The 97,917-nt window shown below is 69.9% G+C and carries 106 protein-coding genes; 48 read left to right on the forward strand and 58 right to left on the reverse strand.

The features are described from left to right. Window positions 1–564: 564 nt before the first annotated feature. Window positions 565–2,100, reverse strand: a complete 1,536-nt coding sequence (locus tag AB0878_RS33035) for an FAD-dependent monooxygenase (RefSeq protein WP_366584121.1) — start codon at window positions 2,098–2,100, stop codon at window positions 565–567. A 126-nt stretch (window positions 2,101–2,226) separates the two neighbouring features. Further along, the gene (locus tag AB0878_RS33040; protein WP_366584122.1) at window positions 2,227–2,985 is read right to left on the reverse strand and encodes a DeoR/GlpR family DNA-binding transcription regulator; all 759 of its coding nucleotides are present in this window, start codon (window positions 2,983–2,985) and stop codon (window positions 2,227–2,229) included. Window positions 2,986–3,092: 107 nt separating this feature from the next. Between AB0878_RS33040 and AB0878_RS33045 the strand changes: the two genes are divergently transcribed. The 4 genes from AB0878_RS33045 to AB0878_RS33060 all read left to right on the forward strand — a co-directional run bounded on the left by AB0878_RS33045 (window position 3,093) and on the right by AB0878_RS33060 (window position 6,603). Further along, window positions 3,093–3,755, forward strand: a complete 663-nt coding sequence (locus AB0878_RS33045) for a TetR/AcrR family transcriptional regulator C-terminal domain-containing protein (RefSeq protein ID WP_366584123.1) — start codon at window positions 3,093–3,095, stop codon at window positions 3,753–3,755. Window positions 3,756–3,767: 12 nt separating this feature from the next. Next, a complete protein-coding gene (locus AB0878_RS33050; RefSeq protein WP_366584124.1) occupies window positions 3,768–4,889 on the forward strand; it encodes an NAD(P)/FAD-dependent oxidoreductase in 1,122 nt (373 codons plus the stop codon). 153 nt (window positions 4,890–5,042) lie between these two features. After that, window positions 5,043–6,236, forward strand: coding sequence for an MFS transporter (locus AB0878_RS33055; RefSeq protein ID WP_366584125.1), 1,194 nt, complete (start codon window positions 5,043–5,045; stop codon window positions 6,234–6,236). A gap of 106 nt (window positions 6,237–6,342) precedes the next feature. Then, window positions 6,343–6,603 carry a PLD nuclease N-terminal domain-containing protein gene (locus AB0878_RS33060; protein ID WP_366584126.1) on the forward strand — a complete coding sequence of 87 codons (261 nt, stop codon included), beginning with the start codon at window positions 6,343–6,345 and terminating at the stop codon, window positions 6,601–6,603. Window positions 6,604–6,658: 55 nt separating this feature from the next. On the opposite strand, the gene AB0878_RS33065 is transcribed toward AB0878_RS33060, so the two are convergent. Then, window positions 6,659–7,177, reverse strand: a complete 519-nt coding sequence (locus AB0878_RS33065) for a lytic polysaccharide monooxygenase auxiliary activity family 9 protein (RefSeq protein ID WP_366584127.1) — start codon at window positions 7,175–7,177, stop codon at window positions 6,659–6,661. A gap of 197 nt (window positions 7,178–7,374) precedes the next feature. Here AB0878_RS33065 and AB0878_RS33070 point away from each other — a divergent pair, with 197 nt between their 5' ends. Next, on the forward strand, window positions 7,375–8,802 hold the full coding sequence (locus AB0878_RS33070; protein WP_366584128.1) for an NAD-dependent succinate-semialdehyde dehydrogenase: 1,428 nt from the start codon (window positions 7,375–7,377) through the stop codon (window positions 8,800–8,802). Between the two features lie 38 nt (window positions 8,803–8,840). Here AB0878_RS33070 and AB0878_RS33075 read toward each other — a convergent pair whose 3' ends face one another. From AB0878_RS33075 to AB0878_RS33120, 10 genes are all read right to left on the reverse strand, one after another. Beyond that, on the reverse strand, window positions 8,841–9,926 hold the full coding sequence (locus tag AB0878_RS33075; RefSeq protein ID WP_366584129.1) for a tyrosine-type recombinase/integrase: 1,086 nt from the start codon (window positions 9,924–9,926) through the stop codon (window positions 8,841–8,843). Between the two features lie 69 nt (window positions 9,927–9,995). Then, window positions 9,996–10,157, reverse strand: coding sequence for a hypothetical protein (locus AB0878_RS33080; RefSeq protein WP_366584130.1), 162 nt, complete (start codon window positions 10,155–10,157; stop codon window positions 9,996–9,998). Window positions 10,158–10,241: 84 nt separating this feature from the next. Further along, entirely contained in the window at window positions 10,242–10,454 is a 213-nt protein-coding gene (locus tag AB0878_RS33085) for a helix-turn-helix domain-containing protein (protein WP_366584131.1), read from the reverse strand. A 14-nt stretch (window positions 10,455–10,468) separates the two neighbouring features. After that, window positions 10,469–12,061 carry a replication initiator gene (locus AB0878_RS33090; RefSeq protein WP_366584132.1) on the reverse strand — a complete coding sequence of 531 codons (1,593 nt, stop codon included), beginning with the start codon at window positions 12,059–12,061 and terminating at the stop codon, window positions 10,469–10,471. Next, window positions 12,061–12,447 carry a hypothetical protein gene (locus AB0878_RS33095; protein ID WP_366584133.1) on the reverse strand — a complete coding sequence of 129 codons (387 nt, stop codon included), beginning with the start codon at window positions 12,445–12,447 and terminating at the stop codon, window positions 12,061–12,063. The genes AB0878_RS33090 and AB0878_RS33095 overlap by 1 nt, the downstream gene beginning before the upstream one ends. Continuing rightward, window positions 12,444–14,024, reverse strand: a complete 1,581-nt coding sequence (locus AB0878_RS33100; protein ID WP_366584134.1) for an FtsK/SpoIIIE domain-containing protein — start codon at window positions 14,022–14,024, stop codon at window positions 12,444–12,446. Before AB0878_RS33100 ends, AB0878_RS33095 begins: the two co-directional genes overlap by 4 nt. A 354-nt stretch (window positions 14,025–14,378) precedes the next feature. Next, the gene (locus tag AB0878_RS33105; protein ID WP_366584135.1) at window positions 14,379–14,681 is read right to left on the reverse strand and encodes an AMED_5909 family protein; all 303 of its coding nucleotides are present in this window, start codon (window positions 14,679–14,681) and stop codon (window positions 14,379–14,381) included. After that, complete coding sequence (locus AB0878_RS33110; protein WP_366584136.1) at window positions 14,681–15,016, reverse strand: hypothetical protein; 336 nt, start codon at window positions 15,014–15,016, stop codon at window positions 14,681–14,683. The genes AB0878_RS33105 and AB0878_RS33110 overlap by 1 nt, the downstream gene beginning before the upstream one ends. Continuing rightward, the gene (locus AB0878_RS33115; protein WP_366584137.1) at window positions 15,013–15,471 is read right to left on the reverse strand and encodes a hypothetical protein; all 459 of its coding nucleotides are present in this window, start codon (window positions 15,469–15,471) and stop codon (window positions 15,013–15,015) included. Before AB0878_RS33115 ends, AB0878_RS33110 begins: the two co-directional genes overlap by 4 nt. 23 nt (window positions 15,472–15,494) lie before the next feature. Further along, the gene (locus tag AB0878_RS33120) at window positions 15,495–15,683 is read right to left on the reverse strand and encodes a hypothetical protein (protein ID WP_360604568.1); all 189 of its coding nucleotides are present in this window, start codon (window positions 15,681–15,683) and stop codon (window positions 15,495–15,497) included. Between the two features lie 211 nt (window positions 15,684–15,894). Here AB0878_RS33120 and AB0878_RS33125 point away from each other — a divergent pair, with 211 nt between their 5' ends. After that, window positions 15,895–16,638, forward strand: coding sequence for a DUF5919 domain-containing protein (locus tag AB0878_RS33125; RefSeq protein WP_366584138.1), 744 nt, complete (start codon window positions 15,895–15,897; stop codon window positions 16,636–16,638). Window positions 16,639–16,648: 10 nt separating this feature from the next. Beyond that, entirely contained in the window at window positions 16,649–17,119 is a 471-nt protein-coding gene (locus AB0878_RS33130; RefSeq protein WP_366584139.1) for an NUDIX domain-containing protein, read from the forward strand. A gap of 3 nt (window positions 17,120–17,122) precedes the next feature. Here the strand turns inward: AB0878_RS33130 and AB0878_RS33135 are convergent, their stop codons facing one another. After that, window positions 17,123–18,502 carry a hypothetical protein gene (locus AB0878_RS33135; RefSeq protein WP_366584140.1) on the reverse strand — a complete coding sequence of 460 codons (1,380 nt, stop codon included), beginning with the start codon at window positions 18,500–18,502 and terminating at the stop codon, window positions 17,123–17,125. Then, a complete protein-coding gene (locus AB0878_RS33140; protein WP_366584141.1) occupies window positions 18,489–20,321 on the reverse strand; it encodes a hypothetical protein in 1,833 nt (610 codons plus the stop codon). Before AB0878_RS33140 ends, AB0878_RS33135 begins: the two co-directional genes overlap by 14 nt. A 1,007-nt stretch (window positions 20,322–21,328) precedes the next feature. Between AB0878_RS33140 and AB0878_RS33145 the strand changes: the two genes are divergently transcribed. Beyond that, entirely contained in the window at window positions 21,329–21,745 is a 417-nt protein-coding gene (locus tag AB0878_RS33145) for a hypothetical protein (RefSeq protein WP_366584142.1), read from the forward strand. 111 nt (window positions 21,746–21,856) lie between these two features. Here the strand turns inward: AB0878_RS33145 and AB0878_RS33150 are convergent, their stop codons facing one another. From AB0878_RS33150 to AB0878_RS33185, 8 genes are all read right to left on the reverse strand, one after another. After that, window positions 21,857–22,456: a TetR/AcrR family transcriptional regulator gene (locus tag AB0878_RS33150; protein ID WP_366584143.1), complete on the reverse strand. Its 600-nt coding sequence runs from the start codon at window positions 22,454–22,456 to the stop codon at window positions 21,857–21,859. Between the two features lie 5 nt (window positions 22,457–22,461). After that, the gene (locus AB0878_RS33155; protein ID WP_366584144.1) at window positions 22,462–23,322 is read right to left on the reverse strand and encodes an alpha/beta hydrolase; all 861 of its coding nucleotides are present in this window, start codon (window positions 23,320–23,322) and stop codon (window positions 22,462–22,464) included. A 99-nt stretch (window positions 23,323–23,421) separates the two neighbouring features. Next, window positions 23,422–24,615 (reverse strand): ornithine--oxo-acid transaminase, encoded by a 1,194-nt coding sequence (gene rocD / locus AB0878_RS33160; RefSeq protein WP_366584145.1) that lies wholly within the window; start codon window positions 24,613–24,615, stop codon window positions 23,422–23,424. A 22-nt stretch (window positions 24,616–24,637) separates the two neighbouring features. Beyond that, the gene (locus AB0878_RS33165; protein ID WP_366584146.1) at window positions 24,638–25,513 is read right to left on the reverse strand and encodes an amino acid ABC transporter permease; all 876 of its coding nucleotides are present in this window, start codon (window positions 25,511–25,513) and stop codon (window positions 24,638–24,640) included. Continuing rightward, entirely contained in the window at window positions 25,510–26,154 is a 645-nt protein-coding gene (locus tag AB0878_RS33170) for an amino acid ABC transporter permease (protein ID WP_366584147.1), read from the reverse strand. The genes AB0878_RS33165 and AB0878_RS33170 overlap by 4 nt, the downstream gene beginning before the upstream one ends. 25 nt (window positions 26,155–26,179) lie before the next feature. After that, window positions 26,180–27,124: a transporter substrate-binding domain-containing protein gene (locus AB0878_RS33175; RefSeq protein WP_366584148.1), complete on the reverse strand. Its 945-nt coding sequence runs from the start codon at window positions 27,122–27,124 to the stop codon at window positions 26,180–26,182. A gap of 43 nt (window positions 27,125–27,167) precedes the next feature. Next, window positions 27,168–27,911: an amino acid ABC transporter ATP-binding protein gene (locus AB0878_RS33180; protein ID WP_364181174.1), complete on the reverse strand. Its 744-nt coding sequence runs from the start codon at window positions 27,909–27,911 to the stop codon at window positions 27,168–27,170. Then, window positions 27,911–29,050 (reverse strand): C45 family peptidase, encoded by a 1,140-nt coding sequence (locus AB0878_RS33185; RefSeq protein ID WP_366584149.1) that lies wholly within the window; start codon window positions 29,048–29,050, stop codon window positions 27,911–27,913. Before AB0878_RS33185 ends, AB0878_RS33180 begins: the two co-directional genes overlap by 1 nt. Window positions 29,051–29,229: 179 nt before the next feature. Here AB0878_RS33185 and AB0878_RS33190 point away from each other — a divergent pair, with 179 nt between their 5' ends. Then, on the forward strand, window positions 29,230–30,063 hold the full coding sequence (locus AB0878_RS33190; RefSeq protein ID WP_366584150.1) for a PHB depolymerase family esterase: 834 nt from the start codon (window positions 29,230–29,232) through the stop codon (window positions 30,061–30,063). A 77-nt stretch (window positions 30,064–30,140) separates the two neighbouring features. Further along, window positions 30,141–31,043: a MurR/RpiR family transcriptional regulator gene (locus AB0878_RS33195; RefSeq protein WP_366584151.1), complete on the forward strand. Its 903-nt coding sequence runs from the start codon at window positions 30,141–30,143 to the stop codon at window positions 31,041–31,043. Here the strand turns inward: AB0878_RS33195 and AB0878_RS33200 are convergent. From AB0878_RS33200 to AB0878_RS33215, 4 genes are read right to left on the reverse strand one after another with little or no spacing between them, the layout of a single operon-like run. After that, complete coding sequence (locus AB0878_RS33200) at window positions 31,040–31,927, reverse strand: GntR family transcriptional regulator (protein WP_366584152.1); 888 nt, start codon at window positions 31,925–31,927, stop codon at window positions 31,040–31,042. The genes AB0878_RS33195 and AB0878_RS33200 overlap by 4 nt on opposite strands. Before the next feature lie 9 nt (window positions 31,928–31,936). After that, the gene (locus AB0878_RS33205) at window positions 31,937–32,353 is read right to left on the reverse strand and encodes a cupin domain-containing protein (protein WP_366584153.1); all 417 of its coding nucleotides are present in this window, start codon (window positions 32,351–32,353) and stop codon (window positions 31,937–31,939) included. Then, window positions 32,350–33,699 carry an NAD-dependent succinate-semialdehyde dehydrogenase gene (locus AB0878_RS33210; protein WP_366584154.1) on the reverse strand — a complete coding sequence of 450 codons (1,350 nt, stop codon included), beginning with the start codon at window positions 33,697–33,699 and terminating at the stop codon, window positions 32,350–32,352. Before AB0878_RS33210 ends, AB0878_RS33205 begins: the two co-directional genes overlap by 4 nt. An 8-nt stretch (window positions 33,700–33,707) precedes the next feature. Further along, on the reverse strand, window positions 33,708–34,787 hold the full coding sequence (locus AB0878_RS33215; RefSeq protein WP_366584155.1) for an isocitrate/isopropylmalate family dehydrogenase: 1,080 nt from the start codon (window positions 34,785–34,787) through the stop codon (window positions 33,708–33,710). A 173-nt stretch (window positions 34,788–34,960) separates the two neighbouring features. Between AB0878_RS33215 and AB0878_RS33220 the strand changes: the two genes are divergently transcribed. Further along, window positions 34,961–36,178, forward strand: coding sequence for a CopD family protein (locus tag AB0878_RS33220; protein ID WP_366584156.1), 1,218 nt, complete (start codon window positions 34,961–34,963; stop codon window positions 36,176–36,178). A gap of 214 nt (window positions 36,179–36,392) precedes the next feature. Here the strand turns inward: AB0878_RS33220 and AB0878_RS33225 are convergent, their stop codons facing one another. The 4 genes from AB0878_RS33225 to AB0878_RS33240 form a co-directional block, all read right to left on the reverse strand. Beyond that, window positions 36,393–37,013, reverse strand: coding sequence for an ABC transporter ATP-binding protein (locus AB0878_RS33225; RefSeq protein ID WP_366584157.1), 621 nt, complete (start codon window positions 37,011–37,013; stop codon window positions 36,393–36,395). Then, complete coding sequence (locus AB0878_RS33230) at window positions 37,010–37,675, reverse strand: ATP-binding cassette domain-containing protein (RefSeq protein ID WP_366584158.1); 666 nt, start codon at window positions 37,673–37,675, stop codon at window positions 37,010–37,012. Before AB0878_RS33230 ends, AB0878_RS33225 begins: the two co-directional genes overlap by 4 nt. Next, a complete protein-coding gene (locus AB0878_RS33235) occupies window positions 37,662–40,343 on the reverse strand; it encodes an ABC transporter permease (RefSeq protein ID WP_366584159.1) in 2,682 nt (893 codons plus the stop codon). Before AB0878_RS33235 ends, AB0878_RS33230 begins: the two co-directional genes overlap by 14 nt. A gap of 110 nt (window positions 40,344–40,453) precedes the next feature. Continuing rightward, window positions 40,454–40,879: a transcriptional repressor gene (locus AB0878_RS33240; protein ID WP_366584160.1), complete on the reverse strand. Its 426-nt coding sequence runs from the start codon at window positions 40,877–40,879 to the stop codon at window positions 40,454–40,456. A 159-nt stretch (window positions 40,880–41,038) separates the two neighbouring features. Here AB0878_RS33240 and AB0878_RS33245 point away from each other — a divergent pair, with 159 nt between their 5' ends. After that, entirely contained in the window at window positions 41,039–41,482 is a 444-nt protein-coding gene (locus AB0878_RS33245; RefSeq protein ID WP_366584161.1) for a Fur family transcriptional regulator, read from the forward strand. A 12-nt stretch (window positions 41,483–41,494) separates the two neighbouring features. On the opposite strand, the gene AB0878_RS33250 is transcribed toward AB0878_RS33245, so the two are convergent. Next, entirely contained in the window at window positions 41,495–42,421 is a 927-nt protein-coding gene (locus tag AB0878_RS33250; protein ID WP_366584162.1) for a DJ-1/PfpI family protein, read from the reverse strand. Window positions 42,422–42,542: 121 nt separating this feature from the next. On the opposite strand from AB0878_RS33250, the gene nthB reads away from it, so the two are divergent. The 4 genes from nthB (at window position 42,543) to AB0878_RS33270 (ending at window position 44,799) form a co-directional block, all read left to right on the forward strand. After that, window positions 42,543–43,307 (forward strand): nitrile hydratase subunit beta, encoded by a 765-nt coding sequence (gene nthB, locus AB0878_RS33255; protein WP_366584163.1) that lies wholly within the window; start codon window positions 42,543–42,545, stop codon window positions 43,305–43,307. Then, window positions 43,304–43,924, forward strand: coding sequence for a nitrile hydratase subunit alpha (gene nthA, locus AB0878_RS33260; protein WP_366584164.1), 621 nt, complete (start codon window positions 43,304–43,306; stop codon window positions 43,922–43,924). The genes nthB and nthA overlap by 4 nt, the downstream gene beginning before the upstream one ends. 10 nt (window positions 43,925–43,934) lie before the next feature. Next, window positions 43,935–44,267: a nitrile hydratase accessory protein gene (locus AB0878_RS33265; protein ID WP_366584165.1), complete on the forward strand. Its 333-nt coding sequence runs from the start codon at window positions 43,935–43,937 to the stop codon at window positions 44,265–44,267. Window positions 44,268–44,340: 73 nt separating this feature from the next. Beyond that, window positions 44,341–44,799: a MarR family transcriptional regulator gene (locus AB0878_RS33270; RefSeq protein ID WP_366584166.1), complete on the forward strand. Its 459-nt coding sequence runs from the start codon at window positions 44,341–44,343 to the stop codon at window positions 44,797–44,799. Between the two features lie 5 nt (window positions 44,800–44,804). On the opposite strand, the gene AB0878_RS33275 is transcribed toward AB0878_RS33270, so the two are convergent. Together AB0878_RS33275 and AB0878_RS33280 are read right to left on the reverse strand one after the other, a co-directional pair. After that, on the reverse strand, window positions 44,805–46,142 hold the full coding sequence (locus AB0878_RS33275; RefSeq protein WP_366584167.1) for a carboxylesterase family protein: 1,338 nt from the start codon (window positions 46,140–46,142) through the stop codon (window positions 44,805–44,807). 10 nt (window positions 46,143–46,152) lie between these two features. Then, window positions 46,153–47,757, reverse strand: a complete 1,605-nt coding sequence (locus AB0878_RS33280; RefSeq protein WP_366584168.1) for a DUF885 domain-containing protein — start codon at window positions 47,755–47,757, stop codon at window positions 46,153–46,155. 93 nt (window positions 47,758–47,850) lie between these two features. Between AB0878_RS33280 and AB0878_RS33285 the strand changes: the two genes are divergently transcribed. After that, complete coding sequence (locus AB0878_RS33285) at window positions 47,851–48,792, forward strand: helix-turn-helix domain-containing protein (protein ID WP_366584169.1); 942 nt, start codon at window positions 47,851–47,853, stop codon at window positions 48,790–48,792. On the opposite strand, the gene AB0878_RS33290 is transcribed toward AB0878_RS33285, so the two are convergent. From AB0878_RS33290 to AB0878_RS33300, 3 genes are all read right to left on the reverse strand, one after another. Beyond that, window positions 48,734–49,720, reverse strand: coding sequence for an MmgE/PrpD family protein (locus AB0878_RS33290; protein ID WP_366584224.1), 987 nt, complete (start codon window positions 49,718–49,720; stop codon window positions 48,734–48,736). The genes AB0878_RS33285 and AB0878_RS33290 overlap by 59 nt on opposite strands. A gap of 250 nt (window positions 49,721–49,970) precedes the next feature. After that, window positions 49,971–50,798, reverse strand: a complete 828-nt coding sequence (locus AB0878_RS33295; protein ID WP_366584170.1) for an IclR family transcriptional regulator — start codon at window positions 50,796–50,798, stop codon at window positions 49,971–49,973. Window positions 50,799–50,909: 111 nt separating this feature from the next. Beyond that, window positions 50,910–51,854 carry an LLM class flavin-dependent oxidoreductase gene (locus AB0878_RS33300; RefSeq protein WP_366584171.1) on the reverse strand — a complete coding sequence of 315 codons (945 nt, stop codon included), beginning with the start codon at window positions 51,852–51,854 and terminating at the stop codon, window positions 50,910–50,912. Between the two features lie 110 nt (window positions 51,855–51,964). Between AB0878_RS33300 and AB0878_RS33305 the strand changes: the two genes are divergently transcribed. Next, window positions 51,965–53,212, forward strand: coding sequence for a hypothetical protein (locus AB0878_RS33305; RefSeq protein WP_366584172.1), 1,248 nt, complete (start codon window positions 51,965–51,967; stop codon window positions 53,210–53,212). A gap of 109 nt (window positions 53,213–53,321) precedes the next feature. Here the strand turns inward: AB0878_RS33305 and AB0878_RS33310 are convergent, their stop codons facing one another. Together AB0878_RS33310 and AB0878_RS33315 are read right to left on the reverse strand one after the other, a co-directional pair. After that, window positions 53,322–53,543: a hypothetical protein gene (locus tag AB0878_RS33310; RefSeq protein ID WP_366584173.1), complete on the reverse strand. Its 222-nt coding sequence runs from the start codon at window positions 53,541–53,543 to the stop codon at window positions 53,322–53,324. 37 nt (window positions 53,544–53,580) lie between these two features. Continuing rightward, window positions 53,581–54,300, reverse strand: a complete 720-nt coding sequence (locus AB0878_RS33315) for a sigma-70 family RNA polymerase sigma factor (RefSeq protein ID WP_366584174.1) — start codon at window positions 54,298–54,300, stop codon at window positions 53,581–53,583. 132 nt (window positions 54,301–54,432) lie between these two features. On the opposite strand from AB0878_RS33315, the gene AB0878_RS33320 reads away from it, so the two are divergent. Beyond that, window positions 54,433–55,128, forward strand: coding sequence for a TetR/AcrR family transcriptional regulator (locus tag AB0878_RS33320; protein WP_366584175.1), 696 nt, complete (start codon window positions 54,433–54,435; stop codon window positions 55,126–55,128). Here AB0878_RS33320 and AB0878_RS33325 read toward each other — a convergent pair. From AB0878_RS33325 to AB0878_RS33335, 3 genes are all read right to left on the reverse strand, one after another. Continuing rightward, complete coding sequence (locus AB0878_RS33325; RefSeq protein ID WP_366584176.1) at window positions 55,093–55,500, reverse strand: hypothetical protein; 408 nt, start codon at window positions 55,498–55,500, stop codon at window positions 55,093–55,095. The two genes, AB0878_RS33320 and AB0878_RS33325, sit on opposite strands and share 36 nt — an antisense overlap. A 51-nt stretch (window positions 55,501–55,551) precedes the next feature. After that, on the reverse strand, window positions 55,552–56,925 hold the full coding sequence (locus AB0878_RS33330; RefSeq protein ID WP_366584177.1) for a hypothetical protein: 1,374 nt from the start codon (window positions 56,923–56,925) through the stop codon (window positions 55,552–55,554). A 353-nt stretch (window positions 56,926–57,278) separates the two neighbouring features. Next, complete coding sequence (locus AB0878_RS33335) at window positions 57,279–57,836, reverse strand: hypothetical protein (RefSeq protein ID WP_366584178.1); 558 nt, start codon at window positions 57,834–57,836, stop codon at window positions 57,279–57,281. Between the two features lie 76 nt (window positions 57,837–57,912). On the opposite strand from AB0878_RS33335, the gene AB0878_RS33340 reads away from it, so the two are divergent. Further along, window positions 57,913–58,524 (forward strand): helix-turn-helix domain-containing protein, encoded by a 612-nt coding sequence (locus tag AB0878_RS33340; RefSeq protein WP_366584179.1) that lies wholly within the window; start codon window positions 57,913–57,915, stop codon window positions 58,522–58,524. 9 nt (window positions 58,525–58,533) lie between these two features. Here the strand turns inward: AB0878_RS33340 and AB0878_RS33345 are convergent, their stop codons facing one another. Next, window positions 58,534–59,457: a helix-turn-helix domain-containing protein gene (locus AB0878_RS33345; protein ID WP_366584180.1), complete on the reverse strand. Its 924-nt coding sequence runs from the start codon at window positions 59,455–59,457 to the stop codon at window positions 58,534–58,536. 155 nt (window positions 59,458–59,612) lie between these two features. Here AB0878_RS33345 and AB0878_RS33350 point away from each other — a divergent pair, with 155 nt between their 5' ends. Next, window positions 59,613–60,050 carry a Rid family hydrolase gene (locus AB0878_RS33350; RefSeq protein ID WP_366584181.1) on the forward strand — a complete coding sequence of 146 codons (438 nt, stop codon included), beginning with the start codon at window positions 59,613–59,615 and terminating at the stop codon, window positions 60,048–60,050. A gap of 43 nt (window positions 60,051–60,093) precedes the next feature. On the opposite strand, the gene AB0878_RS33355 is transcribed toward AB0878_RS33350, so the two are convergent. Further along, window positions 60,094–61,404 (reverse strand): MFS transporter, encoded by a 1,311-nt coding sequence (locus AB0878_RS33355; RefSeq protein WP_366584182.1) that lies wholly within the window; start codon window positions 61,402–61,404, stop codon window positions 60,094–60,096. A gap of 222 nt (window positions 61,405–61,626) precedes the next feature. After that, on the reverse strand, window positions 61,627–62,424 hold the full coding sequence (locus AB0878_RS33360; protein ID WP_366584183.1) for an IclR family transcriptional regulator C-terminal domain-containing protein: 798 nt from the start codon (window positions 62,422–62,424) through the stop codon (window positions 61,627–61,629). Between the two features lie 178 nt (window positions 62,425–62,602). Between AB0878_RS33360 and AB0878_RS33365 the strand changes: the two genes are divergently transcribed. Genes AB0878_RS33365 through AB0878_RS33380 form a run of 4 tightly spaced genes read left to right on the forward strand, consistent with a single transcriptional unit; the run spans window position 62,603 to window position 66,957 of the window. After that, a complete protein-coding gene (locus tag AB0878_RS33365; protein ID WP_366584184.1) occupies window positions 62,603–64,024 on the forward strand; it encodes an aromatic ring-hydroxylating dioxygenase subunit alpha in 1,422 nt (473 codons plus the stop codon). 3 nt (window positions 64,025–64,027) lie between these two features. Next, on the forward strand, window positions 64,028–65,464 hold the full coding sequence (locus tag AB0878_RS33370; RefSeq protein ID WP_366584185.1) for a glutamine synthetase family protein: 1,437 nt from the start codon (window positions 64,028–64,030) through the stop codon (window positions 65,462–65,464). Further along, window positions 65,442–66,392, forward strand: a complete 951-nt coding sequence (locus AB0878_RS33375; protein ID WP_366584186.1) for a PDR/VanB family oxidoreductase — start codon at window positions 65,442–65,444, stop codon at window positions 66,390–66,392. The genes AB0878_RS33370 and AB0878_RS33375 overlap by 23 nt, the downstream gene beginning before the upstream one ends. Window positions 66,393–66,411: 19 nt before the next feature. Next, complete coding sequence (locus tag AB0878_RS33380) at window positions 66,412–66,957, forward strand: cupin domain-containing protein (protein ID WP_366584187.1); 546 nt, start codon at window positions 66,412–66,414, stop codon at window positions 66,955–66,957. Between the two features lie 65 nt (window positions 66,958–67,022). Here AB0878_RS33380 and AB0878_RS33385 read toward each other — a convergent pair whose 3' ends face one another. The 4 genes from AB0878_RS33385 to AB0878_RS33400 all read right to left on the reverse strand — a co-directional run bounded on the left by AB0878_RS33385 (window position 67,023) and on the right by AB0878_RS33400 (window position 71,008). Further along, the gene (locus AB0878_RS33385) at window positions 67,023–67,259 is read right to left on the reverse strand and encodes a DUF2630 family protein (protein WP_366584188.1); all 237 of its coding nucleotides are present in this window, start codon (window positions 67,257–67,259) and stop codon (window positions 67,023–67,025) included. 90 nt (window positions 67,260–67,349) lie between these two features. Beyond that, window positions 67,350–69,419, reverse strand: a complete 2,070-nt coding sequence (tkt, locus tag AB0878_RS33390; protein ID WP_366584189.1) for a transketolase — start codon at window positions 69,417–69,419, stop codon at window positions 67,350–67,352. Window positions 69,420–69,593: 174 nt separating this feature from the next. Then, window positions 69,594–70,280, reverse strand: coding sequence for a nitroreductase family protein (locus AB0878_RS33395; RefSeq protein WP_366584190.1), 687 nt, complete (start codon window positions 70,278–70,280; stop codon window positions 69,594–69,596). Window positions 70,281–70,333: 53 nt separating this feature from the next. Further along, window positions 70,334–71,008, reverse strand: a complete 675-nt coding sequence (locus tag AB0878_RS33400; RefSeq protein ID WP_366584191.1) for a TetR/AcrR family transcriptional regulator — start codon at window positions 71,006–71,008, stop codon at window positions 70,334–70,336. A 118-nt stretch (window positions 71,009–71,126) separates the two neighbouring features. Between AB0878_RS33400 and AB0878_RS33405 the strand changes: the two genes are divergently transcribed. From AB0878_RS33405 to AB0878_RS33440, 8 genes are all read left to right on the forward strand, one after another. Next, window positions 71,127–71,903, forward strand: coding sequence for an arylamine N-acetyltransferase (locus AB0878_RS33405; RefSeq protein WP_366584192.1), 777 nt, complete (start codon window positions 71,127–71,129; stop codon window positions 71,901–71,903). 55 nt (window positions 71,904–71,958) lie between these two features. Next, window positions 71,959–72,468 (forward strand): DUF4863 family protein, encoded by a 510-nt coding sequence (locus AB0878_RS33410; protein ID WP_366584193.1) that lies wholly within the window; start codon window positions 71,959–71,961, stop codon window positions 72,466–72,468. Between the two features lie 19 nt (window positions 72,469–72,487). Beyond that, window positions 72,488–73,204, forward strand: a complete 717-nt coding sequence (locus AB0878_RS33415; RefSeq protein ID WP_366584194.1) for a nitroreductase — start codon at window positions 72,488–72,490, stop codon at window positions 73,202–73,204. Then, complete coding sequence (locus tag AB0878_RS33420) at window positions 73,201–73,986, forward strand: alpha/beta hydrolase (RefSeq protein ID WP_366584195.1); 786 nt, start codon at window positions 73,201–73,203, stop codon at window positions 73,984–73,986. The genes AB0878_RS33415 and AB0878_RS33420 overlap by 4 nt, the downstream gene beginning before the upstream one ends. A gap of 92 nt (window positions 73,987–74,078) precedes the next feature. After that, window positions 74,079–74,660: a DsbA family protein gene (locus AB0878_RS33425; RefSeq protein WP_366584196.1), complete on the forward strand. Its 582-nt coding sequence runs from the start codon at window positions 74,079–74,081 to the stop codon at window positions 74,658–74,660. 115 nt (window positions 74,661–74,775) lie between these two features. After that, the gene (locus tag AB0878_RS33430) at window positions 74,776–75,381 is read left to right on the forward strand and encodes an EndoU domain-containing protein (protein WP_366584197.1); all 606 of its coding nucleotides are present in this window, start codon (window positions 74,776–74,778) and stop codon (window positions 75,379–75,381) included. A gap of 23 nt (window positions 75,382–75,404) precedes the next feature. Then, window positions 75,405–76,217 carry a class I SAM-dependent methyltransferase gene (locus tag AB0878_RS33435; protein WP_366584198.1) on the forward strand — a complete coding sequence of 271 codons (813 nt, stop codon included), beginning with the start codon at window positions 75,405–75,407 and terminating at the stop codon, window positions 76,215–76,217. A 339-nt stretch (window positions 76,218–76,556) separates the two neighbouring features. Beyond that, the gene (locus AB0878_RS33440) at window positions 76,557–77,678 is read left to right on the forward strand and encodes an IniB N-terminal domain-containing protein (RefSeq protein ID WP_366584199.1); all 1,122 of its coding nucleotides are present in this window, start codon (window positions 76,557–76,559) and stop codon (window positions 77,676–77,678) included. A 61-nt stretch (window positions 77,679–77,739) separates the two neighbouring features. Here the strand turns inward: AB0878_RS33440 and AB0878_RS33445 are convergent, their stop codons facing one another. Next, window positions 77,740–78,342: a CGNR zinc finger domain-containing protein gene (locus tag AB0878_RS33445; protein WP_366584200.1), complete on the reverse strand. Its 603-nt coding sequence runs from the start codon at window positions 78,340–78,342 to the stop codon at window positions 77,740–77,742. 87 nt (window positions 78,343–78,429) lie between these two features. Here AB0878_RS33445 and AB0878_RS33450 point away from each other — a divergent pair, with 87 nt between their 5' ends. Both AB0878_RS33450 and AB0878_RS33455 read left to right on the forward strand, forming a co-directional pair. Continuing rightward, the gene (locus AB0878_RS33450) at window positions 78,430–79,587 is read left to right on the forward strand and encodes an MFS transporter (RefSeq protein WP_366584201.1); all 1,158 of its coding nucleotides are present in this window, start codon (window positions 78,430–78,432) and stop codon (window positions 79,585–79,587) included. Window positions 79,588–79,592: 5 nt separating this feature from the next. Beyond that, window positions 79,593–80,198 (forward strand): CGNR zinc finger domain-containing protein, encoded by a 606-nt coding sequence (locus AB0878_RS33455; protein WP_366584202.1) that lies wholly within the window; start codon window positions 79,593–79,595, stop codon window positions 80,196–80,198. On the opposite strand, the gene AB0878_RS33460 is transcribed toward AB0878_RS33455, so the two are convergent. Both AB0878_RS33460 and AB0878_RS33465 read right to left on the reverse strand, forming a co-directional pair. Continuing rightward, window positions 80,195–81,112: a pyridoxamine 5'-phosphate oxidase family protein gene (locus tag AB0878_RS33460; protein ID WP_366584203.1), complete on the reverse strand. Its 918-nt coding sequence runs from the start codon at window positions 81,110–81,112 to the stop codon at window positions 80,195–80,197. The two genes, AB0878_RS33455 and AB0878_RS33460, sit on opposite strands and share 4 nt — an antisense overlap. 11 nt (window positions 81,113–81,123) lie before the next feature. After that, a complete protein-coding gene (locus AB0878_RS33465; protein ID WP_366584204.1) occupies window positions 81,124–81,726 on the reverse strand; it encodes an ABATE domain-containing protein in 603 nt (200 codons plus the stop codon). A gap of 116 nt (window positions 81,727–81,842) precedes the next feature. Here AB0878_RS33465 and AB0878_RS33470 point away from each other — a divergent pair, with 116 nt between their 5' ends. The 4 genes from AB0878_RS33470 to AB0878_RS33485 all read left to right on the forward strand — a co-directional run bounded on the left by AB0878_RS33470 (window position 81,843) and on the right by AB0878_RS33485 (window position 85,958). Beyond that, window positions 81,843–82,709, forward strand: coding sequence for a DUF427 domain-containing protein (locus AB0878_RS33470; RefSeq protein ID WP_366584205.1), 867 nt, complete (start codon window positions 81,843–81,845; stop codon window positions 82,707–82,709). A gap of 91 nt (window positions 82,710–82,800) precedes the next feature. Next, a complete protein-coding gene (locus tag AB0878_RS33475) occupies window positions 82,801–84,507 on the forward strand; it encodes an MOSC and FAD-binding oxidoreductase domain-containing protein (RefSeq protein WP_366584206.1) in 1,707 nt (568 codons plus the stop codon). 26 nt (window positions 84,508–84,533) lie between these two features. Next, window positions 84,534–84,962 carry a VOC family protein gene (locus tag AB0878_RS33480; protein ID WP_366584207.1) on the forward strand — a complete coding sequence of 143 codons (429 nt, stop codon included), beginning with the start codon at window positions 84,534–84,536 and terminating at the stop codon, window positions 84,960–84,962. A 234-nt stretch (window positions 84,963–85,196) separates the two neighbouring features. Beyond that, window positions 85,197–85,958: a formylglycine-generating enzyme family protein gene (locus tag AB0878_RS33485; RefSeq protein ID WP_366584225.1), complete on the forward strand. Its 762-nt coding sequence runs from the start codon at window positions 85,197–85,199 to the stop codon at window positions 85,956–85,958. 1 nt (window position 85,959) lies between these two features. Here AB0878_RS33485 and AB0878_RS33490 read toward each other — a convergent pair whose 3' ends face one another. Genes AB0878_RS33490 through AB0878_RS33500 form a run of 3 tightly spaced genes read right to left on the reverse strand, consistent with a single transcriptional unit; the run spans window position 85,960 to window position 88,502 of the window. Beyond that, entirely contained in the window at window positions 85,960–86,484 is a 525-nt protein-coding gene (locus AB0878_RS33490; RefSeq protein WP_366584208.1) for a TIGR00730 family Rossman fold protein, read from the reverse strand. A 15-nt stretch (window positions 86,485–86,499) separates the two neighbouring features. Continuing rightward, window positions 86,500–87,582 carry an enolase C-terminal domain-like protein gene (locus AB0878_RS33495; RefSeq protein ID WP_366584209.1) on the reverse strand — a complete coding sequence of 361 codons (1,083 nt, stop codon included), beginning with the start codon at window positions 87,580–87,582 and terminating at the stop codon, window positions 86,500–86,502. Next, window positions 87,582–88,502, reverse strand: coding sequence for a 2-dehydropantoate 2-reductase (locus AB0878_RS33500; RefSeq protein ID WP_366584210.1), 921 nt, complete (start codon window positions 88,500–88,502; stop codon window positions 87,582–87,584). Before AB0878_RS33500 ends, AB0878_RS33495 begins: the two co-directional genes overlap by 1 nt. 104 nt (window positions 88,503–88,606) lie before the next feature. Between AB0878_RS33500 and AB0878_RS33505 the strand changes: the two genes are divergently transcribed. The 6 genes from AB0878_RS33505 (at window position 88,607) to AB0878_RS33530 (ending at window position 93,775) form a co-directional block, all read left to right on the forward strand. Beyond that, complete coding sequence (locus tag AB0878_RS33505; RefSeq protein ID WP_366584211.1) at window positions 88,607–89,203, forward strand: TetR/AcrR family transcriptional regulator; 597 nt, start codon at window positions 88,607–88,609, stop codon at window positions 89,201–89,203. Between the two features lie 25 nt (window positions 89,204–89,228). Next, entirely contained in the window at window positions 89,229–89,522 is a 294-nt protein-coding gene (locus AB0878_RS33510) for a hypothetical protein (protein WP_366584212.1), read from the forward strand. A gap of 34 nt (window positions 89,523–89,556) precedes the next feature. Next, window positions 89,557–89,691, forward strand: coding sequence for a hypothetical protein (locus AB0878_RS33515; protein ID WP_366584213.1), 135 nt, complete (start codon window positions 89,557–89,559; stop codon window positions 89,689–89,691). 123 nt (window positions 89,692–89,814) lie between these two features. Further along, the gene (locus AB0878_RS33520; RefSeq protein WP_366584214.1) at window positions 89,815–91,134 is read left to right on the forward strand and encodes an NAD(P)/FAD-dependent oxidoreductase; all 1,320 of its coding nucleotides are present in this window, start codon (window positions 89,815–89,817) and stop codon (window positions 91,132–91,134) included. Between the two features lie 100 nt (window positions 91,135–91,234). Next, window positions 91,235–91,990: an SDR family oxidoreductase gene (locus tag AB0878_RS33525; RefSeq protein WP_366584215.1), complete on the forward strand. Its 756-nt coding sequence runs from the start codon at window positions 91,235–91,237 to the stop codon at window positions 91,988–91,990. 60 nt (window positions 91,991–92,050) lie between these two features. Continuing rightward, the gene (locus AB0878_RS33530) at window positions 92,051–93,775 is read left to right on the forward strand and encodes an FAD-dependent oxidoreductase (RefSeq protein ID WP_366584216.1); all 1,725 of its coding nucleotides are present in this window, start codon (window positions 92,051–92,053) and stop codon (window positions 93,773–93,775) included. Window positions 93,776–93,811: 36 nt separating this feature from the next. Here the strand turns inward: AB0878_RS33530 and AB0878_RS33535 are convergent, their stop codons facing one another. Together AB0878_RS33535 and AB0878_RS33540 are read right to left on the reverse strand one after the other, a co-directional pair. Continuing rightward, window positions 93,812–94,141, reverse strand: coding sequence for a cupin domain-containing protein (locus AB0878_RS33535; protein WP_366584217.1), 330 nt, complete (start codon window positions 94,139–94,141; stop codon window positions 93,812–93,814). 49 nt (window positions 94,142–94,190) lie between these two features. Continuing rightward, window positions 94,191–94,625 carry a cupin domain-containing protein gene (locus AB0878_RS33540; RefSeq protein WP_366584218.1) on the reverse strand — a complete coding sequence of 145 codons (435 nt, stop codon included), beginning with the start codon at window positions 94,623–94,625 and terminating at the stop codon, window positions 94,191–94,193. Between the two features lie 235 nt (window positions 94,626–94,860). Here AB0878_RS33540 and AB0878_RS33545 point away from each other — a divergent pair, with 235 nt between their 5' ends. The 3 genes from AB0878_RS33545 to AB0878_RS33555 all read left to right on the forward strand — a co-directional run bounded on the left by AB0878_RS33545 (window position 94,861) and on the right by AB0878_RS33555 (window position 97,659). Further along, a complete protein-coding gene (locus AB0878_RS33545; RefSeq protein ID WP_366584219.1) occupies window positions 94,861–95,640 on the forward strand; it encodes an IclR family transcriptional regulator in 780 nt (259 codons plus the stop codon). Between the two features lie 114 nt (window positions 95,641–95,754). Further along, complete coding sequence (locus AB0878_RS33550; protein ID WP_366584220.1) at window positions 95,755–96,780, forward strand: LacI family DNA-binding transcriptional regulator; 1,026 nt, start codon at window positions 95,755–95,757, stop codon at window positions 96,778–96,780. Between the two features lie 105 nt (window positions 96,781–96,885). Continuing rightward, window positions 96,886–97,659 (forward strand): SDR family oxidoreductase, encoded by a 774-nt coding sequence (locus AB0878_RS33555; protein WP_366584221.1) that lies wholly within the window; start codon window positions 96,886–96,888, stop codon window positions 97,657–97,659. A gap of 13 nt (window positions 97,660–97,672) precedes the next feature. Here AB0878_RS33555 and AB0878_RS33560 read toward each other — a convergent pair. After that, a partial coding sequence (locus tag AB0878_RS33560; protein ID WP_366584222.1) for an integrase core domain-containing protein occupies window positions 97,673–97,917 on the reverse strand: 245 nt, incomplete at its 5' end.

Raw genomic sequence — 97,917 nt, forward strand, 5'->3', positions numbered from 1 at the left:
AGTGAGTACAACGCCCACGCCCCCCGAATGTTCCACGGCCCGCGAGTGACGTGGATCGCGACCGTTCGGGTGAGGGCTCGGCGACGTGCCGAGCTGCGGGCGTCGGAGCCGCCGGGTCGGTCAGCCGCGCCTGCCGGTCGAGGAGGCCCGGGTGGATGCGGGAGTCGCGGCGGCAGAGGGGAAACGAGCGTCGACGGAACGTCGCCGGGCGACTCCGGTCGGCGAAGGTTGCCGGGGCGCTGCGCCGCCCGGGACCTTCGGCGTGCGTCGGCGCCGCGTCGCCTTCGGCAGTGAGCGCCTGTGACGCGTGTGGTCCAGACCGCGACCGGCGTGCGCTTCACGTCGCTCCCGCTGACGCGCGACCGCGTGTGGCAAGCGCTCTCCTCCCGGGGCGAGTGAGGGTGTGTTTGTGTGGCCCCCTGGGCGCGGAAGGGGGACTACCAGGGGGCCTGGCCCGCCGCCCGGTCGGGGGAATGTCGAGGCTGAGCGGGTTGTCGGTGACACTAGCGGTAGAAGTCGATCTTTGATCAGTCCACGAAACGGTGAATCTATCAGGGTGAACTATTACTCTTGGTGATCATCGGTGGTGAGGCGGTTTCCGGCCCCTTCCGGTGTGCCGAACCATGTCGCGAGGGCTTCGCGGAGGCCGGCCGGATCGACGGGCGAGTCGAGCGGCGCGGCCCACGCGATGTGCGCGTCCGGGCGGAGGAGGAGGGCGTCGGCGGGGCGGAGCGCGGTCTTGGCGGTGCGGAGAGCCACGCGGGGAGCCCAGGGTTCGGCGGCCGCCCGGAGCTCCGGGCGGTCCGCGAGGTCGAGGAACACCGGCCGGCCCGGGCGCAGCAGCGAGGCGAGCGACGACGGGCCCTCGTCGGTGGTCAGGGGGAAGTCGCGGGCGAAGGTGCCGGCCAGGGGGTGGTCCGAACCGGGCGCCGGGTACCGCAGGTCGGTGCCGCCGATGGCCGCGGCGAGGCGGTGCAACGGTTGTTCGTCGGTGAGGAGCTCCTGGAACAGCGTGCGCAGCGCGTCGGCAGCGGGGTCGTGGCCGCGGCGGAGCGCGGCCTGCGCGCTGGTCTGCAAGAGAGCCCGGCTGCCGGCGTAGTGGCGTTCGGCGTGGTAGCTGTCGAGCAGTCCCGGCGGCGCCCAGCCGTGCACGGCGGCGGCGAGTTTCCACGCCAGGTTGACCGAATCGAGCATGCCGAGATTGAGCGACGCGCCCGAGGAAGCCAGCAGGTGCGCCGCGTCGCCGGCGAGGAAGACGCGTCCGACGCGGTACTCGGGGACCTGCCGGCCCTGCCACTGGTAGCGCGACAGCCGCCGCACCTCGCCGAGCGGCAACGGAACCCCGAGCACACGGCGGACGCTGGCCTGGAACTCGGCTTCGGTCATCGGGCTGAGGTCGTCGTACTCGGTCGTCTCTTGTTCGACGGTGTTGATCAGCAGAACGTCCGTCCCGATCGTGCCGAACGCGAACACTCCGCTGTCGGTCCGCGTGAAACCCTGGCGCAGCAACCCCAATCCGGGGACGTCGAGGTCACCGCTCCGCCTCATCGAGTCCGGCACCGTCGCCTCGACGAGCCGGTTCACCTCCGGGTAGGTCGTGCCCGGGAACGGCACCCCGAGCGCCTCGCGGACCCGGCTGCGGCCGCCGTCGCAGCCCACGACGAAGCGAGCCGTGAGCTGGTACGGCCCGTCGGGACCCCGCACGTCCACCGTCACTGCCGTGTCTTCGCGAAGGCCGACGACCTCGTGCCCCTCACGGATCTCCGCCCCGAGCTCGGTTGCGTACTCGGCGAGCGTGCGTTCGAGCACCGGCTGCGGGATGCCGAGCGCGTAGTACGCCGGCTCGGCCAGGTGTGAGAGGTCCAGCTGCGTCCCGCCGAACGGCAACGACGGCGCCGCGCGCACCGGGGAAGCCGCCGCTTCGAGCCGTTCCAGCACCCCGCGGTAGCGCAGCAGCTCCACGATCTGGCCGCCGAGACCGTTGGCCCGCGCCACTTCCCGGCGCTGCGGCTGCCGTTCCAGCACCAGCGGCCGCACCCTGGCCAGGCGCAGCTCGGCGGCCAGGACCAGGCCGGCCGCGCCGGCACCCACGATGATCACGTCGTGCACTTCGTACCCCCGTTTCGCTGACGGCCGCCGATTCTGCGGCACGACGGGGGTCTTGCGGCAAGCCCCGGGGTGCGCTATAGCTTGAGAGTGGGAGACGTCCAGTGTGGACGGATCCCCTCACGCCACCCGGACCTCGACCCCTGCTTGGCGAAATCGGTCCAGTGCTTCCGAAGGCGCCTCGGCGTCGGTGACCAGTACGTCCACGTCCTCCATCCCGCACACGGTCGCCAGCGCGGTGCGCGAGAACTTGGCGCTCTCGGCAACCAGCACTGTGCGCCGTGAAGACCGCTTCGCAGCGCGTTTCACGGCGGCGTCCTGCAGGTCGTGGGCCGTCACCCCGTCGTCGGGCGAGAGGCCGCAGCAGGTGAGCACGAACGTGTCGAACCGCAGCGCGGCGAGCGCGGCTTCGGTGATCGGGCCGACCATCGAGCCCTCGCCGAAACGCGTGGTTCCGCCGGGCAGCAGCAGGTTCACCGACGAGCTCTCCGCCAGCGCGGTCGCGCTCGGCAGCGCGAGCGGCATGACCGTCAGGCGCCGGCCGGCGAGGGCGCGCGCGACCGCGAGCCCGCTCGTACCGCTGTCGACGACCACGGCCTCGCCGTCGCGCACCAGGCCACCGACCACGGCCGCGATCCGGTCTTTCGCCGCTGCGGACTCCACCGCGCGCAGCGCGAACGGCAGCTCCTCGCCGCGCATCAGCAGGCTCACCGCGCCACCTCGTACGCGGCGCAGCGTGCCCTGCTCGGCCAGCGAGTCGAGGTCGCGCCGGATGGTCACCTCCGACGTGTCCAGCTCGCCGGCCAGCTCGCCGACGTCGACGCGGCCGTCGCGCCGGAGCCGCTCGAGGATGCGTTCGTGCCGGGGGTTGCCTCGCATGACTGCCGAACTTACCTCCCTTTCGTTCGAAAGGCCTGGGCGTCTGTGACGACGAACATGTTCGTTACGACCTTGTTCGGAACGAACATGTTCGTTACCGTGAGGACATGACCGCACCACGCAGCCGCCGGGAACGTCCGGCCAAGCCGGCCCTGACCAGGGCCGGGATCATCACGGCCGCGCTCGCGATCCTGCGCGCCGAAGGCCTGTCCCGGCTGACGATGCGCCGGCTCGCGCAGGAGCTCGACACCGGTGCGGCGTCGCTGTACGTCTACGTCCGCAACACCGTGGAGCTCCACGCGGCGGTGCTCGACGAGCTGCTCGCCGAGGTCGAGCCGGCTTCGGCGGCCGGTACCTGGGCGGAGCGGCTCGAAGCGGTGCTCGGCTCGTACACGGCGGTGCTGTTCCGCTATCCCGGGCTGGCGCAGTCGGCGCTCGTGGCCCGCCCGCGCGGGGACAACTACCTGCGGCTGGTGGACACGCTGCTCGCGTTGCTGGCCGAGGGCGAGGTGCCGGGCGCGCAGGCGGCGTGGGGCGTCGACCTGCTGCTCCAGCTGGCCACGGCGACCGCGGCCGAACACGCCGACGAGCGCCCCGAAGACCGCGAAGCGTTTCAGGCCCTGGCGGCCGTCATCCACGACGCGTCACCCGAGAAGTACCCGCACTTGGCCGCGGCCGGGCCCGACCTGCTGTCCGGCGCGCCCGGGCAACGCTTGTCCTGGGCGTTCCGCGCGCTGATCGCCGGAATCGCCGCGACCCCGAGAACCTGAAGGAGAAAGACCATGAAGATCACCGTCATCGGAGCCGGTCTCGGCGGGCTGACGCTCGCGGCCGTGCTCAACCGCAACGGCGTCGAGGCCACCGTGCTGGACCTCGACGCGTCGGCCGCGGCCCGCTCACAGGGCGGGATGCTCGACATCCACGAGGAAACCGGTCAGGCCGCGTTGCGCGCGGCCGGCCTGAACGAGGAGTTCCTGCCGCTGATCCACCGCGGCGGGGAGGCCATGCGCGTGCTGGACCGGCACGCGGTGGTGCGACTGTCCGAAGAGGACGATGGTCACGGCGCCCGGCCGGAGGTCGAGCGCGGCGCGTTGCGCGACCTGCTGCTCTCGTCGCTGCCGGAGGGCACCGTGCGGTGGGGTGCCAAGGTCGTTTCGGCCCGTTCGCTGGGTGATGGCCGGCACGAGGTGACGCTGGCCGACGGTTCGACGCTGGAGACCGACGTGCTCGTCGGAGCCGACGGGGCCTGGTCCCGGATCCGGCCGCTCGTCTCGGCCGAAGTGCCCGCGTACACCGGGATTTCGTTCGTGGAGCTGGATTTGCTGGACGTCGCCACCCGGCACCCGGAAAGCGCGGCACTCATCGGCGGCGGAATGTTCATGGCGCTCGGCCCGGGGAAGGGGATTCTGGCGCACCGGGAGCCGGACGGCAGCGTGCACGTCTACGTCGCCCTCCAGGTTCCCGAGGGCTGGGTTTCCTCGCTCGACCTGTCGGGCGCGCAGCTGGCGCGAGAGTTCGCCGGCTGGGCCCCGGAACTGAAGGCCTTGATCGAGTCGGCCGACACGGAGCTGGTGCCGCGGCCGATCCACGCGTTGCCGGTCGGCCACGAGTGGGCGCGCGTGCCCGGCGTGACGCTGGTGGGCGACGCGGCGCACCTGATGTCGCCGTTCGCCGGTGAGGGTGCCAACCTGGCCATGATCGACGGCGCCGAGTTGGCGCTGGCCCTGGTCGAGTCGGGCGGCGACGTCGAGGCGGCCTTGGCGCGGTACGAGAAGGCGCTGTTCCCGCGCAGCGAGGAAGCCGCGCGGGGTTCGGCGGAGAACCTGGTGACCTCGTTCGCCGAGGACGCACCCGACCGGCTGCTCACCGTGTTCGACGGGCACTACTGTGCCGATCAGTACTGATCCGACCACAGTCACGGCCGAATGGCTTCGTAGCAACAATTGCGTGCCGCTTGGGGAGTCGTCCTACTTTGGCCGGATCAGTAAATTCCGTCGACCGCTGCGGTGAAGATCGTTACGCTCGGGGGCTCGTCCGACCCGGGGGGATGATCTGGCGTGCGGAGCCGTGGTGGGGCGGTGCTGCTGGCGGCCTTGGTGGTCGACTCGGTGGGCAACGGGATGTTCCAGCCGTTGTCGGTGTTGTTCTTCGCGAAGCTGACGACGGTGCCGCTGACGCTGATCGGCGTGCTGCTCAGCGCGGCGAACGCGCTCACCCTGCCGGTGCCGCTGATCGCCGGGCGGCTGGCCGACCGGATGGGTCCGTGGGTGCTGGTGGTCGCCGCGCAAGGTGCGCAGGGGATCGGGTTTCTGCTGTTCACGCGCGTGACCGGGCCCGCCGGGATCTTCCTCACCGCCGCGCTCGTGGCGGTCGGGGTGCGGTTCTTCTGGTCGTCGGTGTTCACCGCGGTCGCGGATTTCGTCGACGGCAGTGAGAAACCGCGGAGCAAGGACTCCTGGTTCGCGTGGATGAACGTGACCCGCACGGCCGGACTGGCCATCGGCGGCCTGATCACCGGGATCGTCGTCACCATCGGGACGCCGGAGGCGTATCGCGCGATCGCGTACGGCTCGGCGGCCTGTTTTCTTTGTGCGGGACTGGCGATCGCGGTGCGCGTGCGGGCGCCGCGGCGTGCGGAGGGCGACGCCGGCGGGTACCGGGGGATGCTGCGGGCGCGGCCGTTCCTGGCCTTCACGGGGCTGAACGCGGTGTTCGCGTTGACGAGCATGATGCTGGCGCTCGGGTTGCCGGTGTTCGTGACCGTGGGGCTGCACGGTCCGCCGTGGCTGGCGCCCGCGATGCTGGTGGGCAACACCGTGCTGCTCACGGTGCTCACCGCGCCGGCCGTGCGGCTGGTGTCGCCGCTGCGCCGGACGCGCGTGCTGATGGCCTCGGCGGTGCTGTGGGCGGCGTGGTGCCTGGCGTTCGCGCTGCTGGTGCCGGGGCAGCTCGGGTGGGTGGTGCCGGTGCTGCTGGGCGCGACGTTCCTGTTCACCGCGGCCGAGACCGTGCACGGGCCGGTGTCGCAGTCGCTGGCCACCGAGCTGTCGCCGCCGGGCGCGCGAGGGCGCTACCTGGCGGTGTTCCAGTACTCGTTCACGGTCGCGAGCCTGGTGGCGCCGGCGTTCTTCACCACGTTGTTCGAGGTCGGGTACTGGCTGCCGTGGCTGGTCCTGGCCGTGGTGAACGTGTTCGCGGCGCTGGCCATGCGGTTGCTGGAGCGCGTGATCCCCGTCGCGGCTACTACTTAAGGATTACGCGGGTCGAGCCGTCGAGCCGATTCGGGTGCGCGGCGCGCGCTCTCATACTGGACTCATCGCGTCCGATGTGGACCGACGAGAACCAGGGAGAGGACCGATGACCATCCCCACCGCGCTGGCCGCCGCAGCCCAGGACGGCCCCCACGCCGCGAACATCGCCGTCGCCGTCGGGATCATCGCGTTGATCCTGACCCCGCTGGTGTTCTTCCTCGCCGCGCTGATCAGCGTGCTCGGCAGCCCGCTGACCGGCGGGATGAAGCTCGTGTGGGTCGTGTTCGCGTTCTGCGCGCCGTTCCTCGGGCCGCTGCTGTGGTTCCTGGTGGGGCGGCGCAGTGCCGAGGCCGCAGCGTATCGCTGAGTCTGTTGTGGACTGGATCGGCGGACGGGTTCGGCGAACCCGTCCGCCGATTTCGTCAGCTCACCTGCAGGTCGACGCAGGAGTAGAACGCGTTGGCAGTGTCGGCGACGTTCCAGATGGCCAGCACGGTCTGGCGCCCCGTGCGGTTGCCCAGGTTCACCGAGTGCGACACGGTGGCCGGCGGCACCTGGTTGTTGCCGCTGAAGCTCGCGACGCGCGTGTTGCCGATGTAGTACTCATAGGTGCTGGTCTTGTGCCGGGCGGTGAACGTCCAGTTGAACGTGACCGTGCGACCGGTCGCGGTGGCGCGCCAGGGCTTGCTGTTGTCGTTGAGCTCGGCGAAGCGCGCGACGCCGCCGTTGCAGGTGCGCTGGCCCTTCGGGCCTTCCACGCTCTGCGGTTCCCACTTGATGTCGCCGCAGGACACGATGTTCTGCGCGCATTGCGCCTGCCGGCTGGCGGGCGCGTTGACGTAGCCGTGGGCGCTGGCCGTGCCCACGGGGCCGACCAGCACGATCACGGGCGCGATCGCCGCACCGGCGAGGGCGGCCACGAGCTTGCGGTTCGTTTTCATACCGGGCTCCTTCGACAGCGGTGCCCGCTCCCACGGATGGCCTTGAACGGGCGCGATCGAGCCGCCGCGTGGGAGGTGCGCGGGCGGGGAGAGGGGGAGAATGTGGTCTAGACCATACTGGGAAACGGGCGTTTCGGTCAAGAGGTCGCAAACTTCTGGAGTAGTCGGACGACCTTCGCCGGGCTAGTGCATACTGTATGCAGTTTGGTAGCCTGAGCGCGTCCGACCGCTTCGTTCCGTCGAACACGGAGGCTCTCGCCGCGATGTACACCGTCACCGACCCGGCCACGGGTGAACTGATCGAGCAGATCGAGAACTCCACCGACCAGGAGGTGCGCGACGCGATCGCCCGCGTCCACCGCGGCTACCTTTCCTGGCGGGACCGCCCGGTCGCCGAACGCGCCGAGATCGTCGCGCGCGCGGGTGAGCTGTTCGCGGAACGGTCCGACGAGCTCGCCGCCATCATGACCCTCGAGATGGGCAAGCGCGTCAACGAGGGCCGCGGCGAGGTCGGCATCGTCGTGGACATCTTCTCCTACTACGCCGAACACGGCCCGTCCCTCATCGCCGACGAGCCACTGAAGATCCAGGGCGGCGATGCCGTCATCCGCAAGGAGCCGATCGGCGCCCTGCTCGGCGTGATGCCGTGGAACTTCCCCATGTACCAGGTTGCGCGTTTCGTCGCGCCGAACCTGGTGCTGGGCAACACCATCCTGCTCAAGCACGCGTCCATCTGCCCCCGCTCGGCCGTCGCGATCGAACAGGTCCTCCGCGACGCCGGCGTGCCGGACGACGCGTACGTCAACGTCTTCGCCTCGTCGCGCCAGGTTCCCTCGATCCTCGCGGACCCGCGCATCGTCGGCGTTTCCCTGACGGGCAGCGAACAGGCCGGCATCTCGGTCGCCGCCGAGGCGGGCCGCAACCTGAAGCGCTGCGTCCTGGAGTTGGGCGGCTCGGACCCCTTGATCGTCCTCGACACCGACGACTTGGACTCGACGGTGAACGCCGTGGCGACGGCCCGCATGCGCAACTGCGGCCAGTCCTGCAACGCCCCCAAGCGCATCATCGTGGTGGGGGAGCTGTACGACTCGTTCGTCGAGAAACTGACCGCACGGGTGGCTTCGTTCTACCTGCCCGGCGACCCCTCCGACCCCTCGACCAAACTGCCACCCCTGGCCTCGGTCTCCGCCGCCGACGAAGTCGCCGCCCAGGTCTCGACGGCCATCGCCCAGGGCGCGGTTCTGCGGACCGGCGGCCACCGCGTGGACGGCCCCGGCGCCTACCTGGAAGCCACCGTCCTGACCGACGTGACCCCCGACATGGACGCCTACCGCGACGAAATCTTCGGCCCCGTGTTCTTGCTCTTCCCGGCCGCTTCCGACGAGGAGGCCATCTCCATCGCCAACGACTCCCCCTTCGGCCTGGGCGCCAGCGTCTTCGGCACCGACCCGGCCCGCATGCGCGCGGTGGCCAACCGCATCGAGTCGGGGATGGTGTACTTCAACAAATCGGGCGGGTCGCAGGCGGATCTGCCGTTCGGTGGGATCAAGCGCTCCGGGATGGGCCGGGAGCTGGGCCCGTTGGGGATCGAGGAGTTCATGAACAAGAAATCTATACGCCTCTGAGCTGCGGTTTTGCTGCTTTTGGGGCTCTCAGGCCGTCGTCAGGCCGTCGCGGATTCATCCACGGCGGCCTTGCCGGCCTTGCGGGGTGTGAACACTTTGTTGGCCGCCGCCCGCGCCCGCTTGTGGCTCGACGGCACGAGGTGGGTGTAGATGCGGAGGGTGTAACCCGGGTCGTGGTGGCCGAGGTACTCCGCGACCTCCTTGATCGACACGCCTTGCGCGAGAAGCGTGGAAGCGTAGAAGTGACGCATGGCGTGCATCCCGTCGCGCCGGTCCACGTAGTCCAGCCCCGCTGTCCCGAACGCTGACTTCCACTCGTTCTTGGTGAAGTTGGCTCCCTGGGTCACGTGCCAGACCGGCTTGTTGCGGTACTTGCGGGTCCGTCGAAGCGCTCGACTGATCAGCAGTCGAACCGTCTCGGGACGGCCGCCAGGTTCGAGCCAGGGGAGCGTGAGCGTCATGGGCTCGTGTAACGACATGTGGTCGTCGACGGCGTCGAGTACGCCCGCGCCGAGCGGGACCACTCGGGTCTTGCCTCCCTTGGGCGGAGAGAAGACCGGTTGCCCGCCGATCCATCGAATTTGCCGTTGAACGTTGACTATCATCTCGTCGCGGTCGATGTCGTCTGGGCTGAAGCCGAAGATCTCCATTTGCCTCAGCCCGAGGCCGGCACCCAACGGCACGATGACGGTGTACTCCGGCGGCAGCGCGAGCTGGACCGAATGCACCCGCGATTCCGGCCACGGGATCACCTTGCGCTGCACCGGCTTCGGCCGCTTGATGCTCTTGGCACGGCAGGGGTTCGACCGGATCTTCTTGTCGTCGGCTGCGGCTTGGAGGATCGCCGAGACCGTGTCGAAGAGGACCGCTCGGTACGAGGCCATGAGCCCGCGTCCGCCCTCGGCCTTCGGCCGCTCCAGCCAGTCGAGCCAATCCCGGATGGTGTCGGTTTTCTCGACGACCTTGAGCGGCTTGTCCCCGAGGAACGGGAAGATCCCGGTCTTCAGATGGCTGTTCACGGTCTGCCGGGTGCCGGCGTCGGCTGACTGTCCTTTCTGCCATTGCGTGGTGTAGTCGCGGAACTTCTCGGCGCCTGACTCCGGCGTGATGTACTCGCCGGTCATTACATCGTGCTGCATCTTGGTCAGGAAGGCTTTCGCCTTCGTGAGTTGCTTGTCAGGGAAGGCTTTGGATCACTCCTTGTCTTCGGCGTCGTAGTACCGGACCTTGTAGCGCTCGCCTTGGCCGAACAGCTCAGTCTTCTCCCTGACGGGATGACCCTTGGCGTTGAAGACAAGCTTGCCGTTCTCGTCTTTCTTCTGCCGCCACCAGCGATCCTGAACGTGTCCCTTCATGTCACCTCCTGGGTGTTGGGGCAACGACCGATCCCCGTGCCTCTTGATCCGAGACACGGGGAAGGCCGTCGCCGGGGTGTGCGGCTATGCCGCTTCTGCCGATTCGTCGAGCGTCTTGAGCCATCGACGTACCGCGTCAGGGTCGTACCTGACGTGCTTTCCGATCTTCATCCACGACGGGCCGTAGCCCTTGAAACGCCAGTCGCGCAAGGTCTTCGCCGGGATGCCCAGGAACGTCGCGAGGACGTCGGACGACCACAGGCCCTCGACACTCACCACCTTGATTTGTGCATCCATCGAGCCCCCTTCCGTCATGCGGCCTCCCGAGTTGCCGAAGTTTCTGGCGGTCCGGCTGCGAGTAGCGCCCGGTTGTATTCGGCCTTCCAGGTGATGCGTTCGGCGATGGCGTGCATGACCAGGTGTGGCCGGGGTGGCACGTGCGGGTCGCCGGAGTCGACCTTGCGCCAGACGAGCCGGGTCGGGTCCGGTTGTGTTTTCTCGATCCCGGCAGCGGCGAGCGCCTGGATGACGAACGCCTTGCGGTCGGCCTTGTGATCCACGAGCGTCTTGCCCGACCATTTCCGCGACACCAGCACCCGACGACCTGGAAGACCGAGGGTGGTCCGCCGGTGGGCGCGTCCCTTGCAGTGGCCCGGGGTGGTCTTGCCGTTGGCGCCCTTGGGCTGGATTCCGTAGAGCAGCCAGACCGCGCACCGGGGCGAGCACGGGGTGATGGCCAGCTCGGCGTGCAGCCGGTCGTGGTGATCGGCCAGCGCCGCCGTGTCGGCCTCGACCACTTCGCCGGTCGACTTGGTCAAGTACTTGGTGAGGTAGCCGATATGGCGGCCGGCCTCTTCCGTCCCGCCCAAGATCCCCTTGGAGTGCACCTGCCGGCCGAAGGTCACCACGTGCGCCGGGTCCTCGACTTGGTCGACTGCGTCATCCCAGGACACGAGCGGTTGCCGGGTCACGGGGTCGATAAATCCACGTTCCGGCCCATCCCAGGCCGGGAGCCGGTCGGCGTAGACGATCTCGTTGTGACTCGGCCACCAGACCTGGTGATAGGTGGCCTCGGTGACCTGCCGGATCACGTCGTGCGGCACCGATCCCCGGATGGCCGCGTGCAGGTGCGGCGCCGTCCGCTTCTGCGGCTCGACCGTGGCGAAGTACTGCACATCCCATCCGACGACGCGGCGCAGGTTCTGCCACCACCGATCCACCAACGCCGAGAAGTGCACCGCATCCCGAGCCGCCCGCCGGTAGTCATAGGCGGCGGGGTTGACCGGGGCGCCATCACCGCGGACCGGCCCGTAGGTGTCGCAGGTCAGAGTCACGAACATCGACGGCCGGAACCGGCCCGCGTACTCCCGCCCCACCGTGGCCTTGGAGACCTTGCGCCGAGGCAGGTTCGGCGTGTCCTGCCGCCGCTTCGTCGAGCGCTTCACCGCCTTCCGGGTCGGCAGCTCGACCCCTGGCAGCCGGCCCCGGATGCCGAGTTGCCGAAGTTCCTCGTCCACGCCCCGGATTTCCTCGCGCAGCTCTTCGGCTTCGGCCGGGTCCTGGTCGACGACGTCTCGGTACGCGGCGACCAGGTCGGCCCGGAAGGTCAGCAGCTCCGTCTGATCCTCCGTCGGCTCTTCGGGGGTGAGTTTGGGTTCTTCGGTCATGTGCCAGCCTTCGCGGCACTGGACTTGTCGCAGCGCCTTCGCCTTGCGGGCACAGGGCAGGCACACCGATTCCACGGTGGACCCGCACGGCACGGGGACGTGGCGGATTTCTCCGGTGTCCTGGTCGCCGACCTCCATCGTGAACGGCCGCACGCACACTCCGTGCTTCTCCGCCGTCGCCCGGATCACGTCCTCGGCCAGGGGCGCTCGCATCCGCTCCGCACGTGTCTCGTTCATCAGGCAGCCACCTCCCCAGGAGCGGCCCAACCCCGCAGCAGGTAGACCGGCATCGATTGCTTGGCCCCGGCCGGGAGGTCGGGGAACGTGCTCGGATCGAACGGGACCGCCCCGTAGACCCGCATCGGGATCCCGCACGGGGTCCGGCCGGTGATCGACAGGTGCACCGACACGCCGTCGCTCACGCGCCACACCGTCGCGGTGACGTCGTCGAGGGTGTTCGCCCACACCAGCAGGGCACTGGCGACCTCGGACAGCCCGTCCACGTCCAGTTGAACTGTGATCGGCCTCGACCACGCGGTGACGTCGAGCGACGCGACTGGCGGCAGTTGGTGCAGGTCGAGGTGGTCACGGATGGCGTCGAGGAAGATCATCAGCGAGTTCACGCCGCCACCCCCTCGCCGCCGGAGGGACGACGCCGGTCTGCGAGGTTCACCACGCCGCCGTTTGTGACGTAGTGCTCCAGTGCCTTGACCGTCTCGTCCGACACCCAGCCCGCGCGCACCCGCAGCGGCTCACGGATGCCCTCGCCCCACACGTAGCCCACGCCGGCCTCGGAGTCCCCGATGCGATTCGCCCACGCGCCCCGCTCGTAAGCTCCGTCGCCGAGGACCATGCCGACGTGAGTCTTGGAGGTGACCCGCAGGCACACGCGCCGGGTGAACAGCTCGCGCACAGGGACGGTGTCCTTCGTCGGTTCCTGCACATAGCCCCGAACCGAGAGGCCCAGCGCCCGCCCTTGCGTGTTGAGGACCGCGACGTGTTCCACAATGGACTCGCGGGTTTTGCGGTCGGTGTACCGCGTGAGTGCCCCGATCTCGTCGAACTCCAGGAGCTCCAGCGGGTACGCCGTCGAAATCGGGACGTCGCGGGTAACCCCGGCGAACTCGCGTTTGCGCTTCTCCAGTTCGTCCCGCAGGCCCTCCAGCAGCTCCAGGGTTTCCTTACCCGTCACGGCGTAGCGCGCGAAGATCCGGCGTCCGTACGCGAGTTCCATGCCCTTCGGGTCGACACCGGACACCCGCACCACGCCGGAACGGATGGCCGAAGCCGCGGAGACCAGCGGGCACCACATGACCGAGTTCTTGCCCGCGCCGCTCGCCCCGGCGACCAATGTGTGGGAGCCAGGACCGGCCAGCGGCAACAGCCACGGCTTGCCGTACTCCGTGGTCCCCGCGAACACCTTGTGCAGGTCAATGCCGGTCCCGTCTGCGGCAACCAGGTCAGGCAACGGCAGACACCGCACTGGCGACGAGAGCAGATCCCGGCGCATGAAGTCCAGTGACACGGCGTCGGGCGCGATCTCCCGGACCTGGACCCGCGTGACCTTGCGCGCGGTGGCCAACGCGCGGGCAGCGTCGTCGAAGTCCTCGGGCTTCTGGCCCGCGACGAGCTGAATGCGGACTTCGTCCCAGGACGGCCCTGAACGGACCCGCAGGACCTTGGGCACTGCCACGCCGGCCTGATGATGGGCCTTCGCCACGGCGTCCCGCTTGCGCCGCCGCGACACCAGGTTCACGGTTACGTCCACGGGGATGGCCTCGTCGCGGATCGATAGGCCACAGGCGTGAAGCCAGTCCGGAAGCTTCCGGCCGTAGACGGCCCAACGCAGCCACCAGGAGCGCAGCCAGCGGCCGCACCAGCGATCGAAGCCCGCGACGTTCAGGTACCGCCACACCAGAGCCGTCAGCCCGAGCGTGCCGACGACGACAACGAACGAGAGCCAGCCCCACCAGTACCACCACGCCATCAGGGCGAGCACCGCGAGGCAGGAGCGCCAGCGGGTCACCAGTTGCCTAACAACCCAGCCAGCTGCACGGACCAACGCCCAAACGGCGATGCCGACGACCGCGAGCGCCGCCAAGGTCTCCGCGATCGCCGCGAACGCCCGACCAAGCTTCGCCAGCAGCCACAGCGCCACGGCGAGACCTCCGGTGATGAAGACGAGTGTCACCGCGTTCATCGGCGCTCACCGCCTTCGTGGCGCGAGCCGGGGTCTCCCGGCAGCGTCAGGGAAAGGGGGAGCATCCCCAGGCACGAGGAACATTCCGTTTCGCCGGGCAGCAGCCGAGCGAATCGCTTACAAATCGCGCAACGCATCCGGGTGACCCCCGTTGACGACGACTGCGCCTTGACCGTTATGGTTTCCATTGTTCACTTCTCCAGTGGACAGACGCAGAACCGGGTGAAGGTTGGTAGCCAGAAGGCCGGTTCTGCGTTCTAACGGGACATTTTTGGGCACGTGGGGACGCGTTTAACACAACACGCGTCCCCACGTGTTTTCGATTTTCTTTTGTGCGTGATCGGCGTCAGGAATTCATCGAGCCGACGGCGGAACCTCCTGTCCCGCAGGAGACTTGTCGAGGCGGAGCGCCTCTTCCCGTGCCGCGTCGGCCATCCGCTGTTCGTAGCCGACGAAGTACAGCGCCTCGTGGTGGTGCCCGCGATCGATGTCCGCGATCCGCTCGTACATCCGCTTGTTCTCCAGGTGGAACGCGATCACCGTGGACGGCGGAGCGTCCGTCGGCGGATACCGGGACTGAACCCACTGGTGGACGCCGTACAACGTCGTCGGCGCGTCCGAGCCGGTCCCAGGCTTCGCCTTCCGTTCCGAGGTCATCACCGCTGCGCCCTCCAGATTCGGCCGGCATCGGCGGACCCTCCGTGCGGGTTCGGGACTTCACCGACGCCCAGTGAGATCGCCTGCGCCTCGAACTCCGCCGCAGCAAGCTCGACAGCAGCCAGGCACCACCACGGAAAGCCCCGTGCTGCCAGCAGATCCCGGTACGCGGCGGCTACTCTTTTCGCGGCGTAGCCGAGCTGCTCCCGCACGGCAGGGCTGCTCTCGCGGTGCTCCAGCGTGTAGAGACGCGAGTAGTCCTGATACGCCTTCGTCCAGGCGCTCACCAGGTCAGCGGGCGCGCTCGTCACGCTCTCGGTCAGCTGCACGATCATGCGGCCTTGCTCGTGTCGTCCGAGGCCGCCGAGGAGCGCGCCGACTTGCCAGCGGAGGCCGCCACCGCCTTGAAGCCCGTCGCGCGGAACACGTACGTCTGGTACTTGAACTCCCCTTGCCCACCGACACGAGGCTCAGCCGTCAGCCCTTCCAGCTCGATCGGCCGCATACCCGGCAGCACCTCCGACGTCGCCGGCACCGGCTGCACGTCAGCAAGGAACGTGATCTCGAATGAAGCGCGCTTCGCCTTCTCCTCGCCGAGGTCGGTGACCGTCGCCTTCCACTGCCGCTTGCCCGTCACCTCGTCGACGCGCTGCCTCACCGGCCGATTGGCCGCCCGATCCTCACGCGACTGGAACTCGTTGTCCGGCGCCACGTCGCCGACCATCACAAGCCCACGCGGAAACGCCTCATCGAAGTTGATACCAAACCTGAAACCACGCTCAATAGCCATCAGTTGAACCCTTCGGTTGATGTTTAGCTCGCTTGAATGGCGTCTCGCGCCTTTTCCAACTCAGGTAACAGAACCGTCAGCGCGTCGAGATCGATCAGCACCACAACCGGGAACGCCTTGCCGAACCGCACCTCGACGCGGTTCGCGTACGCCAGCGGCTTCACGCGAATCGGCAAGTCCGCTCCGACGTGGAGCTGCACCGTGTCACGCATGACGGACCCATCCGTGCGCCGACGGCCCGTCTTTCGAGCTGTCCCAGTCCGGTGTCACCAGCAATCCCCTTCCTTCCGCCTCGCCGGACCGACTCCGGCACGCTAGGGACCACTCTCCGCAGATCCGAGGGACATGATCACTGCACAGCAGGACTTCTAGGGACGTCCCTGGTACGGTTGAAGACGTCCCTAGAAGTCCCGAGGAGGGCCGATGCCCAACGAACGCCTGCGCGACGCGCTCCTACGCAACGGGTTCGACCCGGAGCAGGTGGCGAAGGCGCTCGACGTCGATCAGAAGACCGTGGAGCGCTGGATCAGCAAGGGGCGCACGCCGTACCCGAAGTACCGGCACAAGCTCGCCGCGCTCACCAAGGAGTCAGAGACCTACCTTTGGCCCGACTCGATCGCGCCGGAGCGCAAGGTGGAGACGGCCACTGCCGAACTGGTGCAGGTCTTCCCACACCGCAACGCCGTCCCCGTCGAACTCTGGGACCGCATCATCCGCGACGCGACCGGCGACATTGAGATCCTGGTGCACGCGGGCCTGTTCCTCGTCGAACGCCCGAGGTTCATCAAGGACCTCACTGCAAAGGCCAAGGCCGGCGCGTCCATCAGGCTCATCTTCGGCGACCCCGAGGGCGATTCGGTCGCCCTCCGCGGAGAGGAGGAGCAACTAGGCGACGGGACCTTGCCGGCCCGGATCCGCAACGCCCTCGCGTACTACAAGCCGCTGATCAGCGTGCCGGGCGTGCAGATCCGCTTCCACAACACGACCCTGTACAACTCGATCTTCCGCTTCGACGACGAGATGGTGGTCAACACCCACATCTTCGGTTCGCAAGGCGCCCACGCTCCAGCCCTCCACCTCCGCCGCCTCTCGGCCGGCGACCTCTTCGAGAGCTACTCCGAAAGCTTCGAATCTGTCTGGAACCTCGCCAAGCCCGCCACCTTCTAGGAGGCAGCACATGACCCGCGTCGACTACTACAACGACCCGAACGCCCCCAAGGCCAACAGCATCGCCGTTGCTGTGTCTGCGTTTATCCAGGACGATGAGGGCCGGATTCTGATGATCAGGCGCACGGACAACGACCTGTACGCCATCCCCGGCGGGCAGCTTGAGCTAGGCGAGACCCTAGCCCAAGCCGCAGTCCGTGAAGTTCGCGAGGAAACCGGCATCGAGTGCGAGGTCACCAGCGTCGTCGGCGTCTACTCCAACCCTAACCATGTCATCGCCTACGACGACGGGGAAGTCCGGCAGGAGTTCTCGATCTGTTTTCGAGCGAATCCTATCAGTGGACAGTTGCGCACCAGCGATGAAAGCAAAGAGGTACTATGGGTTCACCAGAACCTGCTCCGTCGTCTCAACATTCATCGCGCAATAATGAAAAGAATCCATGATGCTCTAGAGCGCTCCCCGGAGGCGTTCTACAGTTAGTGATTACTCCCTCGTTGCATGCAGTAAGATGCGAGCCACCAATGCTAATCCCTGGTCGATTTCGTCCACCAGATGTTCCGCGCTCGCATCACGTCCATGAACCAGACTGTTTCTTAGACCTCGCAGTTTGTGGAGGTTGTCAAACTCAGCCTCTTTCAGTGGGACTGAATCTCTTGCCAATTGAACTCGAAGCCGCGCGAGCAATGGCGCTGAGTTGAGATTCCCAATCATTTGTTCAAGCCGGGCCATTTTTTCTGCAGGTAAATCCGTGGGAAGGACCCGTCTAATGTCACGAATCTCTGACTTGCTAAAAAGTCGAGGAACCTTTGTCTCACCTGCATAGAATTCTAGTGCCTCCCACATCAGCGTTGCGCGGCTTGCTGGGTCATCGTCGCGAATTGCACGCTGATACGACAGAAGGGACTGTCGAACCCTCGCGGTAAAGCGTTTGAGACCTGTTTCCGGGAGTGTGCGAAGCGAGTCGTCGATCTCAAGATCTTCCGATCTCGTGCCGGCGGATAGCTCTCGGATCCACATTCGACGGGAAGTGAGTCCCCGTACGAATACTGCCGCATCAACTGCGATACGTGCGAGTATAGATTTGCGTGACCATGCTGGCACTATGCCATTGGGCAAAGTTGCCAATGAGTACTGAGAGCGCGTCGTCAACCACGCAAGCGACGTCGATATATCACCTAAAGCTCGCTGCTCGGCGTCGTACATCCGACTAGCAGTCTGGTATGTAACTGCAAACGCCGAAGCAGACCTAAAGCGGGATCCAAACTTCTCATTGTCTATGAGATCAATGGTGGTTGTAATTGATCTCTTCGAAGTCAAGACAACATTGCCGATCTGATGATCAAATTCCGGTTTAGTCAGACCCATAATCGGAACTATAACTTCAAATGTTTCGAGTATCTCGTTTGGTATGTCGATTGATATCATGTCTTGACGAAGGCCCGACTCGCGCGCTGCCGCATATATGAGGTCCAGGCCGGAGTCCTTGCTTGTTATGTATGCGCCGGCACGCGACTCGATCAGTGCTGTAGCGCCATCGCACTCGAGGAATACGAAGTCTTCTTCGGCCTTTACGCTAACAACATTACCCGTGAATAAGGGCCAAATCTGGCCGTCGGTTATCCTAGCAACAGAAACTTTACCGCGCCAATCGGCATTAACAACCATTGGATGACTGGCGTGCATCGATAAGCTAGCCTTAGGCCGACTGTTGATAGCGTTACTGAAGGTCGAGCTCCGCACTGCATCGGATACATCGGAGTTACCGATAAAAACTTCGAGGTGTCGCCCAGAAATTCTGCTGTCGACGAGCGAGTAGGGATCCGTGTAGAAGCTAGGTTCTTCTTCAGGGCTAATCTGAGACATCGCGATCCTCGCGTGCGTCAGCGACGTATTTTAGCTGAGTTTCGACCCGCCGCAACGACTCATGATGCCACTCCGCGAACGTTCGGCACCAATACTCCGAGAGTAACCACAAAGTCGGGGTTGAGATCGCGTCTCCCCGGCAAATTGATTCCGCAGTGCTCTGCAGCAAGACGATTGAATCTTGTACCGAATTTCTACGGCGCCCGAGGGGGCTATTCGCTGGCGTCTGCATCTGCTCGATCTCGTTTAGCCAAAGTCTGACCGCCCGGCTGCTGTTGACAACGCAGCCTTCAAGTGCGCCAAATTCTAAGTCCTTGGCCGCTAATTGAGTGTAGTGCACCCATGAATTCTTCTGGGGGTCGGCTGCTGCTAGGGCGTCTTCATCGAAGGATATCAAGTATAAAGTAGATTCTACTAGCTCGCTAACTCTGTGGAATGCGCCCGACGACCACCATGAATCGTGTCTGCCATCGAAAGTGACTCGGGATTTGCTGGGCGCCTGCAGGCTTTTCATCGAATTGGAGAGACGACGAAGCGCAAGCATATTCGCGAGGCAAAGCGCGACCTGTCTATTTGCCTCATTATTTGTCTCGACGAGGTTCGAAATATCTTCAGCGTTCGGCGGAAATGAAAACGCCAAGCCTGCTTCTTGGCGAATAGATTCTACCTTGTCAGACTGAGCCAAAAGCCGCGCCCCCGCTGCCGCGACGAAACTCTGTGTCTTCTTGAATAGTGTATCGTGATCTTGCCGCAATGTGTCGCCAAGAGATTGCGACCACCGAGCTTCGATCTCCTCTGGTAAGTGGCGCGTCTCATGGGAGAGGAGTTCCCAACTTGCAACTTCGACCGGTTGAGGCGTTGCCGTCGGGCTGGGCGCATCTTCTTGACCTTGATTCTGACGCTGGCTTGGCCCTACCTCGTCCTCGCTAGCACCCATAATAGAAGTGTTAACGGTTGTATGTCCTTCTGTTGACTTCTGCCCGGAAACACGCTGACGGCGGGCTGCGCGAGCCTGTTCCGCTTTGCGTACGTTTCCAAGCAGGATCTCCAGATTTGTGATCGGAAACCCCTGGAGGGTGATATTACCCTCGCCGCCCGTGGTGATGTCTTTGAGTTGGTTGTCTAAAATGATTCCGGGTATGCCGTAAAGGCATTCGAGTTGCAGCGTTTTAAACATCCTAGCTGCATCCAGGAAATCAGGTTTTCGTAATATCAGCTCGGCTTCGGCGATGAGGGAGAGCTCATCGAGAACGGTGTGGATGAGCTGAACGCAGTCCGGGCCAGTTGCAATTTTGCCAGCACGCTGGGCCGCCTCGCTCAGGGTCACGGTGAATTGATATGGTGCAATGCTGACGATCTGCATGTTGACCATATCCGATACTTCGGCGGCACGGATCCTTCGTAGCAACGACGTCGCAGTTTGTTCTTCGAGTACTGCCGAAAGCGCATTCGTTACGTCCGCGGCATCTTTCTCTTCGGATAATTCCTCGCAATCCCTCAGCCAGCCGTCCATTAAATCAACCGTGTGGGCTATGGCAAGGTTTGCTGTGACTCTGTCCGACTCGTTTATGATCGTTGACGACTTGTTTGCAGAACTGGCCGCATCCAAAACCACTTTGATGAACGAATTTGCAGAATTTACGATCTTTCTCCACGGCCAATCTCCCATATACGTGTCGACTAGCCGGGATTTTTTGTTTAGTGCTTGAAATTCTGACTCGCTGACCTTACGTATCCACGATATTTCCGACTGGAGGGCACGGTTGGCGTCTGCCGGTGAATGACGCACTAACGACCAGTCTCGTTCTTCGGTACTCAAGGCTTCGCTTCCACTTCAACGTTGCCGAACTTGGCTCTATGGGATCAAGGCGCCGGCGACGGCGGCGCGGGGTTGCGCGGCGTTCGGCGGGGCCGCCCGGTGCGACACGGACGGCCTGCCGCTCCGCTCCGGCCGCCGGTCGCGGGGCGGCCCGCCGGAGGTGCCGGCGAGCACAGCGCCGCCGTCGACGGCGAGTGATCCAAAGACGCGCATGCGGACAAAGTCGCCCAAGCGGTCCAGACCGTTACAGCCCGCTCGTGACTCGTGGCGGCCCGCTTCCTCGTCAGCGATCGTTTAGCACCGCCTCGACGCCATCAAGGGCGCCTGGCGGCGTCGCTGCGCGATGGTCGCAAGCGCCCACCCTTGACGGCGCCGAGACGGTGCTAAAGGCGGCGGGGACGAGGACGACGGGTTAGCCTGGTCGCCACTCAGAGGGCGGGCAGGACGACGAGGGCCAGGCCGTCACCAGGCCGTCAGACGTCAAGATCGGTCCGGACGCGACCGGACCCAACCGAAGCAAACGAGCAGGTCAGAGGCGGTCCGCCCAAGAACGTCCCCAGGTCCACTGACCGCCTGGATAGTTCATGAACAAGAAATCTATCCGGTTGTGAGCTGCCGGGTTGTTGTTCTCGGCCTTGGCAGGCCGTCCTCAGGCCGCCATGGATTCATCCGTGGCGGCCTGGTCGACGGTGTGTTCCTGCTGGTTTTTCTGGCGTGGGTGCTCGGGTGATCGAGTCCGCCGACGAGTTCCTTCGGCTGTGCCGGAGCCCGGATCCAGGCGAGCGCTGCAGGGCCGCGGTGGACGAGGCATCCGAGCAGGTGTGGATGGACGTCGTTCATCGCTATCCGGACGAGCGGGCGGGAGTCGTGCAGACCGCATGAAATTGGGGGAGGAGGATATCGTCGTCGCGCTATTCAGTGAGGACTGTCGACGTCCCCTTCCGGTGGCCTCGTGAGGACGGGAGTGTAGTGACCTTCGAATACCTAGCCGGCACCAAAGCGGCGAAATGGCTCTCCCAGACGGGACGTCAGGTGAGCAGCTCATCCTCTTCGGCCCAGCCGGCTACGAAGCCTACGCCCGGCTGCGGTTCATCCCGGACCCCGAGCGCACCGGGCAGGCAGAGGCCGACGTACGACTACCCCCGGGCCACAAGTCCGACATCGAGCAAACACGGACGGCACTGCGCGAACTCAGCCGGTTCACCGAGACACCCGACGAGTGCTACTTCTGCGTCTGGGAGGGCTACTCCGACATAAAGCCGCAAGGCGAAACCTTCCTGACCCTGCCCCACCGTCGATACTGGGTTCTGCGCGGAACACTCACCGACCTCGACGACTGGGGAAATCGAACTGGGCACAGGCCACGCCATCGCCCCGCCGGCGTTCGTGTGGCCGGTGGATCGTGCGTGGTGCTTCGCCAGTGACGTCGATCCGCATTGGGCCGGGATCGGGGCGGCAAGAGAAGCCGTCGAAGCACTGGTCGGCACACCAGGGATCGACGTCGCACCAGCAAGGCCCGAAGAACGCCAACCCGTCTACTGGTGATCGGCTCGCAGCAAAGAGCCCAGCCAGCCCGCGAAAACCACCTGAGTCTCAGCCAGCACCGCCGCCTGGTCCGACGCCGAAGCGATCATCCGCGCCGCCTCCATCACGGCGCTCAGGATGAGCTGCGCCAGAGTCCCGATGGGCATGTCCACGATCAACCCCGCCGCATGGGCCGAAGTCAACGCCGACACCAGCAGCCCCAAGCCGTACTCGCCTTCGATTTCGCGCCAGGCGTCCCAGCCCAGCACGGCGGGGGCGTCCGTGAGGGAGATGCGCTGGACCTCCGGGCGCAGACACGCCTCCAGGAACGTCCCCAGCGCCGTCGTCATGCCCACCAAGGGATCGGCGGACGCGGTCATCACCGCCGAGACCTCCGCCGTGAGCTCGCGTTCAACCGACTCCACCACGGCCCGGAACAGGCCCAGCTTGTCGCCGAAGTGGTGGTAGAGCGCGCCGCGCGTGACGCCGGCGGTGCGGGTGATCTCTTCGGCCGGGACGTCGTGGTAGCCGCGCGTGCCGAAGAGCTCGCGGGCGGCGCCGACGAGGGCGGCGCGCGTGCTGTCGGAACGTTCCTGCTGAGTGCGTCTCACCCGGCCTAATCTGCCATGACGCTCGCGAACTCGACGATGTGCCCGGCCAGCACCTCGGGCTGGTCCTCGGGGACGAAGGTGTACGAGTCGGCGATCTCCACAACTCGAGCATCCGGCAAAAGCGAGGCCAGCCGGTAGGCGAAGCGCACGGGGAACAGCTTGTCCTCCGTCGCCCACGCCAGCAGCACCGGCCGGGAGAACGAGCGCAGCTGCTCCGCCGCGGCCAGGGTCAACCGCGGGTCCACCGAGCGCAGGAGCTTCCGCAGGTCCCGCTGGACACCGCGAGATCGGCGCAGGCGAAGCAGGTACGCCGACACCACCGCCGGATCCAGCGGCTTCTTCGTCACCCAGCCGAACAGCAGCGGCAACGGCCACAACGCCCGCACCCGCAACAGCTGACCCAGCACGGCCATCGAACCCGGCACCTTCGCCAACGTCGGCAACGGCTTGAAGATCGGCGGGAAGAAGTACTCGAAGCTGTCCGACGGCGTCAGCACGACCCGGCCGACGCGCGCCGGATGCCGCGCGAGCAGCAGCTGCGTGATGGCGCCGCCGGTGTCGTTGGCCACCAGGGTCACGTCGTGCAGGTCGAGGGCCTCCAGGAAATCGCCCAGCAGCGTGGCCACGCCGGGGGCGCTCAGGTCCGCGTCGGATCGAAGCGGGATCTCGTGCGCGCCCAGGGGCAGATCCGGGGCCAGGCAACGGAACCCGGCCTCCGCGATGGTGGGCACGACCTTGCGCCACAGCAGCGCGTTGGTGAGCACCCCGTGCACGAAGACCACGGGCTGACCCGTGCCGCGTTCGTAGTAGCGCACCTCGCCCTGCGGCAGGCGGATGCGGTGGTCCTGTCCGAGTGAGGAAGTCATGCGACCAAGGTACATACATACAGTCTGTATGTAAATAAAAGCGGACACGACTGTGCCCGCCACCCCCGGAAGGTGTGGCGGGCACCAGTGCGAACAAGCTCAGCCCAGTTCGGCCGCCAGCTGCGCAACGCCCCAGCGCAGGTCCTCTTCGGACACCACGAGCGGCGGAGCCAGCCGGATCGTGCTGCCGTGTGCGTCCTTCGCCAGCACGCCGCGCCGAAGCAGGCCTTCGCAGACGTCCCGGCCCGTGCGGCCGCGCACGTCGATTCCGGCCCACAGGCCGCGCACCCGCACCGCGTCGACCGCCGAAGAGGGCAGTTCGGACAGGACCGCAGCAAAGACCCGGCCCAGCTCCTCGGCCCGGCGCTGCGGCTCACCCGTCTTCAGCTTCCGCACCACCGCCGTCCCGACGGCGCATGCGAGCGGGTTGCCGCCGAACGTGCTGCCGTGCTCACCCGGCCGGAACACGCCCAGTACGTCGCGCCGCGACACCACGGCCGACACCGGCAGGATGCCGCCGCCCAACGCCTTGCCGAGCACGTACATGTCGGGCACGACGTCCTCGTGGTCACACGCGAACGTGCGCCCGGTCCGCCCGAGCCCCGACTGGATCTCGTCGGCGATGAACAGCACCCCGGCCTCGGAGCAAATGGACCGAACCGCACGCAGATACCCGTCAGGCGGCAGCACCACACCGCCCTCACCCTGGATCGGCTCGATCAGCACCGCCACCGTGTCCTCGTCCACCGCGGACCGCAGCGCCTCCGCGTCGCCGAACGGCACGGTCACGAACCCCGGCGTGAACGGGCCGTGGTCGGCCGTGGCCTCGGGGTCGTCGGAGAACCCGACGATCGTCACGGTCCGGCCGTGGAAATTGCCGCCCGCCACCACGATCTTCGCGCGCCCGGCCGGCACGCCCTTCACGCGGTAGCCCCACTTGCGCGCCGTCTTGATGGCCGTCTCCACGGCCTCGGCGCCGGTGTTCATCGGCAGCACCATCTCCATGCCGCACAGCTCGGCGAGCTCGGAGGCGAACGTGCCCAGCTGGTTGTGGTGGAACGCGCGGCTGGTGAGGGTCAGCCGGTCGAGCTGGGCGTGCGCGACGGCCAGCAGCTCGTCGTCACCGTGGCCGAAGTTCAGCGCGCTGTAGCCCGCGAGCAGGTCGAGGTAGCGCCGGCCTTCGACGTCGGTGACCCACGCGCCCTTGCCTTCCGTGAGCACCACGGGCAGCGGGTGGTAGTTGTGGGCCAGTGCGGCTTCGGCGCGTTCGATCTCTTCGCCGGTGATGGACATTTCTCTCCGCTTCAAGGAAAACTCAGACGAGGGTGCCGGCCGGTTGCGACGCCGCCGGCTCGGGTTCGGGCTCCGGCGCCGGCCGGTCCGGGCGGCGCCGGACCTTCTTCGGCCGGTCGAGCAGCTCGGCGACGCGGGAGAGCCCGAAGTTGATGACGATGTAGATGACCGCGGTGAACGCGTAGGTCTGCAGGAAGTTGGCGTTGAACTCGCCGATCACCTGCCCGTCGCGCAGCAGCTCGGGGTAGCCGACGACGTAGCCGAGGCTCGATTCCTTCAGCGTGCGGATCACCTGCGTGACCAGCGCCGGGCGCAGGGCCCTGAACACCTGGGGCAGCACCACGAGCAGCATCGTCTGCCCGCGGCGCAGGCCGATCGCCGCGGCGGCGTCGAACTGGCCGCGGTCCAGCGAGTTCACGCCGGCGCGGACGATCTCGGCGAAGACCGCGCCGGCGTGCAGCACGATCGGGATGGTCAGCACCCAGAACGGCGGGAGGTTCCAGCCGAACATGGGCAGGCCGATGAGGAAGAAGTACACGAGCAGGATCAGCGGGATCGCGCGGAAGAGCTCGATCAGGCCGGCGCACGGGATCGAGACCCACTTGTGCGTGGAGAGCCGGCCGACGCCCATCAGCGTGCCGAACACCAGGGAGATCGCGGCGCCGGTGAGGCCGACCTCCAGCGTGGTCAGCAGGCCCTGCAGCAGGTAACGGATGTTCGACCACTCGATGAGCGGCTCCCACAGACGCGCGGTGAGCTGCTGCACGTGGGCGAGCTGAGCGATGGCGCCGGCCACGATGCCGATCAGCGCGAGGACGGCCACGACGGTGGCGATCTTCAGCCGCTTCTGGCCTCGGGGCCCGAGTTCGTCGAAAAGGGCGGGGGAGCGCGACTTCATCGTCGGATGCGAACCTTCCGTTCGACGACGCCGGTCAGCTGGCCGATCGTCAGGGTGATCAGGAGGTAGCCGATGACCGCGGCGATGAAGGTCGGGACCGGCTGGGCGAAGTCGAGGTTGAACTGACGCGCCGAACCGGTGAGCTCCTGGACACCGACCGCCGCGCCGAGTGCCGAACCGAGGCACACGTTGATCAGGATGTTGCCCAGCGGCTGCACCATCGACCGGAACGCCTGCGGCAGCACGACCTGCCGCAGGACGCCCGAGAAGGTGAGGCCGATGGCGCGCGCCGCCTCGATCTGGCCGAGCGGCACGCCGGCGATGCCGGAGCGCACCGTTTCGCAGATGTAGGCGCCGAAGTACAGCCCCAGCCCCAGCACGACCGACCCGAACAGCGGGACGGTCGCGCCGAGGTAGGGCAGGCCGAAGACCACCATGACCATCACCAGCAGCATCGGCGAGTTGCGCAGGCAGTGCACGTAGAACCCGGCGGCCGCCCGCAGCGGCCCGATCGGGCTGACGCGGCAGACACCCAGCAGGGTGCCGATCACCAGCGCCAGCGGAAACGCGATCGCGGCCAGCTCGAGGGTCGTCAGCAGACCGGTCAGCAGCTCACCGAGGTGCGCGAAGAGCACGGACATGGGGTCTCCGATTTCGGGGTTCGGGTCAGACGCCGGGGACGGAGCCGAGCTTCGGCGGGGCGGGCGGCGGGGTCTTCAGCAGCTTGCCGACAGTGCCCTGCCAGAGCTTGGTCCAGGTGCCGTCGGCCTCGATCTTCTGCAGGAACTCGTCGACGACCTGCTTGAACACCGGGTCGTCCTTGGGCTCGCCGATGCCGAACGGGTTGGACCCGAACGTCGCGTCGAGCAGCTTCACGTCCGAGCGCGTCTGGATCGCGCCGAGCAGCGAAGCGTTGTTCAGCGTCACGGCCTCCGCGCGGCCCTGCTCCACCGCGGCGATGCACTGCGCGGTGGTGTCGAACAGCACCGGCTGCGCGGTCGGCACCTCGGTGACCAGCGCGGTCTTCGCCGCACCGGACTCGGTGGCCACCTTCTTGCCGGCGAGGTCCTTGGCGCTCTTGATCGTGGTGTCCGTGGACTTCACGATGATGCCGCTGGCCGCCATGTAGTACGGGCCGGAGAAGTTCACGAGCTTGGCGCGCTCGGGCGTCATCGTGTACGTCTGGATCGCGACGTCGATGGTGTGGTTGCCGAGCAGGCCCTCACGGGTGTCGGAGCCACCGCTCTGCATCTTCGCCGACGGCTTGCCCAGCAGGTACTTCGCGAGCAGGTCGGCCATGCCGGCGTCGAAGCCGGAGATCTTGCCGGTGGCCGGGTCGAGCTGCGAGAAGCCCAGCGTGTTGCGGCTGCCCGCCCAGACCAGCTCGCCGCGCTGGCGGATCTTGTCCAGCATCGGCGAGTGCGGCAGGTTCTGGCCCACCGGCGCGCCCGCGACGGCGTCGTCCTGGCTGATCATCTTGGCGACGTCCGCGGCGGCCGGCTTCGCGGCGGCGCCACCGGGGGCCGTGGCCGGGGCGCTGCCGCACGCGGCGAGCAGCGCGCCCGCGACGACCACCGCGCCCACGGCGGCGGTGATTCTGGTCAGCTTCATTGCTTTCTCCTTGTCACGGTGGGGAAATTCGGTGCTGGAGGGACTAGTGCTGGAGGACTTTGGACAGGAAGTCCCGCGCCCGGGCGGTGCCCGTGCGGTCGAAGAACTCTTCGGGGGTGCCTTGTTCGGCGATGCGGCCTTCGCTCATGAAGACCACGCGGTGGGCGGCACGGCGGGCGAAGCCCATCTCGTGCGTGACCACGACCATCGTGGTGCCCTCCGCGGCCAGCGAGGTCATCACGTCGAGGACCTCGCTCACCATCTCCGGGTCGAGCGCGCTGGTCGGTTCGTCGAACAGCACGATCTTGGGGTTCATCGCGAGCGCCCTGGCGATGGCCACGCGCTGCTGCTGCCCGCCGGAGAGCTCGGCGGGCAGTTTGTCGGCCTGGTCGGCCACCCCGACGCGGTCGAGCAGCCGTCGTGCGGTCGCTTCGGCCTCACGCTTGGGAATCCCGCGGACGCGGATCGGCCCGAGCGTCACGTTCTCGAGCACGCTGCGGTGCGCGAAGAGGTTGAACGACTGGAAGACCATGCCGACGTCGGCCCGCAGGCGCGCCAGGTCGCGACCCTCGGCGGGCAGCGGCTTGCCGTCCAGCGTGATGGTGCCGGAGTTGATCTTCTCCAGGCGGTTGATGCAGCGGCACAGCGTCGACTTGCCCGACCCGGACGGGCCGAGGATCACCACGACCTCGCCCTGGTGGATGTCGAGGTCGACGTCGTGCAGCACCTGCACTTCGCCGTAGCTCTTGTTCACACCGCGCAGACTGGCGAGCACGGGTCCGGTCATCAGTGACCTCCGGGGCCGTCGTAGAGCTGCCAGGGCAGCAGTTCGTAGTCGTTCTCACAGGGGTTGCCGATCGCCACGCGGTATTCGCCGCTGGTCAGGTCGACCAGGCTGGAGGCGATCGTCTTGTAGCGCTTGAGGTCCGGCGCCCGGTCGTCCGGGTGGGCGCACACGCCGTCGGGATGCCCGACGTGGTCGCTCATCGTCGCGGCGACGACCTTGCGCACCTCGGCGGAGCTGGCGGCCGTGCGCGCGGACGCGAGCCCGCGCTCGATCACCTGCACGCGGTAGAGCGAGTCCACAGGGGACACGCGGTGGGTGGCGGCGATCCGGTCGGGCACGCCGTACTGGTAGTGGTTGCCGTGCACCAGCATTCCGCCGCTCGGCAGGCCCCAGCGGTGCACGGTGGGGGTGGTCTCGTAGTCCACGGCGACGCCGCCGCGGTGGGTCACCAGGAGGTTGGTGGCGATGTGCTGGTGGACGTCGAAGGGCACCTGCAGGGCGCTCTTGAGGTGGTCGTGGTCGAGGATCATCCGGCGCAGCACCGGCTGCGGGATGCCGATCGGCGTGCCGAAGGCGCCGTTGAGCCCGTTGGCGTTGAGCGCGATGCCCGCGGAGTTGGCGCCGTGGCGGCCGATCTGGCCGGCCTCGACCTGCATGATGAGGGTGGGCTTGGGCGGCTGGACCACGCGCAGGAGCACCACGGTGTCCTGCGTGCCTTCCCGCCAGTCCCAGTTCTGTCCACAGTAGACGTGGCCGTCGCCGGTCGCCTCGGGCAGCAGTGCGAAGGAGGAGCAGCCGTCGGCCGGCTCCTCGTCTTCGGCGACGCCCGGGTTGAAGGCGCTGTCGTTGTTGCGGACGATCTCGCCGCGCGCGTTGAGCGCGAGGATCTCGTCCTGGTGCACGCCGGCACCGTCGGCGATCGCGTCCATCTCTTCGAGCAGGTGCGGTGCGACGGCGGCGACCGGTGCGCGCCAGCGCCGGGCCGAGGCCTGCACGTCCGTCCACTCCAGACCGGACGCGAGCCGGAAAGCTTCCCGGTAGTAGGCGATCGACGTGCGGATCTCCGCCCTGGCGGCCTCTCCGTAGGCGAGTCCCCGTTCACGGGGGCCACCTTCGATCTGGACCAACCGGACTGCCATGGATACCTCTTTCCCGGTGCTGGCGATTCGTTGAAGGTTTGCGCTACATTCATCAGGAACTTGTAGTGGCAGCTACGGATAAGATAGACCGTGCTACGAAGTTGTCAACACCTGTCGTCGTTACTACATGGTTACGACGGTGCAGGACGGTCCCACGCCATGCCAAGGAGATCCGCTCCATGACGAGCCCCCAAGCGACGCCCGACTCCGCCCGAGTCCTCGACCCGACGGAGTTCTACTACGGCGGGCCGACGCCGTTTTTCGCGCTGCAGAGCGACCAGCGCTTTTCCTACTGCCTCTACGTGCCCAGCGCCCACCGCACCTCCGAGACGCCGCTGCCGCTGCTCGTCCTGATGCACGGCACCCAGCGCACCGCGGAGCGTTACCGCAACGACTACCGCGAGTTCGCGGAGCAGAACGACACCATCGTGCTCGCGCCGCTGTTCCCGGCGGGCATCGCGCAGCCCGGCGACCTGCACGGCTTCAAGCGCCTCAGCTTCGAAGGCATCCGCTACGACTTGATCCTGCTCGACATGATCGCCGAGGTCGCCGCGCGCTTCCGCGTGGACGCCGACCGCTTCTACCTGCACGGCTTCTCCGGCGGCGGGCAGTTCGCGCACCGCTTCGCCTACCTGCACGCCGATCGGCTGGCCGCGTTGTCCATCGGCGCTCCGGGCCGGGTCACGCGGATCGACCCGGACGTCCCGTGGTGGCTGGGCACCGCCGACGTGCGCGAGCTGTTCGGCACCGACGTGCAGGTGGCGGCTCTGCGCAAGCTGCCCGTGCAGATGATCGTGGGCGGCGAGGACAAGGACACGTGGGAGATCGCGGAGCCGGGGATCGACGCCGGTGGTGACACGCGCATCGAGCGGCTGACCACGTTGCGCAAGAATTTCGAGAGCAACGGGATCGACGTGCAGTTCGACGTGGTGCCCGGCGTGGCACACCGCGGGCTGCTGATCCAGCCGGTGGTGAAGAACTTCATCGCCGGGGAGCTGGCGCGCCGGCCGTAGCGCGTGACGGGCTCACGGGGCACGGCCGCACCGTGGCGGCCCTCCCGTGGGCACGTGGATCGGGAAACGAGGGTGGGATGGGGAACGACGAAGAGTCGCTGCGCGCGCGGATCGCGCGGTGCCTGCCGAAGATGTCGCGGGCCGAGCGGACCGTCGCGGAGTACCTGCGCGACCACGGCCGCTACGCCATTTTCGCCACGGCCGACCAGATCGGCGGCGCGACGGCGACCAGCGACGCGACCGTGGTGCGCACCGCGAAGTCACTGGGGTTCGCGGGGCTGATGGACCTGCGGCGCAGCCTGGCGCGCGAGGTCGCGCTGGAGACCAGCCCGTCGCACCGGCTGCTGACCGAGCTGCCCGACGGCGCCACCGCGGGCGATGCCGTGGTGGACAAGGTCTTCACCGACGCGACCGAGCGGCTGGCCGCCACCTGGCGGCTCGTGCAGTCCGACGAGTTCCTGCACGCGGTCGACCTGCTGGACTGCGCGCGCGAGGTCCTCAGCTTCGGCCTGGGGGCCTCGAGCCTGGTGGCGCGGTACCTGACCATGCGCCTGGTCCGGATGGGCCGGCGCGCGCGGTCCACGGGCGCCACCGGCTTCCAGCTGGCCGACGACCTGCTCGGCCTCGGCCCGGAAGACGTCGTCGTGCTCTACATCCCCGGCCGGATCCTCGGCGAGATCGAGGTGCTGCTCGATCACGCCGAGGAGGTCGGCGCGAGCGTGGTGCTCGTGTCCAGCTCGCTGGGGCCGCTGTTCGGCTCCCGGGTGGACGTCTCGCTCACGGCTCCGCAGAGCGCCAGCAACTTCACCGGGGAGATGCTGAGCGCGGAGGTGCTCACCGACGCGTTGGTGCTGCGCCTGGCCTCGCGCGACGAAAACCGCGCGACGAAGACGTCGGAACTGCTGACTTCGCTGCGTTCCGATCTGATCAACGGCGATCTGCGCGCACCGCGGCTGCCCCGCGGCGACGGCGTCGGTTAACCGGGGCCGGCCGTTTTCTCCACGCTGACGGTGCTCAGGTGCCGCCGCAGGAACTCCGCCGCTTCGGCGGTGCGGCCGGCCAGCAGCAGGTCCGCGAGGTCGACGTGCTCGCGGCAGCGCACAGCGGCCCGGTCGCGCGGCAGCGTGCGCCGGTACTCGATCAGGCGGCGCAGGTTGTCCACGCGGCGCAGCGAATCGATGAAGAACGTGTTGTGGCTGCACGCCACCACGGCCTCGTGGAAGGCGCGGTTGCGCGCGAACAGCTCGGTGTTGGTCACGGTGTGCGCGGCGCCCTCGGCGAGCTCGAGCTGTTGCGCGCGAACGGTTTCGATGGCCGCCCGGTCCACGGCGAAGCCGGGTTCGAGCAGCGCCGCCGGTTCGAGCGCGAGCCGGAACCGGTAGCTGTCCTCATAGGACTCCTGCGACGTCAGCATCGGCTGGAACTCCCAGCCGTAGCCGGGCAGCCGTTCGATCCAGCCCTCGCCGGAGATGCGGCGCAGCACGGCCGTCACCTGGGCCGGGGTGAGGGCGTAGCGGCGCGCCAGCTCGCTCTCGCTCACGCGGTCGGGCAGCTCGCCGTCGAGCCGGTCCGAGGCGATGCGCAGGTACTGCTCCTCGTCCTCGTCGCCGAGCTCACCGGCCTCGACGGTGAGCTCGGCGACCGGGCGGGCCACGGTGTGGCCGCCGCCGGGCTCGGCGACGGCCACCACCCCTTCGTCCGCCAGCAGGCGCAGCGCCGCGCGCACGGGTGAGCGCGAAACACGCAGGTGCGCGGCCAGGGTGCGCTCCACCAGCCGCGTGCCCGGCTCGGCCGCGGTCTCGCGGATGTAGCCCACGATGCGCGCCGCGACCTGCCGGGTGAGCGGGGTCGGGGTCTGTTCCACTTACCCAGGCTAGCGCCGGTGCTCGGCATCCACCCGGGTGGTGGTGCCGGTCGCGACGATCGTGCGCGTCGCCTCCACCGAGGCGTAGGTCCACAGGATCCGCATCGGCGCCGTGGCCGAGGCGTTGCGGAACCGGTGCGGCACGCCCGCGTCGACGTAGGTGGTGTCCCAAGTGGACAGGTGGTGCTCGGCGCCGTCGATCTCCACGATCGCCTCGCCCTCCAGGATCACCACGCTCTCGGGGCAGTTGTGCGTGTGCAGCGGGATGCCCGCGCCGCCGTCGAACAGCGTCTGGCCGTTGAGGAACACCTCGGCGCCCAGGGCCTTGCTCACCAGCGGGATCGTGCGCGCGCCTCCGCCGCGGTCGGCCGCGGTCAGCTCGGCCGGGCGCAGCACCACGGAGGGAAACGGCTTCGATTCGCTCATCGGGTTCCTCCGAACCACACGGTCTTCACGTTCACGAACTCGCGGATCCCGTCCGCGCCCAGCTCCCGACCGTAGCCGGACTTCTTGATGCCGCCGAACGGCAGCCGCGGGTCGGAGGCGACCATGCTGTTCACGAACACCGCGCCGGCCTGCAGGCCCTTGGCGAAGCGCTGCGCGCGTTCAGCCGACCGCGTCCACACGGCGGCGCCGAGGCCGAACTCGGTGTCGTTGGCCAGCGCCAGGGCCTCGTCGTCGCCGGAGACGCGCACGATGGCCGCGACCGGCCCGAACGTCTCCTCGTCGAACGCGGCCATGCCCGGCTTCACACGGTCGAGCACCGTCGGCGCGTAGAAGTAGCCCGGTCCGGCCACGGGCTCGCCCCCGGTTCGCAGCACGCCGCCGGCGGCGACCGTGCGGCGCACCTGGTCGTCGAGCCCGTCGCGCAGGTCCTCACGCGCGAGCGGCCCGACGGTGGTGCCCGCCTCGGCCGGATCGCCCACCCGCAGCCGTTCGACCGCGGCGGTGAAGGCTTCGGCGAACTCGTCGGCCACGGCCTCGTCCACGATGAACCGCTTGGCGTTGACGCAGCTTTGCCCGTTGTTGAGGAACCGTGCGCGCACGGCCGTCTCGGCGGCGGCCGGCACGTCGGCGTCGGCGAGGACCACGAACGGGTCGGAGCCGCCGAGCTCCAGCACCTGCTTCTTGAGCGCGGCCCCGGCCTGGCTCGCCACGAGCGCGCCGACGCGCGTCGAGCCGGTCAGCGTGACGGCGGCGATGCGGTCGTCGGCGATGAGCTTCGCGACCTCGCCGACGTCGACGAGCAGCGCCCGCACCAGCCCGGCGGGCGCCGAGGCCTTGCGGAACACGTCTTCGATGGCCAGCGCGCAGCCCGGCACGTTAGTGGCGTGCTTGAGGATCGCGCCGTTGCCCGCGGCCAGCGCCGGCGCGGCGAAGCGGAAGAACTGCCAGAACGGGTAGTTCCACGGCATCACGGCGAGCACCACGCCGAGCGGCTCGGCCACCACGGACGCCTCGGCCAGCACCGGGCGCTCGGCCAGGTACTCCGCGGCGTGCTCGGCGTAGTGCACGCAGTTGAGCGCGCACTTCTCGATCTCGGCCTCGGCTTCGGCGAGCGGCTTGCCCATCTCTTCGGTGATCAGCCGCGCGTACTCGGCCTTCCCCGCGCGCAGGACCGCGGCCAGCTCGCGCAGCAGCTCCACGCGTTCGGCAAGCGGTTTCTCACGCCACGCCGCCTGCGCGGCCACGGCCGAATCCAGTGCGGCGTCGACCTCTTCGGCCGTGTGCAAGTCGTATGTGGACAGTGGCTTGCCCGTCGCCGGGTTCACGGATCGGATCATCGGGCACCCACCGGAAGGCCGGTGACGGACTCGGAAACCGCGCCGGCGAACGCTTCGGTGCCGAGTGTGCCGCCGACGTCCGCGGTGCGCGTCGCCGGGTTGTCGAGGACGGAGTCCACGGCGCGGGTCACGAGTTCCGCGCCGGCCACGAGCGCGTCGTTGCCATCGCGGCGGCCGCGCCAGTCCAGCAGCATCGCCGCGGACAGGATGAGCGACGCCGGGTTGGCCACGCCCTGGCCAGCGATGTCGGGGGCCGAACCGTGCTGCGCCTGACCGACGCACACGTCGTGCCCGGCGTTGATCGACCCGCCGAGGCCGAGGCTGCCGGACAGCTCGGAGGCCTCGTCGGACAGGATGTCGCCGAACATGTTGGTGGTCACCAGCACGTCGAAGCGCTCCGGGTCGCGCACGAGCAGCGCCGCCGCCGCGTCGACGATCAGCTCTTCCAGCTCGACGTCGGGGAACTCCTGGGCGACCGCGCGCACCTCGCGCAGGAACAGGCCGTCGGACAGCTTGAGCACGTTGGCCTTGTGCACCGCCGTCACCTTGCCGCGGCGGCCGCGCGCGAGCTCGAACGCCGCCCGCGCGACGCGGGCGGAACCGCGTGCGCTGACCTTGCGCACGGACAGCGCGAGGTCGGGGTCGGGCATGAACTCGCCGGTGCCGGCGAACATGTTGCGGTCGGAGTAGAAACCCTCGGTGTTCTCGCGCACGATCACGAGGTCCATGGGCTTGCGCAGGATGCTCAGGTCCTCGCGCGAACGGCACGGGCGCACGTTGGCGAACAGCTCGAACGTGGTCCGCAGCGCGGCGGACGGGTTGATCCCGCCCTGTTCGCGCGGCGGATACTCGTAGTGCGACACCGGGCCGAGCAGCGTGCCGTCGACCTCGGGCACACGCTCGAGGACCGCCTGCGGCAGCGTGGTGCCGTCGGTCGCGAGCGAGGCCAGGCCGATGTCGCGGACCTCGAAGCTCAGGCCGAGCCCGAGCCGCCGATCCGCGGCGCCGAGCACGTCCAGGGTTGCCGCCGTGATCTCCGGGCCGATTCCGTCGCCGGGCAGGACGAGGACTTTCACGGACACTCCTTCCGACTGCGGATTTTCCGACGCTGGTTTTTCACTCTAGCAATATACCATCAATGTAGTGGACGCTTCAGTCTTCACATCCGTTGTAGGATCAGCTACCTTCGACCGCCAAGAGCCTCCCCACCTGTACGGCTCACGTCCCCCGCTCGAGGAGATGGCTGCCGATGTCCCTGCTGCTTACCCAGGCCGTGTCCGCGGCCGAAGCGAACCCGACCCCCGAGGTGTGGCGGGTCATCACGAAAATGGCGTACTTCGCCGGTCTGATCGGTTCGATCGGCGGCTGCATGCTGTACCTGATCGTGCTGCGGCCCGTCTTGAGACGGCCGTCGGTCGATCCCGCCGACCGCGCGGTGCTGCAACGCCGCGCCGGCGTCTACTACGCGCTCGTCGGCACGTGGTTCCTTGTCGCGCTGTACTTCCAGATCGCCGGCAAGGGCGCCCGTGTGAAGGGCAAGGAAATCCCGTTCGGCGACGCGCTGTCGCCCGCGGCGATCTGGCGCTTCATCTCGGTGCCGGGCAAGAAGGGCGACTGGATCTCCAGTGGCGCCGAGGCGTTGATCCAGTACGCGCTGTGGGGCCTCGCGGCGATCGTGCTGATGCTGGCGTTCTCCCCGCGGCTGCGGGAAAAGCTCGGCGTGCTCACGCTGACGTCGCTCATCATCAACTTCGTCGCCTACCAGGTCACGCTGCTGCCGACGAACTTCTCCAAGGCCACCGGCGACACCGTCGCCAACTCGCTGCTCGACCACCTGCACGTCTTCTCCATCTCGACGTGGGTCGGCGGCATCGCGGGCCTGGTGATCCTGGCCTTCTCGCGCCGCAAGCTCACCCGCGGCGCCGGCGACACGTTCGCCCAGATCTGGACGCGCTTCTCGACGCTGGCCATGGTCGCCGTCGGCTGCATCCTGATCACCGGCCTGTACCTGGCGTACACGCTGATCGGCAGCCCGTCGGAGCTGTTCACCACGAGCTTCGGACGCTTCCTCGTCATCAAGGTGTCCTTGGTCCTCACGATGATCTGCATCGGTGCGGCCAACGAGTTCGTGATGATGCCGCGCATCGCCCGCGCCCGCGCCGCCGGTGCGGAGGGTTCGGTGTTCAAGCTGGCGCTGCGCACGTTCCCGGTGCTGGTTTCCGTGGAGACCCTGCTCGCGGTCGGCGTGCTGTTCGTGCTCTCGTTCCTGACGGGTTCGGCCCGCGCCGAGGCCGGCGACCCCGCCGACCCGACCCTGAGCGGCAGCGTGATCGGCATCGGCGTGGTGCTGGCGATCCTGATCGCGATCTCCTTCGTGACCACCGCCAAGGTCTCCGACCGCCTGTCCCGCTCGGCGGCGCGCGCCCACGAGGTCGAACAGCGTGAGGCCGTCACCGCGGAGAGCTGAGCGTCAAGGGCCCATCAGGGAAACGCGTTGGTGTGTCAAGCGTTCGTCGTGCCCATGCCCGCCCCGCCGTCGTCCGGGAGACCTTGAGGGTCCTCGAGAAGAAGGCGGTGGCGGGCATGGGCACGGTGGTTTCCGCGGTGGTGCTGATCGGTCTGTCGGCAGTGCTGGCGCTGGCGTTGCGCGTGTCTTCACGGCGGTGAGCCGCGCGCTCGCCTCAGTGGCCGGCGCCCGTCAGCGCGATCGTGCGGTCGGTGTGCGTGGCGAGCAGGGGGTCGTGGCTGGCGACGAGGACGGCGGCGCCCGCGTCGGCGGCCGTGCGGAGGCGGGCGAGGACGACTTCGGCGTGGGGACGGTCCTGGTGCGACGTCGGTTCGTCGGCGAGGACGAGAGTGGGGGCGGTGGCCAGCGCGCGGCCGACGGCGGCGCGTTGTTGTTCCCCGCGGCTGATTTCGGTGGGCAGACGGTCGGCGAACTTGGCGAGGTCGAGGGTTTCCAGCAGCTTGGTGAGGTCGGCGTTGCCGCCGGTGCGGGCGGCGAAGGCGAGGTTGTCGGCGACCGTCAGCTCGTCGAACAAGCCGATGGACTGCGGCACGAAACCCAGGTGCTGCCACGGCATTCGCGCCATCGGGACGGCCGGCAGCACCGAACCCGGCGTGACGCTGCCGGTGTCCGGGGTTTCCCAGCCGCCGGCGATCATGAGCAGGGTGCTTTTGCCGGAACCCGAAGGGCCGGTCAACGCGACCAGCTCACCGGGGTGCAGCTCGAAGCTGATCGGCCGCAGCACCTGCGTGCCGCGGTAGGTCTTGGAGACGTCGGTGAGCGTCAGCACGGTCATCGGATGCGTCCGTCCACGAGTTCGATCACGTCGTCGGCCGCGGTGACCAGCTCGGGGTCGTGGGTGGCGACCACGACGGCGTGCCCGAGGGCCGCCAGCCGGCGGACGGCGTCGCCGACGAGGTGGGCCGACGCGCGGTCGAGCTGGGCCGTGGGTTCGTCGGCGAGCAGCGCGGCGGGGTCGCCGGCGGCGGCGAAGGCGAGGGCGACGCGTTGCTGTTCGCCGCCGGAGAGGCCGCTGGGTCGGCTGTCGCCGCGGTGCCCGAGACCGAGGGTGGTGAGCAGCTCGCCCGACGGGGTGCCGGTGCCGCGCAGGCGGCCGGCGAGTTCGAGGTGCTCGGCGACGGTCAGGTACCCGAGCAGGTTGTCGACCGGGTTCTGGAAGACGTAACCGAGCCGTTTCCGGCGCAACCCGCGGCGGCCGCGGGCCGACAACGCGGTCGCGTCGACACCGTCGACCTCGACACGGCCGCGCGCCGGGCGTTCGAGGCAGGCGAGGATCCGCAGCAGCGTCGACTTCCCGGAGCCGGACGGTCCGACGAGCGCGGTGACACGGCCGCGCGCGGCGGACACCGAAACCTCCTGCAGGGCAACGACATCGTGGGTCGCGGTCCGGTAGGTCTGGTGCACGTCTTCGCACCGGAGCGCGTCAGTTGGTGTCACGCAGCACCTCCGACGGGCGGGCGCGCGAGACGGCGCGCTGGGCGGCGAGAGTGGCGAGCACGGCGGCCAGCAGCGTCGCCGCGGCGAGGCGCGCGGTGAGCGACCACGGCGCGGCGATCAGGGTGCCGGGTGCGGCGGCGGGGTCGAGGTCGTAACCGGCGCTGGTGATGGCAACGGCGATCGCGGCGAAGCCGAGGCCCGCGACGAAGCCGGTGGCCAGCAGGCCGCCGACCTCGTAGAGCAGGGCCCGCCAGTGCGAGCGTGGCCCGATGTCCATGCGCCGCAACAACAAGTACGCGCTGCGCCGCGCCCTTGCCCGCGAATTGAGGTACAGCAACAGTCCCACGAGGACGATCGCGCCGGCCAGCACGGACACCGCCGTCAGGAACAGGAACGTGCAGGTGATCGCCGCGTAGACGCCGTTGGCGGTCACGTCCTGGGCCTGGCTCAGCGTGCCGACGGGCACGTGGGCCGCGGACAGCGCCGGAACGATCCGTCCCGGGTCGCCGCGCAGCCACAGCTCGTGGTGCAGGTTCTCGCCCGCCAGGCGGGTGAGCACGTCGCGGCGGACGAACATCAGCGGGAACCCGGCGCTCTTCCCGGGCAGCTGCGCGACGCTCGTGACGGAGAACTCGACGGTGTGGCCGTTGATCTCCACCGGCGTCGGCCCGGAAGTGCCGGGGATCCCGGCCAGCACGCCGGCCGGCGCGCCGGGTGCGGTCAGCCCGGCCATCAGGTCGTCGAGAGCCGGGCCGGGCAGGAGGTTGTCCCAGAACGCGGTGCCGGTGAACGTCGCCGGGTCGACGCCGAGGACGTTGACGGTGGTGCTCCCGACCGTGCCGGAGTCGTAGCGCTCGACGAAACTCGACGGGAACCCGGGCGGCGCCCGCGCGGGTCCGGTCAGGTCGACGACCACGTCGGTGCCGACCACAAGCTGGCCCTCGGCGTGCAGCGTGCGCTCGACCGACCCGGTGACCGTGGTCGCGTACACCGACAGCGCGATCGGGATCGCCGTCGCGGCGATCAGCACGGCCGCCGCGGCCGGCGCGGACGCGAGCCTTCGCCACGACAGGAACGCGACCGCCCGCGACAGCGACACCGGCCGCAGGCGCACCACGGAGAACCGGACGACGCGCGCGGCCAGCAACGCCAGCCCGATCACCAGCAGCAGCGGCACCACGATCAGCCGCGGCGGGATCCGCGCGACGGTCCCCGCCGCACCCACTCCCGCCGCCGGATCGTCACCGAGCGCGAAATAGCAGACCAGCGCGGCGCCCAGCGGCAGCAGCTCCCACGGCCAGTTGCGGCGGCGGGTGGTGCGCGCGTCGAACAACGCGGTGATCCGGCGGCCGCTCGACACGGCGATCGCGCCCAGCGTCACCACCAGCGCGGCGGCGGCGCCGAGTACCGATCCGGCCAGCGCGCCCGGCGTGACGAGCGGGCTCGGCCCCAGCGCCGCCACCAGGTAGCGCGCGAGGAACCAGCCCGCGGCACTGCCGAGCACCACGATCGTGCCGACCTCCAGCACCGCCTTGCCCACCAGCGCGAACGGTCCCACCCCGCGCGACGACAGCACCGCCAGCTCGGCGCGGCGCCGGTCCACCCAGAACGAGCCGGCCGCCGCCGCGATCACCAGCCCGGCCAGCGCCCCCACCGCGCCCATCGGCACGACGGTGGTCGCCAGCTGCGTGGTCACCTGGTCGGCGCGGACCACCATGCCGCCCAGCGAAGACGTGTACTCCGTGCCGCCGAAGCGGTGGAACGCCCGCCCGAGCGGGTCGGCGGGATTCTCGGTGCGGGCGCGGACGTGTTCCAGCCCGGCCACCACGGGTGGCGCGCTCGCCGTGGTCATCCCCGTGGTGTCGACGGAGCTCTCCACCAGGTTCTGCACGCCGGAGTCGCGGGTGGCGATGTGGAAGAAGTCGTCCGGCGACACGAGCGCCACCGGGTACGTGCCGGCGTTGGACAGCGGGCTGCCGCGGTAGAGGCCGACGAGGCTGCACCAGTACTGCTGGTCCGGCAGCGAACGCAGGTCGCGGTAGATCCCGGCGACGCGCATCGTCGACGTGCTGCCGCCACCCGGCGCGGTGGCTTTGCCGCTGGGCTTGAGGTCGTTGCGGGAGCCGCCGCGCACGGTCACGAGGTCGCCGGCGTGGAGGTTCTTGAGCGCCGCGAACTGGTCCGGCAGCCAGATGCCCGGCCCGGTCCCGCGCTGGACCACCTGGATGTGGTTCTGGAAATCGGTGCGCGAGATGAGGTTGACGACCGTCTGCTCGGGGTGCGCCGGCGGGCCCGTCGCCGCTTCCACCGACGCGCCGGAGACCAGGGTCGACACCGGCGCCGAGGCTCGCGGCACCTCGGCGGTGGCCTGGCCGGCCAGCTTCGCGCGCGTGTCGTACAGGGCTTTGCCGACCGACTCGGGCACAGCGGGGTCGCGCTGCTGCATCGGCAGGCCGCCCTGCCACTGCGCGCCGACCGCCCATTCGCACGCGAGGGAGGTCTGCTGCTGCAGCGTCGCGTTGCCCGCCGCCGAAAGGAACAGTGCGACGGCCGTGGCGGGCAACGCCACCAGAACCGCGGCCGCCGCGACGGCGATCACCACCGCCGGATTGCGCCACCCCGTCCGCACGGCCCGCGACCACGGCGTGGGCAACCCCCTCCTCGGCATGTCGAGGAGTTTCACACAGGCGTTTGCCCGTCAGGGCGCGCCGAGATCGTTTCGAAACGGCGTGCTGGCCGACCGCACCCGTGCGGCGACGGGCTGTGGCGGAATCCCGCTCAGCGGGCCGGTTCGGGGTGCGCGAGCCCGTCGGGGGCGCAGTGCGAGCACACGCCGGTGAGGATCGGCGCGCTCGTGGCTTCGGCCGTGCCGACGGAGTCGAGGCGGCCGCAGTTGGTGCACAGCAGGTGGCCGTGTTCGGGCCCGGTCAGCTCGTAGCGCTGGGCCACGCCGACGGTGTCGAAGCGGCGGACGAGCCCGGCGGACACCCCGGTGGCGAGCACGTCGTGGATCGCCCGGGTGGAGGCGAAGCGGAGGCGGTCGCGGACGTGGGGGAGCAGCTCGGCGACGGTGGTGTGCGGCTGCTCGGCGAGGGTTTCGAGCACGACCTGGCGGGCGGTGGTCACGCGCAGGCCGGCACGGCGCAGGCGGGCCCCGGCGTCGACGTGGCCGGGCGACGGCTGGGGGAGCGTGGGAGTCGGCACAACACCTTTGTAGTGCCTAGAGTTGATGAAGTCAATTGTCTGATGGAGTCAAGTGTGGGTTACTCAGCGGCGTAACGGCAGGTGGGGAGGGTTTCGGCGGGCCGTGTGAGCTTCTCCACGCCAGACTTGATGCAGTCCATTCTGAGGTACGCTGCGGCCATGGATGCGTTCGGGGTGCGGTTGCGCCGGGTAGGGCTGCGCAACACGCCGCAGCGGCGAGCGGTGCTGGCCGCGGTCGAGCGGCACCCGCATTCGACGGCGGCCGAGCTCGCCGTGGACCTCGAAGCCGACGGCGCGGCCGGCGGGCTCTCCCGTCAGGGCCTGTACAACGTGCTCGAAGACCTCGTCTCCGCCGATCTGCTGCGTTCGCTGGAACCCGCGGGCTCGCCCGCGCGCTTCGAACCGCAACGCCACGACAACCACCACCACCTCGTGTGCCGCGGCTGCGGCGCGATCCAGGACGTGCCGTGCGCCGTCGGCGCCCCGCCGTGCCTCGACCCGGTCACCGCCCCCGGCTTCCGCGTCGAAGCGGCCGAAGTGACGTGGTGGGGCGTGTGCGACGCGTGCGCTGCTGCCAAGCCGCATCTGTCCACAACGGACTGACGGCAGCCGGCGCTAGTCGTCCGGCTGTGCCCGCAGGTGGCGGCGCAGGGTCTCGTCGCTGCCCAGCCCGCTGCGCCGCGCGGCGGCGGCCACGGTTTCGCCGCTCATGACCAGCGCGATCGCTGCTTCCCGGCGCACGGCGGCGACGTAGGTGGCCGGGGTCTGGCCCGTGCCTTCCTTGAACAGCCGCGACAGGTGGCGCGTGCTGAGGCCCACGCGCTGCGCCATGCTCGTGAGGCAGTGGTCGCCGGCCGGGTCGGCGGCGACCTCGTCGCAGAGCTCGCGGACGATGTCGCGGCGCGGGCGCGGAGTGCGGGCGGGCACGGAGAGCTGGGGCTGAGCGCCGCGGCGGCGCATGAAGACCACCAGCTCGCGGGCGATCTCGTGGGCCAGGACGTCGCCGGCGTCCTCCTCCACCAGTGCGAGGGCGAGGTCGATGCCGGAGCTGACGCCGGCGGAGGTGAGCACGCGGCCGTCGCGCACGTAGATCGCCTCGGGGTCGACCTCGACGCCGGGGTAGCGCTGCTGCAGCGTGTCGGCGTGGCGCCAGTGGGTGGTGGCGCGGCGGCCGTCGAGCAAACCGGCGGCGCCGAGCGCGAAGGCGCCCGCGCACACCGACGTCACGCGCCGGGCACCGCGCGAGAGGTGCCGGATCGAGGTGAGCAGCTCGTCGTTCGCGCCGGGTTTCACCAGGCACTCGCCGCCGGGGACGACCAGCGTGTCGACGTCGGTGACCTCGGCCGCGGCCCGGTCGACGCCGATGCGCAGGCCGCTCGACGTGGTGATGTCGCGCCCGTCCGGGGAGCACATCGTGACGACGTAGCCGGTGCCGAGCTCGGCGGCGACGTCGAACACCTCCAGTGGCCCGGTCACGTCGAGCAGCCGGACGCCGTCGAACACGAGGACGGCGACCGGGACCGGCGGTCTCGACAGGCCCACCCCGGGAATCTACGACGGCCCCCCGCGACAGGAAAGGGCCGGATGTGTGGGCTGCGTGTCCGCTTCCAGTCGGTTACGCGGTGTTAGCTTTTCCCCGGACGACGCGAAGGCGGTGCCCAGGATGAAGCTGCAACACGGTCTCGGCGGTCTCGAAGGCCTCGAGGGTGTCCCGTTGGACTACGAGAAGCGCGTGTTCGTCGAAGACTGGGAGAAGCGCATCTTCGCCATCCACACGGCGATGATGGGCCTGAGCGCGTCGCTGCGCGACTCCGTCCCCGGCTACGACCTCGACGCGGTCCCCACCACGTTCCGGACCACGTGGACGTGGGCCCACCTGCGCGCGGGCGCGGAGGCGATGCACCCGTTCGAGTACTTCAAGTTCCGCTACTACGAGAAGTGGCTGGGCGGCATCAGCGCGTACCTCGTCGAGCAGGGTTACCTGACGCAGGAGGAGCTGGACGCCGCCACGGAACGCTTCCGCGAGCAGCCGCAGGCGCAGCTGCCGGACCGCGACGCCGAAGCCGTCGACGAGCAGGTGCTCGACTACCTGCGCCGCGGCGACACCCCGAGGCGCGGCCCGGCCACGCCGGCGTTCGCGGTGGGCGACGAGGTCGTGGTGCGCAACCCGCCGGCCACGGAGCACACCCGGCTGCCCGGTTACCTGCGCGGGCACCGAGGCCGCGTGGAGCGGGTGTTCGAGGGCAACTACTCGTACTTCGTCTCTACCGGCGGCGACGGGCTCGGGGAGCCGATGTCGGTGTACATCGTGCGGTTCGAACCCGAGGAGCTGTGGGGCGAGGAAACCGAACGCGCGGCCGGCCCGCTGTACGCCGAGCTGTACGAGACCTACTTGTCCGCCGGATCGACGAGGGACGGAAACCGATGAGCGAGCTGTTCGCCTACCCCGACGACCGCGAGGAGGCGAGCGCCGCGCAGGTCAAGGCGCTCGAGGCGCTCCTGATCGAGAAGGGCGTGATCACCGGGTCCACTGTGGACAAGGTGCTCGGCTACTTCGAGTCGGAGATGACGCCGCTCAACGGCAAGAAGATCGTGGCCCGCGCGTGGGTCGACCCGGAGTTCGCGCAGCTGCTGGCCACCGACACCCCGAAGGCGATCGCGCAGCTGGACCTGCCCGAGGGCATGGCCGGCGCCGAAGGCGAGCACATCGCGGCTGTGGTCAACGAGCCCGGCGTGCACAACCTGGTGATCTGCTCGCTGTGCTCGTGCTTCCCGTGGCCGGTGCTCGGGCTGCCGCCGTACTGGTACAAGGACCCGGTGTTCCGCGCCCGGGCAGCGCGCGAGCCGCGCGTGGTGCTGGCCGAGCTGGGCGTGGAGCTCGACGACGACACCGAGGTGCGTGTGTGGGATTCGAGCGGCCACTCGCGGTGGTTCGTGGTGCCGGCGCGGCCTTCGGGGACGGAGGGCTGGAGCGAGGAACAGCTCGCGGAGCTCGTGACGACGGAGTCGATGATCGGCGTGGCCCTCGCGGGCCCGGCGGCGTGAGGGGGCGGGCGTGGCGATCGACATCAGCACGCTGAACTACGACGAGTCCGGGCACGTCAAGTTCCACTCGTCGTGTTCGACGGACCTCGAGCAGCCCGTGTTCGACGCGGAGTGGCAGCGGCGCGCGTTCGGCCTGGCGGTGGCGCTGTCGGAGTTCGGCCACTACGCGTGGGAGGACTTCCAGCGCGAGCTGATCGCGGCCATCGGCTCGTGGCAGTCCGCACCCGACGACGAAAAGGGCCGCTGGGAGTACTACCAGCACTGGGTGACCGCGCTCGACACCGTCGTCCGGCGCCACGGCCTGCTCGAAGAGGGGTACGTCAACCCCGAGGACCGCGACTGAGCGTTCGCCTAGACTTCCTCCTCACCGGGCGAGCGGGGCCCCGCTGCCGGACGACGCGGAGGAGGCGGCAGGGTTGGTCAGCCGGGCCGAGAAGAACGAATCGAACCCCGACCTGGGCGTCCTCGCCGGGCGGCTGCTGTTCGCCGTGCAGCACGAGCTCTTCACGTCCCTGGCCGCCCAGGGCTTCGCCGACCTCCACCCCCGCCACGGCGCCGTGCTCGCCTACCTCGACACCGAGGGGGTCCGGGCCACCGAGCTGTCCCGCCTTTCGGGGCAGCACAAACAGGTGATCGGGACGATGATCGACGAGCTGGAGGCCCTCGGGTACGTCCAGCGCCGCCCGGATCCCGCCGACCGCCGCGCGAAGCTGATCTGCCCGACCGAGCGCGGGCTGGCGGAGATGCGCGCGGCCGGCCGGATCATGACGGCTCTGCAGGAACGTCACGCGCGCCGGCTGGGGCGTGAGGTGTACACGCAGTTCAAGACGGTGCTGCAGGACGTGGTGGAGCACCAGCGGAAACGCACCGTGTGACGCGGTCAGCCGATCCGGTGGGGCCCGGTCCAGCCGGGGTTTCCCCGGGTGACGAAGGAAACCCACGCGTCGTGAGTGCTCCGGGCGAGGTCCGCGGGTGGTTCGCCGGGGCCGAGCAACGCGTGTTCACCGCGCAGGCCGGGCAGATCGACACAGTCGAAGACGAACGGCAGCTCCACGCAGTGGCACGCCCCGAGGCGGCCACCGAACGCCGGTGACCGCCAGCGGAAGTCGTAGGTCCAGGTGCCCAGGTTTTGGTTGGCTTCCCGGAAGGCATCGGTCATCAGCCGGGTGAGGAGCTGCTCGGGATCGTCGTGGGGGTGCGTTTCCCGGCAGCGCGCGATGCGGGCTTCGGGATCGGGGAAGCGTCGCCGGGCGCCCCGCAGGAGGTCGGCTTCGGTGGTGTCGAAGGCGAAGGGGATCGAGTAGAGGTTGGCTTCTTCGGCGTTGGTGCCGGCGAGGAGGCCGATGTCGCCGCGGAGGCCGTCGGCGGGCTTGCGCGTCAGGAGTTCGCCGTCGAGGACGGGCTTGAACGGGCTGCTGCCGAGTGACGGGTCGAGGAAACCGTGCTCCGTCTTGAGCTGCTCGGTCAGGTCGAGGATGCGCTCGTCGCCGAGGTCCGCCAGCGCGGCGGCCGTGGCGGGCGCACCGAGGGCCGCGCCGAACGCTCGTGTGGTGAGCGCCGCGCGTTCGGGCGGGTGGCAGCACAGGGCGTGGCCGCTCTGGCTGATCCCGCGCCGGAACAGATCGGTCGGTGTGGTCATCAGGGCGAGCACCAGCATGGCTCCGGCCGACTGCCCGCCGAGAGTGACGTTCCCGGGGTCCCCGCCGAAGTGCGCGATGTTCGCGTTGATCCACCCGAGCGCGGCCAGCACGTCGAGCAGCCCGCGATTGGCGGGCGCGCCGGGCAGGTCGAGCCAGCCGATCGCGCCGAGCCGGTAGTTCACGGTGACCAGCACGATCCCGTCGCGGGGGAAGGCGTCGGTGGCGTACACGGGCGCGTGGCCGGTCCCGGTGGCGAAACCCCCGCCGTGGAGGAAAACGAGCACGGGCAGGTTCCGCGTACCGGGATCCGGCGTGGACACGGTGAGGCTGAGGTACTCGCCCGGCGCCGTCGTCGCGCCGAGAACCGGCGACAGATCGGCCCGCCCGAACGGCCGCATCCGCTGGGGCGCGGTGGCTTTTGCCGCGCCCCGTACGCCGTCCCACCTCGGCGGCGGCCCCGGCGCGGCGAACCGCCCCGCCCCGACCGGCGTCGGCGCGTACGGAATCCCGGCGAACGTTACGCCGTGCGCGCTCCGGTGGCCGAGCACCTTGCCCGAGGCGGTGCGGACGATGGTCACCGGTGCGGCCTCAGCGCAGCGCGTCCTGGAGCGCGGCCAAGCCCACCGGGCCCACCGAGAGAGCGTCGTGGTGCCACTGCCGCAGCGAGAAGTCCGGGCGGGAAGCCGCTTCGGCGCGGGCGGTGAGCCAAGCTCGTTCCCCCAGCTTGTACGCGATCGCCTGGCCCGGCCAGCCGAGGTAGCGCACCACCTCGGGGTGGACGCGGTGCTCGGCCGCCAGCCCGCGTTCGTGGAGCACGCGGCAGGCCGTGTCGAAGTCCCAGCGGGAACCATCGGGCAGGGGCAGGTCCAGGTGCGCGCCGATGTCGATGACGACGCGGGCGGCGCGTGTGGCCGAACCCGCGAGCATGCCGAGGCGGGTGCCGGGCTGGGTGTACCAGCCGAGCTCGTCGGCGAGGCGCTCGGCGTAGAGTGCCCAGCCCTCGGCGTGGCCGCTGACGGAGTGCACGCGGGCGAAGCGGCTGACGCGGTCGGCGGCGAGCTTCGCGGTGCCGATCTGCAGGTGGTGGCCCGGCACGCCCTCGTGGAACACCGTGGTCAGCTCGGACCACACGGCGAAACGCGAGCGTCCGCCCAGCGGCCACCAGGTGCGGCCCGGCCGGACGCCGTCCTCGCTCGGGCCGGTGTAGTACGGCGCGCCCGAGCCGGAGCCGTGGGCGATGGTCACGTCGATGGCGCGCAGGGGTTCCGGGATGTCGAAGTGGGCGGCCGCATCGGCCATCGCGCGGTCGTGGGCGGCGCGCAGCCAGTCCACATAGGCCGGTTCACCGTCCACAAAGTACTGCCCGTCGAGCAGCGCCATGGCCTCCGCGACCGAAGCGCCCGGACGAACCTGCGCCGCCTCCGCCGCCAGCTCCTGCTCGATGCGGGCGAGCTCGGCCCAGCCCCACTCGTACGCCTCGGCCAGGTCGATGTCGGCGCCCAGGCTCAGGCGCGCGCCCGCCGCGTAGCGCTCGGCACCGACGCCCTCGACGGTGGTCGCGCGCGGCGCGTAGTCCTCGCGCAGGAAGCGGGCCAGCTCGGTGTAGCCGCGGTGGGCGGCGTCGGCGGCGGAGCGCAGGTCTAGGGCGAGCGGGCCGTCGCCGTACGAAGCCACGAGGGCTTCGTGGACGCCGGCGAACCGGTCGGCCTGTGCCGCGGTCTCCAGGGCCTGGCGGCGCGCGGCGACGAGGCCGCGGTCGAGGCCCGCGCGCAGCGACGTCTGCCAGGCCGCCAGCATCGTCTCGACGCCGGCCAGGCGCACGCCGATCACGTGCCAGTCGTCGTCGCCGGCACGCGGGAGCATGTCGACGGTGTCGCGCAAGGAAGTCAGCACGCCGAACTGGGCTTTCACGGTGCGCAGGGGCTCGCCGAGGTCGTGCCAGGCGAGCTGCGCCTCGAGCCGTTCCTTGAGGTGCGCGCCCGCGATGCGGTCCTCGGCCGACTCGGGGGTGAGCGTGGCCAGGGTCGCGAGCGTCCGCCGCGCTTGATCGGCGCGGGCGTCGAACCCGTCGGGCGAGAAGTCGGTGAGCGTGGCGGGGTCGGGGGTGGTGATCCCGCGCATCGTCGCCGCCACGGGGTCCAGGGCGGCTTCCGCGGTCACGTGGTCGTCGGAGAGCTGGAAGATCGGCGTCACCCGGCTCACGCTATACCCGCTCCGCGAAGCCGGTGTGAACTTCACGAAGCCACACTGCTTGGCGAGAACACCGGTGACCACTAGGATCCCGCCATGCACTCCGTGGTGATCCTGGCTCTCGACAAGGTCGTGCCGTTCGATCTGGCCACGCCCATCGAGGTGTTCACCCGCACGCGCCTGCCCGACGGCCGCGCCGCCTACCAGGTGCGCGTGTGCGGTCCGGCCGAGGAGATCGACGCGGGCGCCTTCACGATCCGGCCACGGCACGGCCTCGAAGCCCTCGCCGAAGCGGACACGATCATCGTCCCCGGCCGTGACGAGCTCGAAGAGGTGCCCGCCGACGTCGTCGATGCCCTGCGTGCAGCCGCGGCTAAGGGCACGCGGATCGCGTCCATCTGCTCCGGCGCGTTCATCCTCGCCGCCACCGGCCTGCTCGACGGGCAGCGCGCCACCACGCACTGGGTCGCCGCGCCGCAGCTCGCCGCGGCCTACCCGGCGATCGAGGTCGACCCGGACGTGCTCTACGTGGACAACGGCAGCATCCTCACCTCGGCCGGCGCCGCCGCGGGCCTCGACCTGTGCCTGCACCTCATCCGCCGCGACCACGGCTCCGCGGTCGCCGCCGACGCCGCCCGCCTGTCGGTGATGCCGCTCGAACGCGAGGGCGGCCAGGCGCAGTTCATCGTCCACGACCCGCCGCCCACCCCGCGCGGCTCGGTGCTCGAACCGGTGCTGCGCTGGCTCGACGAGAACTGCGCGAAAGACCTCACGCTCGACGACATCGCCGCCCACGCCGGCATGAGCAGCCGCACCCTCAACCGCCGCTTCCGCGAACAGACCGGCACCAGTCCGTTGCAGTGGCAGCTGCGCGCCCGCATCCGCCAGGCGCAGCACCTGCTGGAAGCCACCGACCACGGCGTGGACCGCATCGCAGGCCAGGTCGGCTTCGGCTCGCCGACGTCGTTCCGCGATCGCTTCAAACGCATCGTGGGCACCAGCCCGCAGGCCTACCGCGGCAGCTTCCAGCGGCGCTGAACACGGGAAACCGGCCGGACGCGACGGCGACCGCCGCGCCCGGCCGGGGGATCAGTGCAGCAAGCCGGTCAGTTCCGAGAGCTCGCCCAGGCCGGCCAGGCCGTAGGTCAGCTCCGTGATCTGATCGGCCGTCTCCGCGGAGACCACGCGGGTGGCGTTGAGGCGGAACTTCGTGGCCGGCTCCTCGGCCGACAGCGGGTTGTCCGGCCCGCCGGGCACGCAGGACGGCGGGGAACTGGTGCGGGAAGATCTCGTCGCACCGCGAGTCCGGCACGCACGTCACCTTGGCCGCCAACGCGAGCCGCTCGGGGTCCGCCGCCGCGGAGTCGGTGAAGTCCTCGTGGAACACGCCCAGCCCGCCGCCGCCGAGGAACGCCGCCGGGACCGTGTAGGGGCCGGAGAACGCCGCGTGGTAACCCGATTTCGGGTGGACCTTGTCCTCGCGCGGCTCGCCGATGGTGCGCAGCACGGCCGTGGGCGCGCCGAGCTCCAGGCTGACGATCGAGGCCGGATCCACGCCCCGGGCCCGCAGCCGGCGCGCGGCGTCGATGCCCGCGTGCGTGAAGTGGTTGCAGGGATACGGTTTGAAGAAGATCCCCGGCAGCTCCCAGTCGGTGCCGAGGCCGGTCACGATCTCGTCGACGTGGGCCTGGTCGCCGCAGAACGCCTGCACGAACCCGAACCGGCCCTCCAGTACGGTGGGCGGACCCGTGATGCCGTGCCGTGCCATCCCGGCGGCCGTCACCGCGGCGTGCGCGGCCCAGCCGCAGTGCACGCGCTTCACCGTGCCGCCGGTGCGGTTGGCCTCCAGCAGACCGGAACCCATGCTCGCCGCGATGCCGATGGCGTCGGCGATCCCGGCTTCGTCCACATCGGACAGCATCGCGGCGGCGGCGCCGAGGGCACCGCAGATCGCCGTGGCGTGCAGGCCGTGCTCGAAGAAGACGGAGTTGCCGAGCTCCTCGGCGTACCCCCCATGCCGAGCCGCACGGTTGGGGCGCTTTTACCCCTACCCAACCGCCGTCCGACAACACAACAAAACCCGCACCCAGACCCGCCCCGGCACCCTGATCCGAAGCCCCCTGTAACACACTCCAGCTTCGGGGTGCACTCCCAACGCAAGCCGCCCTGCGGGGGACCGCGTCACCACGAGGACAACACGCCCTGCGAGGACAGAATCACCGCCCCGAAGAATCCCCGGATTCCCTCAACCAAGCCCAGCTGTGCCGTATCTCCTCCGCGGCATCCCGCACCAACACCCGATACCTCCCCACCACCTCGGGCGTAAACCGATACTCCGGCCCGCAAACGCTGATCGACCCGTGGATCTCCCCATCCGGCCCGAACAGCGGCGCCGCCACCGACCCCGCACCCGGTTGCCGTTCCCCCAACGACACAGCAACCCCTTCACGCGCAGTCTCCACCAGCACTGCCCGCAAATCATCCGCCGCGGTAATCGTCTTCTCCGTCAACGCCGGCAACTCCCGCCCCAGCACCGCCGCCCGCCGCTCCTCCGGCAAGAACGCCAGTATCACCTTGCCCGACGACCCGGCATGCAACGGAAACCGCCGTCCGATGTCGACAGTCATCTTGATCTCCCGAGGGCTCTCGAACTGATCGAGATACACCCGCTCATCCCCGACCAGCCCCGACAACGTCGTCGTCTCGCCCGTCTCATCCCGCAACCGCCGCAACACCGGCGTCGCGACAGTCCGCGCATCGAACCGCCGCAACGCACTCGCCCCCAACGCCACCGCCGCCGGGCCCAGCCGGTACCCAGCCACCCCCGGATCGGTCGCGAGCATATCCCGCGACACCAGCGACTGCAGGATCCGATGCACCACCGCCTTCGCCAGCCCGAGCTCCCGGCTGATCGCACTCACCCCCAGGTACCGGGGCCCGCCGGTGAAAAGCAGCAGCACGTCGGCGACCCGCGCGGCCGCTTCCGTGCCGGCGTTGTCGGACGAAGCTGCGGGCTTGCGCCCGGCGGTACTCTGGGTGCTCAAACCGGTAATCCTCGGAATTCTGGTTGTGTTCCGCTGATGGGAACGTGGGTGAACTGCGCGCTGGCGCCCACTTTACCGGTTCCGAGGAGTTTCGGGACCACCCCGTTCCGGTCAGCGATACGGCAGCACTCGGGCGAGGGCCGCGACGGCCGTCGCGGGGTCCGGGCCCGCGGGGATGAACACCACGTGGCCCGCGCCGGCGGCCTCGAGCTCGGCGAGCCGGGCCCGGGCGTCGGCCGGGGTGCCGACCACCGCCAGCTGGTCCACCCACGCGTCGGGCAGCGCCGCCGCGAACTCCTCCCGTGACCCGGCTGCCTTCCGCAGCGCCGCGAACTCCGCGGCGAACGGCAACGGCGCGAGGTGCGGCGCCCAGTCCGGCTCGCCGATCGCCGTGAGCGCCTTCCTGGCCAGCGCCCGCGCCTGGTCGGGGGAGTCGTCGACGGCCGCGACGTTGTACGCGACCAGTTCGTGCTCCGTCCCGACGATCTCCCGCACGGCCCGCAGGTACTCCGGCGTGACGGGCTCCGCCAGGATCGTCCCGTCCGCCACCTCGGCCGCGAGCGCCAGCGACTTCGGCCCGCGCACACCGGCGTACAACGGCGGCACGACCTTCGGCGGGCTCTGCAGCCGGACGTCTCGCAGGTGCACCTCGGCGCCGTCGAAGCCGACGCGCTCGCCCGCGAGGATTCCCCGGACGGCGGTGAAATACTCGCGCAGCAGCGTCAACGGGCTCCCCGGCCACGCCCCGGCCTGCTGCAGCCACGCCGGCATCCCGTGCCCGATCCCGGCCAGCAGCCGCCCCGGGAACATCGCGGCGAGCGTGGCCACCTCCATCGCGGCGAACGCGACGTTCCGCGCCGCGGCGGGCAGAACCCCGATGCCGACCTGGATCCGCTCGGTCTTCGCGAGCGCCACCGCCGCCTGCGCGATTCCGCCGCGGAAGAAGCAGTCCTCGACCACCCACAGCTCGTCGAACCCCAGCTCCTCGGCGCGCTGCGCGTACGCGACGAACTGGGCGACGTCGAGATCCGGCGGTGCGACGAGACCGAGCTTCACGGCGAGTTCCTCCCGAACGTTCCACGGCTGAGGTGTCTTTTGTACTCGCTGTCCGGAGCAAGCGGCCATCCGTCTTGACACCTTGATCAACTTCGGAAAAAGTTCGCCGGGTGAAGGGAAAAACACTGCGTGTGATCTTCGCGTTCGCGCTCGTGGTCTTCGGGATCGCCGCCGCGGCACCGGCGGTGTCGGCCGCGCCAGGGCGCACGCCCGTCGTCCTGTTCCCGGCGTTCCGCCTCACCAAGCTCGAGGTCACGGTGCACAACCAGACCACGGACGCGCGGTGCCCGCGGTCGGGGTCGTTCACCGACTGGTTTCACAACGACCACCCGAGCACCACGTTCAGCCAGGTTTGCCAGGACGAGCTGCTGACGCTGCGCTACGACTCCGACCCGTTCGTCCCGATGGCGAAACGGTTTTCCGAGCAGCCCGGCGTCGACGTGGCGGTGCTCGGCTACGGCACGACCGCCAGTGCGCCGTTCTACGAGCCGCTCTACCGCACCCTCGAGGCGCACGGCTACCACCGCGACCAGGACATCCGCGTGGCCGGCTACGACGCGCGGCTCACCCCGGACCTCGGCGGCTTCGTGCAGCGCACGAAGGCCCTGATCGAGCAGACCTACCGGGACAACGGCAACCGGCCCGTGCGGCTCGTCGGCCACTCGAACGGGCCGCTGTACGCGCAATACCTGCTCACGCACACCAGCCGCGCCTGGCGAGCCCGCTACATCCAGGGTTTCACGTCGCTCGCGGGCAACCTGCCGGGACAGGGGCTGCTGTACGCGACCGTCTTCACCGGGCTGAACATCCAGGACTTCACCAACCCGACGACCCCGGACAACGCCCGGAGCAGCGCCGGCATGTACCTGACCGCGCCCAGCACCTACATGAGCGCCTCCGACCCGAAGGTCTTCGGTGACCGGGAGACCGTGCTGGTGGACCAGTCCACCGGCCGCTCGTACACGCCGGATGACTACGCACGCCTCTTCGCCGACGCGCACCTGCCCGTCGCCGAGCAGCTCGCGAACCACTACGTCGGTTTCGTGAAGTTCACCGATCCCGCGCATTTCCCGGACGTCGACGTGACGGCGGAGAAGGGCTCCGGCGTCCCGACCGTGGTCGGCGCGCGCCTGCCGGACCTCACCGTCGGCCAGGTGGCCGGCCCGCCCTCGACCACGATCACGCGCGACGGCGACGGCAACCAGGAAGACCTCACCAACGAGGCGACCCGCGTGTGGCAGGGCATGTCGTGCTGCTCGTACCGGCTCGACGACAACCCCGGGGTCGACCATTTCTCCTTGCCCGGCAACGAGAACGTGCTCGCCCGGCTGCTCGCCGACCTCGGGGTGCGCCGCTGAGCCAGCCGGGTCCCCGCGCGTCAGGAAGGTTCGTCCGCCGGCGTCTCCTCCGGCCAGTCGAGGCCGGCTTCGGTGATCAGCGTGTCGAAGATCGGTGTGTCGGGCTGCGTCATGTCGGGGCCACCACGTCGATGATCGCGTCGGCACGGACCCATTCGCCGGTGTCGTAGGTGCCGTCGGCCTGGACGGGGACCCAGGTGACGTCGGTGTCGGTGTCGAGCACGGGCGGGCCGGTCACGATGCCGCGCCGGCACAGGCGCTGGGGGCCGGGCTTGCGCTTGCCCGGCAGGTAGGTGACGCGGTGGCCGCGCACCAGTGGTTCCTCGGTCATGGTTCCCCTCCTCGTGGTGTTCCCCTGCGTTTCCCTCTCAGGCCGGAAGTTCGTCGTTGACCTCCGCGAGCCCCGCGGTCACGACCCGGCACGGCGCGCAGGCCGCGAGATGCCCGCCGATCACTGTCGAACGCCGCTGCGACAGCCCGCCGCGCACCCACGCACCCAGGTTGCGGCGCGCCTCGGCGCAGTACGGGTCTTCCGCGTGCGGCACCTGGACCTGCAGGTACGCCTGGCGCAGGCCCTCGCGCGCCCGCCCGGCGAGCACGGAGGCGCCGTTCGGCGAGACGCCCAGCAGCAGCGCGGCCTGCGCGGTCGAGTCGCCTTCTGCGGCCGTGCGCCACAGGACCGTTCGCCACCGGCCGGGCAACGTGCAGTAGGCCGACCAGACGAGGTCGATGTCGGACCGTCGCACCGCTTCTTCCTCGGCCACCGCCCGCGCGCCGGCCGGCTCGGGAACGGTTTCGCACAGGTCGACGCGGTTGTGGAGCCGGCTCCAGCTCGCGGCGAGGTTCCGCATCGTGACGATCAGGTACGGCCGCGCGTTCTCCCGCGGCCCGCCGCCCGCGCGCACCGTGGTGATCACCCGGATGAACGCCTCGGCGACCAGGTCGTCGCGCTCCGCCGGCCGGTGGCTCAAGCGCACGGCCGTGCGGCGCATCGGCTCCACGTGCCGGCGGTACAGCGCCCCGCTCGCGTGGACGTCACCGGCGCGGACGGCCGCGAGCAGCACCGGGTCCGGCGGCTCGTCGTCCACGCAACTTCCCACGCGGTTCTCCAGGGTCGTATGGACACTCTCCGTAATAATACTGACCGTGTTCAACAAGCACTCAAAGTAACAGGTACAGAAGTGTACCCGATATCGGCGCGAGCGCTACACTTCCCGCCGATGACGTCCCCGGGCTCCTCCCACAAGGCTGACGGCCGGGCGGCGCGCTGGGCGGGCCAGCGGGAACGTCGCCGTCGTGAGTTCGTCGAGGCCGGGCTGCGCGCCATCGCCCGCCACGGGCCGGACGTGTCCACCGAGCAGATCGCCGAGGAAGCGGGCGTCGCGCGCACCCGGTTGTACAAGCACTTCGCCGACGCCACCGACCTGCAGTGCGCCATCGCCGACCGCGCGGGCGAGCTGATCACCGCCGAGTTCGCGCCCCTGTGGGACCCGCCCGGCACCCCCATGCAGATGATCCGCGGCGCGATCGGCGCCCACACGCGCTGGCTCGCCGACCACGCGCACCTCTACCGCTACCTCACGCAGGTTTCCGGCCGCCCCGGCACGCGCGACGTCGTCGCCGACGTGAAAACCGCCATCGCACGCCAGCTGACCGCGCTGTTCGAGCGCTACCTCACCGCGTACGCCATGGACACGCGCGTCGCCGACACCATCGCCTTCGCCCTCGTGGGCCTCGTCGAGTCCAGCACCGCGCGCTGGCTGGAAAACCCCCGCGGCCTCGACCAGGCCGACCTGGCCACCCTCCTGGCCCGCTGGACCTGGCACATCCTCGACGACGCCCTCCAAGCCGGCGGCATCACCCTCGACCCGGACGTGCCGCTACCGAAAAGCGTCGCCGGGCGGGGGGATTCTTGAGTCCCTTGTGGATGGTGGTCGGTCGTGCCGCTGGAGGATCGAGGCGAAATCGCCGTTGTCGAGCAGTCCTTCGAGCACGCCGACGATGGCGCTGACCCCGGGGTCGCGCACGATCAGGCCGTCGGAGACCCAGAAGTAACGGCCGCCGAGGGCTTCGTCGGATGCGGTCCAGCGTTGCATCAGCTTCTCGACCTCGGCGAGGGTGAAGACCGTCGCGGTCCAGCGAGAGCCGTCGGGCAGCCGGACTTGGACGTCGACGTCGCACACGTCCTCGGGGTCCTCGCCGGCGTCGGGGAGGAAGTCAGCCTCGAGCCGGTCCGTGCGAACGCGGTACCAGGGGCCGTCCCACCGGCCGGGCGCGGTGTCGGTCATGGGCGGAGCCTGGCATGCGGATCTGCCTGCCTCAAAGTGAGTTTCGCGGGTTCAGCGGGTGATGAGCGACGCGAAGGCAGCGCGCACGTCGGCGTCCGAGGCGTCGACCGGCATGTCGGACGGCGGGCCGAGGTCGGTGTAGCCGTAGGAGGTGTAGGAGACCGACGCCGGGCAGCTGGTGCCGCCGATTTCCACCTTGGTGTCGGCGACGAGTTTGCCGGTGCGGAGTTCGTAGGCCTTGAGGGGGAGGGCGATCTTGTGGAACGTGACGTCGTCGGGGAAGCCTTTGAAGGTGCCTTCGTACTGGCAGGTGCGGACGGCGGTGCCGCTGGTGTCGTCGCCGGCGCAGACGATGAGGACGGCCTTCGTCGGGTCGGTCACGCGCCAGTCGGCGGGGAGGCGGTTGGTGAAGTCGTCGTTGCCGGAGAAGATCGCGCGGTTGGTGCCCTTGCCGTAGGGCGGCGCGGCGCTGTAGGGGGCGGGTTTGGTGCAGTATTCGGGGGCGCTGGTGTTCGCCAGGAGACTGCGGACGTTCGCCAGTTCACCCGCCACCTTGGCCTTCTGGACGCCTTCGGCGGCCCTCGCGGCGACGGCGCTGTGCGGGTACTGGTCGAGCGCCTGCTGGTAGCGCGTGCGGGCGTTCTGCCAGTCGCCGTTGGCCAGCAGGCCGTCGGCGCACGAGACAAGCGCGCCGGGCCGGGTGCGCTCGACGACGGCGGTGGCCTCGTGGTGGGCCCGCAGCCAGTCCGTGTCCACGGCCAGGTTGCACGGGTTCTGCGCCGGCAGCTGGCTGAGGAAACCGTCCAGCACGACGTCGGCCATGCGCTCGTGGCCGGGCAGGGCGGTGCGCACTCCGGCCAGGGTGTCGAAACCGGTCTTCAGCTGATCGGGATTGCCCGGCAGCCCGCCGGTGAGCGCCTCGGCCGCGGTGCGCAGCCGGGCGCACGCCTCCGCCGTCGCATCCCCGGCGGCAGCCAGTGGCGCATCGGCGAGACGGTGGCCCAACCACACGCGGTCCAGCGCCGTCTGGGCCTTTTCGCAGTCACCGCTGCCGCGCGCCTCGGCCACCTCGCGAGCGATCGCGACCGCGTCGAGGCGCAGCAGCGCAGCCACCACGAGCACCGGCACCGCGACGGCCAGCGCCACCACCCAGTCCCGCCACCGGTTCGTCGCCGCCGGCCCCGCGAGAAACCACCCGTGCACGATCGTGGCCGCCCACCACACCAGCACCACGATCTCGAACCACACCGTCGGGAACGCCGTCACCAGCAGCACCGCCAGCACCACCGTGCCGACGACGTTCACGACCGCCAGCCCCCGCCGCCGCAGCAGCAGATACCCGACCCCCAGGAACGACGCATTCCCGACCGCCACGGCGACCGGTCCAACCCGCCGCCGCACCGGCACCCACGGCGGCTCGTACATCAGCTCCCTCTCCACCCACGCGACAACCGCCACCGATTGTGACCACCCACCCCGGGAGGGGTCCCGATCTCACACTCACCAGCCCGGCACCGCCTCACGCGAAGGCCGGGACGGGCGGCGCCCATGAGCGATTGTCGAGACGGAGCCCGCTCACCGGCCGCACGTTGCGGGTTCCTGCCAGCCGAATGCCGCCCTCGCGACAGCAGGCGAGAGGCCGAAGCCGGGCGGTCCAAACCTTCCGCCACTTCCCTGCTTCACGGCCGCGCACCGACCGCGCGGCCAACGCGGCAGGCGTTGCACCTGCGCACGCCGAGCGACCCGCGAGTCCGATGTGGTCAGACCCCGCCCGAACCTCACCCCAGCCGCTTCCTCCACTCCACCTCCACCCGGATCCGTTCCTCCGGCGACCCGTCCCACGTCACCGACAGCTCCTGCGCCCGCAAGGCCGCGGCGACCACCTGGCCCACCTCCGCCGTGTCTGCCGACGAGTCCGCCAGTCGGCCGTAGGACAGCAGCAGTTCGCCTCCCTCTACGGCCCGAGCCGTGTCCTGCGAGTGGAAGAAGGCGAACCCCCGGTCGCCCGGAGCGGCTTCGGCGCCGATTTCCGTGAGGCCGCAGTTCTGGCAGCACGTGAAGTCCGCGCGGGCCACGACGCCCTCGGCGGCCAGAGAAGAGAACGCCGCCAGTACCCGATCCGGGTCGGTCACCGGGGGCCACGTGTGTTGTTCCGCCACCCGCGCCTGCCACAGCCGGTCGACGACGGCGCGGGCCTGCGCCGGCGTCACCGTGTCCGGCTCGAAGTACTCCGTGATGGCGACCGCGACGTCGTCGGGTGTGCTGAAGCCGCCGTGCACGAGCGGCCGCGCGAACTCGACGGCCTCGGGCAGGTCCTTCTCCTTGCGTCCCCACATGCCGGCCATGGTGCCGGCCACCCCCGACAGAAATGGCCGTTATCCTGGAACGACCGGGCGGCGAGGAGCGAAACGAATGACTGTGGAGAAGGCGACCCGCACCTACCGCATGAGCCGGCGGGCCGACGCCATGGAGGACACGCGCCGCCGGATCACGGAGGCGATCGTCGAGCTGCACGAGTCGGTCGGGCCGGCGCGCACGACCATCGCGGGCATCGCCGAGACCGCGGGCGTGCAGCGCCACACCGTCTACCGCTACTTCCCGACGGAGGAAGACCAGCTCGCCGCGTGCTCCGCGCACTACTGGGGCCGGCACCCGTTCCCCGATCTCGAAGGCTGGCAGGCGATCGGCGAGCCGGTCGAGCGCATCACGTACGCGCTGAAGCAGCTCTACGCGTTCTACTCCGAAGTGGAACCGATGCTCGTCAACGCCCTGCGCGACGCCGTCGAAATGCCCGCCGTCGAGCGCGCGCTCGGGTCGATGGCGGCGTTCCTCGAAGACGCCACGAGCCTGCTCTCCGCGGGCTGGTCGCCGGCGCGCGGGCGCAAGCGGTTCGTGGTCGCGGCGGTGCGCCACGCGCTCGCGTTCGACAGCTGGCGCTCACTCGTGCGCGAAGCGGGCCTGAGCACCAACGACGCCGCGAAGCTCATGGCCACCATGGTCTCCGCCGCGAAAACCACGCCCTGACAACGAAAACTAGAGCACGCTGTGCGCACGCCGGTAACCGGTCGGCGTCGTGCCCACCTCACGGCGGAAAATGGTCCGGAAGTTCGCCGCCGTCCCGAAACCGGTGGCCGCGGCGATGCGTTCGACCGGCCAGTCGGAGGTCTCCAGCAGCCGGCGCGCGCTGAGGATGCGGTGGTTGACCACCCAGCGCATCGGCGACATGCCCGTCTCGAGCTCGAAGTGCCGGATGAACGTGCGGCGCGGCAGGTTGCTGCGCTCGGCCATGCGCTGCACGGTGATCGGGTCGCCGATGTGCTCCATGACCCAGCTGCGCGTCGCCGACAGATCCGTTCGCGCGGCCGTGAGCACGTCGACGTACTGCGGCTGCGCGCCGCCGCGCGCGGGGGAGGCCACGACCTCCTTGCCGGCCTCGTGAGCGGCCGCGGCACCGAAGTCGGTGCGGATGAGGTGCAGGCAGGCGTCGATGCCGGCGCCGGCCCCCGCGGACGTGAGGATTTTTCCGTCTTCCACGAACAGCTGGTTCTCCAGCACGCGCACCGCAGGGTACTGTTCGCGCAACGCGGCGAGGTACCGCCAGTGCGTGGTCGCCTCGCGGCCGTCGAGCACGCCGCTTTGGGCGAGCGCGAACGCGCCGGTGCAGATCGCCACCACCCGCGCACCGCGGTCGGCGCCGAGGCGGATCACGTCGAGGTACTCGTCGGGCAGCGGCACCTCGGGCTCGTCGTAGCCGGGCACGATCACGATGTCGGCCTCCGGCGCGTCGGCCAGCGAATGCGTCGGGCTGATGCCCAGCGGCGACCCCGTGGTCTCCTTGCCGCACACGAGCACCTGATAACCCTCTTGCCGGCCGAGGATGTGCGCGGGGATGCTGAAGTCGAGCCCCATGACCCGGGGCACGGCCAGCAACGCCACGACCAGCTGCGTGCGGGGCAACGGACGTCTCCTCGGATCGCACCGGAACCAACTCCCGCCAGGCTACCCGCAGTGGCACGATCCTTGCCCAATCTGGCATCGAAACGGCTGGTGAGCGCCCTGCCCACGCTCGTAGTGTTCGAATTCGACCACGCGGCAGGAAGGCTGAAAACCCCATGAGCAAGCCGATCGAGAGGACCACGGAGAACTTCGGGGTCCCGTGGGAAGGCATCTACGGCTACGTCCAGGCCGTGAAACACGGCGACACCATCTACGTCTCCGGCCAGCTGTCCCACGACGGCGACCAGCTCGTGGCTCCCGCGCCCGTGGACGAGAACGGCGCCGTCACCGACTTTTCCGCCATGGAAGAGCAGATGCGCCGCTCGTACGTGAACGCCGCCGAGCTGCTGAAGCGCTTCGGCGCGACGCTGGCCGACGTCGTCGAAGAGGTGCTCTACGTCCTCGACATCGACGCGGCCTTCGCCGTGGCGGGTCCCGTGCGCAAGGCGGCCTACGGACGGGAGGACCCGCAGGTCGCCAGCACGCTGGTCGGCACGACGCGGCTCGCCTTCCCCGAGCAGCTCGTGGAGATCAAGCTGATCGCGCGGGTCTGACCCGTCCGTGGAGCGCCCTCGCCGGGGGATCCGGCGAGGGCGTTCAGGCGTCGTGCGCCGAGTCGCGGCCCGAGTCCACGAAGAACGCCGCGACCACACCGCCGATCGCGCAGAGGATCCCGATCACCACGAACGCGGTGTTGTAGCCGTCGACCTGGTTGCGGGCACCGTCGATCAACGCGCCCGTCGCCCACGGCGCGATGATCCCCGACGTGCTCTGGAGGGCGATGAACAGGCTCAGCACGCTGGTGCGCTGCGAAGGCGCGGCGGCCGTCCCGATCGCCGCGTACACGATCGGCTGGGCCACCAGCGTGAGGCAGTAGCCGGCGACGAGGATGACGTAGGCGAGGTAGCGCGCGCTGCCCGCCAGCGGCAGCACAACCAGCAGCACCCCGCCGGCGGCGAGCGAGAGCGTCGGCACGAGGCCGTGGGCGATGCGCGCGGACACGCCTCGCGCGAGCAGCCGGTCGGTCAACCAGCCGGAGCCGAGCATGAACACCATGCCGATGACGCTCGGCAGTCCGAAAAGGACACCCGAGGTGAGCGTGGAGAACCCCAGCCCGGCTTCGAGGTAGGACGGGAACCAGCTGAACACCACGGAGATCAGCGCGTACATCGGATACGTGGCCAGCAGGAGCACGATGAACGTGCGGCTCCTCGCCACCTTGAGGAACGTCCGCCGCCGCGCGGCCCGGTCCACTTTGCCCGGTGCCTCGGGCGTGACCGCGAACGGCCCGGTGCGTCCCGCGAACAGCCACACCGCGCACCAGACGAGACCGGCGAGACCCAGCGCGAAGAACGCCGAGCGCCACCCGGAGTGCACGATGAGCAGGGTCAGCAACGGCGCCGCCACGATCTTCGCGAGCGACGCGCCGGACGTGAGGACGGCGGTGGGCAGGCCGCGCTTCTCGCGCGGGAACCAGCTGTACGCGGTGGAGTTCGCGACCGCCGTCGCCGGGCCCTCGGCGGCACCCAGGCCGATGCGCGTCGCGAGCAGCACGCCGCCGCCGGCGAAGAAGAACACCGGTAGCTGCGTGGCCGCCCACAGCAGCGACATCACGAACAGCAGCCACTTCAGCGGCACGTGCCGCGTGGCGAGGAAGCCGACGCCGACGGCGCTGAGGCTGTAGAGGAAGTAGAACGAGCTGCTGATCAACCCGAACTGCGACGCCGACAGGTGCAGTTCCTTCATGAGCGGCTGCGCGGCGAGCGCGAGGGAGATGCGGTCGGCGAAGTTGAGGACCATGAAGACGGCGAGCAGGAGCAGCACCGTCCACGCCATCGCCGGCCGGTAGCGCGGCTCGGGACCGGCGACGGCGACGAGCGGGATCTCCGGGGTTCTCGAAGTGGTCACGGGATTCCCTTCGCTGGTGCGACGGCGTTGTCGCCCATCGCGGTGGTGGGGTTCTCCGAAAGGAAACGGGAGTGTCCGAAGTGGCCAGACGATCGGCGCACGCGGCGCCCTGGCGATCGGTGTGAGGACAGTATGTCGGAGTTGCGTTACAGTCAACACCTGCAACGTAATTGTCCCGCACGTCCGGCTTGCCGATGCGGAAGTCCCACTGAACGCGGGGTGTCAGACGAGCTGCGGCTGCAGCTCCTCGGCGGCTTCCCGCAGCGCGGGCAGCACGCGTTCCCGCATGTCCGCCTCGGAGATCCGCTCGACGCTCGTTCCGATGTTCAGCGCGGCGATCGGCGTGCCGTCCCACCGGCGCAGTGGCACGGCCGCCGAGTGGAAGCCCGCCTCGACCTCGTGGGCGACATACGCGCACCCGGCCTCGGCCACCTCCGCGACCTTCTTCTCCAGCGTGGCCACGCCGTCGTCGTCGAGGCCCGCGTGGCTGACCAGGTGGCGGTGCCTGCGCTCGGCATCGAGGCCGCTGAGCAGCACCAGACCCAGCGCGGACTGCGCCGCGGGCACCCGGAACCCGATGCCTTCGCCGATCGGCAGGGTGTGGCGCGGCAGGGCCCGCGCGATCATCACGGCCGCCGGTCCGTCGAGGACCGCGGCGGTGCAGGACGCCTGGAAGACCTCGGCGAGGCGGTCGCACCGCGGCTGCAGCACCTGGCTCACCGGGTTGGTCGTGAGGTAGGCCGACGCGAGCGTGAGCACCTTCGGGGCCAGGCGGTAGGCCTTGTCGTCGGCGACGACGTAACCCAGGTGCGCCAACGTGAGCAGGGCGCGGCGCACCGTCGCGCGGGGGAGTTCGAGCTTGCGGGCCAGCTGCGCCTGCGTGAGGCGTTCTTCGGTGTGGTCGAATGCGGTGAGCACGAGCAGGCCGCGTTCGAGGGCTTCGGAGTAGTCCGAGCGGCTGGTGCCGTCCACTTCGCGGGCCGCCCGGCGGGCCTCGTCCCGTGCGTTGAGCTTCGACACCCCACCAGCTCCGTTCGATTAACGCACACCTTGTCGCGAAATGTAGCACGAACGTCGCCCAGGGCCTTGCGACGACCCACCGCGCGTGCCTACAGTGCTCACATCAGAACCGAGTGTTCGTTAATTGAACTTTCTGCCCCACCACGCTGGACGACGAAGTCGCGAGGAGAACGCTGCGATGCGCGCGGACGACAACCGGAAGATCACCGAGACCGGGCCCGGTACTCCGGGCGGCGACTGGATGCGGCTGTACTGGCAGCCCGTGGCGCTGACCGAGGAGCTCGACACCGAACGCCCGGTGGTTCCGCTGCGGGTGCTCGGTGAGGACCTCGTGCTGTTCCGCAACGCCGACGGCTCGCTGGGCCTCATCGACCGCCGCTGCGCCCACCGTGGCGCGGACCTTTCCTTGGGGCGTCTGGAAGACGGCGGCCTGCGCTGCTACTTCCACGGCTGGCTCTTCAACGGCAACGGGTCCTGTATGGACACTCCGGCCGAGCCCGAGGACAGCAAGCTCAAGGCCAAGGTGAAGATCCGCTCGTACCCGGTGCAGGAGTGCAACGGAATCGTGTGGGGCTACCTCGGCGACGGCGAGCCGCCGAACCTGCCCGCGCTCGACTGCTTCGTGGCGCCGCCGGAGTACACGTTCGCGTTCAAGGGTTATCTCGATTGCAACTGGCTGCAGGCGCTGGAGGTCGGGATCGACCCGGCGCACGCCTCCTACCTGCACCGGTTCGAGGAGGACGAGGACACGAGCGACAGCTACGGCAAGCAGTTCCGCGGCGCGTCGCTCGGCACGAACCTGCCGATGACGAAGATCCTGCGCGAGTACGGCCGGCCCGAGATCCTCAACGCCCGCACCGAATACGGGCAGCGCATCGTCGCCCTGCGCACGCTCGACAAGGACGGTCTCGACGGCTCGTCCACCCACGTGCGCATCACGCACCAGGTGTTCCCGCACGGCATCACGATCCCGCTGAGCTCCACCATGGCGATCACGCAGTGGCACGTGCCGATCGACGACGTCTCCTGCTACTGGTACGCGATGTTCACCAGCCTCGACGAGCCCGTCGACCAGGAAACCATGCGCGCGCAACGGCTCGACGGCATCACACTCCCGGACTACAAACCGGTGCGCAACCGGGCGAACAACTACCGCTTCGACCCCGAGGAGCAGCGCACGCAGACCTACACCGGGCTGGGGCGCGACATCAACGTCCACGACCAGATGGCGGTCGAGGGCCAGGGGTACGTCTACGACCGCAGCCGCGAACACCTCAGCCGCTCGGACCGTGCGATCGTGACCTACCGTCGGATGGCGTTGCAGGCCATCGACACCGTCGCCGAAGGCGGCAGCCCCGACCTGCTGCTCAAGGACGGTGCGGACGTCGAAAGCCGCGGCCCCATCCCGCTCGACGGCATCGGGCCCACCGGCGAGTGGGAGGACTACTGGGCGAGCTCGATCGCCGACCTGCGCAAGGCGAGCCCGTGGGCCTCGCACCTGCAGGCGGCGCTCGCGACGGGACCGGCGGGCGTGCCGGGCTCGGCGGTCGAGCCGGACCGTTCTTCGTCGCCCGACGCCTACGACCGCACGCGGGACTGAGGCATGGGGTTCATCGAGAAGTTCGGGCTCTGGACCGAGGAGCAGCAGGAAGCGGCGAGAGCTGTCCTGGCGCGGATCGGCGCGGAGGGCCTGCGGACGATCCGGGTGTCCTTTGTGGATCAGCACGGGATCCTGCACGGCAAGACGATCCCGGCGAGCGGGCTGGCCGCCGCGTTCCGCAGTGGGCTGAGCTGTGTGTCGACGCTGCTGTCGAAGGACACGTCCGGTACGACGGTGTTCTCGGCCTTCAACGCCGACGGCGGCCTCGGCGTGGCCGAGATGGCGGGCGCGGCCGACGTGGTGATGGTGCCCGACCCCACGACGTTCCACCTCGTGCCCTGGGCCGAGGACACCGCGCGGATCCTCTGTGACCTGCGGTTCGGCAACGGTGAGCAGGTGCCGTTCTGCAGCCGCGGCGTGTTCCGCACGGCGCTGGACCGCGCGAGCGTCGCCGGGTTCACCTACGTCACGGGGCTGGAGATCGAGTTCCACCTCTACCGGCGGGCATCGCATTTCCCCAACGACGACGGGATCGGCCGCTGCACCACGCCGACCCCGGTCGAGCCGATCAACCAGGGCAACCAGCTGCTGAGCGAAAACCTCGGCGACGAGGTCGAGCCCGCCACCCGGCGCATCCGCGAGGCGCTGGAACGGATGGGGATCGAGCTGCGCAGCATCGAGGTCGAGCTGGGGGCCAACCAGCTGGAGGTCACGCTCGACCCGGCCGCCGGGCTCGCTTCGGCCGACGCGATGGTGCTGTTGCGCAGCACGGTCAAGCAGGTGGCGCGGCGCAACGGTTACCACGCGACGTTCATGTGCCGGCCGCAGATCACCGACAGCAAGTCGAGCGGCTGGCACCTGCACCAGAGCCTCGTGTCGCCGGACGGTGGGCACAACGCCTTCGTACCGGACGACGGCGAGGGTGCGATTTCGTCGGTGGGCAAGCAGTTCATCGCCGGTCAGCTCGCGCACGCGAGCGCGGCGTGTGTGTTCGCGAACCCGACCGTGAACGGTTACAAGCGGTTTCAGCCGTACTCGATGGCGCCCGACCGGATCGCGTGGGCGCGGGACAACCGCGGTGCGATGATCCGGCTCGTCGGCTCGGCCGAGGACGCCTCGACGCACATCGAGAACCGGGTGGGGGAGTCGGCGGCCAACCCGTATCTGTACATGGCTTCGCAGCTGCATTCGGGTCTGAACGGGGTCGAGGGGGCGTTGCCGTTGCCGCCTTCGGCCGACGATCCGTACACGACTGACGCCGGGCGGCTGCCGGCGAACCTGGCCGCGGCCGTCGACGCGCTGGAGGCCGATGCCGGGCTGCGGCGGGTGATGGGTGAGCAGTTCGTGGCTTACTACGCCGTGATCAAGCGGGCCGAGGTCGCGCGGTTCGAGCGGACGGTCACCGATTGGGAGCATCGTGAGTACTTCGACCTCTACTGATCTGTCGTTGCGGGTCACGCGCGTGACCTGGGAAGCCGCGGGAGTGGTGGGGCTCCGGCTGACCGGTGGTTCGCCGTTGCCGGCGTGGGAGCCGGGGGCGCACCTCGACCTGAAGCTGCCGTCGGGGCTGGGCCGGCAGTACTCGCTGTGCGGCGACCCGGCCGACCGGCTGCACTACGACATCGCGGTGCGGCTGGAGGACGCCGGCCGCGGCGGGTCGGCCGAGATCCACGGCACGGCGCTGGTCGGGCGTGAGCTGCTGGTGGAGCGGGTGCGCAACCACTTCCCGTTGGCGGACGCCGAGTCGTACTTGCTGATCGCCGGCGGAATCGGCGTCACGCCGCTGCTGCCGATGGCGCGGGTTCTGGCAGAGCGTGGGGCCGACTTCTCGGTGGTCTACTGTGGACACGGTGCTGCCACCATGGCCTTCCGCGCGGAGCTGGCCGCGATCTGTGGTGACCGGGTGTCCTTCGTCGACACTTCCGTCGAGCCGCGGCCGGATCTGAAGGAGCTGATCGGCGGACTGGCACCGGGCGCGGCGGTGTACTGCTGCGGCCCGGCCGGGTTGCTCGAGGGCGTCACCGAGGTCTGCGAGGCCGCCGGTGTGCGGTGCGAGACCGAACACTTCGCCGCCGCGCCTTCTCTCGATGCTTCCGTGGGCGAAGAGGTGGAACTCGAACTGCGCCAGTCCGGCCTGACCGTCGTGGCCGGCCCGGACACCACCCTGCTGCAGGCCATCCGCGACGCCGGGGTCGACCTCGAGTCCGACTGCGAAGAGGGCTACTGCGGCACCTGCGAAACCCGGGTGCTGGAGGGCACGCCCGATCACCACGACGTGGTGCTGTCCAACGCCGAACGCGCGGCGGGGAAGACGTTCTTCCCTTGCGTGAGCCGGGCCTGCGGCCGCAAGCTCGTGCTGGACCTGTGATCACGAGGAAGGAAACCAGGTGGGCGAGGAAAACCGGACGAAGGTCGCCGTGGTGCAACCGGGGGACGAGTCGGACCAAGTGGCGCTGCCCGGGTTCGGCGCGGTGTTCAAGCTGACGCACCGGAACAACGGCGGCGAGGTCGCGATCCTCGAGCACCCGTTCGCGGTCGGCTCCATCACCGCGCCCCACCGCCACACCCGCGAGGACGAGCACTCCATCGTGCTGGCCGGTCACATCGGCTTCCGTTCGGACGACGCCGAGGTCGTCCTCGGCCCGGGCGGCTACATCACCAAACCCCGCGGCGAGATGCACGCCATGTGGAACGCCGGCAAAACCCCGGGCCGCATCGTCGAGGTCATCACCCCCGGCGGCTTCGAAACCTACTTCCGCGACCTCAGCGACCTGCTCCTCGCCCACACCGCCGGCACCCTCGGCGACGCGCCGAACCTCCACGAAACCGACGAGTTCGCCCGCCTGGCCACCAAGTACGGCCTGACCTACGGCACCCCGGACTGGCTGGACGACGTCGTCCAGCGCTACGACCTCAACACGCCCACCCACTGACCGCCCGCCTCGGCGGCTGGGCGCCGCCCCGGCCTCTCGTCAGCGCGCCCGACCGGCCGGTCGGCTCAGTTCGACGTGTCCGCCGGGTCGTCGGTGGCGTCGCCGGCGTCGAAGACGGAGAGGGCGCGCCGCTGTTGGAGGAGGCGGACGACGGCGTCCAGTTCGGACTCGAGTTTGGTCAGGCGCGCCTGTTCGGCGGGGGAGAGGCCACCGCCGTGGTGGATGGCGCGGGTGCGGAGGTCGTGTTCCTCGTCGAGAAGCGCCGCGAGGCGATCGGTGATTGCGTGTGAAGTCGTGCCCATGTCACCCACCCGTTCGAGCCGGCCCCGGCCGGGTCGGGGTGACCCGGCCGGGATGACGTGCAATGCGGAAATCCCGGCCGGGCGTGGGCATCAGGCCACCTTGGCCAGCGTTGCCCGGGCGGCGGCCATCACGGCCTCGGGCGTGAACCCGAACTCGCGGAACAGCGTCGCGTAATCGGCCGAAGCGCCGTAGTGCTCGATCGAGACGATCTCGCCGGCATCACCCACGAACGGGTACCACGGCAGCGCGATCCCGGCCTCGACGGCGACCCGCGCCTTCACCGACGGCGGCAGCACCGAATCACGGTAAGCCTGGTCCTGCGCGGCGAACCACTCGAAGCACGGCAGCGAAACCACGCGCGTCGGCACGCCCTCGGCCTCCAGCCGCTCCCGCGCCGACACGGCGAGCTGCAGCTCCGAACCGGTCCCGATCAGCACCACCGCCGGGACACCGTTCGACGCGTCCGCCAGCACATAACCACCGCGCGCCACGCCCTCGGCCGAAGTCCCGGCCAGCACCGGCACCGGCTGCCGGGTCAACGCGAGCGCGGTCGGGTGGTCGACGTCCCCGATCGCGGCCTGCCACGCCGCGACGGCCTCGTTCGCGTCGCCGGGGCGCACCACGTTCAGGCCCGGAATCGCCCGCAGCGCCGAGAGGTGCTCGATCGGCTGGTGCGTGGGCCCGTCGCCGCCGACGCCGATGGAGTCGTGCGTCCACACGTACACCACCGGCAGCCGCATCAGCGCCGCCAGCCGCACCGACGGGCGCATGTAGTCGCTGAACGCGAGGTACGTCGCGCCGTACGGCCGGGTGCCGCCGTGCAGCGCGATGCCGTTGAGGATGGCGCCCATCGCGTGCTCGCGGATGCCGAAGTGCAGGGTCCGCCCGTACGGCTCCGCGGCCCACATCTTCGTCGCCGCCGCGACCGGCCCGAACGAGTCGGCGCCCGTCATCGTCGAGTTGTTGCTCTCCGCGAGGTCGGCCGAACCGCCCCACAGCTCGGGCAGCACGTCGGCCACCGCGTCGAGGAACGCGCCGGATCCCTTGCGCGTCGCCATCGAAGCGCCCACCTCGAACGACGGCAGCCCGGCGGCCCAGCCCTCCGGCAGCGCCCGCGTCGAGAGGCGCTGCAGCAGCGCGTGCCGCGAGGGGTGCGCCGCGGCCCACTCGTCGTACTCGCCCTGCCACTGCGCCCGCCAGGCCTGACCGCGCTCGACGGCCTTGCGCGTCCGGGCCAGCACGTCGTCCTCGACCACGAAGTGCCGCTCCGGATCGAAGCCCAGCACGCGCTTCACCGCCGCGACCTCGTCGGCGCCGAGCGCGGAGCCGTGGATCTTGCCGGTGTTCATCTTGGTCGGCGCGGGATAGCCGATCACCGTGCGGAGCCGGATGTACGACGGGCGCGGGTCGGTCTTCGCCGCCGCGATGGCGTCCTGGATCGCGGCGACGTCCTCACCGTCCTCCACCACCTGTACGTGCCAGCCGTACGCGCGGTAGCGCTCGTCCGTGTCCTCGGACAGCGCGATGTCCGTGTGGTCTTCGATCGAAATGTCGTTGTCGTCGTAGAACACGATCAGGTTCGCCAGCTCCTGGCGGCCCGCGATCGACGACGCCTCGGAGGTGATGCCCTCCTGGATGTCACCGTCGGAGGCGATCACGTACACGAAGTGGTCGAAGATGCTCTGCCCCGGCGCGGGTTCGGGATCGAACAACCCGCGTTCGCGGCGCGACGCCATGGCCATGCCCACCGCGTTGGCCAGCCCCTGCCCGAGCGGACCGGTCGTGACCTCGACGCCCTGGGTGTGGCGGTACTCCGGGTGGCCGGGGGTGAGTGAACCCCACCGGCGCAACTGCTGCAGGTCTTCGAGCTCGAGGCCGTAACCGGCGAGGATCAGCTGAATGTACAGCGTGAGGCTGGTGTGCCCGGCGGACAGGACGAACCGGTCGCGCGCCGGCCACGACGGGTCGGCCGGGTCGTGGCGCATCTCGCGCTGGAACAGCGTGTAGGCCAGCGGCGCGAGGCTCATCGCCGTGCCGGGGTGACCGTTTCCGGCCCGCTCGACCGCGTCGGCGGCGAGCACCCGGACGGTGTCCACGGCTCGGGTGTCGGTGTCGGTCCAGCCTTGCGGGCGGCGGCGGGTGGTGACGGTGTCGGGCACTGTGCTCAGACTTCCCCTGCGTAGTCGGGTTTTCCCGCCCGTTGTGCACACGCGCCGAGCCGGTTCCGCGTCGTCCGGCGGGCTTCCGGGCGGCGCGGTCGGTCACCGGGCTCGACTGTAATGAGCGGGAGCGAACCCCGGCAACTCACCGTGGGGCTGCTCTCAGCGGATGACTCAGCCGTGTGAGTTTTCGAACCAGAGTGGTTCGGGAACGGACACGCCGAACTCGCGGCCCCACCGGTTGCGGCTGCTCACCTCGTGCACGGGGCGGCGGTTCGCGGCGACGCCCCACTTGCCGCGCGGGTACCCCATCGCGACCATGGCCGTGAGCTCCCAGCCCTCGTCCTCGGGCACGTCGAGCAGCTCCATGACCCGGTCGGACTCCAGGCGCAGCATCGTGGTGAGCACCCCGCCGACCCCCTCCGAACGCGCGGCGAGCAGCGCGCTCCAGATGGCGGGGTAGATGTTGGCTCCGCCGTGGTTGTCGATGGAGAAGACGAACAGCAGCAGCGGGATCTCGGTGAAGTGGTCGGTCAGGAAGTCGCCGGACTTCGCGATCCGCCGCATCGTCTCGCGGTGGTTCTCCGGGTCGTGGATCGGCTGCGCGAACGTGCCGGCCGAGATCTCCTCGTACTCCCTTGCCCGGCAGCGCCGCCAGATCGGGGCGAGTTCGGCCTTGATACCCGGATCGTCCACGGCCAGGAAATGCCAGCGCTGGGTGTTGCCGCCGTTCGGCGCCCGGATCGCGGCGTCGAGGATGCGCGCCTGCACGTCCAGGGGAATCGCGTCCGGATGCATGCGCCGCATCATTCGTGTGGTGTAAAGGGCTTCGTGGACGTCCATCGAGGGCACAGGCGGCATGGGCCGATTATGCCCCGGTTTACGTTACAGTCAATGATCGGAACTAATTCGGCTCACCGTTTGCCCGAAGTGGCCGCCCGCCGCCGCGCGGGCTTCTTCTCCAGCGCCGGCCAGAGCACGGAGACGACCGCGCCGGGGATCTCGGTTTTGGCTTCCCCGCGGTAGAACGCCGCGAAGTACGCACCGAAGCACATGGTCGCGATGGTGTGCTTGTCGATCTCCTCCCGCACGACGCCGCGGTCCTGCAGGTGCGTCAGCACGCTTTCGACGAGCTCCACGCGGGGCTCGACGGAGTGCTTGCGCAGGATGTCGAGCAGCTCCGGCGTGCGGATCGCCTCGCCCGCGAAGTTGCCCATGAGCACCATCGCGTCCGGGTTGAAGTACGCCGGGTCGAGCCGGCGGACGGCCTCCGTGAGCGCCTCGCGCGGCTCGAGTCCACTGAGGTCGAACGCGTACATGTCGCGCTGCTTGCGGAAACCGTAGTCGAGCGCGTCGACGACGAGCTCGAACTTCGTGGCCCAGCGGCGGTACAGCGTGGGCCGGCTGACCTTCGCGTCGGCGGCGATGTCGCCGATCGTCATGCGGGAGTAGCCGTCGAGGACGAGCCGCCGGCGGGTGGCGAGGATGATCGCCTCGTCGAGCGCGGCGTCGCGGGGACGCCCGCCCGGCCGGGGTCCGTCTTCGGTGCCGACCTGCTCGTCTGCCGTCGCTTCGCGTGTCCGCGCCATGGCTCCACCTCGCCGAGAAAACCGATCGGCGAAGCATATCCGATCCGTTACACGACGGCGTTGTTATCCTGATGGTTACGTGCACTCATTGTAATGAAACAGCACTGGAGGAACGATCGTGGACGTCGAGGACTACCTCCACCGGATCGGCGCGGCCCGCCCCTCGGTGCCGGATCTGGCGGCGCTGCGCGAGCTGCAGCGACGGCACCTCGAGAGCGTGCCGTTCGAGAACCTCGGGTTCTACCTCGGGGAGCAGATCGAGCTGGCCGAGCCGGCGCTGCTCGACAAGATCGTGGGCCGGCGCCGCGGCGGGCTCTGTTACGAGCTCAACGGGGCTTTCGCCCTGCTGCTGCGCGAAGTCGGGTTCGAGGTGCAGCTGCTGGCCGGCCGGGTGATGCGCCGCGAGGGGTTCTTCGGGCCGCCGTTGGACCACCTGGCTTTGCGCGTGGACCTCGACGAACCGTGGCTGGTCGACGTCGGCTTCGGCCGCTTCAGCCTCGCGCCGCTGCGGCTGGCCACGACCGACGTCCAGCTCGATCCGGGCGGCCGGTTCACCGTCGAGCCCGCGCCACACGGTGACGTCGATGTGGTGTGCGACGGCGCGATCGTCTACCGGCTCGAGCCGCGGCCGCGCGAGCTCGACGACTTCGCCGCCATGGCGTGGTTCCACGAGACCTCGCCCGCCTCGCCGTTCACGCAGCGGCCGACGTGCTCGCGCTCGACCGCGGAAGGACGCGTGACGATCACGGGTGCCCGCCTCATCGAGACGATCGGCGGGGAGCGCTTCGAGCAGGCGCTCGAAGGCGATGCCGCGGTCCTCGACGCCTACCGCGAGCACTTCGGCCTGCGGTTCGATCGGGTACCGAGTTTCGTTACAACACTTGACTGTAACTAAACGTGGACGTACGGTTCGAGAACGCCGAACCACAGCGGACCGAACGGAGTCGACGATGACCACGCCCCAGGAGCTGATCGACCGCAGCATCCCGTTCCTTAACGAGGTGAAGAACCGCACCGCGGGCGGGGAGCTGGAGTCCTGGCTCAACACCCGCTACGGACCGGACAGCGAGCTCTACCAGGACCTCGCTCGCATGATCACCGAGGGCGTCGAGGCCGGCTGGGCCGCCAACATCGAGGTCGAGGGCAAGAAGTACCGCCGCAGCCGCATCGCCGAGCCGCAGGACGTGCTCAACTACTTCAGCATCACGGCCGTCTACATGGACAGCGTCGAGCCGTTCCGCGGCCAGTACCACCAGCACCCCTACGGCGAGCTCAACCTCGTGGTGCCGCTCGACGCGGACGCGAAGCTGATGGGCCCCAACGGCTGGAGCGGCCCCGGCTGGACCGCGCCCGGCCCCGGCAGCCACCACTACCCGGAGGTCAAGGGTGGCGCGCTGATCGCGTTGTTCTACCTGCCCGCCGGCCGGATCTCCTACGACATCCAGCCGCCCGCGGCCTGAACCCGGGGAGCCCAGCGCCATGAACCCGGCGTCCACGATCGAGGAAGCGATGGCGACGCGGCGCAGCTGCCGGGCGTTCCTGCCGACGCCCGTGCCGCGCGCGCAGGTCGAACGGCTGCTCGCGCTGGCGTCGTCCTCGGCCAGCAACTCCAACAGCCAGCCGTGGCAGGTCCACGTGCTCACGGGCGCCGCCAAGCGCGCCTTGACGGCCGACCTGCTGTGCGCGTACGACGAGGGCCGGCGCGCCGTCGGCGAGTTCGCCTACCAGCCGGCGGCGGACTCGTGGCCCGAGCCGTTCCGCTCGCGCCGCCGTCGTTTCGGTGAAGGCCTGTACTCCGAAACGCTCGGCATCGCGGCCGACGACACCGCCGGCCGCGACGGCCACCACCGGCGCAACTACGACTTCTTCGGCGCCCCGGTGGGCTTGGTGCTCACGGTGAGCCGGGGACCACTGCAGGGTGCGCTGATCGACGCCGGTCTGTTCCTCCAGGGGCTGATGTTGTCCGCGCGCGGAGCCGGGCTGCACACTTGCGCACAGGCCTCGTTCATCGATTACCACCCGGTGTTGCGCCGCCACCTCACCATTCCGGACGACCACCTCGTGGTGTGCGGAATCGCACTCGGCTATGCCGACGACGAACACCGCCTTGGTGGATATCGCACAACGCGGGAGCCGGTGGAATCCTTCGTCACCTTCTACGATTCCGCTGTGACTCATCAGGTGGAACCGGCGTGACGGCCGACCGCGACCTCGTCTACGCGACGGTCGGCGGCACCCGGCTGATGGTGGACATCCACCACGCCCCCGCCGCGGGCGCACCCGTCGTGCTGTACCTGCACGGCGGCGGGTGGACCCGCGGCGACCGGCGCGGCGAGGCCGCACGCCGGCAGGCGCCTTTGGCGGAGCACGGTGTGACCGTCGTGTCCGTCGATTACCACCTGGCACCGGAGGCGGTGTTCCCGCAGCAGGTGCACGACGTCAAGGGCGCCGTGCGCTGGCTGCGGGCCAACGGCGCGCGCCTCGGCCTCGAGACCGGGCGGCTCGGGGTCTGGGGCGCGTCCGCCGGTGCGTACCTCGCCTCGCTGCTGGCGTTGTCGCCGGGCGACGCCGAGCTGGAGGGCACGGTCGGCGGTCACCTGGACCAGTCCAGCGCCGTGCAGGCCGTGGTGCACTGGTTCGGGCAAGCCGACCTGGCGGCCACGGCGGCGCGCAGTGAGCTGGAGGCGAAGCTGCTGCCGTTCCACTTCGAAGCCGACTTCCTCGGCGGCGCCGACCCGGCGGGACATTCGCTCCTGACGCGGGTTTCGGCGTCGGCGCCACCGTTCCTGATCGCCCACGGCGACCGCGACCGGATCGTGCCGCCGGGGGAGGGCCGCGCGTTGCACGACGCGCTCGTGCGGGCCGGGGCGAAGAGCAGCTTCGTGCTGCTGGGCGGCGCCGGGCACGAGGACCCCGCGTTCGACGGCCCGGTGAACCTCGCGACCACGGCGGCGTGGCTGCGCGCCGTTCTGGCCTGACCCCACCCGCGCGTACCGGGCGCCGGGACTAACGCGCCGGATTGTTTCGTTACAGATCATGAACGTATCGAAACAACCCGAAGGAGTCCCGGATGTCCCCGACCCCGACCGTGGAGCACTGGTTCGATTTCCTCTGCCCCTTCTGCTACATCGCCCAGGACCGCAACCGGGCGCTGCGCGAACACGGCGTGGTGGTGAACGAACATCCGCTCCAGATCCACCCCGAGATCGGCCCCGGCGGCAGCCTGGCCGGCCCCCGCGTCGGCCCGACCTACGAGTTCCTCGCGCGCGAAGCCGAAGCCGCGGGCCTGCCGCTGAAGTGGACGGACCGGATCGCCTACTCGCTGCCCGCACTGGGCGCGTACGCCACGCTCGACGACCCCGAAGTCGCCGACCGCTTCGCCACCTCCCTGTTCAACGCGTACTTCGGCGAAGGCCGGGACCTCGAATCACGCGACCTGCTCCTCACGCTGGCCGAGCAAGCCGGCGGCGACCCCGAGGTCGTCCGCGCCGCGTGGGAATCGGGCGAAGCGGACCGGGCCGTGGGCCGCTCGGCGATCCTCGCGTACGAGAACGGCGTCGAGGGCACTCCCGCCTGGGTGTCCGGCGGCCGGAGCTTCAGCGGGTTGCGGCCACGTGAATGGTTCGTGACGTGGGCTGCGTCTCTCAGCTGAACCCAGGGTGTCGCACGATCCGTGTCACAAAGGTCTTCGCAGGTCAGTGCGGGTGATAATGTGCGAAGAAGATCACCCGCACGGCCGATCGGTCCAGTCAGAAAGCCGCTCCACGATGGTTTTGTTCGGCACGGGTGATTCGCTCACCTTCGCCTTCGACGAGTCCCGCCGGCTGCGCATCTCCGCCCCGCCCGGCCAGTTGCCGTTGGCCGCCTTCCTCTACACCGACGCACAAGCCGACGCCGCCACCGTCGGGCAGCTCATCGGCCTGCTCCGCCGAGCGCAGCGTGAAGCCAAGACCTGGCTCGGCAACGGCACTTCCGTCACGTTCACCGGCGAGGACGTCGGGCTCGAAAGCCTCTACGGCACCTGGCCGCACACCGTCGTGCCGCAGCACGTGTTCTTCGCCGCGCTCGAGTCCCTGCACCGGTTCCTGCTCGCGTCCGGCGCGACCCCGGCCGAAACGGGCATCACGCGCCGGGCCTCCGAATACCGCAACCTGAAGAACGGCCGGTTCACCTTCGTCGACCACACCTACTTCCCGCCCGACTGGACGCCCGAGGCCGTGTCCGCGGCCGGCACCGCCGCGTGGTCCTCGCCCGATGTCCTGCGCGACCCGGCCACAGGCGCCTGGTCCGGCACCTTCGCCGACCTGGAGATCGCCGGCTACCACAACCCCGCGACGGGCGAGGTGCTCACGTATTTCCCTGTGCAGCACTGATCCGCGTCCCTAGGCTCACGGCCATGGCGGGCTGGGAGTGGGACGAAACGCTGTACGCGGGCAGTGCGGCTTATTACGCGCGCGGCCGCGTCGCCTATCCGGCCGCGCTCGCCGACGCGATCGCCGGCGCACTGCGGCTCGACGGTTCCGGCCGCCTGCTCGACGTCGGCTGCGGCCCGGGCTCGCTCACGCTGCTGCTCGCCCCTCACTTCGCGGAAGCCGTCGGCCTCGACGCCGACCCCGGCATGCTCGCCGAAGCCGCCCGGCTGGCCGCCGCGAACGGGATCAGCACCACGCGCTGGGTCCACGCGAAGGCCGAGGACCTGCCGGCCGGGCTCGGCTCGTTCCGGCTCGTCACGTTCGCCCAGTCCTTCCACTGGTTCGACCGCCCCCGGGTCGCCGCGGCGGCGCGCGGAATGCTCGACCCCGGCGGCGCCTGCGTCCACGTGCACGCCACCACCCACCGCGGCACCACGACCGCGTCGGCGCCGCCCCACGGGCAGATCACCGAGCTCGTGCGCGCGTACCTGGGCGAAACCCGGCGCGCGGGCCGCGGTGTCCTGCCCGACGGCACGGCCGGCGGGGAGACGGAGATCTACCGCGCCGCCGGGTTCACCGGCCCGGAGCGGATCGCGGTGCCGGGCCCCACTGTCGTCCGGGATATCGACGACGTCGTCGCCACGGTGTTCTCGTTGTCGAGTTCCGCCCCGCATCTCTTCGGCGATCGCTTGGCCGCTTTCGAGTCCGAATTACGGGGCCTTCTCGGCGCCGCGAGCCCGTCCGGAAAGTTCCGTGAGCAGATGCGCGAGTTCGTCGTGGATGTCTGGCGGCCGTGAAATCCGGCGAGGTTGTCACACCAACGGGTGGTTTATCCGACGATCACTCCGCGGAACACCGCGTGGCGCCGAACGAAGGGCCAGGATCCGCGCCGCGCAGGGGAAGCGGGCGAAATCGGCCGCACCGCGCTGACCACGGCGAATCGTCGCGCAGGGGCGAACTTCCCTAGTCCCCCTAATGGGGTGGGGTCCGAAATCCCTAATGCCGATGCGCCGAACCCCCGGGGTGGCCCCCGATGGCCGCCGAACGGCGGCGTCCTATCTTCGTCCCCGAACCCCTTCGACTTCGCGGCATGCCCACGACGGCCGAATCAATCAGTGCACAGGAGACAACAGACTATGGACGCGGTGCAGAACCTGCACGAATTCGCCATGACCCTGCTGAGCGACCCGCAGGCCGCGGCTGCCTACGCCGCCAACCCGCAGGGCCTGCTCGACGCTGCTGGCCTGGCCGACGTTTCGCCGGCCGATGTGCAGGACATCATGCCGCTGCTGGCCGACACGGCCCCGCTGGCCGCCGCCCCGAGCCTGCCGGTCTTCGGCAACGTGCTCTCGCACGCGGCCGGCGAGCGCGCCGACCTGCCGAACGTGACGGGCCTGGCCAGCGGCCTGCCGAACCTGAGCGGCGTGTTCGAGACCGTCAGCGACGTCGCGGACTCGACCGGCGTCAACACCCTCGCCCACGGCACGCTGGGCGCCGTCTCGAACGTCGTCGACCACGTGGCCGGTGCGGTCAACGGTGTCCCGGTCGCCGGCCCGGTCGTGGCCGCCGGTGCGATCGACCTGGAGAACACCGTGAGCGCGGTGGGCGAGCACCTCTTCGACGGCAAGCTCGTGGGCTCCGCGGTCGACGCCACCACCAACCACCTGGGCGACGCCCTCATGCCGCAGGCCGCCGTGGCCGCGATCGCGGGTGTCCCGGCGGTCGGCGGCCCGGTGTCGGGTCTCGTCGAGGACGTCCGCGTCACCGGCGCCGGCCTGCTCGGCCACGTCAACGAGGCCATCGGCTCCACCCCGGTGGGCGTCGCGCTGAACGGTGGCGACGAGCGCGCCGACTTCGGTGCCGCGGGCGACCTGTCGCACACGCTGGACCACGTCGTCCCGGCCGCGGCCGCCGTCCCGGCGCTGCCGGCCCTCCCCGCGGTTCCGGGTGTCCCGGCCGTCCCGGCTCTGCCGGCCGTGCCGAACGTCGCCGGCACCGTCGGCTCCGTGACCCACACCCTGTCGGCCGCCGCGCCGCAGGCCCCGGTCGCGGGCGACGCCGTGCACCACGTGCTCGACACCGTCGGCCAGGCCGACACCGCGGGCATCCAGCACACCCCGATCGCCGACGTCGCGGACGCGGCCCACACCGGCTCGCCGCTGGGTGGCGTCGAGACGCACGCGCAGGACCTGGTCCACGGCCTCGACCTGCACGCCGCGACCGACGCGCTCGGCCACCTGCCGCTGCTCGGTCACTGAGTTCTGCCGCTCAACCAAAAAACAGGCCCGGACCGCTTGGTCCGGGCCTGTTTTTTGTTCTCTAGGAAGAAATCGCGTGCGTCCGCCGGTAGTGGCGCGCCACCCGCGCCCGGTTGCCGCAGATGTTGCCCGTGCACCACTGCCGCCGCTTCGTCTCCGCGACGAACAGCATCGAGCACGTGGGGTTCGCGCAGCGGCGCAGTTTCTCCAGCTGCGCCGGGGAAGACAGCAGTTCGATGGCCTCGGTGGCGATCGCCGCCAGCGCCGCGTTGCCGCCGTGCTCGGTGTGCCAGCGCGTGGCCGCGGTCAGCGTGCCTTCGGCGTCTTCCGCCAGCCGCAGGCTGCGCGGCACGGCCGAGGCGAACGCGTTGAGGTCCTCGATCGAAACCGCCTGCGGCGCCCGCGTCTCCAGGTGCGACTCCAGCAGGTCGCGGATCGCCGCGCGCAGCCGCCGGGTCGCGGCCGCGGCGGGGACGCTCGCCTCGGGCAGCCGGCGCAGCTGCAGCCGCCACCAGGTCTCGTACCCGTCCGTCGGTTCGATCAGGTCGACGGCGGGGTCCACCGCCGTCATGAGGGTGTCGGCGAGGTCGAGGGCCACGAGCGGCTCGCCGCCCATGGGGAACCCGGCTGCCTGCACGTCCTCGAGGGTCGGTCCGGCGGTCATGGCTCCACGATATCCGGCAGAGCGCCGCGAGGTGGTCAGAGCGCGGTTAGTAACTCATACTGAGGTTACTAACACACTGGAGGAGCCATGCGGCCGTGGGCCAGGGTCGGTGCGGCGGTGCTCGCGGTCGGCTGGGGCGCGAACCAGTTCTCGCCGCTGCTCATCGTCTACCGCGACCAGGAGCACCTCTCGCCGACAGTGGTCACGGCGATCTTCGGCGCGTACGTGGTCGGGCTGATCCCGGCCCTGCTGCTGGGCGCGCGGTTCTCCGACCGGCTCGGCCGGCGCCGCGTGATGCGCCCGGTGCTGGTGCTTTCCGCGCTGGCTTCGGTGATCCTGCTGTTCGGCGCCGGGTCGACCTGGGTGCTGGCGCTCGGCCGGCTCGTCGCGGGAATCGCTTCGGGTGCCGCGTTCGGGCCGGGCAGCGCGTGGATCAAGGAGCTGTCCGCTGACGCCGGCCCGGGCGCGGGCGCGCGCCGGGCCGCGGTCTCGCTGTCGGTCGGGTTCGGGAGCGGGCCGCTGGTCGCCGGGGTCCTGGCGCAGTGGCTGCCGGCACCGGCCGTGGTGCCGTACCTGGTGCACATCGCGGTGACGGTGGTGGTCGGCGTGCTGGCGTGGCACGTCCCGGAAACCGTGCCGGCCGCGGCTTCCTCGGGGCAACGGCGGCGCGCGCTCAGGCACGCGTTGACCAGCCCGGAGTTCCTCCGCCGGATCGTGCCGAGCGCGCCGCTGGTGTTCGGCGTGGCGACGACGAGTTTCGCGGTCCTGCCGGCGCTGTTGCCCGCGCCGGTCGCGCCCGTGGCGAGCAGCGGGGTGATCGCGGGCCTGACGCTGGGCAGCGGGCTGCTCGTCCAGCCCGTGGCCCGTGCTCTGGAACGACGCGGCAGTCCGCTGGTGCTGACGTGCGGCCTCGGCCTGACCGTGGCGGGGTTCCTGCTCGCCGCGCTGTCGACTGAGCTCAGGCAGGCCCTGCTGACGCTCCCCGCCGCCGTGGTCCTGGGCGCGGCTTACGGGATGCTGCTGGTCGGCGGGCTCAGCCGCGTCGAAGCGCTGGCGGAGGCGGCCGATCTCGCCGGCGTGACGGCGGTGTTCTACTGCCTGGCCTACCTCGGGTTCGCGGCGCCGTACCTGTTCGCGGCGGTCGACGTCGTCATCCCGGCGCCCGTGGCCTTCGTGGTCGCGGCCGGGGTGAGCGTGGTGCTGGTGGTCGTCACCGCGCCCTTCCCCGTCCGCGCGGCGCGGTGATCACCGTGACCCAGCCTCGCGTCCGCGTGACCGCCCAGCTCAGGGAACTCCGCTTCGACGCCGGTTCCCGCGCCCTCGACCTCGTCGCCACCGTCGGCCGCCGCCCGACCGCGGTCATCGAGCGTCTCGGGGACACCGGCCGCCTCGACGCGTGGGCCGGCGGGGTCGGCCTGCCGCTGCTCCCGGGCGCGGCGACCGCCGCCGCGCTGGCCGACGCGCAACGCTTGCGGGAGGCCGTGTTCCGCATGGTCACGGACGTGATGGCCGACGCCCCGGTGGACCCCGCCGCGGCCGCGACGGTCGAGGGCTACGCCGTCCTCGCCACGGAACCACCGCGGTTGGACCTGGCCGCCGACGGTCGCCTGGCCTCCGGGCCCCGCCTCCGCACGTCCGCCGAGCTGCTCTCCACCGTTGCCCGCGACGCTCTCGACCTCGTCACCGACCCGGCCCGCCGGACCCACCTGCGCGCCTGCGACTCACCCGTGTGCCGCATGCTCTTCCTCGACCCGCCCGGCGGCCGCCCGCGCCGCTGGTGTTCCATGCGGCGTTGCGGCAACAGCAGCAAAGCGGCGGCCTTCCGCGACCGGGCAGCGTCTACTGTGGACTCTTAGGCCGTCACCCGGGGGTTGTGCGGGGAAGGCACCACGTCAGGCGCGTGGAGCGGCACTCTGGTGCGCGACACCACCCGCGTCGGGTGGAAGCGGACGCGGCGGCCGGTGGCGTCGTCCTCGCCTGCGGTACCCGGGGTGACCCATTCCAGGGTGGCGGTGCCGGTCAGCTGGAGCGTGGTGCCGGTGGTGAAGTCGAGGAACAGCAGCGCCGCCTCGGGGTCCGTGGCGATGTTGCCGAGGCTGTTGAACAGGTTGTTGCCCGCGTAGTCCGGCCACCACAGGTCGTCGCCGTCGAGGCGGACGAAGCCGGGCTCGCCGCCCTTGTGGGACGAGTCGGCGCCGCGCGTCGGGTGGATCGTGCCGAGGAAAAACGTGTCCGCGCGGCGGATGAGGGCGCGGTGGGCGTCGGTCAGGGCGTCCGACCGTTCGACGGCGGCCGGCGCCGGCTCGGGGTCGATCTCCAGCCGGCGCTGCTGGATGTAGGACGGGCAGTTGCCGTAGGCCTGCTCGACGTCGAGGAGGAACCCGCCCTCGGCCGAGGCGACGACGGTGCCGTTCACCCGCAACCGGCGCCGGGTCGCGAACTCGACGGCGATCAGGCCGACCGGCTCGGCGGTGGGCAGCTCGTGCAGGGGATCGCCGGCGCCGGGGCGCGCGTGCACGACCAGCGTCGTGTCGAAACCCTCCAGGAACCCCGCCGGCCCGAGCAGGGGAGACGTCCACAGTGTCCCGTCGGCGTCGCGCGCCGTGACGGCGGCGAACTCGCGCTGCGCGAGGAAACCCTCGGCGCCGCGGCTCAGCTGCGCGGGCGCGAGCATGCCTTCGAGCCGGGCCGCTTCGAACTCGAGCCCGGCCTGCCGTTGCACGCTCAGCTCACCGCTGTGGAATCCGGCGACGATCGGCTGCGTGGTCATGGTGTGCCCTCTCATCCGGCTTGCTGGTCGTGGGTTCGGCGGTAGTGGCGGGCGACCCGCACGCGGTTGCCGCAGACGTTGCCCGCGCACCACTGGCGACGCCGGTTCGTGGCGAGGAACAGCATCGTGCAGTCGGGGTTCGCGCAGCGGCGCAGCCGGGCGAGGCGCGCGGGGTCGGCGAACAGCTCGATCGTCTCCCGGGCGATGGCCGCCAGCGCGACGTTGCCGCCGTGCTCGCCGTGCCAGCGCGTGTGCGCCTCCCAGGACTCGTGCGCTTCGAGCCGCGGGCTGGTCGGCACGGCCGCCGCGACCGCGTTGACCTCTTCGAGCGACGCCGGCGCGGGCCCGCGGCCGTCGAGGTGCGCTTCCAGCAGGTCGCGGATCGCGGACCGCAGCCGGCGGGTGGGCACGAGGTCCGGCGCCGCCGACCCGGGCAGCCTCGGCAGCTCCAGCTGCCACCACGTCGCGTAGCGCCCGGGCGAGGCGAGGAGGTCGCCGTCGCCCGGCTCCGTCTCGGCCGCGAGCGTGTCGGCGAGATCCAGCGCGACCAGCGGTTCTCCGCCCATGGGGAAGCCGGCCCGTTGCAGGTCCTCCAGGCTGACACTACTGCTCATGCGGCGAGTGTACGCATTAGTCATCACTGTAGACAAGTTTTTGAAGGGGCCTTGTGCTCCTCTGACTAACGGATATACAGTCTGCAAATCCGTTAGCGAGAAGGAAGGCGAAAGTCATGGGACTGGCATGGCAGCAGGGACCGCTTTCGACGAGGTCGGTCGGCAGGTTCCTCACCCCGGAGCCGTTGCCCGAGCGGTTGCTCTTCGTGGAGCCGCTGCGCAGGCGGATGCGCGTCCGTTTCGGTGGCGAGTGGCTCGTCGACAGTGAAGACGTGTTGCTCCTGCACGAACCGGGCCACTACCCGGTGGCGTTCTTCCCGAAGGCCGCCGTCGCCGACGGCGTGCTGGAGTCGAGCGGCCGCGTCACGAAGCACCGCGAACTGGGCGACACCACGTGGTACACGGTCGTGGCCGGCGAAGGCCGTGCCGAGCGTGCGGCGTGGGAGTACACCGGGCTGCCGGAATACGCCGACGTGCTGAAGGACCGCGTCGCCTTCGCGTGGCGCGCGATGGAGGCCTTCTACGAGGAGGACGACCGGATCGTCGGCCACGCCGCGGACCTCTACCACCGCAACGACATCCGCAGCACGTCGCGTCACCTCGTGGTCCGCGACGGTGACCGCGTCATCGCCGACACCCACAACCCGGTGGTGCTGTACGAATCCGGCTTCGCGCCGCGCTGGTACGTGCCGCGCGAGGACATCGTGGACGGAGCGCTGACCCCGGTCGACGGGCAAACGTTCTGCCCGTACAAGGGCATCGCCAGCTACTACGACATCGGCTCGCACGCCGGCGCCGCCTGGTCGTACGAGCAGGCCTGGACCGAGGTCGAACGCGTGTCCGGCCTGGTGTCGTTCGAACCGGACAAGATCGAGGTCTACCTCGACGGCGTGCGGCAGTCGCTGGCGCCCGGCCAGACCGTGATCCCGCACGGCGTGGACCGCGGCCTCGACACCGACGAGATCGAGAAGCGCACCGCCTGAAACGGCGGGCCTTACCGAATCCGAACGAGCCGAGGGAACCGGGGGGAACCGTGTCACAGTGGTACGTCTTCGCGGCGCAGGAGGTGCTGGCATGACCGCAAAAGTGCTGTCGGTGAACGTAGGCACGCCGAAAAACGTGTCCTGGCAGGGCAAGACCGTCTACACGGGAGTGTGGAAGCAGCCGGTCGAGGGCCCGGCCATGGTGCGCCGCCTCAACATCGACGGTGACGGCCAGGGCGACAAGGGCGGCCACGGTGGCGAGCAGCGAGCCGTGTTCGTCTACCAGATCGGCTCGTACCGCCACTGGGAGCGGCACTTCGGCCGCGACGGCCTCGAGTACGGCTCGTTCGGCGAGAACTTCACCGTCGACGGCCTGCCCGACGACGAGGTGTGCATCGGCGACCGCTACCGCATCGGCGAGGCCGAGTTCGAGGTCACGCAGCCGCGGGTCACCTGCTACCGCGTCGGCATGCGGCTCGGCGAGCCGGAGCTGCCCGCGCTGCTCGTGGCCCACCACCGGCCCGGGTTCTACTTCCGCGTCATCCGCGAAGGCAACGTCGCGGCCGGCGACCCGATCGTGAAGACGCGCACCGGGCCGGGTGCGCTGAGCGTGGCCGACACCGACGCGTTGCTGTACCTGCCTGAAAAAGACGGGGAGAAGCTGCGCGTCGCCGCCGGGATCCCCGCGCTGAGCCCGGGGTGGCGGCAGTCGTTCGAGGAGCTGCTGGGCATCGGCACCACAGCGCCGGGCCCCGCGTGGGACGGCTTCCGGCCGCTGCGCGTCACGGCCGTGCGACCCGAGAGCACCTCGGTGACGTCGGTGTACTTCGAGGCCGACGACGGCAGCGCCTTGCCCGCCGCGCTGGCCGGGCAGTACCTGACGCTGCGGGTCCCGGGCGCCGCGACGCCGGCCCCGGTGCGCAGCTACTCGATCTCGTCGGCGCCGGGCTCCGCCGGCTACCGCATCAGCGTGAAGCGCGAGGGCGTGGCCAGCACGTTCCTGACCACGCAGCTGGCGGCCGGTACGGTGCTGGAAGTCGCCGCGCCGCGGGGCGACTTCGTGCTCGGCGACGGGTCTTCGCCGGTGCTGCTCGTGTCCGCCGGGATCGGCGTGACGCCGGTGCTGGCGATGCTGCACCAGCTGGCCGCGCAGGACAGCACCCGCGAGGTGTGGTGGATCCACGGGGCGCGCGGTCCGGCGGAGCACCCGATGGCCGCGGAGGCCCGGTCGCTGCTCGCCGCGTTGCCCGGTGGCCGCGCGGAGATCTTTTACAGCGCCGCGACGGTGGAGGAACGCACCTCGGCCGGTGCCCACACCGGGCGGCTCACCAAGGACGCACTGGTGGAGCTGGGCGTGCCCGTCGACGCGTCGGCGTATGTCTGCGGTCCGACGGCGTTCATGACGGACATGACCGCCGCGCTCACCGCCGCGGGTCTGGACGCGACCCGCATCCACAGCGAGCTGTTCGGCGCGCTGGACGCCATCAATCCCGGCCTCGTCGGCCAGACCACGCGGCCGCCGCACGCGCCGGAGGGGCCGCCCGGAACCGGGCCGACCGTCACGTTCGCGCGCAGCGGCATCTCGGCGCCGTTCCCCGGCGGGAGCCTGCTGGAGCTGGCCGAGGCGTGCGACGTGCCCGCGCGCTGGAGCTGCCGCAGCGGCGTCTGCCACACGTGCGTGACGCCGGTGCTTTCCGGGTCCGTCGACTACTCGCCTTCGCCGCTGGAGCCGCCGGCTCCGGGGCAGGCGCTGGTGTGCTGCGCCGCGCCGCACACCGATCTCGTCCTGGACATGTAATCCCTGTGCTCGAAAGGAACACCACGATGAACTGGGCTCTCGAGGTCGTCACGCTGGCCGTCGGCGACGTCGACAAATCGCTGAAGTTCTATGCCGACCAGGTCGGGTTCTCGCTTGACGTCGACTACCACCCGCAGGACGGCTACCGCGTCGTCCAGCTCACGCCGCCCGGCTCCGCCTGCTCCATCCAGCTCGGCACGGGCCTCACCGACGCCGCTCCCGGCTCGACGCGCACCACCTACCTCGTCGTCACCGACCTCGAAGCCGCCCGCAGCGAGCTCTCCGGCCGTGGCGTTCCCGTCGGCGACTTCCGGCACAAGGCGAACCTCGCCGACTGGCAGGGTGACTGGGCCTCCGGCCTCGACGCCGACCGCCGCGACTACGCGAGCGCCTTCGACTTCGCGGACCCGGACGGGAACACGTGGGTGGTGCAGGAGGTCGGCTACCGCGCCTGACGGGTCCGGCGGGTGTGCGGAAACCGCCGCGGAGTGTTCGGGAATTCGCGAGGGGTGTGCGGAAACGGCCACCGGGTGTTCGGGAAGCTACGGTGCGGGTGAGGAGGTTCCCAGCCTGTGTCCGAATGTTGTCCACCTTCGCGCGTTTCACACCATCCCGTGGCCGCCGAGGTTCCGGCGGGGCCGGCGACCAACGCCGACGGTTTGCTCACCCTGCCCGGCGGCAGCTTCCGGATGGGGACCGACGACGCCGACGGGTTTCCCGACGACCGGGAAGGCCCGGTGCGCGAGGTCACGGTGGCGGCGTTCGCCATCGACGCCTACGCCGTGACCAACGCGCGCTTCGCGGAGTTCGTCGACGCCACCGGGCACCGGACCGAAGCCGAGGAGTTCGGCTGGACCTACGTGTTCGCGAAGTTCGTCCCCGGCGCATTGCGCAAGATCTCGCCACGGCCGGAGCAGACGCCGTGGTGGTGCGGGGTCGCGGGCGCGTACTGGCGGGCGCCGGAAGGACCGCACAGCAGCGTCGAGGACCGGTGGGACCACCCCGTGGTCCACGTGTCCTGGAACGACGCCCTGGCCTACTGCGCGTGGGCCGGGCGCCGGCTCCCGACCGAGGCCGAGTGGGAGTACGCGGCGCGCGGCGGGCTGGACCAGGCGCGATTCCCGTGGGGCGACGACCTCACCCCCGGCGGCGAGCACCGGTGCAACATCTGGCAGGGCCGCTTCCCCGTCCACAACACCGAAGAGGACGGCCACGTCGGCACCGCGCCCGTGGATGCCTTTCAGCCCAACGGGTTCGGGCTGTACAACGTCTCCGGCAACGTCTGGGAGTGGTGCGCCGACCGGTTCGACCCCGGGAACCGCTCCCTGCGCGGTGGGTCCTACCTGTGCCACGAGTCCTACTGCAACCGCTACCGCGTCGCCGCCCGCATGGGCAACACGCCCGATTCTTCCAGCGGCAACACGGGTTTCCGCACCGCCGCCGACGTCTGACTCAGGACTCCAGGTACGCCAGGCCGTCGGCGGGTTCGGCGGCGAAGTGGACGAGGTCGTCGAGCGGGAGCGGCAGGAAACCGTCGTCCTCCATGCGGCGCAGCTGCCGGATCAGGCCGTCGTAGAAGCCGTCGGTGTTGAGCAGCACGATCGGCTTGTGGTGCAGCCCGTGCTTCTTGAGTTCGAGGACCTCGGTGACCTCGTCGAGCGTGCCGAGGCCGCCGGCCAGCACGACCACGGCTTCGGAACGCGAGAGCAGCAGCGCCTTGCGTTCGGCGAGGTCCGCGGTGATCACCATTTCGTCGGCGTCTTTGCGGGCGGCGCCGCGCAGCAGCTCGACCGAGATGCCGACGAGGCGCCCGCCCGAAGCCCGCACGCCGTCGGCGACGACCTTCATCAGGCCGCTGTCGGACCCGCCCCACACCAGCGTGTGGCCGCTTTTGCCGACGAGCCCGGCGAACTCGCGCGCGGGCTCGGTGTAGCGCTCGTCGAGGTCGGCGGCGGAGAGGAAGACGCAGATGTTCATGGCCGGACTATAAAGTCAGCCCACGCGGTAGCGCGCGACCGCTTCCGGATCCCACTCCAGGCCGTTGCCGGGCCGGTCGGGCGGCGTCGCGTGGCCGTCGGTGATCCGCAGCGGTTCACGCAGGACCGGGGCGGCCCAGTCGACGTACTCCAGCCGGTGCGCGGTCGGCGTCGCGGCCAGCAGGTGGGCGCTGACCTCGGGGAACAGGTGTGACGACAGGGGAATGCCGCGGGTGTCGGCGAGGGCCGCGGCGTCGCGCCAGCCGGTGACGCCGCCGATGCGGTCGAGGTCGGGCATGACCAGGTCGCTCGCGTCGTGCTCCAGCGCGACGGCCATCGCGCGCGGGCCGGCGAAGTTCTCGCCGATCTGCACGGGCGTGCGCAGGGTGGCGGTGAGCCGGGCGTTGGCCGCGTAGTCGTCGTGGCGCACCGGTTCTTCGATCCACGACAGGCCTTCGTCGTCCAGCGCGCCGCAGCGGGCGAGGGCGTCGGGCAGGTCGAGGGCCTGGTTGTAGTCGGCCATGACCTCGACGTCGGGGCCGACCGCCGCGCGGATCGCGCGCACGGCGGCCAGATCGTCGGCGGGCGCGCGGCCGAGCCGCATCTTGATCGCGCGGAAGCCTTCGGCCACGAGTTCCTGGGCTTCGTCGGCCGCGGCCGAGGGTTCGATCAGGCCGAGGCCGTTGCTGTTGTACGCGGGGATCGGGCTCAGCGGTGCGCCGAGCAGCCGCGCCAAGGGCAGGCCGGCGGCAATCGCGAGCGCGTCCCAGCATGCGGTGTCCACGAGCGACACCACCGCGGCGACGAGCCCGCGCACGCCGAGCAGCTTGAACCTCGCCTCGAGTTTCGACCGCGCGGCCGCCGGGTCGGCCGGGGTGCCGGCCAAGGCCTCGTGCACGTCGCGGGCCAGCGCGGCCGCGGCGTGCCCGGCGGCTTCGAGGTAGCAGAACGAATACGCCCGCCCGGTCACGCCTTCCTCGGTGTGCAGGTCGAGCAGCAGCAGTGGCGCCGCCGTGACGCGCGCGGCGCTGGTGCCGAGTGGCCGGCGCATCGGCACCAGCACGAGCGTGGCGTCGACCGAGCGGATCGTGAGGCTCATCAGCGGTGGCCTTCGCTGTGCACGGCGAGGATGTCGGTAATGGCGCGGTTGCACGGCGTCGGCACGCCCAGCGCCTTGCCGCGCTCGACGACGTCGCCGCTGAGCCACGTGACCTCGAGCCGGTTGCCGCGTTCGAGGTCGTGGTGCATCGAGGACGTCATGCCTTCGGGGACGCCGTCGGTGAAGGCGAGCCGGTCGTCGGCGTAGTCGGCGGGCAGCGCCACGCCCTGGGCGCGGGCGACCTCGACGACCTCGGCCATCACGTCGTGCAGGAACGCTCGCGAACGCGGGTTGGCGCGGACCGGGCCGATCGTGGTGCGCGCGGTGCTCGTGGTGCCGGAAAGGCCGACCAGGAACACGAACTTCTCCCAGATGGTCTGTTCGATCTCGGTGCTGATCTCCACGTCGATGTTGCTTTCCGCACACGCGTCGTGGAATTTCTGCACCCGTGCGGAGCTGGTGCCGTCGTACTCGCCGAACACCAGCTTCTGCAGCGTGCCCGTGTGCCGGATGACGCCCGGCTCGGCGATCGTCGCCGCGATGTAGCAGACGCCGCCGATCACGTGCTCGGGCCCGAGGACGCGGCGCAGGATGTCGTCCTTGACCACGCCGTTCTGGAACGACACCACGGCCGTCTGGTCGGTGAGCAGCGGCTTGATCAGCTCCGCGGACGTCTCGGTGTCCCACAGCTTCACGCCGAACAACACGAGGTCGGCGGGCGCGAGCCGCGTCGGGTCGTCCGTCACGTCGATCTTCGGCAGGTGCAGGTCGCCGAGCGGGCTTTCGACCCTCAACCCGTTGGCGCGCAACGCTTCCAGGTGCTTGCCGCGCGCGATGAAGCTCACGTCGTGGCCGCCGTGGGCCAGCCGGGCCCCGAAGTAGCCGCCCACCCCGCCGGTGCCCATCACCACGACCCGCATGTGATCCCCTTAGTTGATCGCTCGTCCAAGTTACGTGCCTTGGATTTCTACCACGCTGGATCGGCGGTGTCGATATTCTTGAACGCTTACTCTACTATCGCGGCGTGGGACGCACACGCACCTTCGACGTCGACGAAGCCCTCGGCGTCGCCCTGGACACCTTCTGGCAGCGCGGCTACGACGCCACGTCGATCCAGGCGCTGTGCCAGGCCATGGACATCCAGCCCGGCAGCGTCTACGCCGCGTTCGGAAACAAACACGACCTGTTCGTCGCCGCACTCCGCTCCTACGCGGCCACCGTGTCCGCCGAGGCCGTCGAGCGGCTCAACGTCGCCCCCAGCGGGATGCAGGGCCTGCGCGACTACTTCGCCCACCTCGTCGACGCCATGGTCGACGGCCGCCGCCGCTGGGGCTGCCTCGTCACCAACTCGCTCGTCGAGCTCACCGACCGCGACCCCGCGCTGGCCGCGATGTTCGAACAGCACCTCGCCAACCTCCGCACCAGCTTCGCCGGCGCCCTCACCCGCGCCCGCACCGCCGGCGAACTCCGCCCGGGCGCCGGCCCCGAGTCCGCGCCCCTGCTCGTAGCCGTCGTGCAGGGCATGAACGTCCTCGCCAAGACCCGCCCGGGCCGCGCCACCCTGCAGTCCATCGCGGACAACGCACTCGCCGGCCTGGCCGCACCGTCCACTGAGGATTGACGAGCGCTTTCACAACGGCGGGATCATGATCAACCTGGGCGGCGTCGCCGGCTCGCTGCTGATGACGGTCGTCGCGTTGCGGTTCAGCAGCCGCGTTCTCGCGGTGGTGACGCTCGCCGGCGCCGCGGTGGTGTTCCTGGCGATGGCGGTCGTGCTCGGCAATCTCACGGCGACGCTGGTGGTTGCGGTGCTGATGGGCACGCTGCTGTACGCACTCGGCGCGTCCTCTACGCGCTCGGCCCGGCCCTCTACCCGGCCGGTGTCCGCTCGACGGCGCTGGGCTGGGCGGTCGGCGTCGGGCGCATCGGCGCCATCGTGACGCCGCTGGTCGCGGGCGTCCTGGTCGATGCGGGGTGGTCGGGGTCGGCCTGTTCGAGCTGTTTGCGATCCCGCTGGTGCTCGCCGCGCTGGGCCTGGTGGCGCTGCGCTTCGTGAAGCCGTCGGCAGCCGCTGTTCCGGCCGCGGCGGAGGCGCCGACCTCGGCGTGAACCGCGTGGGGTGGGCGCCGCGGCGGCCACCCCGTGACGGTGCCCACTCGAACGGGGCAAACCTGTCACATCCGGCATCGCTGTCTTGTCTCCCTAGTGCAGGGCAAGAGAGCGAGGAGCGAGATGCGCAGGATCCTGGTGGTCGGCGGCGGGTACGCGGGTTTTTACGCGGCCTGGGGACTCGAGAAGCGGTTGCGGCCTTCGGAGGCGGAGCTCACTGTCGTGGACCCGCGTCCGTACATGACCTACCAGCCGTTCCTGCCCGAGGTCACGGCCGGGTCGATCGAGGCGCGCCACGCGGCGGTGTCGCTGCGGCGCCACCTCAAGCGCACGCGGATCGTGGCCGGCGCGGTGACGGAGATCGACCACGCGAACCGCCGCGTGGTCGTGCGGCCGGCCGAGGGGCCGGAGTTCGAGCTCGAGTACGACGAGATCGTGGTGACGGCCGGCGCCGTCACGCGCAAGTTCCCGATCCCCGGCGTCACCGAGGAGGCGATCGGGATGAAGCACGTGGAGGAGGCGGTCGCGATCCGCGACCGGCTGCTGACGTCCTTCGACCGCGCGTCGGCGCTCGAGCCGGGGCCGGCGCGGCGGAAGCTGCTCACGGTGACGTTCGTCGGCGGTGGCTTCTCGGGCGTCGAGGGCTTCGCGGAGCTGCTGTCGCTGGCGACGGCGCTGCTGAAGTCGTACCCGGAGATCAGCCGCGACGAGCTGAGCTTCCACCTCGTGGAGGCGCAGGGCCGGATCCTGCCCGAGGTCACCGACAAGCCGGGGCAGTGGGTGGTCCGCTCGCTCGAACAGCGCGGCGCCCACGTGCACCTGAACACGCAGCTGCGCTCGGCCGTCGACGGGCACGTGGTGCTCTCGACCGGCGAGGAGTTCGATTCCGCACTCATCGTGTGGACGGCGGGCAACGCCGCCAACCCCGTGGTGCACAACCACACCGACCTGCCGATCGACGAGCGCGGCCTGCTGGTCGTACGTGCCGACCTGCGGGTGGGCACCGAGACGGACCCGGTGCCGGGCGCGTGGGGCGCGGGCGACGACGCCGCCGTGCCGGACCTCGCGTCGCCTGTTCCGGGGGCGCGGACGGTGCCGAACGCACAACACGCCGTCCGCCAGGGCAAGCTGCTTGCTCGAAACCTCACAGCGCATGTTCGTGGTCGCACACCGAAGCAGTACCTCCACCACGGGCTGGGCTCCGTCGCGACGCTCGGCATCGGCAAGGGCATCTTCCAGTACCGCCGGATCGTGATCACGGGCCTGCTCGCGTGGCTGATGCACCGCGGGTACCACGTGCTGGCCGTGCCGAGCTGGGAACGCAAGGTGCGCGTGCTCGCGATCTGGCTCACGGCGGCGTTCTTCGGCCGCGACATCGTGTCGCTCGCGTCGGTCGAGCACCCGCGCGACGCCTTTGTCTCCGGAGGTGACCCGATCAGGTGACGGGTTTCCGCGCGGATGCTGTCACAGATCCGCGGTCCGCCTTGTCCTGGCTGGTGCGACGTCCCCGGGCCCTCCGGGGACACCCAGCGAAAGGCGCATCATGAGGATTGTCGTCATCGGCGGTACCGGCCTGATCGGCTCGCGGGTCGTGAGCCTGCTGAAGGAGCACGGCCACGAGGCGGTACCGGCGTCGCCCAACTCCGGGGTCAACACCGTGACCGGCGAAGGCGTCAAGGAAGTGCTGCAGGGCGCCGACGTGGTGGTGGACGTGTCGAACTCGCCGTCGTTCGCCGACGACGACGTGATGGCGTTCTTCCGCGCCGCCACCACGAACCTGACCGGCGCCGCCAAGGACGCGGGCGTCGGCCACTACGTCGCGCTGTCGGTGATCGGCAGCGACCGCCTGCCCGAGTCGGGCTACCTGCGCGCGAAGGTCGCCCAGGAGGAGCTGATCAAGGACTCCGGCCTGCCCTACTCCATCGTGCGGGCCACGCAGTTCTTCGAGTTCGTCGGCGCGATCGCCGACGGCGGCACCGAGGGCAACGTCGTCAAGCTCCCCGACGCGGGCATCCAGCCGATCGCGGCGTCCGAAGTTTCCGGCGCCGTCGCGAAGGTCGCCGCCGGGACGCCGCTCAACGGCATGACCGAGATCGGCGGTCCCGAGGTCTTCACGATGGAGAGCTGGGTGCGCGAGGCCCTGGCCTTCCGCAACGACCCGCGTGAGGTCACCGTCGACCCCGAGGCCCGCTACTTCGGCGAGAAGCCGGGCCCGAAGGGCCTCCTGCCCGACGAGGGGGCCCAGCTCGGGCAGATCAAGTTCGCGGACTGGCTCCCGGCCAACCCGCCCAGGAAGTGATTCCTCGCGCGGGTGGTCCCGTTCCGGTGCCACCCGCGCATCCCGTCAGGAGGTAACCCGATGACAGAACAGCAGGTCGCGACGTCGGTACTGGTGATCGGCACGGGCGGATCCGGGTTGCGCGCCGCGATCGAGCTGGCCGAGCGGGGTGTGGACGTGCTCGTGGTCGGCAAGCGGGCCAAAGGCGACGCCCACACCACGCTGGCCGCCGGCGGCATCAACGCCGCACTGTCCACGATGGACCCCGAGGACAGCTGGCAGCAGCACGCCGCCGACACGATCAAGGAGAGCTACCTCCTGGCGCACCCCGACACGGTGCGGGTCGTCACGCAGAACGCCGCGCGTGGCATCGAGGACCTCGAACGCTGGGGCATGCCGTTCGCCCGCGAGGCCGACGGCCGCATCTCCCAACGGTTCTTCGGTGCGCACACCTACCGGCGCACCGCGTTCGCGGGTGACTACACCGGGCTGGAGATCCAGCGCACGCTCGTGAACCGCGCGGCGCAGCTCGACGTGCGGATGCTCGAGAACGTCTACATCACGCGGATCCTGGTGCAGGACAACGTGGTCTTCGGCGCGTACGGTTTCGACCTCGACGACGGCACCCGGTACGTGATCCACGCCGACGCGGTGATCCTGGCCGCCGGTGGGCACACGCGCATCTGGCGCCGCACGTCTTCGCGGCGCGACGAGAACACCGGCGACTCGTTCCGCCTCGCCGTGCTGGCCGGCGGCCGCATCCGCGACCCCGAGCTCGTGCAGTTCCACCCGTCCGGGTTGCTGGAGCCGGAAAACGCGGCGGGCACGCTCGTGTCCGAAGCCGCCCGCGGTGAGGGCGGCCAGCTGCGCAACGCGTTGGGCGAGCGGTTCATGGCGCGCTACGACCCCGAGCGGATGGAACTGTCCACTCGTGACCGCGTGGCGCTGGCCGCGTACACCGAGATCAAGGCGGGCCGCGGCACGCCGAACGGTGGCGTGTGGCTCGACGTGTCGCACCTGCCGCGCGAGACGATCATGCAGCGACTGCCACGCGTGTACCAGACGTTGCTGGAACTGCAGATGCTGGACATCACGAAGAGCCCGATCGAAATCGCGCCCACCGCGCACTATTCGATGGGTGGCGTCTGGGTGCGCTCGGCCGACCACGGCACGGGTGTCGAAGGCCTGTACGCGATCGGCGAGGCCGCGAGCGGTCTGCACGGCGCCAACCGACTCGGCGGCAACTCGCTGATCGAGCTGCTGGTGTACGGCCGGATCGTCGGCGAGGCCGCGGCGGAGTACTCGGCTGCTCTTTCCGCGCAACGACGTTCCGCCGGCGCGCTGGCGGAGGCTCGCGGTGAGGTCGACGAGCTGCTGGCGGCCGACGGCCCGGAGAACGTCCGGGCCCTGCAGCGTTCCCTGCGCAACACGATGACCGAGCACGCGGGTGTCGTGCGCGACGAGGAGGGTCTGCTCGCGGGACTGTCCGAACTGGACGCGCTCGAGGGGCGGATGAAGAACGTCGGGGTCCACCCGGACCTGGCCGGGTTCCAGGATCTCGCGCACGCGTTCGACCTGAAGTCCTCGGCGCTGGCCTGCCGGGCGACACTCGAGGCGGCGGTGGAGCGGCGCGAGACTCGGGGTTGCCACAACCGTTCTGACTACCCGGAGCTGGACGAGTCGATGCGGGTGAACCTCGTGTGGTCCGGGCCCGGGCGGATCGAGCGGGAAGCGTTGCCGCCGGTGCCTCCGGAGATCGCCGCGTTGACGCGGGAGGTTTCCTCGGAAGGGAAGCTGGTCGAGTGAACCGAGGGGCTCTCCCTGACCGGGAGAGCCCCTTCTTCATCGGGGTCGCACGACGTTGGTGAACAGGATCGCCACGTCGGTCTCGGCTTCGAGGCGGTGCCTTCGCTCGGGGAGCACGAGGAAGTCGCCGGGTGCCGCGCTTCGGCTTTCGGCGCCGGTGACCAGGCGGAGGTGGCCGAGCAGAACAAGCACGGTGGTCTCGCCGCCGGGGTGTTCGTGTTCGTGCAGGTGTTCGCCGGCGCGCAACGCCATCACGGTCTGGCGCAGGGCGTGCTCGTGTCCACCGTGGACGGTCACGGCGCTGCGCCCGGAGGACGCCTGCGCCGCGAGTCCGGCGTGGGTCTCGGCGAGGGTGATCAGGTTCATGGTGCTCCTTGCCGAGGGGGCCGGCTTTCGGGCCGGCCCCCGTTCCGGGTCACGGGCGGGGCGCTCGCAGGTGCTTGCGCTGCTCCAGTTCCTCGTCGCTCACCGGGATGAGCATCGGCTGTCCCGGTGCGCAGAACATCGTGACGACGAACTGGGACTCGGCGTCGTCGAGGTTGTTGCCGTCCTGGTAGTGGATCACGTCGAAACCGGGCTCCCAGAACGCTTCCCCGGCCTTCACGACGCGCTCCGGGTCGCCTTCGAGCTCGAAGACGATCTCGCCCTTGAGTACGTACCCGAACGCCGGACCCGAGTGCCGGTGCGGTGGCGCCCCGTCGCTGCCCGGCGGCAGCGTGACCAGGATGGTCATCGGCACGGCCCCTTCGGGCGCCGCCGGTGCTCCCTCCGCGGTCGCCACCAGCTCGATCTTCGGCGGCGGCGCGCTCGACTTGGGGTTCGGCAGGTGGTGCGAATGTTCCACGCTCATGAGCTTCCTTCACGGACCTGGTGTCGGTTGTCCTTCCGTGAGCTGAGACAAGACGCGGGCGCGATCTGTGACAGCGCCACCGCTCCTTGTGGTTTTCCGGCCGGGAATGGTGCGATGGGGACCATCTGCCGTGCGGGAACGAACACCCGGCGGTGATCGGCGAACATTCCGCTGGTGTCCGGCAGAGCCGGACGCTCGCCAGCCGAAACGCGGGCACCCGACCTATCGTGGCCGGATGGATGAAACGCGTGGTGGCGTGGCGTCGGTGGTGAAGGCCTGCAAGGTGCTGCGCGCCTTCTCGCCCACGGTGGGTGTCCTGTCGGTCCGGCAGGTCTCGGCCCGCGCGGACATCCCGCGCAGCACCGCCCACGAGCTGTGCCGCACCCTCGTCGCCGAGGGGATGCTGGAGGATTCGGGCAACGGTTACCAGCTCGGCCCGCTGCTGCTGGAGCTCGCCGGCCAGATCATCGAACGCACCGGCCTCGTCCGCGCGACCGAGGGCATCCTCGACCGCCTGGTCCGCGCGCCCGAACAGGAGGCGCACCTGGGCCAGCTCACGCAGGGCTGGGTCGTCTACCTCGACCGCAACGCCAGTACCTGCAAGGTCCCGATGCACAACCGCGTCGGCCAGCGCGCGCCCGCGCACCTCACCGGGTGCGGCAAGGCGGCGCTGTCGTGGCTGCCGTTCGACAAGGTCGTGGCCCACGTCGAGAAGTGCTGCGCGGAGAGCTCGACGCCGCCGCCCGACCTCGACGAGCTCGAAGCCGAGCTCATCCGCGCCCGCCGGGACGGGTTCCTGGTGTCGAAGTCGTTCCAGAAGGACCGGATGTCCGTGGCCGCGGCGATCTTCGACGCGTCGGGCCACTCGGTCGGCGGCGTCTCGCTGGCCGGGCCCGCGACGATGTTCACCACGGCGGTCGTGGCGTCGGCCCGCTCGTCGGTGACCAACGCGGCCGGCCTGATCAGCGCGCGGCTCATCAACGAGTCGGCCCGCTGGGCGAGTACGTCGCGCTGACCGCAATCGTCTGCAGGATAATCGGCGACACCCGCGCCCGATTGCGGCAAGACCGGCGCGAGAATCGCACCTGAAATCGGCGGGCCGCGCGGCTCCTCTGCGTATACTGCCGTCGTGCGAAGAGCGACCTTGAAGGACGTGGCCGCGCGCGCCGGGGTCCACGTCGCGACCGCGTCGAGGGCCCTCAACGAGACCAGCCGCCACCTGGTGAACAGCGCGACGCTCGACCGTGTGCTCCGGGCCGCCACCGAACTCGGCTACTCCGGCAACCTCAGCGCCCGCACGCTCCGCACCGCCCGGTCGATGGCGATCGGCATCCTGCTGCCGGACCTGACCAACCCGATCTTCCCGCCGATCGTGCGCGGCGCCGAGGACATCCTGCGCGAACGCGGCTACAGCACGTGGATCGCCAACACCGACGACGATCCGAAGATCACGGCCGCGTCGATCGACGCGTTCCTCTCCCGCGGCGTCGACGGGTTCATCTCGGCGGGGTCGCGCCTGCACGACGACACGGCCGAGCAGATGGCCGGCCAGGGGCACCCGCTCGTGCTGGTCAACCGCACCGTCGACCGCCGCGACATCCCGTCGGTCACGGCCGACGACGACCACGGCGTCCGCCTCGCGCTCAGCCATTTCGTGGAGCTGGGCCACCGCAAGATCATCCACCTGGCGGGCCCGCAGGACCTGTCGACCGGTGTGCACCGCAAGCGCGCGTTCGTGCAGGGCCTCGCCGACCACGGCCTCGACCGCGAACCCGAACGCGTGGCGCAGTGCGACGCGTGGTCGCAACGCGAGGGGCACCGTGTCCTCAGTGGACTCCTGCGCGACGAGAAGATCGAGTTCACCGCGATCGTCGCCGGAAACGACCTGATCGCCCTCGGCTGTTACGACGCGTTGCGCGAACACGGGATGACCTGCCCGCACGACGTGAGCATCATCGGGTTCAACGACACCCCGTTCATGGACCACGTTTCCCCGCCGATGACGACGATCCGCATTCCGCAGTACGACTTGGGCCGCGAAGCCGCCAAACTTCTCGTCGACAACCTGGAAAACCCCGACCAGGGGCCGCGGTCGATCGTGCTGCCGGTGGAACTGGTCAACCGGCGTTCCACGGCGCCTTTGCGCGTGAACTGACTTTCTCATTGTGAACGATTGCAGCCGAGCATTCGGCGGCTCTCGGCTTGGCGCCCTGTCTAGGATTCTCCCGAGAAGCACGACCGAAGCCCGAAGGAGTCTCCGATGGACCTGCTGTTGCGCGGCAAGACGGCGCTCGTCACCGGTGCGAGCCGCGGGATCGGGCTGGCGGTGACGCGGGCGCTCGTCGAGGAGGGCGTTCAGGTTGTCGCGGCGGCGCGCAACGTCGACGGGGATCTCAAGGACCTGCCCGTCGAGACCGTGGCGGTCGACCTCGGCACCCCGGACGGCGCGGCGCGGGTGGTCGAGGAGGCCGTGGCGCGGGTGGGCGGGATCGACATCCTGGTCAACAACGTCGGCGCCGTGCGGCCCCGGCCCGACGGCTTCACGTCCGTGACGGACGAAGACTGGCTGGCGACACTGAACCTCGACTTCATGTCGGCCGTGCGCACCACGCGGGCGGCGCTGCCGTCGCTGCTGGAGCGGACCGGCGCGATCGTCACGGTGTGCTCGGTCAACGCGACCCTGCCCGACCCGCTGGTGATCGACTACAGCGCGGCGAAGGCGGCGTGCCTCAGCTTTTTCAAGTCCCTGTCGAAGGAAGTCGGCGCGCGCGGCGTCCGCGTGAACACGGTCAGTCCCGGCCCGGTCGCCACGGACCTGTGGCTGGGCAAGGGCGGCGTCGCCGAGACGGTCGGGGGCGCGGTGGGTGCGGAGCCCGGCAACGTCGCGGCGAAGGCGGCCGCCGACTCCGTGACCGGGCGGTTCACGCGGCCCGAGGAGGTCGCGGACCTGGTGACCTTCTTGGCCGGCGGTCGCGTCGGCAACCTCACGGGCGCCGACATCATCCTCGACGGTGGCCTGACGCAGACGATCTAGATGTATTCGGCCGTCAGGTTGGTGGCAGTCGGCTGGTGGGTGGATGCCCGCCGAGTGCGCTGTGGCGGCGTTGAGTGTTGTAGTGCTGGAGCCAGGGTGCAAGGGCTGCGGTGCGGTCGGTGTTGCTGGTGAAGGCCTGGCGGTAGGCCCATTCGGTTTGCAGGGTCCGGTTGAGGCGTTCGACTTTGCCGTTCTGCCAGGGGCAGTGCGGTTTGATGAACTTTTGCCGGATGCCGTGGCGGGCGCAGATCTCGCGTA

The sequence above is a fragment of the Amycolatopsis sp. NPDC047767 genome, from assembly GCF_040704195.1.
Classification (GTDB): domain Bacteria; phylum Actinomycetota; class Actinomycetes; order Mycobacteriales; family Pseudonocardiaceae; genus Amycolatopsis.

Coding starts and splice junctions, on each gene's coding strand:
- AB0878_RS33040 (WP_366584122.1), bottom strand. CDS start 2,985: ATGCGAGGCAACCCCCGGCACGAACGCATCCTCGAGCGGCTCCGGCGC.
- AB0878_RS33045 (WP_366584123.1), top strand. CDS start 3,093: ATGACCGCACCACGCAGCCGCCGGGAACGTCCGGCCAAGCCGGCCCTG.
- AB0878_RS33050 (WP_366584124.1), top strand. CDS start 3,768: ATGAAGATCACCGTCATCGGAGCCGGTCTCGGCGGGCTGACGCTCGCG.
- AB0878_RS33060 (WP_366584126.1), top strand. CDS start 6,343: ATGACCATCCCCACCGCGCTGGCCGCCGCAGCCCAGGACGGCCCCCAC.
- AB0878_RS33065 (WP_366584127.1), bottom strand. CDS start 7,177: ATGAAAACGAACCGCAAGCTCGTGGCCGCCCTCGCCGGTGCGGCGATC.
- AB0878_RS33070 (WP_366584128.1), top strand. CDS start 7,375: ATGCAGTTTGGTAGCCTGAGCGCGTCCGACCGCTTCGTTCCGTCGAAC.
- AB0878_RS33075 (WP_366584129.1), bottom strand. CDS start 9,926: ATGACCGGCGAGTACATCACGCCGGAGTCAGGCGCCGAGAAGTTCCGC.
- AB0878_RS33080 (WP_366584130.1), bottom strand. CDS start 10,157: ATGAAGGGACACGTTCAGGATCGCTGGTGGCGGCAGAAGAAAGACGAG.
- AB0878_RS33085 (WP_366584131.1), bottom strand. CDS start 10,454: ATGGATGCACAAATCAAGGTGGTGAGTGTCGAGGGCCTGTGGTCGTCC.
- AB0878_RS33090 (WP_366584132.1), bottom strand. CDS start 12,061: ATGAACGAGACACGTGCGGAGCGGATGCGAGCGCCCCTGGCCGAGGAC.
- AB0878_RS33100 (WP_366584134.1), bottom strand. CDS start 14,024: ATGAACGCGGTGACACTCGTCTTCATCACCGGAGGTCTCGCCGTGGCG.
- AB0878_RS33105 (WP_366584135.1), bottom strand. CDS start 14,681: ATGACCTCGGAACGGAAGGCGAAGCCTGGGACCGGCTCGGACGCGCCG.
- AB0878_RS33110 (WP_366584136.1), bottom strand. CDS start 15,016: ATGATCGTGCAGCTGACCGAGAGCGTGACGAGCGCGCCCGCTGACCTG.
- AB0878_RS33115 (WP_366584137.1), bottom strand. CDS start 15,471: ATGGCTATTGAGCGTGGTTTCAGGTTTGGTATCAACTTCGATGAGGCG.
- AB0878_RS33120 (WP_360604568.1), bottom strand. CDS start 15,683: ATGCGTGACACGGTGCAGCTCCACGTCGGAGCGGACTTGCCGATTCGC.
- AB0878_RS33125 (WP_366584138.1), top strand. CDS start 15,895: ATGCCCAACGAACGCCTGCGCGACGCGCTCCTACGCAACGGGTTCGAC.
- AB0878_RS33130 (WP_366584139.1), top strand. CDS start 16,649: ATGACCCGCGTCGACTACTACAACGACCCGAACGCCCCCAAGGCCAAC.
- AB0878_RS33135 (WP_366584140.1), bottom strand. CDS start 18,502: ATGTCTCAGATTAGCCCTGAAGAAGAACCTAGCTTCTACACGGATCCC.
- AB0878_RS33145 (WP_366584142.1), top strand. CDS start 21,329: ATGGCTCTCCCAGACGGGACGTCAGGTGAGCAGCTCATCCTCTTCGGC.
- AB0878_RS33155 (WP_366584144.1), bottom strand. CDS start 23,322: ATGACTTCCTCACTCGGACAGGACCACCGCATCCGCCTGCCGCAGGGC.
- rocD (WP_366584145.1), bottom strand. CDS start 24,615: ATGTCCATCACCGGCGAAGAGATCGAACGCGCCGAAGCCGCACTGGCC.
- AB0878_RS33165 (WP_366584146.1), bottom strand. CDS start 25,513: ATGAAGTCGCGCTCCCCCGCCCTTTTCGACGAACTCGGGCCCCGAGGC.
- AB0878_RS33170 (WP_366584147.1), bottom strand. CDS start 26,154: ATGTCCGTGCTCTTCGCGCACCTCGGTGAGCTGCTGACCGGTCTGCTG.
- AB0878_RS33175 (WP_366584148.1), bottom strand. CDS start 27,124: ATGAAGCTGACCAGAATCACCGCCGCCGTGGGCGCGGTGGTCGTCGCG.
- AB0878_RS33180 (WP_364181174.1), bottom strand. CDS start 27,911: ATGACCGGACCCGTGCTCGCCAGTCTGCGCGGTGTGAACAAGAGCTAC.
- AB0878_RS33185 (WP_366584149.1), bottom strand. CDS start 29,050: ATGGCAGTCCGGTTGGTCCAGATCGAAGGTGGCCCCCGTGAACGGGGA.
- AB0878_RS33190 (WP_366584150.1), top strand. CDS start 29,230: ATGACGAGCCCCCAAGCGACGCCCGACTCCGCCCGAGTCCTCGACCCG.
- AB0878_RS33195 (WP_366584151.1), top strand. CDS start 30,141: ATGGGGAACGACGAAGAGTCGCTGCGCGCGCGGATCGCGCGGTGCCTG.
- AB0878_RS33205 (WP_366584153.1), bottom strand. CDS start 32,353: ATGAGCGAATCGAAGCCGTTTCCCTCCGTGGTGCTGCGCCCGGCCGAG.
- AB0878_RS33220 (WP_366584156.1), top strand. CDS start 34,961: ATGTCCCTGCTGCTTACCCAGGCCGTGTCCGCGGCCGAAGCGAACCCG.
- AB0878_RS33225 (WP_366584157.1), bottom strand. CDS start 37,013: ATGACCGTGCTGACGCTCACCGACGTCTCCAAGACCTACCGCGGCACG.
- AB0878_RS33235 (WP_366584159.1), bottom strand. CDS start 40,343: ATGCCGAGGAGGGGGTTGCCCACGCCGTGGTCGCGGGCCGTGCGGACG.
- AB0878_RS33245 (WP_366584161.1), top strand. CDS start 41,039: ATGGATGCGTTCGGGGTGCGGTTGCGCCGGGTAGGGCTGCGCAACACG.
- nthB (WP_366584163.1), top strand. CDS start 42,543: ATGAAGCTGCAACACGGTCTCGGCGGTCTCGAAGGCCTCGAGGGTGTC.
- nthA (WP_366584164.1), top strand. CDS start 43,304: ATGAGCGAGCTGTTCGCCTACCCCGACGACCGCGAGGAGGCGAGCGCC.
- AB0878_RS33285 (WP_366584169.1), top strand. CDS start 47,851: ATGCACTCCGTGGTGATCCTGGCTCTCGACAAGGTCGTGCCGTTCGAT.
- AB0878_RS33310 (WP_366584173.1), bottom strand. CDS start 53,543: ATGACCGAGGAACCACTGGTGCGCGGCCACCGCGTCACCTACCTGCCG.
- AB0878_RS33320 (WP_366584175.1), top strand. CDS start 54,433: ATGACGTCCCCGGGCTCCTCCCACAAGGCTGACGGCCGGGCGGCGCGC.
- AB0878_RS33325 (WP_366584176.1), bottom strand. CDS start 55,500: ATGACCGACACCGCGCCCGGCCGGTGGGACGGCCCCTGGTACCGCGTT.
- AB0878_RS33330 (WP_366584177.1), bottom strand. CDS start 56,925: ATGTACGAGCCGCCGTGGGTGCCGGTGCGGCGGCGGGTTGGACCGGTC.
- AB0878_RS33335 (WP_366584178.1), bottom strand. CDS start 57,836: ATGTGGGGACGCAAGGAGAAGGACCTGCCCGAGGCCGTCGAGTTCGCG.
- AB0878_RS33340 (WP_366584179.1), top strand. CDS start 57,913: ATGACTGTGGAGAAGGCGACCCGCACCTACCGCATGAGCCGGCGGGCC.
- AB0878_RS33350 (WP_366584181.1), top strand. CDS start 59,613: ATGAGCAAGCCGATCGAGAGGACCACGGAGAACTTCGGGGTCCCGTGG.
- AB0878_RS33365 (WP_366584184.1), top strand. CDS start 62,603: ATGCGCGCGGACGACAACCGGAAGATCACCGAGACCGGGCCCGGTACT.
- AB0878_RS33370 (WP_366584185.1), top strand. CDS start 64,028: ATGGGGTTCATCGAGAAGTTCGGGCTCTGGACCGAGGAGCAGCAGGAA.
- AB0878_RS33385 (WP_366584188.1), bottom strand. CDS start 67,259: ATGGGCACGACTTCACACGCAATCACCGATCGCCTCGCGGCGCTTCTC.
- AB0878_RS33395 (WP_366584190.1), bottom strand. CDS start 70,280: ATGCCGCCTGTGCCCTCGATGGACGTCCACGAAGCCCTTTACACCACA.
- AB0878_RS33400 (WP_366584191.1), bottom strand. CDS start 71,008: ATGGCGCGGACACGCGAAGCGACGGCAGACGAGCAGGTCGGCACCGAA.
- AB0878_RS33410 (WP_366584193.1), top strand. CDS start 71,959: ATGACCACGCCCCAGGAGCTGATCGACCGCAGCATCCCGTTCCTTAAC.
- AB0878_RS33415 (WP_366584194.1), top strand. CDS start 72,488: ATGAACCCGGCGTCCACGATCGAGGAAGCGATGGCGACGCGGCGCAGC.
- AB0878_RS33425 (WP_366584196.1), top strand. CDS start 74,079: ATGTCCCCGACCCCGACCGTGGAGCACTGGTTCGATTTCCTCTGCCCC.
- AB0878_RS33430 (WP_366584197.1), top strand. CDS start 74,776: ATGGTTTTGTTCGGCACGGGTGATTCGCTCACCTTCGCCTTCGACGAG.
- AB0878_RS33435 (WP_366584198.1), top strand. CDS start 75,405: ATGGCGGGCTGGGAGTGGGACGAAACGCTGTACGCGGGCAGTGCGGCT.
- AB0878_RS33440 (WP_366584199.1), top strand. CDS start 76,557: ATGGACGCGGTGCAGAACCTGCACGAATTCGCCATGACCCTGCTGAGC.
- AB0878_RS33445 (WP_366584200.1), bottom strand. CDS start 78,342: ATGACCGCCGGACCGACCCTCGAGGACGTGCAGGCAGCCGGGTTCCCC.
- AB0878_RS33450 (WP_366584201.1), top strand. CDS start 78,430: ATGCGGCCGTGGGCCAGGGTCGGTGCGGCGGTGCTCGCGGTCGGCTGG.
- AB0878_RS33460 (WP_366584203.1), bottom strand. CDS start 81,112: ATGACCACGCAGCCGATCGTCGCCGGATTCCACAGCGGTGAGCTGAGC.
- AB0878_RS33465 (WP_366584204.1), bottom strand. CDS start 81,726: ATGAGCAGTAGTGTCAGCCTGGAGGACCTGCAACGGGCCGGCTTCCCC.
- AB0878_RS33470 (WP_366584205.1), top strand. CDS start 81,843: ATGGGACTGGCATGGCAGCAGGGACCGCTTTCGACGAGGTCGGTCGGC.
- AB0878_RS33475 (WP_366584206.1), top strand. CDS start 82,801: ATGACCGCAAAAGTGCTGTCGGTGAACGTAGGCACGCCGAAAAACGTG.
- AB0878_RS33480 (WP_366584207.1), top strand. CDS start 84,534: ATGAACTGGGCTCTCGAGGTCGTCACGCTGGCCGTCGGCGACGTCGAC.
- AB0878_RS33485 (WP_366584225.1), top strand. CDS start 85,197: ATGGGGACCGACGACGCCGACGGGTTTCCCGACGACCGGGAAGGCCCG.
- AB0878_RS33490 (WP_366584208.1), bottom strand. CDS start 86,484: ATGAACATCTGCGTCTTCCTCTCCGCCGCCGACCTCGACGAGCGCTAC.
- AB0878_RS33495 (WP_366584209.1), bottom strand. CDS start 87,582: ATGAGCCTCACGATCCGCTCGGTCGACGCCACGCTCGTGCTGGTGCCG.
- AB0878_RS33500 (WP_366584210.1), bottom strand. CDS start 88,502: ATGCGGGTCGTGGTGATGGGCACCGGCGGGGTGGGCGGCTACTTCGGG.
- AB0878_RS33510 (WP_366584212.1), top strand. CDS start 89,229: ATGATCAACCTGGGCGGCGTCGCCGGCTCGCTGCTGATGACGGTCGTC.
- AB0878_RS33520 (WP_366584214.1), top strand. CDS start 89,815: ATGCGCAGGATCCTGGTGGTCGGCGGCGGGTACGCGGGTTTTTACGCG.
- AB0878_RS33525 (WP_366584215.1), top strand. CDS start 91,235: ATGAGGATTGTCGTCATCGGCGGTACCGGCCTGATCGGCTCGCGGGTC.
- AB0878_RS33530 (WP_366584216.1), top strand. CDS start 92,051: ATGACAGAACAGCAGGTCGCGACGTCGGTACTGGTGATCGGCACGGGC.
- AB0878_RS33535 (WP_366584217.1), bottom strand. CDS start 94,141: ATGAACCTGATCACCCTCGCCGAGACCCACGCCGGACTCGCGGCGCAG.
- AB0878_RS33540 (WP_366584218.1), bottom strand. CDS start 94,625: ATGAGCGTGGAACATTCGCACCACCTGCCGAACCCCAAGTCGAGCGCG.
- AB0878_RS33545 (WP_366584219.1), top strand. CDS start 94,861: ATGGATGAAACGCGTGGTGGCGTGGCGTCGGTGGTGAAGGCCTGCAAG.
- AB0878_RS33555 (WP_366584221.1), top strand. CDS start 96,886: ATGGACCTGCTGTTGCGCGGCAAGACGGCGCTCGTCACCGGTGCGAGC.